Raw genomic sequence first — 114,313 nt, forward strand, 5'->3', positions numbered from 1 at the left:
TCTTTTACAGAATTTGCCTGAAAGTGACGGTGCCAACCGTTATGTTCTGCAATTATTCCAAACCACCAATAGACCATAAAAGCGAGCAGACCAATGAGTAGTAAAATGTCGAAGCGTTTAGGGTCATGAGTGCGGCTTTGACGTAAGCAGTAGCCTTTGGGGCGAACGGCTAACAAAGGCATCAAGTGTGACCCGTTACACTCGGCGGTTTTGGTATGAAGTTTAGTGTGCTTTGCAGGTTTGGCGTGGAGCAACTTATCACAGGCGATATTCGCAATGAAGATCATCATATCCGCCAAATATCCGTACAAGTTGCTAGTACTACTAGAACGATCTATACTTTTATCATGTACGGAATAGTTCTGTACAAATGGAGGGTTAAGTAATGGCAACTGCACGGCTCGATTTACGTTTGGATGAAGATATTAAAGCTAAGGCTGAGAAGGCCTCAGCGTTACTTGGTTTAAAAAGCCTGACTGAGTACGTTGTTCGTCTGATGGACGAAGATTCAACACAAGTGATTGCTGAACATGAGAGTATCACTGTTGAGGATAATGTCTTTGACCGTTTTGTTGATGCTTGCGATAAGGCAAAAGCACCTAACAAGGCACTTCTTGATGCAGTTTCGTTTACAAAAGAGCAAGGTATTAAGTGAGTTGGTCAAAAGAGTTTATGGAACTCGATAGAAGTATCCATGACAGAGCATCATTTGATTGTGGTGAAAAAGAGTTAAATATTTTCATTCAAACTCAGGCTGCAAAACATATGCAAGCAGGTATCAGCCGAACAATGGTGTTACCTGCTACAGTGCCTTTAACCAATCAAAAATTCCCAATCTGTTCATTTTATAGCATCGCACCAAGTTCTATTTGTCGTGAGACTTTACCTAAGGCATTGGCGAAAAAAATACCAAGGTATCCAATACCAGTTTTTCTATTGGCACAACTTGCAGTACATAGTGAGTTTCACGGACATGGTTTAGGTAAGGTCAGTTTGGTTAAAGCACTTCAATATTTATGGGAGATAAACTCTCATATGCGCGCTTATGCCATTGTTGTTGATTGCCTTACACCGACGGCAGAATCATTCTATGCTAAATATGGTTTTGAGGTCTTGAGCGAGCATAATGGTCGAACTCGAATGTTCATTCCTATGAAAACAGTCGAACAACTTTTTGGTTAATTCGCACAGGTGAACTTGATATCAAGTTTTGGGGTTAGTAGGTTTGGTGGATTAGTCGTAACACTCCTTATGGTTGGATTATGAATATGGCAGCACTTAACTGCCATATATGGTAAAGATATAGCTTAATCGTAACTTTCTGTAATATTTAAGCTAATATCATTCGGCTGATATCTGGATAGCTGCCACTCCTCAGTCAAAATGGTTTTACCACCCGCATTACTACATGTAATTCCTCTAACAAAGTATGGAGAATGAATACTGGTGTAAAATCCCTTGCCTGACACTTCAAAGCTATCGCTAATAAACTGAGACTTGCCATCTTGTATGAAATTAAACTCGGGAAGTACGCCAGTAAGCATATTGCTCGTACAAACGCCATCAGAGCTGTGATTATCAATGTAAGCTTGTGCCTGATAATTGAGGTTCAAGAAGAATCCTGGACGATACTTGTACGGGGGAATCCACTCTTCCCCTTGTAGATCTGGCTGAAGCTGAATAGAAGGGGAAGCTGGAACTTTATGGAAAACGGTAAATGATTGCTCACCATCTTCGCAAGAAATCTTAAGCGCTTTTGCTAGCGTTTCATTGCTCTTTGGAAGCTCTCCGTGGACAACAAAGCCAAATGGCGTTGGTGTCAATCCAATAGTCGAAAAGGCTTCTTGAGTTGACTCTGAAATAAGCTCTGCCATTGTGCACTCAATTGTTGGCGACTGAGCATAAACAAGCGCTTCCATGTAATAATTTGAAGATGATCTCACTTCAATCTGTTTCACTGGACCGTTAGAATAACTCGTTATACGAGTTGCCGTACCATCTGTATCATAGACAGGTTCTGCAGCCTGTGCAGTACATGAAACGGTCAACGCCAATAAGCCAATCATTTTATGACTAATCATGAATACTCCATTTTTGATTAAGTAATATTAAATCTTCAGAAAAATGAATATTATAGGCTGAGGGATAATTAGTGTTTCCAACAATGTTGATTTGCGAGGCAGTATACAAAAAATGGTAGCTCGAAATAAAAAATAAAGTGTTTATGACTGAATCCTTTAACTATTGGTCATTCATTCAGTCGTTTAAAATGAGTGCAATTTTCTATCTCAATAGGTAATTATGAAACTTACAGCTTTAGTTGATAACTCACGGTTAAACAGCAGACCCGATCTCGCAGTCGAGAGAGGGTTGTCTCTTCATATAGAAACAATGGGGCAGCAGATTTTATTTGACGCTGGTAGTGGTAAAGCGTTTTGTGATAATGCTGCATTACTGGGTGTTGAAATTAGAGACATAAATGCTGCGGTTATTTCACATCGTCATCATGATCACTGCAATGGTGTTACTCATTTTTTGGATTGCAATACTAAAGCTCAGGTGTACTTTCGAGAGTGTGAAGAAACGGATTATTCTTTCAAGGCATTTGGCTTTAAGAGTAATGTCGGTATTGATATGGAAATATTTGAGAAAGCACCAGAACGATTTTTTTTCGTTAACGAGATGACAGAAATATTGCCTAACATTTATGTTGTTACGAATATAAGCTCCAAGTATCAACAGCCAAAAGGTAATAAATACCTATTTTCTAATTCAGGTAAGGGTTGCAAGCCAGATACTTTTGACCATGAACTACTCCTGATCATCAAAGAAAACGATGGTCTTGTCGTTTTTACAGGTTGTGCACATAGTGGAGTTATCAATATGGTTCACACTGCTGTTGAGCTTTTTCCGAGCGCAAGGATTAAGGCTGTCGTGGGTGGTTTTCATCTTGTAGGCTTACCGATATTTGATAGTGTCGGAGGAAGTAAAGAGGAGATCAAGGCTATCGGGCAGACTTTGGAGAGTTATCCAATAGATAAGCTCTACACGGGCCATTGCACTGGAATGAAAGCGTTTGGGATACTGAAAAAGGTTTTGGGTGATCGACTTGAGCATCTTCCGACAGGGCGTAGTGTAATCATTTAGCATTGAAGTGTTTATATGTGATTAAGCTATGCATATTACCAAGGTATTCCTGTACTATCATAACTAAAGACTTCATGGAATCAGCCGATAACAAAAAAGTTAAAATGACTCAGGAATAAAATAACAGGATAATATAGCTAAAGGCTTACCATAAAAGTTATGGTTTACCCTGGACTGATAACTGTGTTGAGTAGGTTATTGAATAATTTAAGTCCAATATATCAAGTAATGCATTTGCAGATAATGTTGAAAGTAAATCAACATCTATTATTGGATTGTTGCAAAAGAAAAAATTATGACAGAAGAGCAAGCTTTCTCAATGGGGTGAACTATAGAAGATAGGCGTAATACAGGCCATAAGCCATATTTACACGTGGGAATAATTTAGATATTAATTATGTCTTGCGGCAATTTTGATTATTTGCCTTATATGTAATTTAAATGTGGGACTAATATATCCCACTAACACTTGTTACCATTAAGTTAATTTCTGCTGGAAGGCTGTTAATATTCCTGAGCCAGTTTTGGAGATAAAGATCATATAACTAAATGCATCAAAAATATGTTGCATTCCTGTTTGCAAATGAAAGTTGATATATTAACTTTTCTTAGTAAATCACTTAATGAAACTCATTAATTATGTATAAATATGCGGAATTAAATTTATAAATTATTTAGCAATTAATCAATTTATGAGGAATCGCGCATGTGTAATGAAAAGTTTAATGCCTATGCTGTCATGGAAGCGGGAGGTAAGCTTGTACCCTGGTCATATAGCCCCGAAGCGATGGGTGATTGGGATATTGATGTAAAAATCACCCATAATGGTGTGTGCCACACCGATTTGCACATGAGGGATGATGACTGGGATATTAGTCAGTTTCCATTAGTGGCTGGTCACGAGGTAGTCGGTGAAATCGTAGAAACAGGAAAGCTGGTTAAAAACCTTAATATCGGTGACCGTGTCGGGTTAGGCTGGATTCGAGACTCGTGCCGTTCTTGCGACCATTGTCTCAGTGGTCAGGAGAACATCTGCCGTGAAGGGTACACGGGCCTAATCGTTGGGCACCATGGTGGATTTGCTGACAAGGTGCGTGTTCCTGCTGACTTCGCTTATCGAATTCCAGACGGGCTTAGCTCTGCAGCTGCAGCACCGCTACTATGTGCCGGTATCACTGTATACACCCCACTCAGAACTCATATCGATAAACTCGGTATGAAAGTGGGTGTTATGGGGATCGGTGGTCTTGGTCATCTAGCGCTGCAATATGCCAATGCAATGGGCGCTGAAGTGACGGCATTTTCAACCACCAAGTCAAAAGAAGAAGAAGCCCGCAGTTTTGGCGCTCATAACTTCCTTCAGTGGGGCAACGAAGATGAAATGGCTGAGGCTAAAGGAACTTTCGATCTCATTGTGTGTACTATTTCTGCTGATGCTGACTGGAACATGGCGTTCGATCTTCTTGCGAATAATGGCAAGCTCTGCTTTGTCGGCTTACCAGTTTCAGAAATGAAAGTGCCATTGTTACCGTTGATTTTCGGTCAAAAATCAGTTGTTGGCAGTATCGTTGGTGGTCGTCACTTCATGCAGGAGATGCTTAATTTCTCTGCGGTACATGGAATTGAGCCACAGATTGAGGTAATGCCAATCAACAAGATAAACGAGGCGATGGATAAGGTAGCTGCCAACAAGGCTCGTTATCGTATTGTTCTTGAAACGGCCTGATAATCAAGAGCTGCCCTTTCTATGAAGGGCAGCTCAAAATGAGCTACTAAATGAATTTACGCCAACAAATGTTGTTTAATTCTCAGGACGGCTCAAACGCTTAATAATCTCTTCGTGTTGAGGGTACATATCCAGCAGTGTTTCTTGGCTAAAGAGCTCGAAATCTTCGAACGTAAAGCCTGGCGATACCATACACCCGACGAGTGAGAATCCTGGTTTATTCATTGCCGACCCAAAAATGCATCCCTTGGGCACAAGGAACTGCGGTCGTTCGCCTGCCGCGATATCAAGGCCTAGCTGTGCCGTCGTCAACTCACCTTGTTCTGAAATCATATAGATAGTCAGCGACTCACCCGCGTGGAAGTACCACATCTCGTCTGCCGTCAAACGGTGGAAGTGGGAAACTTCACCTGTGCGAAGAAGAAAATAGATGCTGGTCCACAGAGAGCGGGTCTGATCGAAATTACTCTGCGAGTTATACGAGGAACGATAGTAACCACCTTCGACATGTCGTTCCAATTCCAGGTGTTGAATGAATTCATCAGCAGTGTTCAAAATAATACCCAAAAATAAATGTATGGCTGTAAAGAGATAAAAGCACTGAGAATTAAGTACTTATTTCCTCTTAGTGTAAGGCGTACGAATGTAGCAGAGCCATCGCAATGTGGCAATTCGTAAAAGCTTGTTATAAAGCATTATTTTGCTCATCACTTCCTCTTCTTTTAGGTAATTAAATCGATTGTCCATTAGTTTCAACGGCGTACACTTTTAATATGACTTGAAATTGATAGGGGCGGTGCTATGGGAAGAGTATTGCACACTTTATTATTGATGTTTGCCGTGACGGCGTGTACAGAGCAGGGGCCGACAGAGGCGTTGGGTACCCTTGAGCGTGACAGGGTCACCCTAACTGCCACTTCAAGCGAAATCATTCGCCTCCAGCCTGTTAAAGAAGGTGAGTTCGTTAAGATAGGTGACGTGTTAGTTCAGTTAGACAACAAGCAGCAGCTTGCAGTTATTGCTCGCGTTAAGGCTGAAGAAGCTCAAGCCGCTGCATATTTGCTGAAGTTGACCAATGGTGAGCGCCCCGAAGATATCGCAGCAGCACAGGCCAGTGTTGAGCGAGCAAAAGCAACATTGACCGAGGCCGAGAGTTCCTATCGCCGTATAACCAAACTTGTTGCCCAAAAGTTAGCCAGTTACTCAGAGCGTGATAGGGCGAGGGCGGAGCGTGATGCTGCCCAGGCTGATTACCATTCCGCGGCTGAGAACCTTGCCAAATTAACCAGCGGGGAACGTCCGGAAAATATCACTCAGGCCCAAGCATCCCTTGAAGCCGCCAGTGCGGAGGTTGCACTGCAGCAGCAAATTCTCGATGATCTGACGATTATCGCCACCCGGGATGGGGTGTTAGATAGCCTGCCGTATAATGTCGGTGAGCGAGTATCAACAAGCAGTATTGTCGCTGCCGTTCAGGCCGATACTGTTCCCTACGCACGGGTGTACGTACCAGAGCCATACAGGGTGAAACTGAAGGCGGGTGATAAGCTGACAGTGCATGTTGATGGTATGGCGAACAGTTATACCGGCACTTTACGCTGGATTGCCACAGAGCCGGCCTTTACCCCATATTACGCACTGAATGAACAAGACCGTGCCCGTTTGGTTTATCTGGCTGAGGTCGATATGCCTGACGAAGCCAAAGATCTCCCCGCAGGTGTACCCGCTCAGGTGGAGATGCCTCATGAGTGAGAATGCAATAGTCGCAAAGCAGCTCACTCGGAAGTTCGGCGATTTTACCGCTGTAGATGGGCTTGATCTTGTGGTACCGACGGGCAGCATTTATGGCTTTCTCGGTCCGAATGGCTGTGGGAAGTCGACAACCATACGTATGCTTACAGGCCTGCTAAGTCCAACAACTGGGGAGGTTGAAGTCCTTGGCTTGGAAGTGCCCCGGGAAGCAGAAAAGTTACGCCTTCGTATTGGTTATATGACCCAGAAGTTCTCGCTGTATGAAGATCTGACCGTTAAAGAAAATCTTCAGTTTATTGGTCAGATTTTCGGTATGTCGACAAAACCGCTTGCCAAGCGTATTGATGAACAACTTTCTACCTATGGCCTTGATAGGTTAGTCAGGCAGCGGGCTGGGAGTATGAGTGGTGGCCAAAAGCAGCGTCTGGGGCTTGCTGCAGCCACGATGCACCAACCCAGCCTACTATTTTTGGATGAACCGACTTCGGCTGTTGATCCAGAAAATCGCCGTGATTTTTGGGAGCAATTGTTTGATTTGAGTGATCAGGGAACGACGATTCTTGTCACCAGCCATTACATGGATGAGGCAGAGCGCTGTCATGGTCTGGCAATTATGGAATCGGGCGTGGTTCGAGCGAATGGCTCACCGGAAGATCTGATGAGGAACATGGGTGTAACGGTTGTCGAGGTACAGGCCAATAATCTCCGCCAGCTCAAAACAGAGCTATTAAAGCGAGACGAAATACGCTCTGCGGCGCAATTGGGGATCCGGTTACGGGTGCTTGTCGAGCAGGATATTACTGAGCCGACAAAATGGCTGAGACTGCAGTATCCTGAGCTGGGTAACGCAGAGTTGACGATAGCACGGCCAAGCCTGGAAGATGTGTTCGTGACAAGTACGGGGGAGGGAAGGCAATGAATAGCCTGTTTCGTATGAGTGCGATAATGGTAAAAGAGTTTCGCCAGCTGTCACGAGATCGCATTACGTTTGGTATGGTCGTTATGATCCCGCTAATACAGTTGCTGTTGTTTGGCTATGCAATTAATACCGATGTTCGAAATATTCCTGTTGCGGTTGTTGATCAAAGTCATTCTGCTGTGGGGAGGGTAATAACCGAAGCCGTGAAAGCTACGCAAGTGGTCGTGGTTACACAGTCTTACCCAACAGCAGCAGAAGCTGAAAAGGCGATTACTGAAGGTACGGTTAGAGCTGCGTTGGTTCTTCCTTCTGATCTGTCACAGCGAATCGTACAGCAGCGCACCGTTGGGCAGTGGCTGGTGGATGGCTCAGATACGATGATCAGCTCGGCATTGCTGCAATTGCAGACCATGCCATTACAGGACTTGCTGACCTACCAACCGCCTGCTGAGCCGACTTTTGATGTTGCCTTGTATTTCAATCCTTCCAGGCGTTCAGCCGTGAATATCGTTCCGGGTCTGCTTGGCGTTATTCTGACGATGACAATGATTCTGTTTACCTCGGCAGCAATAGTGCGAGAGCGGGAGCGGGGTAATCTGGAGCTATTGATCACTACGCCGGTGCATTCTATTGAGCTGATGATAGCGAAGATTATCCCTTATATTTTTGTCGGGCTCATTCAGGTCGGGATCATCCTTGGCCTGGGGCATTTCATATTTGATGTCCCGATAAATGGTGAGTTATCGCAACTGTTGCTTGGGACCTTATTGTTTATCTCGGCTAGTTTGACTTTGGGGTTAGTGATATCGACTATCGCCCAGACTCAGCTTCAGGCGATGCAGATGACGGTGTTTATCTTGTTGCCTTCAATCCTGTTATCGGGCTTTATTTTTCCGTATGAGGCAATGCCTGTCATTGCTCAGTGGATATCCGAGGTATTACCAGCAACACACTTTATGCGCTTGATTCGAGGTATTGTATTACGCGGGGCAGATTTGATTGATTTATGGCGCGATGCAGTTTGGTTGGTCGGCTTCACCGTTATCGGTTTAGTTGTTGCTTCAATGCGCTTTAAGAAGAGCCTAGACTGAGTATTTGCCGACGAGTGTGACTCAGTAAAGAGAGATGGTAGCCAGCATTCACTCAGGAGATTCACAGTTGAATGGGGGTAAAAATGATCGGCTCTTGTACTGGCTACCATTAGAATCAGTTTGTTTTTTGTATACGTTTGATTTTAAGTTAAAATAGGAAGTGAAAAACAGAACAAATAAATTACAAAGGTTCCTCTTTTATGAGCAGTCAAAGGCTTAAAATTCAATTTCAGCGCCTCTATAGCCACTTTTCCGGAGAAGACTGCGAAACAAACCTGCAGGATATTGCCGAAGTACTGTTTTGTACCCGTCGTAACGTACGTATGGTGATCAACAAAATGGTAGAAAAGGGCTGGATAGATTGGCAGCCCGCAGTAGGAAGAGGAAAGCAGTCAAAACTTGTTTTTCATAGCTCTGACAGTGAATTACAGTATATGCATGCCAGAAAGCTGGTGGCAGAAGGCAAGCTGGAGCCTGCACTTGAGGTACTTGAAAACAATGCAGACAAACTGGCGCAGCTCATCCAGGAACAACTGGGACACACCACCGCACAAGGCAAACAGATTGTTCGTCTACCGTACTATCGAGCATTCAGTAACCTTAATCCGCTGTGTCCGCTTCGCCGTTCGGAACAGCACTTAGCCAGACAAATCTTTAACGGCTTAACCCGGATAAATGAGGAAAAAGAGGAAGTCGAGGGTGATTTGGCGCATCACTGGGAGTCTCTTTCTCCACGCCACTGGCGCTTTTATATTCGTCCCGCGGTCAGATTCCATGACGGCAAGTTGCTTGATAGCCAGGACATTATCACAACGCTTGAACAGGTAAAAAAACAGCGACTGTTTAAGCATATTCAAACTGTTGACTCACCATTTCCCAATACTATTGATATTTACCTTAGAAGTGATGACTATCGATTACCTGAGTTACTGAGCAATGTCAGTGCTGTTATTCAGCCAGCCGATGCTGAGCATGAAAGGGATAATGAGCTTTTCCCGATAGGTACAGGCCCGTACCGCGTTATACAGAATGACAAGCAGCGATTTAAGCTAGAGGCTTTTGATCACTATTTCGGTATGCGAGCACTGATTGATGTCGTTGATATCTGGATGCTGTCAGAAGTGGCCTCATGCTATCTACAGCCTGCGGCGGATAGCAGCCAGTTAAGTGGTGTCAGTGTTTCAACACGGCTTAAGCTGGATGAGGGATGTAATTATCTGCTGTTTAATCGAATGACAGGTCTGGCTAACAATGAGCAATGGCTAGCATATTTTAGATGTCGTTTAACGCCATTGAATGTACTGCCTCTGCTTGAAAAGAATGAAATCGGAGATTTTCGTCTTACCAATGCCTATGGCATTCTTCCCGGCTGGGCGCATATGCCTCTGATGACTGAAAAAACCTCGGTACCGGCAAGACGTAATGTCACGTTGGCGTTCGCGGAGCAACATCCGGTTTATCCGTATATTGCTTCTGCCATGCGTAAGCTATTAGCGGAAGATGGCCTTAAGCTAAAAGTGCTGGAGCTATCGACGATGGAGATATTATCCGGTAAGCATGCAGACAAAATTGATATCTGGCTTGGGGGGATGAGTCTTAGTAACTACCGTGATGATGCCATCTTGTCTTGGTTTTATAATTTTGACCATATCGCACGCGCTATGCCCGAAGCGGAGTTTGATGAAATAGAGCGTAGCGTTGCACATTGGCGTGCTGACATTGCTATGGATTCACCGTGCCAGAGCATCGGTGCCAAACTGGTTCAAGGTGGGCAGATCCTTCCGCTGTTCCATAATTGGCTGGGGGTTGATGACACGGGGGTTATTCAGGGCATGCAGTCTAACTCAATGGGATGGTTTGATTTTAAATCGGTTTGGATGAAGCCGGAGCACTAATGACTAGCCTGGGGCTTCATCATTCTTGAATCATGGCTTCATAAGAGTGTCATCTTTGATGGTGACTATGATTAGTTACAGAAATATATAGTCCGCCCCGTTATTGAGAGAACAGGCCCGTAGGCCTGTTCTTATTAGTAGAAGCGAGTTATTTAGGCTCCCAATCCTGCTCGGTAAACCATTGGCCGATTGGTCGCCAGACAACATCAATCATAGATTTATACCAGGGGGCCTTGCTGGCACTTTCAGCCGCTAAAATGGGTTGTTCTGTTAGCAATTCATCATTTAGATACCATTCCACTTTGCCAACTTGTGTCCCTTTTTCGACAGGCGCTTCGAGCTCATTGTTATAGAAGATCCTGTGTTCAATATTCTTTCGCTGGCGCCTTGGCACGGTGATTGTTCCTCCGTCGGCTACCTCAACGGCTATGGCAGAAGGGGAGCCATACCATACTTTAAGCGTAGACAGTTCTTTGCTACTAAATTGCGGCGTAATATCCTGGAAGAAGCGGAACCCCCAGGTTAGGAGCTTTTTGCTTTCGGTACGACGTATATTCACACTGTCGGTTCCCATCACCACAGCGATAAGGCGTTGATCATTTTGTTCAGCAGAGGAGACTAAACTGTAGCCAGCTTTCTTTGTGTAACCAGTTTTCACGCCATCGACATTTAAGGATGTATCCCACAGCAGTGCATTACGGTTTCCTTGCTTTATCTTCTGGAAGGTAAACGATTTCTCTTTAAAAAAGGGATAGATATCAGGCAGGTCCTGAATGAGTGCACGTGTCAGCAGGGCCATGTCATAGGCTGTTGTATGTTGGTCTTCAGAGTCCAGGCCGTGCGGGTTGGCAAAATAGGTGTTATCCATTCCCAACTTTTCAGCCGTGCGGTTCATCATTTCGATAAATGCTGGCTGATGGCCTGCAACATGCTCGGCAAGCGCAACAGTGGCATCGTTACCCGATGAAATAATCACCCCGCGGTTGAGATCATCAACAGAGACTTCGTCACCGACATTGAGAAACATTTTTGATGAGCCGGGAAACTTCTGACCCCACGCATTCTCGCTGATAATAACTTTGTCGTCCGCCGCAATATGCCCCGCATCGAGCTCTTTTCCCACCACGTAGGTTGTCATTATCTTTGTCAGGCTTGCAGGTGCCAATAGTGCCTGTTCATTTTCACTGGCGATGACCTGACCTGACTCGTAGCTCATCAAGACCCAGGCTTTTGCGGCAATCTCTGGTGGACTGGGCATGGATTCGGCCAGTGCGGAAATGCTAACGCTAGTGCTACAGAATACAGAGAATAATAAGAAGTGCTTGATAATTGCCTTTAACGTCATAGTTCTAAGACCTTCAATAGCTTATTTGCTGCGCTATCTTTAGCTTAGTAAAAACTTGCGAAGAGAGGATTATTTTTACATCAGCCTTACCGTTTGGTAAGGCTGAGTATGTTACGCGAAATTACTTTAATACTGGGTGGTTATCGGAGTAGGCAAGATTGATATTATTCTGGCCTTCCATGAACATCACGTGTAGCTCAATGAGCTGTGTACTTTCCTGTTGCCATTTTGTCTCGGGCTGGCGTTGACAAAATTCCATGGTGGCGACAATCATCCGGTCCAGCTTTTTCAGACACCAGCGCTTCATATCACTATCAAGTTCTGGTCTGCATGCCATATCTTGCAATTTGGCATAAGCAAACTGCAGATAGCTGAAGGCTTTGTCTATCTCTTGACTGTCTTGATAGTAGTAACTCAACCGCGTACAGGCATCTAACCAATAAGCAAGAGCCTCACTGTGAAGCTCGCTTTCTATTGGTCCGAAAATCTCTTCCGGTGCATGGCTAACGGCGTTAACTAAGATGTCAATATCAGACTGTTGCTGTGGGTGGTACCAGGTTTTTATCCCGGCTAACCAGATGCTAAGTTGATTCATGCAACGTTTTCCTTTTCGCTCTCCCAGTTGACTACGAAATGGTTATCGCTGATTTGCTGATAGCCATCGACTTCTTTGAGGCTAAGTGTACGAATTTTATCTGCACTCAATGAATAGTTTGGCTCAGAATCAACAAGCTGGTGGAAAGGAAGATCCGGATCTGGAACCGCCGATATCAATAGCCGTGTATAGGGGTGGGTTGGATTTCTCAGAATAGAGCGGGTATCTCCCCATTCCACGATACGGCCGCGGTACATCACAGCAGTCTCTTCGGCAATGTAATGCGCTGTAGCCAGATCATGAGTGATATAAAGAAAACCAATGCCCATCTGCTCTTTCATCTGTTTCATCAGGTTCAGGACACCGAGGCGAATAGAGACATCCAGCATGGAGGTGGGTTCGTCGGCCAGGATCACCTCGGCACCAACTGCAATCGCACGGGCAAGGTTGACACGCTGCCGCTGACCGCCGCTGAGCTGGTGAGGGTATTTACTCAGATCAGAGGTCGGTAGCTCGACTAATGTCATCAGCTCTTCCAGTTTTGCCCGTAGTGCCTGTTTATCACTGACTTGCTTGTGGATTAGCAGAGGGCGAGCCAAGTGGTGCTCTATCGTGTGAGTAGGGTTGAGTGACCCGAATGGATCCTGGAAAATCATTTGTACTTTACCGCGATACTCAAGGAGCTCTTTTCGTGATGTGATATCAGTAATATCTTTGCCGTTAAATAAGATTTCCCCCTGTGTCGGTTCATGCACTTTGGTAATGAGCCTGGCACAGGTACTTTTACCACAGCCGGATTCGCCGACCAGTGCCAGGGTACGTCCTTTATATAGCTTGAAACTGATATCATTGAGTGCGCGGAAGATGTCTTTCGATCCCATGCCGCCTGCCAGAAACTCTTTGACAACGTTTTTTACTTCTATAATCGGCTGGCTCATAGGGCAATATCCTCTGTAACACGAATGTGATCGGCTTCTTCATGAATATTCGGGAACGAAGCCCATAGCTGCTGTGTATATGGGTGTTGCGGGTTGTTTCTGATCTCTTTGGAACTGTTTACTTCAACAATCTTCCCCTTGCGCATAACGGCAACGCGATCACAGAGCTGGGTCATGAGGGCAAGATCATGGGTGATGAACAGTACCGAGAAATCAAACTCTTTTCGTAGTTGATAGATTTGTTGCAGTATTTCTCGCTGGACAACCACATCGAGTGCGGTGGTCGGTTCGTCCATAATGATCAGCTTGGGACTTAGGCTTAGTGCGATAGCAATAACCAGCCTTTGTCTCATACCACCGCTGAACTGATGCGGATAGTCAGATAAACGGTCGCGCGGAATGTTGACCAAATCCAGCAGCTTCTCAGCGCGATCATTGGCCTGTTCGTTGCTATATCCTAGATGGTGCCTCATAACATCGGCAAACTGCTCTTTAAGGGGGAGTACCGGATTGAGGGAGTTCATGGCACTTTGGAACACCATGGCAATTTCTTTCCAGCGAATAATCCCCATTTCTCTTTCGCTAAGCGTGAGGAGATCGAGGCCGTCGTAGTGAATTTGACCATTAGTAATCAGGGCTGGCGGCTTATGAAGACGGTTAATGGCAAAAGCAATGGTACTTTTGCCACAGCCGGATTCACCGGCGAGGCCAAAAATCTCGCTTTTACCGATATCAAAGCTGACGTTATCTACCGCACGAAAGTCACCTTGATCGGTAACATAGGTGACTTCCAACTCTCTAATGCTTACCAATGGTTCGGGGTGAAATGCCTGTTCCACGGTTCTCTCCCTAAGACAAAATTAGTTAATTCGCAGTGAAAATTATTATCATTTCCATTTGATGTAAAGTGAATAAATAGAGAAGGTGATGGGGTCGACATTAATTAATTAACTGTTTCATTATTTGCGCTTTTGATTACTCATTTAGCCAAACAACTGAATGTTGTTAAGGGTATGTTGCTAGTTTTGGTCGGCTTATCGGTATGCTTCACGTTAATATCTAATCGTTATGTGTACACTTGGGCGTAGATGTATTTTTCTCAAGGAGCAGAGAAACAGGATGAAAGTTCAACAGCTTGTATTATGTATAGCTGGATTACTGACAGCGACACCAGCAATGGCAGTGAGTTCTGAGGTTGATCTAACCCAGTCTTTTGTAGGGTATGTGGCTTTGTTGATATTTGCCTTGGCTTATTGCCTTGTGATGGCCGAGGAATATTTACAGCTTCGCAAGTCAAAGCCTGTACTGCTGGCTGCCGGTATTATCTGGCTGATGATAGGGTTTGTGTTTCAGGAACTAGGTCAAATAGATGTTGCAAAAAGTGCACTCGAACATAACTTGCTTGAGTACGCAGAGCTGTTACTGTTTCTCCTTGTCGCGATGACCTATATCAGCGCGATGGAAGAGCGTCGACTGTTTGATGCGCTTCAGGCCTGGATGGTGAGCAAGGGCTTTAATTTCAGAAGCTTGTTTTGGCTGACGGGCATTCTATCGTTCTTAATATCCCCCATTGCCGATAACCTGACAACCGCGTTGTTGATGTGTGCTGTCGTTATGAAAGTGGGGGGCGACAATACTCGCTTTATTAATCTTGCTTGTATCAATATTGTCGTGGCTGCCAATGCTGGTGGTGCGTTTAGTCCCTTTGGTGATATTACGACTTTGATGGTTTGGCAGGCTGGGTTGGTTTCATTCCTCGAATTTACCGATCTCTTTATCCCGTCATTGATAAATTATGTGGTTCCGGCTGTGATCATGTCGCTGTTTGTGCCGAAAACCCAACCAAATACGATTGGCGAATATGTTGAGCTAAAACGGGGGGCACGCCGTATCGTGGCCTTGTTTATTCTGACTATCTCTACCGCTGTTGCCTTCCACGGCATGGTTCATTTCCCACCGGTAATAGGTATGATGATGGGCCTCGGTTATCTTCAGTTCTTCGGCTTCTACCTTCGTAAAACCCTCCCGCGCTCGCTTGCCAAAAAGAAGGCCATTGCAATGGCCAATCATGACGAAGCGGCGTTAAAACGACTTGGTTCGGTCGTACCGTTTGATGTCTTCAAACGTGTCTCGCATGCAGAGTGGGATACTTTGTTGTTTTTCTATGGGGTCGTAATGTGTGTTGGTGGGCTTAGTTTGCTGGGTTATCTCGGTATGGTATCGGAGGTTATGTATACCCAGTGGAACCCGGTATGGGCCAATATTATGGTTGGGGTGCTTTCGGCCATTGTTGATAATATCCCTGTGATGTTTGCAGTGCTCACCATGCAACCCGATCTGACTCTTGGCAACTGGCTATTGGTTACTCTAACAGCGGGAGTTGGTGGCAGTATGCTGTCTATTGGCTCGGCTGCCGGGGTGGCCTTGATGGGAGCAGCGCATGGTAAATATACCTTCTTTGGTCACTTGAAGTGGATGCCTGTGATTGCACTGGGATATATCGCCAGCATCATTTGTCATCTATTACTTAACCATCAGCTTTTCTAATACATATTGTAAATTCGGGCGGTTTCATCAATAATTGGTGGCCGCCCGTTCATCTTTATCTCACCCACTGCTTCTTATTTCCTTATACTCCCTGGCGTGTGTCCCCATCTCAATTATCCTTCGAGCAAATTATTTATATAATAATGTTATTAACTATCTGAAATTTTGTGGTTTTAAATGTTACTGTGTAGCTTATCACTAATATCGTTGTGGCAGAAAGCAAGTTCGGGCTTTTCCCGATGAGCTATGCCATGGTAACGAGTAACGGAGAGTAGAAATTACTAGGTTATTTGCCCTAACAGGTATTATCCGAATATCATTGTTAGACAGGAAGTATTAAAGGACAGCATATGCAAAAATATGGATGGTTTTGCTTTAGCATTGTTATGCTAAATCCGTCGCAATCGGTTCTTGCTTTAGAAGCTGAGACCCTTTTTCGCATGCCGAGCCTGAAATTAGGGATCGCTAAGAGTGCCGGTACAATAGACGTTTCAAACAAAGGGCAGTTCGACGATGTGGCGTTTAGCTCGTCAACATCTTTCACACCAGTTGTCACTCTGATTCAATCGCCGTTTTACTTTTCTGACGATAGCCGGTGGGGATACCATACAGAACTGAATGCGGCTTATTTTAAGCTCGATTATGATGACGATAACCGTCAGGGCTTTCGTGATGGTGAATTTGAAGGTTACTCTGTTTCTTTTACCCCAGTGCTTTTTTATCAGTGGGGCGACAAAACGCTATGCAGCGACTGTAAAAGCTGGCGTTTCGAATTAGGAGCGGGGATCAACTACCTGAATGCTGACGGCGATCTGATTGCGAGTAATGGTGAGAGAACGGTATTTGAAAATTCAGGTATAGGGGTTAACTCACATTTAGGTGTGGTGATGAGCTACAAGCAATGGGAGTTGGGGTTACGCTTCGCCGTGCCGACAAGAGTGGATGATAATGATGTGGAAGTCAGGCATGCGTTGTCGACATTGAGTTTTGGCTACCGGTTTTGACGATTAAATAAGAAGGCGCCCGAGAGCGCCTTTATGCTATAAGCCACGATAATGACTAAATTACCCCTGTCCCAGTGCTTTTTTCAAAGTGGCGATAAATTTGTCGATATCTTTGCGACTGATATCTAAGTGAGTCACCAAACGCATCGGGTTTCCTGCACTGATTAATATGCCTTGCTCTTTGAGCGCTGTGACTAGCTGTGCTTGATCAATGGTTTGATCGACCTTGGCAAAGAGCATATTGGTGGTTACATGATCGATGTTAACCTTAAAGCCTTCAATCTCTGCTAACTGTTGAGCGAGGTATTTTGCATTAGCATGATCATCAGTCAGTCGGTCGATGTTTTCAGTTAGTGCAATCTTGCCAGCAGCAGCCAGAATACCTGCCTGACGCATACCGCCACCCAGGACTTTTCGCCAACGGCGTGCTTTCTTGATCAGTGAAGCGTCGCCAAGGACCAGTGAGCCAATAGGCGCACCCAAGCCTTTGGACAAGCAGATCGTCATCGAGTCAAAGTGTTTAGAAATTTCGGTAATATCGACACCTAAGGCGACAGCTGCGTTATAGACACGAGCACCGTCTAGATGAAGTTTTAGTTCATGCTGGTCGACAAACTCCCTAGCCTGCTGCAAATAGGAAAGTGGTAGGATTTTGCCATTGATGGTGTTCTCAATACTCAATAGCTTGGTGCGGGCAAAGTGTGCATCATCCGGTTTTATGGCTGCTGCCAATTTTTTAAAACATAAAGTACCGTCTTTCTCATTCTCAATAGGCTGAGGTTGGATAGAACCCAGTACGGCCGCACCGCCTCCTTCAAACTGGTAGTTATGAGCCTGCTGACCACAAAGGTATTCATCTCCTCGCTCACAGTGCGCCATTAATGCGAGCAGGTTGGCTTGTGTTCCCGAGCTGCAAAATAGTGCTGCTTCAAACCCGTGTCGCTTTGCCGCCCACAGCTCGAGGTCGTTAACCGTTGGATCATCGCTGTACACGTCATCACCGACTGGTGCATTAGAGATGGCCTGACGCATTGCAAGCGATGGCTGAGTAACAGTATCAGAGCGAAAATCTATCATTACTTCGTCCTTAGGGTTCTTAACTGATTATCGTAATTAGGAATCTATCGAATGATTCATCTAATAGTGATTATATGGCTACATACTGTGATCTAAATCAAGCTTAACGGTGAATGATTGTGTTGTTTTTGTGAATCTTTATCGAGGGGGCTATATCTTGGCTAAAATATAAACAGGTTGGTTGAAGATGGAGGCAGAGATCATGTTAGCTGAATGTCGGCAGTTTGTTCTGCCGGGTCATAATGAGTTACACGCTGAAGTAACCGTTATTCCGACCGGGGAGTTAGAGGTAAACATTAAGGAAAATAATAATAGCCTTAAGGCTGATTTTGATGAGTTATATTTCTATTCAGCCGGTAAGGAAACTGAATTGGTTTGCCGTGACCAATTAGGTGCAGAATCTGTTCGGTGGCATCTAAATCTTGCTAATGATGATGCCAGAGAGCTAGCCAAACTGATCGAATCTGCTGAAGAAGAATATGAGACCTTAATGCGCGACCTGTGATAAACCGTTCTGATCTGGTGGTTCCTCAGAAATACAGTCCAAAGCCTTACTTATTGCAAGGCTTTGTTTTTATTTGCTGTTATGAAAGTAATGTACGGATTTGTCTCATGAAGAAATCATACCGCTTGGGCAACGGGCGATGCTTTTTTCTGATCAGGTATAAGTTTTCATAGACAGGCTTATCCAATGAAACTACATGGATTTTAGTTTGCTGAGGAAAGCAGGTTATGGCTTTTTCTGGCAGTACGGTATAGCCAAGACCCAGAGAAACGGGGAGCAGGATCTGGTTGAGTTGATTGATATAGCCAGTGACTTTTAATGATTCGATGCTATTGAAGCTATGGTCAAAATTAGCCTGAATAATTTGCCTTACGTAATGTTCGCCGTCAGGGTGGTTAATAAATCCAAGCTGGTTTAATTGTTCCATATTAATGACAATCTTTTCCATACCTGCGGGAATAACTAGGCATAATTGCTCGGCACCTACTTTTTCTTGCTCTAATTCTGGAATGGCTACATTTTGCGTAATTATGCCAAGTTCAATTTGGTTGGTATTCAGGTTATCAAGGATCCGCTTGTTCGGAGCTGCCTCAAGTTGAATGGCGAGGTTAGGGTGAGTTTGCTGGTGCTTGAGGAAATGCGGATAAAGATATGTCGCCAGCGAGCCTGAACAAGCAATACGACATTCACCCGTAAAAGGGTCATCATTTTGTAATGCCTGGAACAGTGCTAGCTCGTCATCCTGGCGTCGACGGGCGTAGCGGTACAACGTTTCGCCAGCCGGGGTTAGCTCAAACCGTTTACCAAACCGTTGCAGCAACGGCGTACCGGTTTGCGTCTCCAGCTTCTTGATATGCTGGCTGACGCCCGGTTGAGTCATAAATAGCTTTTCGGCGGTTTGGGTGAAGTGTCCCACCTCGACCAGAGTAATGAAGGTTTGGAGCCACTGGGTATTTAGCATGATTATTTGATAGTGAAAATTTATTAAAATAAGAATATTTGATAATTTTTATTTTTCAAGTGTTTAAGCCTTCTTGGAAACAAAGGGCTTTTAGTGCTATTTATCCGGCCAATACCAGGCTGGTTCGTCCAGCATACCCTGACCGCGAATAGTGGTTTGTCCGAGTTCTTTGTCTAATTCGATAGCATGGCAGAGTGGGTGCTGGTTTAGTGCCGCTATCAGTCGGCTTGCGTGGGAGACTACCCATACCTGCGAGTTTTCCGAAGCATGAATGATGAGCTTGGCCAACGCTGGAAGTAGATCGGGGTGCAGACTTGTCTCAGGTTCGTTTAATACCATCAGGCTAGGTGGGCGAGGGGTAAGTAGCGCTGCAACCAACAGCAAGTATCTGAGTGTCCCGTCAGAGAGCTCGCTGCCTGTCAGTGGGCGTAATAAGCCTTCTTGATAGAACTCCAGTGAAAATCGTCCATCTTGGTGCTGAACAATGCTGATACTCGCGCCGGGAAAAGCATCATTAATGGCTTTGTCGAGGGCGTGCTTGTCTCCGATTTCACGAATTGTCTGCAAGGCTGCAGCCAAGTCTCTACCATCATGATGCAGGACTGGTGTGCGGGTCCCCAGCTGCGGTTGCCGGGCTGGTGCTTCTTTGTCTGTACGGAAGTGATCGTAAAAACGCCAGCTCCGGATACGTTCCCGCATATGGAAGACTTCAGGTGCCGTAGCAGGATCAGCAATCTGATCGAACATACTGTTAAAATGGCTGATATGTTGTGAAGCGACTTTCCAGCTTCTATTCTCGCGGATTTTTATGAGCGGCCCCTTACGAGCCACTAACTGGGTTGCGGGGCGGTAGAATGGTCCGCTCCAGATACTTTCCTGTTTGATTTCAGGATCAAGGCGAAATGCGGAGCGAGACGGCTCAGGTAATCCCAGGGAGATCGAGTAGCCGAAATCCTCGGTAGAAAAACCGAGTCGTAGCCGTTTGACTTCTTTCCTGACAACATCCTGAACCGGTACTTCACCGCGGCGCATCGCAGGTGACAGGCTTTCTGGCCCTGCCCAAAAGGTTGAATCCAGTCCGCCCTCGGCAGCCAATGAATTGACAACGCCACCTTGTGCCGTATCAGCCAATAACCGAAGCGCACGGTACAAGTTGGATTTACCGCTGCCATTTGCTCCGGTAATCACATTAAGTGGGCCGAGCGGCATCGTTAGCTGAAGGATGGAGCGGTAGTTACTGATAGATAAGGTGGTGATCATCACTAGACCTGTATAAATAAACAGTAATCGTGATGTTAGTGTAAAACGAATAAGAGAGCAACTTTGCTTTATGAATGTTGTGTTCATGTTTGATTCATTTTCATTCAGCTAGACTGCAAACCATAGAAATGAAGATGACTGAGAAATAAAGAGGCTCAATATGAAGAATTTTGTAGCAAGCGTTCTGGCACTTGTTGTTGGTTTTTTCACGGTGACATTTGCAGCGATTATGGGATTGTTCATTGGTATAGCAGCGCTTATCGCCCGACCATTTATTAAAAAGAAGGTCGAAGCCGCATATGCCGAAGCCGTTAAACAACAGGGCGGCGATTATACTGCCAATTCAACAGTGATTGACGGTGAATATGATGACATCACCAACAGGTCTCAGGCACAAAGCCAGAGCCAAACGGGCAATCACAACATGAACCAGATGGCTCAGTCACTTTAAACTAATCGCATCCTGTTAAGCATTAAAAAAACGCCAGCGAATATATTCGCTGGCGTTTTTTCCTATCTTGAACAGCCCGGTTTATAGGGGGTACTGTTTCTCTTAGATCCTAAACTTGCTGACTTCGGAGTTAAGGTGCTGCGCGATGTCATTAAGCTCTTCAGACATCTTCTGAGCATCCTGTGCTTCGGTAGAAAGCTGGTCAGAGACATCATTGACTGCCTGAGTATTGCGGCTAATTTCATCAGTTACGGCACGTTGCTCTTCGGCCGCACTTGAAATCTGGGTTGCCATATCAGAAATATGCTGAATAGACTCGGTAATGCGCTCTAGGGCATTGGTTGCATTTTTGGCATCGTCAACACTGCTCGTGGCCAGAGACTGGCTCTGCTGCATGGTTTCAACCGCGCTGTGGGTGTTGCGTTGCAATGTTTCAATCATGCCACGAATTTCTTCGGTCGAGCTGTGTGTGCGTTGCGACAAGACGCGAACTTCATCAGCAACGACTGCAAAGCCGCGGCCTTGTTCGCCTGCACGAGCGGCTTCGATTGCCGCATTGAGGGCAAGCAAGTTTGTCTGCTCGGCGATATCCTGAATGGTTGAGAGAATGGCGTTGATGCCCTGAGCGTTGTTCTCAAGTTCTTTGATGATGCTTGCGGCATCTTCAACATGGTCGGCAAGGTAAGTGATCGACTGCTGGTTTCGGCTGATCACCTGCTTGCCTTCATTACAGTTATCTTGAGAGGCAACGGCAGCTCCGGCAGTTTGCTCGGCGTGGCTGGCGACTTCTTGTGCCGTCGCTGACATTTCATGGATCGCCGTTGCAATCTGAGAAATCTCGTTTTGTTGCAGGTTTAACGCTTCGCTGGTTTGTAATGCCAGCTCGTGGCTGTCTTTGGCCTGTTGTGAAAGATGTTCCGATGAGCCAGAGATACCTGTAATAGAAACATGCAGCTTTTCAATGAATGCATTGACGTGCTGCCCAAGGCGACCGATTTCATCGTCTTGATCGAAGTTAAGGCGGCGAGTCAGATCACCGTTGCCGTGCGAGAGATCAGCCATGGCTTCAGAAAGGGTATCGAGCGGCTTCATTGCACGTGAAATAAGAGCCGTCGCTACACCTAATACTAATACCAACTGGATAATAGCGCTGATGATGGCATCGATAAGTGCTTCGCTGACATGAGCGAAAGCAACCGATTTATCGAGTACCAGCGAGAAGTACCAGTCCGTACCAGGAACTTGCTGAATACTCATCAGGCTATCGACGCCCGATACATTCAGTGTGACAAGGTCACTCTGCGATGCCACTTTACGGATAAGGCTAGCATTGAATGCCGGGTTCATCTCCGAGGTCGGCTTGAGTGTCAGAGACTGGTTAGGGTGGGCGATTATCGTTCCCTCACCGTTGAACAAAGTGGCAAAAACGCCGTTCTGATTAATGGCAAGAATATCTTTCACCAAGGCATCAATAGACACATCACCGGCAATGACACCGCTATTCATTTGAGCATTAAATGGCTGAGCAACGGTGATAACCAATTTGCCTGAAGAAGCATCATTATATGGAGTGGTAACGACGAGTCCGTTTGCAGCCGTTGCATCTTTATACCAAGGTCTTTGACGGGGATCGTATCCGGCAGGAAAGTCGACAGGGGTTCCGGTGATCATATCCCCTTGTCGAGTACCGGCGTAGACCAAATCAAAATCACCAGAGGCAATAGCCTGCGCCAAAGCGGCCGTCGGCTCGGCATTTTGATTAAAGCTGTCAATCGAGGCCTGAACGATCTTCGTTTTGCTATCAAGCCACTGGCTGATCGCACTGATATTTGATTGGGTGAGTGAGCTTGCTAACTGTTGAGTTGAACGGTTAGCTTCTTCAGTTAGTCGCTCGCTGGTGAGCCAAGTCTGCACTGCGGCGATAAGAAGAATGATTCCTGCAAATGTAAGGGAAAGTTTGTGTTTAATAGAAAGGTTCAAGCTACCGTTCCTCTCGGTTTTTGGTACTTATGTACTGCATCGTATGTGTTATCCATTCATCAAAAAATGGTACTCAGTTGTTACTGGACATGTTGCAAGGTGTGGTTGCCCAGATGTTCTTGTCATGCCATTTCTTGCGGTATTTTGTCACAAATTTGACTGTTGTTGGACTTTTATAATGTGGAATTTTTACAATATTAAGTGTTTTCAGCTTAAAAAGTTAATTGATATCTTGCATAAAATATGATGGTTAACACATACGGGCAGTATGCTGAATGAACAGGGCTGGTGTGGCTTGAGCGGTATCTGAACAGGGCTTGGGCGTACAGCTCTGTTATTTAATGAGAAACTGAGAAGTGGCATATTTTAGTCAATGCTTTTTACTGCAACTCAGCGCCCAGTGCCAATGGCTTTTTGGTTGCTTAGCGTCAAAAAAATGGTGTTAAGTCTTTGTTGTCAGTTTCGGTAGTGCTTATTGAGGCAACCAAGAAAATCATTCAGATCTTTGTTCTTGGCGGTGAAATGGTAACGCTCGTTAGAAGCTCTAAGTTCAAGGTGTCCTTTGTCTTGTTTTACCAGCTTAGTAAAGACATCAAAAGCTTGTCTGTCGCTGGTTCCACCTAACATAACCAACCGTGTTACACTGTATTCATCTCGTTTCTTTCGCCAGTTCGCGGTGAAGATCTCTACAGGTTGTCCCATACGGTAATAGCTAATATTTTCAAAGCCTTTTGGGTGATTGATGTCCGCTTTAATTGCGACATAACGTTGCCTGTGGATGTTGTCTGTGATCATTGCTAACTGAAGCTTACTTTCGAACTTTTTTTCTTCATTTTTCTTCAGATGGTATAGATCCAGGCGACAGCTTTTTTCATTTAGTTGGGTTGTGCTTGTTGGAAGTAATTCAGCTTGAGTGGGAAAAGATATTACATAGAGGAAGAGAATCGCCAACTTGTACCAACGCGTAAAAATGAAACAACCCATGCCACTTAACCCCATAATTAAGATGCTCAGGCAAAGCTTAGTAACGGAGTACTTTTTCTATGTGTCTCATTTTAAAAACAAATCGCAAATAAGCGAATTTTTATGGATTATAAATTTTAGCTTTGACCATTCGGCGGTATTGGCTTGGGGTAATGCCAAACTGACGGTGAAAGCGGGTCGAGAAGTGGTAGGCGTCTTTATAGCCGACTTGTTCAGCGACATCTTGTACTGACATGCCAAAGTCCCGCAGAAGTTGCTGGGCGGCCTCCATTCGTATTTTCTGCAGGTATTGGTGCGGTGATTCGCCTACTTGATCTTTGAATTTGCGATTGAAGCTCCTAAGCGGCAAACCACAATGATCGGCGACATCCTGTGCGGTGATGCTACTGGATAGTTGTCGTTTCATCCAATCCTGGGCTAAGGCTATGGATTCATCAAACTGGAGCTGGCCGCCAATTTGATAAAAGGGTTGCTGGGTGGATTTTGATATTTCGTGGCCAAAATGCGTTTCTATAGTTCCTGCGATCTTCTGGCCGAAGTTTTCCGTGATCAGGTAGAGAATCATCTCTGACTGCGAGTTGATACTACCGGTACAAAATAATCCATTGGCCTCAGTAATAGATGCCTGCCTGTTTAGGGTGATAGCCGGATAGCGGGCCGAAAATTGCTCGTAGTAATACCAATGTGTGGTTGCCACCTGATTTGTTAACAGGCCTGTTTCGGCAAGCCAGATAACTCCTGTACCTGTAGCTACAAGCTTGGCACCTTGTTGGTACTGGCGTTTGAGCCAGGGAATGATTTCAGGATGTTGACGTATAGAGGCCAGCGGATTTCCCCACATTGGCGGTAAAATAACAAGGTCAAATGTATTCAAATCATCAAAGGTCGTATCAGGTTGTAGTTTAAGGCCTGCAGGTACTTTGGGTGGGGTGAGGGTAGGAGCAACGACTTTGATATCGAAAGGTTTTTTACGTTGAAGCTGACGGGGGCGCAAGCTGGCAGCGCTGCTTAGCATTTCGGCTGCCAGAGAGATGCCGGTAATAAGTGCGCGAGGGTATAAAACAAATCCTACTCTCATGATGACATGCCTATTTTGTATGTAATGGCCGGATTGTTGGTAATTTTGGCACGAATGCTAGGTGAATGAACAGTGTAAATTGGTACCCTATGGCCAATTGATTATATTGATGTAGGTTTAGGATGACAAAGTTACCTCTAATTGTCGGTTTTGGCGGAATGAATGCGGCCGGGCGTAGCTCCGGTTTTCATAGCTATAAGCGCATGATTGCTGATGTATTATCCGATGATGAGATGAAAACAACCTGGCAGGATCTCGCCATCCGAATGGGCCTGTCAGACAGTGAAATGCTGGATTCTGAAATTATTGATGCCATTAAGGCTGGCACCTTGGTACGCCGTATCGACTCCTTCGATCCCGATAATTTGCTATATCAATATAAAGCGTCACTAACCAGTGAAAGCGAACAAATTTCATTCACCCTGCGTAAGTCGAAGCTGCCGAATAAAATCCCGGAGAACTGGGAGGTTGAAGAGCAGGGGAGCAAAGTGAAAATTACCGTTAATGGTGAACTGGGCGCTTTGCTCGAGGATCGTGTTTCGTTCCCGGTAACCAGTGGCGGTAATATCCCTGCGGGGTTTGACCCTGGCAAACTCTATAATTCACGCTTTCACCCTCGCGGTCTAAAACTTACCGTTTATGGTGCATCGGATGCTTTAAATTCAATGGGCATTGACTGGGATGAGGTACTCTCTCATATCGAGCCTGATGAAGTGTCTGTGTATGCTGGCAGTGGATTATCACAAGTCGATGATCAGTCTTTGGCGGGAATGCTTGCAGCTCCTTTGACTGGCGGCAGGGTTAGCTCGAAGATGATGGCGTTGTCGTTGGCAGAAATGCCTGCAGACTTCATTAATGGCTATGTCATTAACAGTGTCGGTACCACAGGCACCAATATGGGGGCTTGTGCCACCTTCCTCTACAACCTTCGCCAGGGGATGTATGACATTCAGCATGGCAAATCGAAAGTTGTGATAGTGGGTAATGCCGAAGCTCCGGTTGTTGCCGAAGTAATGGAAGGTTTCCGTGTCATGGGCGCGCTGGCTGAAGATGATCAGTTGAAGGCACTGGATAATAGTGACAAGGTTGATAATCGCCGTGCGTGTCGTCCGTTTTCTTCCAATGCGGGCTTCACTATGGCTGAATCGTCACAGTTTGTTGTTCTGATGGATGATGAGCTGGCACTGAAGCTGGGGGCGACAATTTATGGTTCTGTGGCTGATGTGTTCATTAATGCCGATGCCAATAAAAAATCGATTTCAGCACCAGGTGTTGGTAACTATGTCACGGTGGCGAAGGCGACTGCGTTGGCAAAGGCCATTCTAGGTGAAGACGGCGTTAAACAGACATATGTGCAGGCGCATGGGACAGGTACGCCGCAAAACCGTGTGACTGAAAGCCATATCCTTAATGAAGTCGCCAAGACATTTGCTATCGATAATTGGCCTGTTACAGCGATTAAGTCTTATGTCGGTCATTCCATGAGTGCGGCAGCAGGCGATCAGCTCATTGCTTCCTTGGGTGTGTGGCAGTATGGCTGGATCCCAGGGATCCAAACTATCGACCATATTGCCGATGATGTGCATACATCGAATCTCAATATTTTGGCCAAGCATGCATATGCCGGTGAACATGGTGAAGACTACAAGGCTGTTATCTTAAATGCCAAAGGCTTTGGTGGTAACAATGCAACGGGCTTAGTCTTGTCGCCGGCACAAACACTTGCAATGCTTGGCAACAAGTATGGTGATAAAGCCATGCTGGCTTATCACGATAAGAATATGCATGTAAAACAGACAGCAGAGAGCAATGATCACGCAGCTTGTTCCGGAACTGAAAGCATTCGTTACCAGTTTGGTGAGCGAGTAATGGACGAGTCATCGGTATCAATGACACAAGATAGTTTGAAGTTGTCTGAGTTTGATAAGGAAATTGTTCTGCCGCAAACAAACCCTTACGCTGATTACAGTTAATTGAAGTATCATTAAAAGCGTGAAGCCGTTAGTAACTAATGGCTTCACGCTTTTTTTTGGATTCAAGAAAATGCTTACTAATACGTAAAGTGGGTATATAACTAATAGAATAATGATAGTCAGACTTGTGATTAAGTGGGTTTGGGAGAGAGTTTTTTGGCAAATATAATGCTGATTGCAAATCTAAATTGTGATCGTGTGCTGCAGTTGGATAAGCCGTTGGTAACGGGTGGACGCCACCACTATTTAGATGCCGGTCGTCGCCTGGGTGGTGGCGGGGCCAATACCGGCTTGGGACTGGTATGGGCTGGCCACGATGTTGCTCTGGTTAGCCAGGTAGGCAAAGATGAAACTGCCGACTGGCTATTGGCCGAAGCGAGCTTGAGTGGTTTAAATTGTGCTTTGCTACACCGTAATGACGTGGTGACACCAGAGTTACTGTTGCTAATGACGCCTGATGGTGAACGGACAATTATCCGCCCGCAACGACCTAGATTTGTACTGGGAACACCGCCTCGTTTTGCCAACTGGGATGCGCTTTATATAAATTCGTCTGCAGAAGGTTGTGAGGTATGGGCGCAGGAAGCTCTGGAGCACTCATTGGTTATCGCGCAGCTGGCAAAAGATGAGCGTTTGCGCCCGTGTCACGTATTAATCACATCTGAGTCAGATTTGGCAGGCCGAACAACGTTGCCCTTGTGGCAATATGGGCAGAGTATTGCCGGAGAGGCTCTGCGCTATTTTGTTGTCACTGATGGTGAAAATGGAGCTAAGGCCTACACAGAAGATGAAACGCATTTTGTTCCTGCTTTGGATACTGACGTTGTCGATACAACCGGAGCGGGCGATGCGTTTGCTTCAGGGTTGATCCATGCATTGGTCAACAGCGAGTCGATTGTAGATGCTATGGCTGAAGGGGCAAGGTGGGCATCATTTGCGGTAGGTACCCAAAGCTCTGTACCGGGGGAAAAGCTGGAGCAGTATTTAAACCAATCTATATAAGAATTTGATCATTCTTGCTGGTTAAAAGTAAAAAGCCCTGAAGACTTGTATCCTCAGGGCTTTCTTTTAGCCGTTATTTTTTAAGCTTAGTGATCTTTGATTTATTGAGAACGGCGCGGCGAAGTCGGGCACGTCGTTCGGCATCAGACTGGTCAGTAGGGTTATTGGTACGGCCTTGACGGTCTTTGAATGCAGATTTAGTCTGCATTTTATGAAGCAGAGCATCGCGGTTGGCTGGCTCATAGCCGGCTAGCTGGATACGGCGAATTCGTTGTCTGATTAGTTTTTCAACCTGAACCAGAGTCAGCTCTTCTTCTCGGCTAACAAAAGATACGGCATGGCCTTGTTGGCCAGCACGGCCGGTACGACCAATGCGGTGTACGTAGTCTTCGGCCAGGAAAGGCATATCGTAGTTCACGACGTGCGGCAGTCCCTGAATGTCCAAGCCTCGGGCTGCAACCTCGGTTGCTACCATCACACGGGCTTTTCCTTCCTTAAACTCTTCCAGCGCACGGCGTCGGGCACTTTGCGCCTTGTCACCATGGCAGAGCACAGCCTTGATGCCGTCCAGCTTTAGTTCTTTAACCAATTCGTTGGCTGTTTCTTTGTAGTTGACGAAAACCAGCACCTGCTGCCAGTTCTTCTTACCGATAAGCTCTGAAAGCAGCTCGCGTTTGCGATCATCGTCTACCGGGTAAACAACATGGGCAACTGTTTCGGCCGTTGCGTTCTCTGGACTCACTGAAATACGCTTTGGCTTACGCAGGATTTCATTGGACAGCTTGTTCATCTGGCTAGAGAAAGTTGCCGAAAACAGCATGGTCTGAGGCTGGGTACGGATATCGTTCATGATCAGGCGGATATCAGAAATAAAGCCCATATCCAGCATACGGTCAGCTTCGTCGAAGACAAGAAACTCAAGGTTAGCGAGTGAAACGTTGTTCAGCTCCATGTGCTCAAGCAGTCGACCCGGTGTGGCAACAAGAATATCTAGGCCTTGCTCAAGTTTCTTTTCTTGGGAGGCCATCTTGGTACCGCCGTAGATAGCCGCGACATTGATCGAGACATATTTGGTGTAGTCTTCAATATTTTTGGCAATTTGCGCTGCAAGTTCGCGGGTCGGTGCAAGAATTAGTGCACGCACATTAAAACGGCTACGCTGCTTAGGCTTATCACAGATCTGCTGGATAATCGGCAGGGAGAAGGCTGCTGTTTTGCCGGTGCCGGTTTGTGCATTGGCAAGAATATCATGCCCGCGACGAGCGTGTGGAATCGCTTGTTGCTGAATTGGCGTTAATTTCTCGTAACCGCACTCGGTAAGTGCGCGTACAATTTCCGGAGAAAAGCTTTGTGATGCAAATGACATTCGTTGTTCCTAAAGCAGACGGCTGAGCCTGACCAAAAATACGGTCGCCGATTATAGATGAATAATACTTATCTGTGGGGACTAATTTTACGTGATTGGTTGATAAATGTCCGTTTTTTGCCTGAGGTCTGTTCAATTACTTTGCTGAAGCCCGTTATAGGCTGTTGAAACACCAGATTTTCCTTCAGGTTTGTGCAAAAAATAGCTGGCTTGCTCGATGTTCTTCTTCATTAAACGGCTGAGATCACGAATAACCTCAAGTTTTGGCGGGTTCCCGGTATTGGCAACAGCAACGATATAGGTTGCCATTGCCTTGAGTGATGCAAGTTTGTAATCTGTTGCAATTTGTCTGATGTTGTCGGCACTCATAGCGAGTTGCTGATAGCTATCAGAGTGATAATAAATAGGCAACGACTCATATTCATAGCTCATTGATTGAATAAAGTGCTGAAGCAATTGAAGGACTTTTTGCTCGTTACCATCACATTGCTCAATGAGTTCCCTGTAACTGATGAGCTCAGTGCCTTGTGGATGAGACCCCGTCTGTTGATTGAGCCGAGGGGCAAACTGACAGAGTGCCTCTCTAAATTTTACGTCAAGGATAGGTTTGGAAAGAATGGCGTTGGCGCCAGCCTCCAGAAACTCATTTTGATTTTTCTTGAGGATGTCTGCCGTGCAGGCAAAGATAATGGTATCGAGCTTTAACTGCTGGCGAATGATCCTGGTTGCGGATAATCCATCCATGGTTGGCATATGGTTGTCCATCAGAATGAGATCGAAGCGCTCTTGCCGGAGCGTATCGATTGCCTGAGCGCCGTCTTTCACTATCGTGACCCGGTAACCTATACGTTGACAGAAGGACTTGGCAACTAAAGCATTGATTTTATTATCTTCAACAATTAAGACGTTGAGCTTTTCTGGCAGGGGTTCTGATGACTCTACGTAAGTTGCCACTGTGTCGGCACACTTGTCACCCATTGAATCTATGATGTCGACGCGCATACTTACAGTGAAAGTGGTTCCTTTGCCAAGTGTACTTTCAACTTTGGCGCTGCCGCTCATTAACCCGGTTAGCTGTTTGACGATGGCCAATCCCAGGCCAGTACCGCCATAGCAACGTGTGGTACTGGATTCGGCCTGTGTGAAGGGCTCAAAAATACGTTTCAAACGCTCTTTTCTGATGCCGATGCCAGAGTCTGCAATCGTGATAATCAGCAGGGATTCTGAGCAGGATCCGCATTTCTCGGTCTGGATCGATAAGTTGATCCCGCCACTTTCAGTGAATTTCACGGCGTTGCTTAAGATATTGTAAATCACCTGTCGAATTCGGGACTTGTCACTGCGCAGCATCGTCGTAGGTGGAAGTGTTGTGTCCAAGTTGAATGTCAGCTTCTTTTTATGGCATATCGGTTTATAAGTTGCCTCTATGGGTTCGATGAGATCGGCAAGCTGGAAAGTATGGATTTCAAGCTCTAGCTTGTTTTGTTCAATTTTCGAAAAATCGAGAATATCGTTAAGCAGAGAGAGTAAATGTTGGCCTGATTCCAGTAAGATGTTGAGCTGCCTTTGTTGCTCCGGTTGATGTTCTGGTTGTGAAGTGGTCATGATTTGCGCCATGCCTAACATACCATTGAGAGGAGTCCGTAATTCGTGGCTCATAACAGCAAGGAATTGTGACTTGGCTTTGTTGGCGTTGTTGGCTTGCTGTGTGGCGACTTCAAGCTCTCTGGTGCGTGTTTTTACTTTATTATCGAGCAGTGTGCGCTCTTGCTTTAATGACTGTAGCGAGGAGTTCAGCCTGGATGACATCTTATTAAAGGTCTGGCTCAGGTGGCTGATATCATCATTTCCGCTTTCCGGCAGCTTATAATGGCTGATGCCGTCACTGTTTGCGACTTTATCCATGGCGGTTATACAGGCTGAAAGGCGTTTTTGAACCGTCACCCGGTAGGTAATCAATAGTGTGAGAGTTATAGACAGCAGGCCAATCAGAAGGGCAATAATAATGTAGCGGCTGATCACAATACCATTTTGTATTGGCAGCGTTATGTCTGTTTGTACTTCCAATATCCCTCGTAAATCGCCAACTTGCCATTGATTGCCAGTGGGATCGGTAATCTGGTTATGACAGTTCACACATGTCTGGTTGCTGAGTACATCACTGACAGCTACCCGAATATATGATCGCCCGTCGGAATGATACTCCTTGAAATACGAACTTGTTGGATCTTTGGAGAGAGCCTGCCAGGCCGACGAGCCGAATTCGTCTAACTGCCGGTCTTTACGGTTTGGAAAAGGATAAGGGCTGTAGAGCCTGATTTGGGTTCCCTTATCATGGAGCCTCCGACTTATTTCCTGAACCAGAGTGGCAGGCAGCGGTATAACACCACTGTCATGTTCAACATCGGTACCAACGGTTAGGGTAGTGTGGGCCAGGATCTCGGATAAAACCGTTTTAGAATAAACGTCACGTAAAATTTTAAATTGGGTGACGGTGTGTTCTGAGGAGGCGACAGCCTGACGTACCGTGTTGGCCGCAATGATATGAGGAATATACGAGTAGAGAAAGCCAAGTATCACCATGAACACAACAACGATGGGAAAAAGCAGCTTCTGGAAAGTGTTCACTTGTGCACCTTTCTATGAACAACGTGTATATACGGCCTAATTCATATTGATAACACTATAAAGTTAGTCGAGTTGGACGCACTTTTCCTGTATGTCGAAGAAATTTGCTTAATATTTAGGACTATTTTAAGTAACTCATTTAAAATGACTTATTGATTGATAATGAGAGTGTTTTTCATTTTCCTGTGAGTTCAGGTGAGTGGGGGCTGTTAACGGCGAGCATATACCGACTTACGAGCTGAAGGCAGGGTTAATGGGGTATATCGAAGTAAGGTAAAATTAACTCGGTAAACAAAGAAAGGTCACCAGAGTTGGTGGCCTTTCTTTTAGTGTTGCTTGTGCTATCGAGCGATAGCCCTAGAACCAATTTTTATAAAGAAATGATTATTACATTCGGCACATTTAAACTTCTGGTACTGTCTGTGAGTAATTGTTTTTTCCAGAAAATTTCTTTTAACACGATAAACGTTTGTGCCTACTTTGCAGTAGTCGCACATAATAAACCTCAGCCAATTGAGTGGAGCGAGTGTACAGACAGTGTGCTACAACTGTCTGTGATACAGATCACTTATCAGATTTAATGGAAGCATCTAAATGTATAAATTCTGTTGATTTTGTTGCTGATTTTTGAGTGTTGTATGTAAATTGTTCTGAGGTTGTTCGGTGTATTCCTGTGGGGTATGTCTCGCTGAGTTTGGATAAGGATATAATTACTCCGGTTAGTGTTGCTATCTAGTAGTGAATATTGAAGTTATTCGCAACAAGCGATGAAAAGAGGGTACATACTGTATATACTATGCGGTCGGACAACTTATCAGCCGATGGGCCGCATTGGGCAAATATCAAGTTGTGGTAGTGTATTTTAAGGTAACAGCATGAATTTAAAGCAAGAGCTTCAGCAAATGAATAACCGTTTAGACAAGTTACGTCGTAAACTTGCTGGAGCACAAGAGCGTGGTGACAAGGCTATTGCTGGCCAGGCAACTCAAGAGATCGAGACGCTAACCAAAAAAATTAATAAAGTAAAATCACAGCAGAAGCGCCAAATGGGCAAGAAGGGTGCAGATGTAAAATCTCTGGCGTTTAACCGTGTGCTGACCAAAGCTGAACAGGCCGATATGGGTAAACTGAAGAAGTCTGTAAAAGGTCTGGTTGTGGTACACCCGATGACAGCGCTTGGCCGTGAAATGGGCATCAAGGAAGTTACCGGCTTTGCACCAAAAGCATTTTAATCATGTATTGTAGTTATTAAGATCAGTGCCGGTAGCGTCGAGCTGTCGGCACTGATTTTTTATTGTCGTCTTTACTCTAGTTGTAATAAAAAAGGTACTGTTTAATGAAGCTTGCCGTTCTGGATCAAACATTATTTGATCATCTCTATCGAGATATCCGTGAATTCCGTACAACGTTTGACCTGGATATTGAAACCCCATCGACACTAAATGAGCAAATGGACACCCTGCATACGTCATTGGCTGTCGAGGAGTTAACTGAGTTGGCTGAAGCAGACTCCTTGGTTGAGCAGGCTGATGCGATTGTTGATTCTGTCTACGTGCTTATGGGACGTTTGGTTCATCTTGGTGACAAGCAGGTTGAAGCCAATATCGGTATTAGCTATATCATCGACCTGTTACTTCAGGTTGCAGAGCGCCTTAACATTGACTTTGTCACTTGCTGGAATGAAGTACACTCGAGCAATATGAGTAAAGTGTGCCGTAACGAGCAAGAGTTTCGTGATACAGAATCTCATTACGCCAAGCAGGGGGTAGAGATTGTTGGTAGCCAGAAAGGTGAGTTCATTATTGCGAAGTGCGCAAAAGATGTAGATCTTGAAGGTAAAATTATCCGCCAGGGCAAGGTATTGAAATCAGTTTACTATCGTCCTGCTGACCTCGTTAAGTTGGTTACGCTGTAACAACATGTCTTAAGAATAACCGTGTCACGTTGTTATTTGATGCTGTCCTGGGTGTTCAATTGCGCTACCACGGTTATTTTCTGTATTCATCTTCTCGTATCCTTTTCTTTCCTTTAGCTCAGTCTTCAAAGAACGTAAACTAGACGGCTTGATTACCTATACCGAAGTGTGACATGAGTTCTCATAGTTCAACTAAATCCCAATCTGATTATCCCGATTTAGGCCGACAGCTGTTTAGCATGACCTGGCCGATGTTATTTGGCGTATTGTCGTTGATGAGCTTTCAGTTAGTTGATAGTGCGTTTATTGGTCAGCTGGGGGTGTTGCCACTTGCCGCTCAGGGTTTCACGTTACCTATGCAAATGGTCGTTATTGGCTTGCAAGTGGGGCTGGGTATTGCCACAACCTCATTAATATCGAGGGTGTTGGGTGCTGACGAGACATTGCGTGCCAAGCAGCTCGGTGGCTTGGTGGTACTTACTGGCGCTGTCAGTGTCTTTTTAATCTGTGTCCTTATTTGGTTTTTGCGCGGCCCGATCCTGATGTTGCTAAGTGCACCGTCAGATGTCTATCCCGTGATAGATGCGTACTGGCCTGTTTGGCTGGCAAGTTCATGGACGGGGGCGATGCTGTATTTCGCCTACAGTTTATGTCGTGCAAACGGTAATACCATGCTGCCGGGGATCATGATGATGGTAACCAGTGTGCTCAATATGGTGTTGGATCCGATTTTCATATTTACTCTTGATATGGGGCTTGTGGGGGCTGCATGGGCAACGATTGCTGCCTTTGGCGTCGGTTTGCTGGTTGTTTATCCACTTGTGCTTAAGCGCCACTGGATGAGTCTGAACTGGCAGGGGCTGGATGTCTTGGTCTCGATTAAGGAGTTGGCGAATATTATGGCACCGGCGATGCTAAGTCAGCTATTACCGCCACTGTCATCGATGTTGGCAACCAAGCTTGTGGCCGGATTTGGAGCCGCAACAGTTGCCGCATGGGCGCTGGGGTCACGTTTGGAATTCTTCTCTATTGTCGTGGTATTGGCGCTAACCATGTCAATGCCACCTATGGTGGGCCGAATGCTCGGAGCCGGTGAAATCTGTAAAATAAAGGCCTTGATAAAGCTTGCCGTGAAGTTTGTTTTAATCTGGCAGTTTGTAATTGCGGCTGCGTTGTTTGTTACCTCGCCAGTATTGAGTCACTTGCTGACCAGTGAATTGTCGGTGAGCGAAATTCTGTCGGTTCATCTGTTTTGGGTGCCGGTGAGCTTGGGGCCGCTTGGTGTCTGTATGCTGATGGTTTCAATCTGTAACGCTCTGGCGCTGCCGATGAGGGCACTATTGATTTCAGGTTTGCGCTTGTTTGTGTGTTTCCTGCCAGCGATTTGGCTAGGTGCTCAGCTTGGTGGGCTGGAAGGGCTGTTTGTCGGTGCCTTGATTGGTAACGTAGCTGCGGGAATCAGCGCTTGGGTGTTGTACCAGCAAGGGATGAAGCGTGTGATTGTCAAGTATTGCAGAGAGCCCGCTATATAAGTTGTTTGTCGCTGCGTTACCTTACATTGCAACGCCCGGTATATACCGGGCGTATTTGTATCTGCAGGTCGTGTAGTTAGTTCATTTAATTGGTATTATCTTGCGCGAATACTATTTGGGAAAAGGAACCGAATTAATGGGTACATTTACTATTGATAATAAGACCATGCACTTTCTTGATAAGGGCGAAGGGCCGGTACTCGTTTTTGGCCACAGCTACCTGTGGGATAGCGCGATGTGGGCACCTCAGGTCGAGGCTTTGAGCCAGCACTATCGTTGTATTGTTCCGGATTTATGGAGTCACGGTCAGTCTGAGTCGGCTCCGGAGAAGACGCGTACGCTACGCGACTATGCAGATGATATTCTGGCTTTGCTGGACCACTTGAATATCGATAATTTCTCAATCATTGGCCTGTCTGTTGGTGGTATGTGGGGAGCAGAGTTAGTATTGAAGGCACCTGCTCGCGTTCAGTCTCTGGTTCTGATGGACACCTTTATCGGTTACGAACCTGAAGTTACGCACGCGAAGTATTTCGCAATGCTAGATACCATTGCAGATCTTAAGCTTGTTCCTGCACCTATGATTGACATGATCACGCCGATGTTCTTTGCTCGAAATGCCGAGCAGAACACCCCGGAACTGGTCGCTCAATTCCGAAGCCACCTGGCAGGATTGAACGGGCAGCATGCCTTGGATATAACCCGTATTGGCCGTATGGTATTTGGTCGTCGTGATACGTTTGAAGAGGTGGAAAAACTGACGCTGCCGACACTTATCATGGTTGGTGCGGAAGATTCACCGCGTCCGCCGCTTGAAGCTCAGCTGATGCATGACGCTATCGACGGTAGTCAATATGTCATTATTCCGGCTGCGGGTCATATCAGTAATCTTGAGCAACCAGAGTTTGTTACAAAGCATTTGGTTGAATTCTTGGGTGCGGCTATTGCCTAGTATCGATACTGGTTCTCAGTATCTTATTGGCTGATGGTAGATTAAAGAACTCAGCTTGAAGTGGCTCTCAGTTGTTGGGTAAACAAGGACTGGGAGCTTTTTATGTGTCATTTCATTTGGGCTTATTATTGCCCGATGACTAGCTTCCATTTGCTAACGACATATAAGCCCGCACGGCTTGATCTCGAAATACGACTGAGTCATGCTTGCCTGCTTCCCGGTAACGCTGACAATACACTTGCGCATCATATTGCCGCTCATAGAAAGGCGACTCTGATACCAATAGTGATAATTTCTGTCGCCAGCGGCTCATCAGTAACTCACTGGCAGGCGGCATCTCCTGTAAAACTCGCTCTGAAAGTGCAAAGCCACTTTGGGTTGCTAAGGCAAGCATATCGTCATTGGCGGCGGCCAGCCATGACGCTCCCTGAGAATTGACACACAATAAGGGTAGAAACGGTGCGAGGGCTGGAACAACATCATTGCGATAAATTTCAACTTCCCAGTAAGTTCGCGCGATAGCGACAAACTGTTCAAAACTGGAGATCGGACCAAATCCAGACGTCTCCATCTGGCAGATCTCAACGCGAGGTTTATTTGGATTCACCGTGTCATTGGCGACATCGACATACCAATCGCCGATCTGAATGGCATTTTGAAAATATTCATCACGTAATGAACCCCAGACTTTGGTTAACGAGCCTCCTTGCTGTAGAAACTCCCGAATAGGTTGAAATGCCATTTCATCCTGTTGCTGCAGTGCTTCATACCAAAGGTCGAACACTTTGTTTCTGATTTCATTGCAGCGTCCGAGAGGATAGGGTTTCCCGGCAAAATGCGGAAGTTCTGGTGCCAGAGCCAAATCGGCTTTTAGACGAAGATAAGCCAATGCTTTTTCCAGGCTCTGACACTGCTCAGCAGTCAAAGAGGGAGTCATAAACAACTTATTTATTGAAGGTTTAAAACCAGACTGCGCAAAATACGAACAATAGTCAAGTGCTCTGGTGTAATTGCAATATGTTACCCAATATAAGGATGCTCCCGTGTAATTGATATGTTAGTCACTTAGCGTTGGTAGTTCAGCCTGGTGCCTTTGGATAAATGCAATAGAGTGATGATTGAATTCATCTGGGCGTTCGACATTACATACGTGGCCGCAGTTATCGAATTCAGTCAGGTAGCTATGCTCGTGCTTTTTTACCATATCTTTTACTGGCTTGATGAACATGTAGTCGTTTTCCCCCATGAGATACAGGGTAGGGATTGACAGTTCCTTCTCCTTGAAGTACTTCATGATCGGATTGACATCTGCCGCCAGTTTGAACCAGCGTTTAAACTCTTGCTGGCAGAGTTTTTTGGCCTCATTGACAAACAACAAGCGCGACTCTTTCTGAGCTTTTTGTGGCATGACTATGTAGGCGAATAGCTCATATAACCACATGTAGGGAATAATGTGTTTGCACAGGTTGCCAAGTTTGACCAAGACCTGAGAGCGGGCGTCCAAGCGAGTCACGGCACCGCCGAGCACCATAGTTTTCACTCGCTCCGGCGCCAGTTCTGCCAGGTTTCGTATAATGATTGTGCCAAGCGATATCCCGACAAAGTGCGCTGATTGGATCTTCAGGTGATTGAGAACCTGAATAATATCGGTCGTCACTGCCTTGAATGTATAGGGATTGGCAATCATGTCCTTGAACATAGAGTTCGACTTGCCATGGCCTCGAAGATCTAGGAGCAATATATTGAAATGTGCTTTGTAAGCTTTGATTTGCTTAAACCAGATAGATGAACTGCCTCCGGCACCATGGACAAAAACAACCCAGTCTTTGCTGGATGGGTGAAGGAAAGTTTTGTGGAACAACAGTGTATCTGACATTCTGACCTCTATAGCAACACTGCAAAACTACCATATATTGCAGCGAAAACGGAGTTTATCATGTCTGTTCTATAAAGATGATTGATAACTGTCAGCAGATATGTCGATAAGCATGAGCCGGTAAGAAAAAAGCCCCCAGCAGCAGGGGGCAAAGAAAGGGCATGGAATGAGTGTTACAGAATTTGCAGGCGGTCGACTTCAATTTCTGGGGTATTGCCGCCTTCATATTCACCGAACAACCTTACCCGTGTTGTGGCATCAATGGTTTGTGGAAGACGAATATCGTCATCGATTTCAACTTGGATCTCTTTGGTGCCGTCACTGAAAATGAAAGTATCAGCATTGATTTGTTTAATGAGCTTGCCTTCAACGACGGCGTTTCTTTCGGTCAACATGCCAGTATCTTCCAACAGCTCAGCAACTGTTACTGTATCTACCGGTCCTGAATATGAAATGGATTGGCCTTTATCATGGTCTCCAGCCAGTGCCATTGCTGGTGCCATAACTGCGATAGTTGCAATTGCGATGATCGTTTTTTTAATCATGATTCTGTCTCCTCGTTGTCTATGGTGCTATTAAACAACAAGTGTTCTGAATTAATGATGAGTTGAATATTCAGATTTCGTTCATCTTCAACTATTTCCCTAACGGGTAAGTAAAAAAGACCAGGTGCACAAGGTTAAACCCAAAGTGCACGCCGATCGCCAGACTTAACCGGCCAGTCCAGTAATAGGTCAGCCCGTAGAGGATACCTGCACAACCGGCCACCAGTATAAACAAAGGACCTCCGGCGAAATGCGCCAGGCCAAATAGGGTGCTGGCAACACCGATACCTATCCAATGACTAAACCGCTGAGTTAGCAAATTTTGTACATAGCCTCTAAATAAGACCTCCTCTGCAACACAGGTGAATAGAAGATTATTGAAGGCGAATAGCCATATCCATTCGGGAAAGGAAAACTCGGGCCTGACGAGTCTAAACAGGGCTGCTAGCGTTGGTGTCAGAGCAAACAGGCCAACTAATACTGCGACTTTGGATAACGAGATATCTCTGTGCTGACTTAACATGCCCGGAACCAGCAGATATAAGCCGAAGATAATAAGTGGCTTGTCGAGGTTAAGATACATGGTAAACGGGATACTATCGGGGCCGCTTATTACCTTGTCGAGGACCAGAAGGTTGCCGAAGCCGGGAGTCAGGTGCAGCGCAAGGGCCGCCCCCCAGAGTATTACTGCGAAATGCGCCGAAGCCCGCCATTTTCCAGCCAGCCTTTTAGAAAAAGCCGCAATTCCCAAGCCGACCAGTATGATTGCCGTGGCAATAGGCGTCAGCCGATCAAGCCATAAGGCCAATAACAGCACAAATGATAAAAGAAACGGCCAAAACCGGTGGGTAATAAATAGGCTGACAATACTGCATGCCAGCAGTAACCAGATGAGAGCATCGGGGAACAATAGAGAAGAATCGAACATAATTGTTGGTTTGGGTTACAGTGGCAGTCGCAATGAAAGTGTTTAGATAGTAATGCTTTAGTGGCTGCCATACAATGGATAGCATTGTGGATTGAAATGCGGTTTGTAAGTGGAGTGATGACAGGGTTTATTGGAACAGAACTGATACTCGGTGGGGCACGATCAGGTAAGAGCAGCCTTGCCGAAACGCTGGCAATAGAATCTGAACTGAAGGTGGTTTACATTGCGACAGCCACTGCCGGGGATGATGAAATGGCAGCTCGTATTGCCCGCCATAAAACACAACGACCACAGCATTGGCTGCTGGTGGAAGAACCGCGAGATCTGGCTGCTGTGATCCAGGAATACAGTAAACCCGGCTATTGCTTGCTTGTTGATTGTCTTACCTTGTGGCTGACTAACTGCTTGTTTGATCCGAAGGTGAACCAACACCCTTGGCAAGAGAGAAAGCAGGCATTTCTTCATGCTCTGAGTGAAGCGAAAGGGCGGATTATTCTGGTCAGCAATGAAGTTGGGCAGGGTGTAGTGCCTATGGGGGAGGTTTCGCGTCTGTTTGTTGATGAAAGCGGGTGGCTGCATCAGGCTATTGCCAAACAGGCTGGGCGGGTCGTTTTTGTGACCGCAGGCATTCCTCAGGTGCTGAAAGGGCCTGCATTATAAATGTGTAATGGATAGGGCGGGATAATGAATCAGACGTCAACGACCCGTATCGACATTTTGCGACATGGTTTACCAGAAGGCGACGGTTGTCTGCGGGGACATACAGATTTCCCGATTACCACGGAAGGTTTGGCGCAAATGCATGCTGCTGTTGAGGGACTACATGATGTTGAGCAGGTTCTCTCATCACCTTTGCAGCGTTGCCATGATTTTGCCAAATTGTTTGCCTCAAATTTATCGTTACCGCTTGAGCAATGTCCTGACTGGAAAGAGATGAACTTTGGTCGCTGGGATGGTCAGAGTCGTGAAAGCCTGTGGCAAACAGAGCGAGAGCTGTTGAGCAATTATTGGAAAGATCCCTGGCAATCAACCCCGCACGGTGGCGAGACATTACAGGAGTTTGACAGGCGGGTGGTAAGAGCCTGGCAAGCCTTGCTAAGTCGCTATCAAGGCAAACGCATCTTGCTGGTTACCCATGGTGGTGTCATGAAGCAGTTGCTCCGTATTTTGTTCGATATGCCTGAAAGTGCCAGCTATCTGCAACGAATCGATTTACCTTATGCGGCGCATTACCGTGTCACAGTGTATCGCGATGAAAATGGCGAGTATTGGCCGCAAGTGCAGTGGCCGGTGCAGCAGCAATATTAGTGAGAAGAAAATGCAATTAACAACTCAGGCACTTATGGTGCAGGGAACGACATCGGATGCCGGTAAAAGTGTGCTGGCTGCTGGCCTGTGCCGGGTTTTGGCGAGAAAAAGTATCAAGGTCGCTCCTTTTAAATCGCAGAATATGGCGCTCAACAGCGCCGTTACCAAAGACGGTGGTGAAATAGGCCGGGCGCAGGCGGTTCAGGCTCAGGCTTGCTGTATTGAGCCGACGGTCCATATGAATCCGGTCTTGTTAAAGCCCAATACGGATATTGGTGCCCAGGTCATTGTGCAGGGCAAGGCGCTGGCCGATATGGATGCGGTTGGCTATCACGGCTATAAAAAAGTGGTGATGGGACCGGTGATGGAGTCGTTTGGCCTGTTGCAGTCTGAGTTCCAAACTGTGATTGTCGAAGGGGCCGGAAGTCCTGCTGAGATAAACCTGCGTGAAAATGATGTGGCCAATATGGGTTTTGCCGAAAAGGCGGATATCCCGGTTATCATCATTGCTGATATTGACCGTGGCGGGGTTTTTGCTCATCTGTACGGTACACTTGCTTTGTTGTCTGAATCGGAACAGGCCCGCGTTAAAGGTTTTGTTATCAACCGCTTTCGAGGTGATATCAAGCTTCTGGAATCTGGCCTTGATTGGCTGGAAGAAAAAACGGGGAAACCTGTTTTGGGAGTGCTGCCATATTTGCACGGTTTGATGCTGGAAGCTGAGGATGCGATTAACGTGCAGCAGGTTGAGGCCGCCGAGCAGCAGCTCAATGTCGTTGTTCCTGTTCTCACCCGTGTTAGCAATCATACGGACTTTGATCCGCTTCGCATGCATCCCCAGGTCAACTTGCAGTTTGTCGGCAAGGGCGAGCCTATGCCTCCGGCGGATCTTATTATTCTACCGGGTACGAAGAGTGTCCGGAGTGACTTGGCTTTCTTGCGCGAACAGGGTTGGGATAAACAAATAGCCCGTCATGTGCGCCTTGGCGGAAAGCTAATGGGCATTTGTGGTGGCTACCAGATGCTCGGTGAACACATTGCCGATCCTCATGGTATCGAAGGCGCAGCGGGTGAAAGTCAGGCACTAGGGTATTTGCAAACTGCCACTGTGCTAGCACCGGAAAAGCAGCTCAAGCAAACAAGGGGTCAGTTACAACTGCCGGGACAGGAACCTGTTGCGGTTCGTGGTTATGAGATCCATGCTGGTGTGACACAAGGAGTCAGTGCCGATGCTCCGGTGCAGTTAGTGGATGGTCCCGATGGCCAATTGGGTATCGACAATCAGGTATTTGGTACCTACTTGCACGGTATCTTCGAGCAGAAAGAAGCCTGTGACGCCATTCTGCGCTGGGCTGGCCTAGAGGCAACCCAAACGCCTGATTTTGATCAGATGCGGGAGCAAGGGATCGACCGCGTTGCAGATACGATTGAACAGTATATGGATCTTGCCAAGCTTTGGCCTGAGTGGGCAGGCAAGTTTGCCACACCGGAGTAATTCCGCATTTCCAAGATGTCGATTCATTTCTGAGTGATATTTATAAAGCCCTTGAGACGACTGTCTTCAAGGGCTTTTTCATTAGTAAGGTTGTAGGAGCTGATTAGCGTTGTTTGTGTTTCAGTGTGTGTACTTCGAGTTTGCTAAATAGCAAGGACAAGCCGAGGCAAAGAAATAAGTAACCCGCACCGACCAAAAGCCAAATCTCGAAAATTAAGCCTGACGAGTTGGCAATTTCACTACCGACGAAGGTCAGTTCCTGAATTGATATCAGAGAGATAATGGATGAGTCTTTCACCAGAGAGATAAACTGTCCGGCCAGAGGTGGAACGATACCAGACAGCGCTTGCGGAAAAATTACATCACGAAAACGGTGCCAGCGGGAAAGCCCTAGGGAGTCCGCGGCTTCCCATTGTCCTTTGGCAATTGCATCAATACCAGATCGAACTATTTCGGCAATATAGGCAGCAGCGATCAGCCCGACACAAAGTATACCTGAGAACAGGTTTTCCCAAAGTTTGGCAGGGCCAAACAGAAATTGCTGCAGAGCATTAATCTCATTGCTTTGGTGCCTTAGTACCGCTTCAAGGCCAAGCGCAGGGACTAGCTGGCTGGAAATGAAAAAGTAGAAGATAAATACAAACACCAACGGGGGAATGTTGCGTATCAGCTGGATATAAGCCTGAGCCGGCAGCCTCAGAATCATCAACGGAGAGCGACGGGCCAACCCCAGAATCAAGCCAAGAATACCGGCAAACAGCATTCCCCATAGGCTCAGCCTAATGGTGGCGATAAATCCTTGGATGAAATAGGGTAGATCGCCATTTTTCCCGTTGGAGAAAATGAGCTCAAAGGCTTTGTCCCAGTTCCACTGATAGTGAATGCCAGCCGATGACCGGTACCATAACCAGCCGATGAAACTACCGACGATCACGATTAACAGTAGATCCAGTGTGTTCAACCGGGTCAGAGTCGGGAGAGAGCCTCCCGACAGTTTGTTTGCTTTACTCTGTGACAAGCGTTATTGCCCTTCTGCAATTTGGTTTTGCCAGTCAAGCGTGGTGAACCAGTAGTCATGACGCTCTTTTAGCCAGCCATCTTCGGTACGGAGTAAGATCCAGTTGTTGAAGAAATTCAGCAGATCAAACTCACCATGGCGAATCGCAAAGGCTTCAGAACCTCTGCTCAGGCGCTCAGAAAGAGGAATATAGAGCTTGTCATTGTATTGAATCGACATCTGCTCAGGTTTTGGTGACGAGGCGAGAACGGCGTGTGCATTACCGTTCAGCACTTCTTGAAACGCCTGGGCATCATCGTCAAATTGGCGTAGCTTAGCCTTCGGAAAGTATTTCTTGGCTGTCTGCACAGTGAAAGCACCGCGACGAACGGCAAGGGTTACACTGCGTTTGTTGTAGTCCGCGATAGCGATTTTGCCTGCCGCTTTCTCTTTGTGCGCAGCTAATTGGACTCCCGAGTGGGCGTATGGCGATGTGAACAGTACACTCATGTTACGGGCTGGGGTGATCGACATGCCACCGATAATGACATCGAACTTACCCGCAAGTAGTGCCGGGATAATGCCGTCCCAGGCAGTCGGAATGAACTCAATTTTCAGGCCTGCATCTTCGGCTAATCTGCGGGCGACATCCACTTCAAACCCGACTAGCTCACCTTGTCTATCGCGCATTGCCCATGGTACGAAGGTGGACAATCCAACACGCAACGTACCGCGTTCTTTGATTTCAACCAGTGTACTTTTATCAGCAGCGAGCGCAGACGGCCCTGCTAGTAGTAAAAATACAGCAAGGCATGCTGTTATCAGACGTTTCATGCTTCCTTTCTCCATTTGTTGTAGTAGTAGATAGCTAAATTAGTGCTCAGGGACATTGAGCTTGTGTTCAAGCCAGGCGGCAAAGCCGGATAGCACCAGGGTGACGCATAGATAAATGCCCGCGACAGAGAACCATACTTCAAACGGCATGGCGGTATCTGCGACGATATTCCTCCCTTCTGTCGTGAGGTCAAAAATCGCCATCACACTGACAATGGATGAGTTCTTGACCAGAGACACCGCCTCGTTAGTCAGCGGCGGCAGGACTTTTTTGATCACCTGAGGCAGGATGACAAAGCGATAGCTATCGCTGTGTGACAGTCCCAGGCTCTGGCTGGCCTCGAATTGGCCTCTTGCGATGCTGTTCAGGCCTGCGCGGAATATCTCAGCGGTATAGGCTCCCTGAAATAAAGACAGTGCCAGAACGGCGGTGGTAAAACGCTCTAGTCCGAGTACCGGTCCGAACACAAAATACAGCAGGTAAATTTGCACTAGAAGCGGAGTATTTCGGATAAGCTCGATATAGCCGCGAGCCAGGCCTCTGCCGATGATGGAGTCGGACATTCGGAGCAGAGCTGTTGTTAGCCCGATCGCCAATGTGCACACGAGGCTGACTGCCGATATTTTCAGCGTGACCAACAAGCCTTCCAGTAACTCGGCAGGAAACCATTCGCCATCTTCAAAAAACCACAGGTATTGGGGAATGCGGTACCATTGCCAGCGGTAGTTCATTGCCTCGGCTCCGCTGTTCAGCAGCCAATACAGGCCGAAGCCAACCATAGCCACCTGCAAAAAACCGGATAATACTGGTTTTAGGATTTTATACCCATTAACAGAGGGTGCTGTTGGGGAGTTTTGATCTAACTTCAAGGCTTAGTAACTCAGTATCTGTTCAAGGAATTGCTGGGTGCGAGCCTGGCAAGGTGTATCGAATAACTGGGCTGGCGGGGCGACTTCAACAATCTCACCCTCGTCCATAAAGACAACGCGGTCTGCTACTTGTCTTGCAAAACCCATCTCATGGGTGACGCACACCATGGTGATTCCCTCCGTGGCTAGCTCTTTCATCACATCGAGCACTTCTCTGATCATTTCCGGATCCAGCGCCGAAGTCGGTTCGTCAAAAAGCAAAATATCAGGCTTCATACATAGTGAGCGGGCGATAGCCACACGTTGTTGCTGACCACCAGAAAGCTGAGCCGGATACTTATTGGCCTGGTGTCCAATATGTACCCGATCCAGATACTCACGAGCGAGCTTTTCAGCGTCGGTTCTGGACATCTTCAGAGTGCGTCGTGGAGCGAGGGCCAGGTTGTCCAGCACAGTCATGTGCGGGAAGAGGTTAAAGTGCTGGAACACCATGCCAACCTGACCGCGGATGGTTTTTAAGTGCTTTTTATCAAGGGGGTGACCCGCGACAAGTAGCTCACCCGTGTTGTATTGTTCTAGTCCGTTGATGCAGCGGATCAGGGTTGATTTTCCCGACCCCGAAGGGCCGCAAATCACCAGGCGCTCACCACGTTCAATGGTCAGGTTTATATTCTTGAGGGCATGGAATTCGCCATACCATTTATCGACGTTTCGAAATGAAACGACTGTATTATCAGGCACCGTAGTGACCTCGAAAATCATAAGTTGTTGTTCATATGCTATTGCTTTTACAAATTATTTTCAAAGTGATAGCACTCAAAAGACAAAATAAGCTGTTTCATTGAAATACCCTTTGCTTGAATTTTGAGCAGGACTGCGGTGGTAATAATTCGGCAGAGTGAAATTTCGTAGCAATATTGTGCTATCTCATCTCGATAGAGTGAAAAATGTGTAATTAAATTTCAAATAGCGTTTGCACTACTGCTATTAAGGCGATAAGTTAAAGTCAATGGGATGTGAGATTTACTGTCAACGATCTCTGTACATTTTAGTTTACATGTTGACAGGTGATAGTAATACGGGAAGTAATAAGCATGCATAAAACAGATGACGTACGCATTCGCGAGATTAAAGAACTTTTACCACCAGTTGCAGTATTGGAGCGTTTTCCGGCAACTGAAAATGCATCTGAAACTGTGTTTCAGGCACGTCAGTCGATCCACAATATCTTGAATGACGAAGATGACCGTTTACTCGTCATCGTAGGCCCTTGTTCGATTCACGATACCGAAGCGGCACTTGAGTACGGTAAGAAACTCAAGTCACTTCGTGAAGAACTGAAAGGCGAGCTGGAAGTGGTCATGCGTGTGTATTTTGAAAAGCCGCGTACTACCGTTGGCTGGAAGGGCCTGATTAATGACCCGTATATGGATGGAAGTTTTCAGCTAAACGACGGTCTTCGTATCGGGCGTAAACTACTGCTTGATTTGACCGATATGGGTGTACCGACTGCCGGTGAATTCCTGGATATGATCACGCCACAGTATATGGGTGATCTGATCAGCTGGGGAGCAATCGGTGCACGGACTACCGAATCTCAGGTTCACCGTGAGCTGGCTTCAGGCCTGTCTTGTCCGGTTGGTTTCAAGAACGGTACTGACGGTAACATCAAAATTGCTACCGACGCGATTGGCTCGTCAAGTGCGCCTCATCACTTCCTGTCAGTGACCAAGTATGGTCATTCAGCTATCGTATCAACGGCGGGCAATGAAGACTGCCATATCATTCTTCGTGGCGGTAAAGAGCCGAACTACAGTGCTGAACATGTAAACGCGATTACCGATCAGCTAGATAAAGCGGGTCTGCGCCAAAAAGTGATGATCGACTTTAGCCACGCTAACAGTTTGAAGCAGTTCCAGCGCCAGCTGGTGGTTTCTGAAGATGTGGGCAGTCAGATTGCTGATGGCAATGATGCTATTTTCGGCGTTATGATTGAAAGTCATTTGGTTGAAGGACGTCAGGATATTGTTGACGGTAAAGTGGCTACCTATGGTCAGAGTATTACCGATGCATGCATTGGCTGGGCTGATACGGAAAAAGTGCTTCGCCAACTGGCAAGTGATGTCAGCAAGCGCCGTCAGAAGTAACTAATAACTGAATTGAGAACAACAAAGGCCTGATAGACAATCAGGCCTTTTGTGTTAGGGGCCTTGTGTCGATAATCACTGAGGCGGATAGTTTTTAAACATCTCGACAACTTGCTCGTCTATAAATTCATCTCTCGATTTTGATGTCATTGTTTCCGTGAGTTTGCGCTGTGATATCGATCGCCAGACAATTTTATTGTTGTCATTATCGATCAGTTCGACGACTAACTTGCCATACCGGTATTCGCGATACTGCGATGGGCTGGTATAGGCCACTCCGACGTTCCGGTGTCTGTAACCAAAGCCGAGGGTGGTACCGTAAGAGCGGAAATCAGATTGCTGCTGTATATAGTGCTTCACGGTGAGATCGGCTGCACTGGGTTCAGCAGTAAGTCCTTTGTTATCAAGCTGCGCAGTGATGGCATTTTCGACTCGTGAGGAGTCAAGGGTGATCACAGTGCTAGCAGGAGAAGAGGCAAACTGATAGGTTTTGAATTGGTAGTAGTTAACTTGGGTATCATAGTCTGTGGCGACATCGGCGCTACAACCAACTATGGCGACGCTGATCAAGACTGGACGAAGGAAAGACAACATCGCTAGTATCCTTTGATAACGCTACATCACCAATTATAGCAAAGCCGATCACGCTTCCTGGCCCTTGTATCTGAGTGACTTTTAGATTGACAGTGACTTTTCTTAATTCTATCATCGTCATTCGACGATGAACGAAGGGTATAGTAAATGGCTTGTGTCACGGCATTAGACGGCATTGAAATCGATGAAGCAAAAGAACTTGCGCTAGCGAGTCTATCGAAGGCTCTGTCGCACCCGGCCCGAGTTCGTATTCTGAGGATCCTGACCCGGCAGCAAGGTTGCCTGAACAGCGATCTTGTCGGTGAACTGGGTTTGGCACAGTCGACTGTTTCTGAACATCTGCGGATTTTGAAGGCTGCCGGTCTGGTGATTGCAGAGCCGAAACCACCAAGAACCTGTTTTACGGTAAACCAGGAAAAGCTAGAAGAATTTCGAGGGTTGCTGTCGTATTTATAGAGGTTGGCCATCACGAATGGCCTTTTTTTAACAACAATGTATCGTCAATCGACGATTGGCTATGCGAGTGATGAAAGCATGGGTATTTTTGAACGTTTTCTAAGTATATGGGTAGGGCTCGGCATGCTAGCGGGCTTGATTGGTGGTTCGCTGTTCCCTGGCGTTTTTTCTTTTTTGGGCGGATTACAGTATGCCCAGATCAATTTGGTCATTGCGGTGCTGATTTGGTTGATGATCTACCCGATGATGATGCAGGTTGATTTTAAATCGGTTCGTGATATACACCGTCGGCCAAAAGGGCTGATCATTACTATTACGGTGAACTGGTTGATCAAGCCTTTCACTATGGCTTTGCTTGCTATGTTGTTCATGCGTTATGTATTTGGTGACTGGATTTCGCCATCATTAGGTGAAGAGTACATTGCTGGCATGATCTTGCTTGGGGTAGCGCCTTGTACCGCGATGGTGTTTGTCTGGAGCCAGCTAACGAAAGGTGATGCAAACTATACGGTTGCCCAGGTAGCGATTAATGATTTGATCATGGTAGTTGCTTTTGCACCGATTGCTGCATTCTTGCTGGGAGTTACCGATGTCACTGTTCCTTGGGATACATTATTGCTGTCGGTAAGTTTGTTTGTGGTTATTCCGCTAGTTGCCGGTGCACTAACGCGTCAGCTTGTTCGCAACAAGGCTAAGCTGGATAAGCTCTCTGCAACAATGAAGCCGTTTTCAATTATGGGTTTGGTGGGTACCGTTATTCTGCTATTTGGCTTTCAGGCGCAGACTATTCTAGATAACCCGGTTGATATTGTATTGATTGCCATTCCATTACTCATACAGACGTACCTTATTTTCGCGGTGACTTACTTTTGGATGAAGAAGTGGAAACAACCACATTGTGTTGCTGCACCTGGCAGTATGATTGGAGCATCTAACTTCTTTGAGCTGGCAGTTGCCGTGGCAATCAGTTTGTTTGGTATTCACTCTGGTGCCGCCCTGGCGACTGTAGTGGGTGTGCTTGTAGAAGTGCCGGTTATGCTCTCGCTGGTGGCTTATGCTAATAGAACAAGGAGCCAGTTTACATCTGACATGGACTCGAGCTATAAACCAGTTCATAAGCCTGACTGACGTTAATTTAGCAATATTTCTGTAGTTCAATTATCCAAGGCCTCTTATTCCAGATAAGAGGTCTTTTCTTATGTCTGGTTATTTTCTTTGCAACCTGAAACCGTCGTTGAATTCAATTGAGCGAACTTCTCGGATCCGGATATCGTGGAGCACTTTATTGCTGTGGGGAAATTGGCAATAAATCGCAAATTCTTTATGCAACCCGTTATCAACAAACGCATCTAAAATATCTTTAGTGTCTGCGATGAGTACTTTGTCTTCCATTTTATCGGCCCAGCTGTTGCACTTAAATTCAGTGTAGGGAGCCTGGAACAGAAGAAATGTGTTAACTCTGAGACGCGGGAATTAAGGCGACGATAAACATGTTCAATAAGGCCGCCTCTTGTTATTACAGCGTCATGTAGCATCGTAATTGCGGCCTTTCGGATATCAGCTTATGCCGTTAATACCACCTTTCCGACAGCTTGACCCGACTCCAGACGTTGATGGGCTGCTGATACCTCCCAGATAGAATGGTGTGAGTCATCGATCAGTGGTTTGATTGCTCCGTTATCAACCAGCTCGGCCATCTGTGTCAGGATCTCACCGTGTGAACGGCGGTTAAGCCCATGTACAAGCGGGATAAGCATGAGCACACTGTGAAAGCTCAAGCTTTTAAGGGCTACCTGCAGCACATCATTGATTGGCAACGTGGTTGCAACGGAACCGTTATATTGGGCGGCCTCGAAGCTGCGTTGAATGTTCTCGCCTGCAATCGTGTCAAAAACAGCATCAAATCCATTGCCGCCAGTATATTGGGAGACGTAGCTTTGTACATCTTGCTCCGCCACGTTCACCAGATTGTCGGCCCCCAATGTTGCTGCCGTCTCAAGATTGCGCGGTAATGTTGTGGCGGTAACCGTTGCACCAAGGTGCTTGGCTAGCTGGATTGCAATATGTCCGACACCGCCTGTAGCACCATGGATAAGCACGTTTTTCCCCGGCTCAACTTTGAGTTTATCGACCAAGGCTTCCCAGGCAGTAATAGATACCAGTGGAAGTGCAGCCGCTTCACGCATACTCAGAGAGGACGGTTTTAGCGCCATTAAATCAGCGTCGACCAACATGTATTCGGCAAGGGCACCGTCTGTTCCTGCAATGCCACCGGCACAGCCATAGACTTCGTCGCCGACCTTGAAGTTCGTTACGCCGTCACCCACTTCCGCAACAATGCCAGCGACATCACCATGTAAGATTTCCGGTAAGTTTGCAGACCAAGGGGTCTCGGCAGAGCGCAACATGGTATCAAGTGGATTAACACTCGTTGCCTTTACAGCAATAACCATATGTCCCGTCTTGGCCTGTGGCTTTTCTCGTTCAACCTGCTGAAAAATATCGCTGTTACCCAGGGATTTGATGACCATTGCTTTCATAATACGTTCCTTTTGAAACTTAGTGTTTAAGTTGACGTCATCATAATTATTGCTCTTATAGCTAGCAATATGGCAATGGTAAATACACTTTTGTCTTTTGTGCAAAGGTGGTTTAATGTACTGAAAGTTTGAATATCAAGGTTCGATATGATCACCCGATTGCAATATTTTAACTGCGTAGTAGAAACAGGTAGTATTTCAGAGGCTAGCCGAGTATTCGATGTGCAGCCCTCATCGATATCTCGCCAGATAGCAACGTTAGAACAAGAGCTTGGTGTGAGGCTGTTAAATCGTACCACCCGTAACCTGGGACTCACCGAGGCAGGCCAGCGTTACTATGATTATTCGCAGCGCATCGTTGCCGAGCTTGATGAGGCGAAGCGAGCTGTTAACGATTTGCAGCAAAGTCCGAAAGGGCGGCTAAGAGTCAGTATGACGGTTGGATTTGGCGAGTCTGTCATCTTGCCACTGATACCAGACTTTCTAGCTATGTATCCAGATATTGACATAGATTTGGAACTCACTGAGCGGGTCGTTGATTTGGTTGAAGAAAATACAGACGTGGCAATACGTAGCGGCCGCTTGCCAGATTCAACCATGATAGCCAAAAAGCTGCTAGCCAATAATTTCTTGTTGTGTGCCAGCCCGGAATATTTGGCTAACCGAGGAACGCCAGACTCACCCCAGGCGCTCAGTAATCATCAGTGTATTCGATATGGTTATGCGGGGTGGCGAGAGTGGTATTTGATGGAAGCGCCCATCAAGCGGCTCGATATCGGCAGTGCCATAACGGTAAATACGGTGAACGGACAAAAGCAGTTGTTGCTCAGCCATGCCGGTCTCGCGTTGATGCCGCTGTGGGCGGTACAACAAGAATTGCACAGCGGTGAACTAATTAACGTGATGCCACAACATACCTTCAGCCCCTATGACGTAATGAGTTCTACTTATGCTATATACCTAAAGCGTGAGCTGGTATCTCCAAAAATCCGGGTGTTTCTCGACTATTTGAGCCGCCATATCTGATGGTGCAGGATTCAGTATTCCGGTGCCTTTGGGTATATGCTTAGTAACATGCTTGCGTGAAGATAGACGATGGCATGGTGCGATGGCGGCTAGGGGTATTGCTGAATATGAGTAAAACCAAGATCTTGTTTGTTTTTGCATGTGTATTTACGGCATCGTGTATAAGTGATCTTTATTCGAAGCCGATCCCCAATATATCTGATGATATTTCAACAATCTCTGAACAGTTTGTGAAAGCGACCCGTGGTGGTGTACTCGATGTGACAGCAGTTATTCCAGGTAAGGTATATCATCCGCGTGATGGTTACATCAGTTATGAACGTTTTTGGTGTATTGATGAAGAAAAAGGATCTGTGGAAGAATATATCGAGTTAATGGCACAGGTCTGTAAATTGAAAGATGGTGTTTTCAAAGGGGAGTGGTGTGTGTCGCAGAATCATCACCTGCCTTTGTTTAGTGCCACGATCGAGCAAAACGGCACCACCTGTACAGGCGGAGATCTCACAACCATTATTCACAATAGGGAGCCGATTTCTTCAGCAACAGCCAGTGAATGGTTGATAACCGCCGAAGCCTTTGGTTTCGAACGGGAGGTTAAATAGCCCAACGTTGTTTTAGCTTACCACTTACCACATCGATCAGTGATTGGGTGCTGAGGGACAATCCAGTACTGTTTTTGTTAATTATTTCAGGGTTTTGGCTGTGTTTTGTCAGGTCGTAGCTAAGAAATTGTTTGATATCGTTGAAATAGAAAATCACACCGGTGGCGTCACTTTTATTTGGGATCGAGAAATACCCAGATGAAGAGACGGTAAAGGAAAGCTCGTATGGATACTGGTGGATGATTTTTTCGGCATACGCATGGGTAAATCGCTGTTTGATATCCGCTGACTGATAAAGGTTTGCGAAGGGCTCAAGAGGAGAAACAGATAAGTTGAGCTTGCGAATAAATGCCTCGGATTGTGTGTCAATGCGCAGGTTTTCATCGAGAAAAGCTAAGTTGAGTATTTCGTCCCGTTGTTGCTCGATATGGACCAGTTCTTGTTGGTAGCGGTGAAGCAGCAGTGCCGATTCACGTTCGTTGAGATAAGTTTTTTCTCTTAGTGCTCGTCGGGCCTGCGCAAGTTGGTAGTTTAGGTTATCGGGAAAATGTTGTGTGTTATTTGCCGTATCAAAGTAGCCATTCAGTTCGGTCATCGCATGCCATATATCAGCTGCATAGCTATCAATCACTTTCGATGCCTTGTCTTTCAAAGAGTCAGGAAAGGGGGCTAGCAACTGATCACGGTTAATGTATACACAGTTCGTTGTGACTGTTGTCAGGAGATCTGACATCCCATGATATTGACGACAAATGCCATGTGGCCGGTTGTCAAAACTGAAACTGAGTTCATCTATTAGCTTGATGCTGGAATCATGGTTATTGATGGTGCGCTGTAATGCTTGACGAAATGCCGCTGAGAGTTGGTTATATCGACTAGATTGAGATTTTACCTTTGCTTCAAGTGAGTTAACTCTCTCTTGATAAGTGATCTCAGACGTTTCTAAAAAGTGAATCTTATTGCTCAGTTCATATATTGAATGGCGATAGTTCTTGAGATCTTTGTCGATTTGCCGCTGCATTCCTACTGCTATTGCGTCAACGTTATTGAGATAACTGAGATAACGTTTTTGGGATTTATCCAGAGCTATGATGAATGAAGCCGCTTCAGGCAGGCTTGTTTTCTTGAACATAGCCTTTAACTCGGCGAGATCACCAAGAAAGTTATCGTGTTGCAACCAATGGTGTTCGAGCAGATGAGAAGAAAGCGTATGAATATGACTGTACTCTTCAGGAACCGATAATGGGCTGTGTTGTTTTGTTACGATAAGACCTGAAATAGCAACTTCTTGATTGTATGGATCGATATTCAATGAAGCAAGATCGAGTTGGTTTTCAGTTTTGCATGCCGCCAGACCGTAAATGGCTGTAACCACGCATAACTTTTCAATAACATTCATATCTACTGAAACCTGGTTGATTTTGTTCTTGTTTTCGGAGGAGTGTACCGAGAAAATATCAATATGCAATTGATTTATATTGTTGTTTTAAATGGTGGGCAACAATCGCCCAATATGCTGTTGTTTCTGGTATAACTCGGCTCGGAGAAATAATTTTTGTCAATGGCATCAGTTATCCTGCTTAAAAGTTAGTCTTTTGTTTTCTTTGTGTTAAATTTAACTGGACGGACCAGATAAGGGTATTATTCATGAATTGGAACAAATTGGAAGTGACAGAAGAGCAGGGCATTGTGACGGTGGCGCTAAATCGGCCGGAAAAGTTAAATGCGTTGGATATGGAAATGTTTCGTGAACTGGATGCGGTCAGTAAGCAGCTGAGAAAAAGAAAAGATATCCGCGCTGTGATCCTGACCGGAAACGGAGGAAGCTTTAGTAGCGGGCTGGATATAAAAAGTGTCGCGACATCTAAAAGTAAGGCTTTGCGATTATTGGCAAAAATTTTGCCTGGGAATGCCAATTTAGCACAAAGGGTATCTCGGAATTGGCGCCAGATCCCTGTCCCGGTTATCGCAGTTATAGAAGGGCGTTGCTACGGCGGTGGACTGCAAATTGTGATGGGGGCGGATTTCAGGTTTGTGACTCCCGACAGCGAGCTCTCTATTATGGAAGTCCGCTGGGGGCTGGTTCCGGATATGGCCGGGTTACTGTCGTTAAGAGAGGTGGTGCCTAAAGATGTTGCGATGCGGCTTACCATGACCGGTGAGATTGTCTCTGGTGAACAAGCGCAACAACTCTCATTAGTCACCGATGTCAGCGATAATCCGATGGCTGCAGCCAAGGCTTTTTGTCGTCAGATCTCGAAAGCCTCTCCGGATGCCCTGGCTGCCATCAAACATACAACAAACCGCTGCTGGACGGGCAGTGAGCGTAACTTGTTGGCAAGAGAAACGTTTAGCCAAATACGACTGCTACTTGGGCGTAATTTCTTTATCGCCGGAAAGCGTCAGCGCTCCAAGAACAACATAGACTACCAGCACCGCCAATCGTTTTGGTAAGCCGCATCACAGCGGGGAGCTACTTGATATTGAAGCCATTCGTTTAGCCGGAATACCCAGGCATCTTGAGGTAGTTTGGGTATAATTCACTGAATCAGATAGAAAAACGCCTTATACTAATAGTATGAAACTTTTGAGGGCGAGCTATTGAGACAAAGTGATAAAGACTCACTAATACTGATTGGCTTTATTTGTTTGTTCACCACTGCGATACATATTGCCAATGTGTTCTTTCGTGGTCAGCTGAATGATTACGGGCTATTGCCAAGGCATTTTAGCCACTTCACTGGTATTGTTGCTTACCCCTTCCTGCACGGCTCATGGGCTCATCTCATAAGTAATTTGGTTTCCTTCTCGGTATTGGGTTACCTGGTATCCCGTTCTGGTTTAGCGCGCTTGATCGCGGTGTTTATGATCAGCTGGGTCGGGAGCGGTGTCGGGGTTTGGATTTTTGGCCGGATGCATTTTCATGTCGGACTCAGCGGTATTATTTATGGTTTGTGGGCTTATTTGCTGGTCTACGCCGTTATGTACCGTAGCCTTAAATCGATAGCAATTGCGGTAATTGTGATGTTTTTATACGGCTCAATGGTGTGGGGATTTATTCCGGCTCATAGCTGGGTAAGCTATGAGAGCCATTTCTTTGGCGCATTGGCGGGCGTTTTGGCAGGTTTCATTTTTGCTCGACGTGATAAACAAAGGGAAATCGTCACTTAGTTGGGTGTTTGGTAATAAAACGATAGATTAAATATTGGAGCGAATATGTTAGTGACTTTTAGTTGCAAGGTGAGCGGCAATGTTGTCATGTTTGGTGATGTAGCAAAACAAATGCTGAGAATGATGGGACAGTGCGAGAATATTCCCGGTGCGATTGACGCTGAGCATATTTCGGTGGCACTTTCCAATCTGGAGCAGGCGGCGGGCCGAATACATCAGTTAGAACTTGATTCCCGGGAGCACGGCGAACTACAGGAGCAGGAAGTCGACGCGTGTGATGAGCAAGATGTTGAGCCTGTGATTAGCCTGAATACACGTGCCTTGCCTCTTATCGATATGCTGAAAGCGGCAGAAAAAGAGCAGTGCTACATCATGTGGGAGTAACTGCCTTTACCGCAATATCATGGTGCTAATGAACAACATGAAGGGGAGCAAAAGGATCATCACTGGGATCGTTGATCCAGATATATTCAGCCTCTATTGCGGTTTTACGAGCAGTTTCCTCATCAAGCAGTTGTGCGATTACCGCCAGAGACAGATCGATGCCAGCCGAGACACCGGATGAGGTGAACACTCTGCCGTCTTTGACCCAACGGGCCACAGGGTACCAGTTGATATCGCTGCCAATACCGGTAACCCAACGATAACGCTTTTTGTTTGTTGTGGCTGCTTTATCTTTTAGTATGCCGGCCTGCGCCAGCAAAGCAGCCCCTGTTCCGACCGAGCAAATGTAACTGGCATTGCTGCTTTGCTGTTGGAGCCAGTCAATCAGTAATGTATTGGTTATTGCCTGCTCTGCGCCCTCGCCACCGGGAACCAATAAGATGTCTGTTTTATGCGAGTTATAAATACTGAAGTCTGCAACTAGTTTGGGACCTTGTCTACTGGCTACCGGACGACCTAGTTGGGAGACAAACTGAATGTCAAAATGATCGGGTAGGGTGCCAAACATTTCCAGCGGACCTGAAACTTCCAGCAAATCGAATTGGTCATAGAGCAATACCGTGATTGTAAATTGCGGTATCGATGGGACAGACTGGCTTTCTGACATAGTTATCCAATAAAATTAATCGCTCGGTAGTTAAAGCATAGTGAATAATTATGGCTCACTCTCAATCCAAAAGTATGAATTGAGAGTGATAGATGATGTCGAGGCGGGATTAAATATAAACGCTGATTAACAAGGTAGCGGCTGCCATCGCAACGAGAATACCAAGCAGCGGCATAACAAACCGTAACCATTTATCGAAGGTCACATTCACCATAGCCAGTGAAGCGAGTACCAAACCGGTAGGCGTAATAAAGGCCATGAGCCCCATGCCAAATTGATACGAGCTGACAATGTTGTCACGCGGAATACCGACCACATCGGCCAATGGTGCCATGATAGGCATCGACAGCACTGCCAAACCTGATGAAGAAGGTACAAAGAACGACACGCCAGCAAACAGGAACATCATGACAACAATGAACAGACCTTTATCCATGCCTTCAACCATCGAGGCACTGGCATGCAGAATGGAGTCACTGATCATGCCGCCATCCATCAATACCGTTACACCTCGGGCAATCGCAATAATGAGTGCGACACCCAGCAAGTCATTGGCACCCTGAATAAACTCGCGGACAAACTCTTTTTCCGGGATCCTGTCAACCAGGGCAATAATGATGGAAGAAACGAAGAACAAGGTAGTCATTTCTTCAAACCACCAGCCTAGGCTGGATACACCGTATACCATAATGAAGAAGGTACTGGCGAACAGAGTCAGAATAATTGAGTGACGTTTTTCCAGCTTAGTGGCCGATGCGTTGGTATCGATGTTTTTCAGGAAACGTTCTTCAATTTCTTTTTTCTGGTTATAGATCAGAGATTGGGTTGGATCTGCTTTTACCTTTTGTGCGTAGCGGATGATATACACCATGCAGACAACGGTGCCGGCAATTAACAATGCCATGCGTGACCCTAAGCCAAGGGTCCAGTTGATACCGGCTGCGTTAGAGGCAATGATGGTACTGAACGGGTTAACCGTCGAGCACATTGTACCGATGGAAGAACCAAGATAAATCGCGGCGAGGGCCACAATAGCGTCATAGCCAGCGGCAATAAAAATGGGAACGAGAATAGGGTAGAAGGCAATGGTCTCTTCAGCCATACCAAAGCTTGTACCGCCCAGGGCTATTAAGGCTGTCACTATTACAATGAGCCATTTTTCACGCCCTGTCATGACTTGTGACAGGCGGTTGATACCGGAGCCAAATGCACCGGAGTGGTTGACGATGCCGATAAAACCACCAATCACAAGAACAAAGAACACGACATCAATAGACTGATACATGCCTTGAATCGGGGCCTGGAATAAATCCATGATCCCTTGCGGATTCGGATCGACAGTGGTGTAGGAGTTAGGTATACCTACTGGCTTATAAATGTCACCGTTGACGAATTTTTCCAGATCAGCCTTAATGCCGACACTGTCTAGTGTTTCCTGTGTCGCGGGCAGTGTCTCTGTCTGGCCATCTGCATAGGTGATCATAAAACTATCACCTTCGTAGGACAGCTTGTTGTAGACACCGGCATCTACAAACCAAGTCAGCATTGCCACCAGCGCGGCAACACAAAACAGTACTGTATATGCGGAAGGAAAGCTGAGCTTTTTCTTTGTCGGTCTGTCGACAGTAGTTCCATCGGTACTCATAACAACCCCTTTGTTAATTAGATTTGAATTTGAATAATCAACCTGGCTTCTTATCTGGTTATAATTGTGAAAAATGGATAGTTGAACTGCTTTTGTTGTTTGTTTTTGGGATTTTATTGTAAGTTTGTATTAAAAAACGGCCAAATATCACAATTAGATTATTTCGTGTGCTAAGTGCTGAATATTTGAGACTGCGAGCAAACTTTAAACACCTGTCGGCATTGAAATAGGAGATGTAATGAATTGACTTGAAAGTGAAAAGTTGATGTGGCGGCGATTGTTGATTGAATAGCGAGCACAAAAAAGCCTCCGTTTTCACGGAGGCTTGTAGTCATTATTTTATACGTTTTAGGCTTTATTTAGAGCTTTGGCAATAATAAGTTCCCGCTCAATCTGTTCTTTAACGGCCGCTTCAGTGCTACTGCTTAGCTTTTGCTCCATTTGGGCAACATAACGCTTGAATTCATCGTTAGTCGTAAATATCTTATCTTTTACGTTAATGGATGCCGTGTTGGTATAGCGGCCATTTTTGCTGCTCGGTACCGAAATTTTACCTTCGTTGATAAGCGCTTTAACAATGTTGCGCTCTTTCTCAAAGCCTTCCAGTCCGCTCAGTGCCCAACGGTGCATTGGCTTGCCTTCGTACTTGCCGTTCTTCACTTCGGTTAGATAGCGAATGGTCAGGTTACGAATTGTGCCAGCGTCTTCGCCGTATTCTTCTTCAGTATCGAACAGTACCGGGAAATCACGTCCTTCAAGTACACCGCCTGCTTTGGTGAGGTGTCCCATACGGTAGCTATTCATACCGATACGAATAGGCGTGGTGTCAGTGATCATGTTGCCATCGCTAAACTTCAGAGATTTGATTCGTTGACCAGCAGGTTCTGTCAGGTCAATGGTGTAGGTCACCCCGGCAAAGAAGTCATTGGTTGAATATTTTGATGAACGGCGCTCAGGGTTAAAGCTGTAGGTAACATCACCTTCTTTAATGCTATTAAAGTAACCGGCAGACCATTCCATGTAGGTCTTCAGCTCTTTGCCCGTCATTTCGTATACGGTGATTTCACCGCCGGCATATTGGTAGTTGTAGGCAATATCTTTCGCCTTGATTTTGCCTACATCCAGTTCGGCATTGTCGTTATCGATCTGCAGAGCGATAACATTGGCCTTAGGCGCATAGTACATGCTGGCTTCCTGGAAAAGCGTACTGATGCCTGTATCCTGAATGTGAACCTGAGGAATTCCCTTGATTTCATTCTCTGGCACCAGATCAACACCGGAAAGTTCAGCAATTACACGGTTTGCATTTTCACGTAGGCGCTTATGGTAAGGTGCATACAACTCTTCCATTTTCTCGTCGGAAGCCGTGCCTTTAATTTTGTAGGTGTAGCTGTCTTTGTTCACCAGCGTGAATTGGCCATTTCTTTCTTCGAACTGCAGATCGACACGGGAAAGGGCACGGCCGTATTTGTCCGGCTCGGTGATAATGACGCCGTTAATTGTAACCTTATCAATTCGAGTATGCATGTGACCGGCTACGATAGCATCGAGTTCCGGGTTGACCTTGGCAATGTCACGGACACCGGTTGCCTCGATGTTATTTTCATTGTCGATACCCATATGCGCGACAAGCACAATAGCATCGACTTTGTCGTCAATCTGCTTGATGACTTTTTTCACTTCGAGCGCCGGATTGGTAAACGTCATGCCTTGGAGACGGTTCGTACCTTCGGCAAATACTTGTGTCATTGGCGTATCCATACCAATGAAACCGATTTTAACACCTTGTTTTTCTATAATTTTGTATGCAGGCAGGAACGGGTTGCCATCAGGGCGCTTGATGTTACCGCCTAGCGACGTGCCCTTAAACTGAGTCAATGAACGATTAAGTACATTAAGGCCGAAGTCGAATTCGTGGTTGCCCAGTACCCAAATATCGTAGTCCATTTCGTTGAAGCCCAGCATCATAGGGTCAACCGGTTCGTCTTTGAATGTCTCGACGAAGTTACCTTGAATAGTGTCGCCGGCATCAACCAGGACCACATTGTCCTGTTTATCACGGATTGATTTTACCTTGGTGGCAATCTGGCTCAGGCTGCCGCGCATATTGAGTTTGTCACTGGCGTAGTCCCATGGCATGAAATGGCCATGAATATCTGAAGTACCAAGAATGGTGACATCAACGATGTCTCCATCTGCGGCAAAGGCCTGACCGGCAAGTGAGAGGCAGATGGCAGAGGCTAAGATATGTTTTTTCATCATTTAACTTAGTATTGTCATTGGAATTTAGTTGATGATTCTAAATCTAATACTTAGGGGCTAGAGTGACGGAGATCGCTAAAGTTATGCAATATGCATCTGTGTTTTATAAACTTGTGAGCGCTATCGCACATCACTTGGTTGAATAATGACAGTTCTGTCACTTAAGGGACTTTTAGAAAGAAAGGACAACTCATTTCAAGGTGAACTGATTTGCCCTGGCTATTAGGAAGGCTAAATTGGATTAGGCTAGTTTAGGTGCATCGTAGTTGCTTGGTTCGTCAGAATAAATACAGACATTCCATTTTTCGGCAGCCCCTGTTTCGGCTTCACAGTGCCGGGCAAAAAAGCCCTGAATTTCTTCGCGCTGGCAGTGTGCCTCGAAGGCCGCCATATCGGCCCATATCTCATTGAAAGCTATCGGGTATGACTCTCCGGGAGCGAAATCGCTTGGAATGTGGCGCGTAACAATATATTGGATACAGCCATCTTCTCGCAGGGTGTTTGGTTCCAAGGCTTGCAGGGCTTCGAACAGTTCCTGTTCGCGCCCGGCCTTGGGCTGGAACTGGGCAATACAATAGACTTTCTTAGACATCGTTGATTTCCTTATCACTTATAAACTGCAGTGCTTGCCGGTAAGCCCCAAAACGGACATGACAATAATAGACTTAAAACGGGTATCGTACCGAGAAAGCAAGCGTCTGATCGTTAACACCTTTAATCCGCCACTCTGCCCCCATAGAAAAAGCATCGCCAGTATGAAGGCGGGCATAGAGACTAAAGATGGTTATATCTTCCTCTGCAGCAATTACACCAACCTTTCCGCCAGTTTCAAGCTGGGGCATTATCCAGGCTGATAAGCCGAAGTTCAGCTCAGAAGCCAGGCGTCCCATCGATTTATCATTTTCTTCATTCTTGAAGGACAGCAACTTGACTTGCCCGTTTAAGTCGGTGAACTGGTTAACGGCGGCATGGAAACCTAATCCGGCACCGATGGTCCAGTCATTTTCAAAATGACTCTCGGCCTCGGCAATCATATGGGCATTGGGATGAATTTCCTGGCTACCTGCAATACCTAATCCCCCGGGACTTAGTGGCACACGAACTTCAAAATAATTGTAGGGGAAGTTGGCGGCGGCATTCGCTGCGGAGCTCAGGCCGGATGCGGCAAGAATAACTGCGCTGCACAGCAGTTTGGTAGGGGATAAGGCATTCATGGATCAGTGTCGTACTCTTTCGAATTGAGATATCTGATTATGCCAAAACAAGTGAGTAGATAGCTATCAGAAAGTTTCTAAAACATGCTAAAAATCATAATGTTGAGTATTTATAATCGTAATTTGCCCGAGCAATATCACTTTCTTCTCAGAACCGAACAAAAGATTTCGAGGAGATCCGGCCTAAACTGATAACACAACATATTGCCTTAAAAGGGTTTTATCACTGACATCAATGGAAGCGGTTAACCGGGGTAAGCTGGTTTGTCGCTGAAGTTCCTATGACCTTGAAGCGTCGACCTTGAAGTTTTTTGACGTTGAGGCGAGTGTACAGATGGCTGAATCAATAGAGAAGAATACAAGTATTCAGGTGATTGGCGATCCGGTAGCGGAACTGCCAACGAATGTTGATCGGGTAGATGAGTGGAATATTGATATATATCCTTCTGTGCTGGTGAATGTCGAGCCTGCTCGCCAAGATGAGATCCTGCTTAAAATACGTAGTGATGAGGTGCGTCGTCTGCAACCGGTCTTTTGCGTTTCGCGGAGTAAAATGTCGGACGTATTATCAGACGGGTATCTGGAACAAATGCGGCACAGGATCCCGTCAATTATTGAAAAACTCTTGTTATTGCACAAGACTCCTCACCCCGAGCCTCTGGATTTGCTGGCCTGGTATTGCTGGCCGCGTTCTCATTTTCACCTTACACCCGTGTGGTCTGCTATTTATCAAAAAGGTTATCGCTATCCGTTATTGGACTGTCTGGTCGGAATTGAGTCAAACCTTGCTCTGATGAGGGCAGTGGAGCACCATTTGCTGCTACCCGGTAAACTCATCGACAGAATTCGTCTTTGTAGAAACTGCCAGAGTGGTCGTTTGAACTATGTTGATGTTTGTCCTGAATGTAATAGCATCGATATCCACCTCAAACCTGGGGTGCATTGCTTTGTATGTGGTTACGTCGATGATCAAGACGTGTTTATCCAGTCGGGAGTGATGCAATGTCCTAAGTGCTCGACTAAGCTCCGGCATATTGGTGTTGACTATGACCGCCCCTTGGAGCGTTATAGCTGTTATTCCTGCTATATCCGCTTTATTGAGGCTGTCGTCAAAGTTCGTTGCCACGATTGCGGAGAAGTACAGTCGCCTGATGATCTTACGGTCTCGCCTATTAGCGAGTTTCAGGTCGGTAAACTGGCACGTCAAATTGCCCTTGAAGGTTCGCATCTGCTCCACCTTCCTCTGGCCTGGGGGGCCCCTATTACGGTTGACCATTTACCCTGGCTCTTACAGTGGACCAGCTCGAACCAGAACCGATACGGCGGTGATAATACGGTGATGCTGATTTGGCTCTCGAATTTATCAGAGGTAAAAATCGATCTCGGCCTGTTGCGGGTTCAGGAGCGTCTCAAGGAGCTGGTCAAACGCATGCAGGGAATTTTTAGGGAAACTGATGTGGTGTGTCAGTATTCTGATGACATCTTAATTTTACTGTTACCGCACACCAGTGAGCATGTCTGGGAAGCGCTTAGAGACAGGATTGGCAGTTTAAGTGAAGTCGAAGGCCTCGATAAGCTAGAGGTGGTTGTACAGGTGCAGGCATTGCCTGTGCCGGAAGGAATAAAAGCGGAAGACTGGTTGAAGGAATGGATATCAGCCGTGACTCACTATGACGGTGATGTCTTATGAATGAATGGTGGTTTACCGTCCGCTACATCCTGACTGATTTTGCCGGAAATATTGCCAATACGCCATTGGTGATGGCGATGCTGCTGCCGATGTTGCTGGCATTCGAGGTGCCTTTGATGATCCTGACTCTGAGCGGAGTATTGAAGTGGTTTTCCAGGCAGTATAAGGAAGAAGCATTAAAGCGCCCCGGTGAGCAGCCTGTTGTCTCTTGTATTATCACCTGCTATTCCGAGGGAGAGGCGATCAGGGTGACGGTAGATACCTTGCGTGAACAGCTTTATTCCGGTCAGATTGAAATCATTGCCGTTATTGATGGCGCACAGCAAAATGCCCATACCTACCAGGTCGCTCGGGCTTGCCTGCATAACTTTGAAGGCTGTAAAAACCGGCAGTTGGTACTGTTGCCCAAATGGCAGCGCGGTGGCCGGGTATCGACCCTGAACTCGGGACTGGCAGTTGCAAAGGGAGAGATCATCATCAATGTCGATGGCGATACGTCCTTTGACAACAATATGGTTGACGAGATAGTGCGCTGTTTTGATGACCCTGATGTACCGGCTGTTGGCGGAGCACTGAGAGTCCGTAATACCTACGATAGTCTGGTAACCCGGATGCAGGCGTTCGAGTATATGATCTCGATGCACGGAGGCAAAACCGGGTTGAGTGAATGGAATTTGATTAACAATATCTCTGGTGCGTTTGGGGCATTCCGGCGTGATTTTTTACGAAGCATTGGTGGCTGGGATACCCATACAGCAGAAGACCTCGATCTAACCGTCAGAATCAAACACTATCTGCAACGTCATCCCGGAATGAAGATTGCGTTCGCCCCAAAAGCGATTGGCCATACAGATGTACCGAATAGCATCAAGACTCTTGGTCAGCAACGGCTTCGCTGGGATGGTGATCTGTTGTTCTTATATCTGCGTAAACACATCTTTTCGCTGACACCTAGAATTCTAGGCTGGAAGACGTTTATCTACACCTTGGTATTTGGCATTGGTCAGAATATTGTTTTGCCATTGCTGGTCACTATTTATATGTGGTGGTTAGTTTTTGTCTATCCCTCGGAGTTTGTGGCCGCCATTCTTATTGGTTTGTATCTGATTTATTGGGTGTTTTCCATTATCAATTATCTGGTCTTTGTTATTGCAGTTTCAGAGCGGCCGTTGAAAGATTTGAAAATCGCACTCTGGATTGTGCTATTTCCCATTTATACCTTTGCTGTCAGGATGTGGGCAGCCGTCGCTCTGCTGAACGAGATCTTCCGTAGCTCCCATGAGGAAAGTGGAATGGCGCCATGGTGGGTGCTTAAACGGGGTCATCGCTTTCGCTGGTGGCAGGGGCGCAGTGACAAGAGGTCTCGATGAAGGTCACGTTCAATTCTCCCAAGCAGCAGGATGCCGCCAAAGAAGAAGGCGTCAGGGTGCCTTATGCGCCTGCTAAGCGGGTTGCGTTCAATCTCCGTTGGTATTTTATTCTGATTCTGACATTCAGTCCCGTTGCTTTTTTGCTCTGGTATGTTGGCCGCGATTGGGTGATCACAACCGCACCCGGCATAGTGACAACAGAGCCTCAGCTCGTGGTTGCCAGTGGTGAAGGACAAATTGACGAAGTCTTTGTGCTCATTGGGCAAGAGGTTGAGCAAGGCACGCCATTGATGAGGGTGACCTCACCATTGCTTCGGGCGGGGATTGCTGAACGGCGTTATCAGCTCTCACAGTTGAAATTTGACTGGCGCCGTTATAATCAGGCCAAAATGGCAGCTCTTGACGAAGAGATCCGTATTGCCAAGGAAGGGGCGGAAAATCAAGAGACGGTGTTTAAAGAGTATGCCAAGTATAAAAGGCAGAGCCTGGTTTCGAGTGCTGATTTTGCTGCTGTTTTGCAAATTCGCACTCAGTCTCAGTTGATCTATCAGCAGGCGCTGCAGCGCAAAGTGGACGAAATGAGAAAAATACAGGAACTGGTTTCTGCTGGGGCGCAATCAATGGCAATGAACGAGCTGAAGCGAGATCTGGCTGAAATGGAAAGCCGGTTAACCCAGCTTCAGCCTGTTGCTTTTAGTAACGGGCGAGTGGTTGATGTGTTGGTGAAACCCGGTGACTGGGTCTTTGAAGAAACCCCTTTGTTGTTATTGGCAAGGGCTTATCAATATCAGGTCAATGCTTACGTGCTGCCGAAATATATCGAAAAAGTTCAGCAGGATGAGAAGGCCGTTATTCAGTTTTCGAGCGGCGAAGAGCTTAGGGCCAGAGTTGGGCGGGAAGTCGAACTCGCCGATAAAATACCGCCTCAGTTGGCCGGGCCCTTTGAAGGCCACAAAAGTATGCTGAAGGTGAAATTGATTCTGGAAGAGCCCATTCCCGACAAACTGAAAATTGAAGGTTTGCCGGTTATGGTGAAGTTTAACTAGATTGCCGTGACCATTTTCTTAAGTAGTTTAATCATGGTTTTTTGCTCACTTTCATCAAGTGAAGACAACATCTCTTGGTTGACGGCAACAGGGAGATGAATCACTTCGTTTTTTAGTGCTCTCCCTCTATCTGTGAGATAGATCCTGTATGAACGGCGGCTGTTTGGGTCATCGCGCCTTTCAACCAGCCCAAGTTTTTCCAATTTGTCTAGTGTTCGCGTAGTTGTAGAGTTCTCTACCTTGGATTTTTGTGAAATGTCACGCTGAGTGACACCTTCTTCTTCCCACAAACACATCATGGTTGGCCAGAGTGCAATAGACAGCCCATGCTTTTTTAATTCGGTATCAAAGGTTTTAGCGGCTTTATTGGCAACAACATTTATTAACCAGCCAAAACTTTCTTGTCGATCAAAGGTTGTACTCATGATGATCTTTTAGTTAATTCAATCGCTTTGGGCACTATAAGGGAAGTGCACACGTCTTTTCAATCGGTATATGCTGATTTGGTCCTCTAGGAAGCTATTAGGAAGATCCCTGACTTTTCTAATTTTCATCTTTTGTGAGTTGATTTTGATTGTTTGATTTGCAAATGTTGCGTACGCAATGATTGCGTTGTAAGCTGAGCAAAAGTAACAAAGGAAAGCAATTATGAAACCAAGCACTTTGAAGAAAGCACATAAATACGCGGCGGTTTGCGCACTCTTGCTTATCGTAACTTTTTTTACCAGCAGTGTGGTGGCCGACCTATGGGGTGATTTAGCGATGATTACCCGGGTGAAACAAGCGATCTGGGCTTGTGTGTTCTTACTTGTCATAGCCATGATGACAACTGGAATTACTGCTAAGAAACTCTATAAAGCTAAGCCCAAAGGGATCTTTGCCAAGAAAGAGTTACGTATGAAAGTGGCTGCGGTTAACGGGGTCATCATTTTGATCCCTGCTGCATACTTTCTAGCGGTATGGTCAGCTAACGGCCAGTTTGACCAAGTGTTCTGGACTGTGCAAATTATTGAACTGATTGCAGGCTTTATCAATGCTGTGCTAATCGGCTTGAACATTCGTGACGGCATTCGCTTGGGGCAGAAGCGCCCAACTACGAACGCAGTGTAAGGCTTACTGTAATCACGGCGTGATCGGTACTCTGGCTGTCTCGTTCAAAAATGGGATTAATCAAGTGCCGATCATAGGTATGATAGTTACTCACTTCCGCCAGACTCTCTTGATATTCAGCATCAAACTCGCAAGACAGCAGAATGTAATCCAATACCGAGCCTTTGTTGCCGAAATAATGGCTGTAGGGGCGGTGGGTTTGTTGAGTTTCATTGTTTTCTGGATGCTGATTGGCTGACTGGAACAATGCCCAGCTGTCGTGAAGCCGATAGGGGGTAAGTCGATGATCGATATTTGCCTGATAACGGCCCCGAACGGTATGAGTAAGAAGGTGTTGCAACACACCGTCTTGCAAATTGTCGTTGAAATCCCCCATCAATAATACAGGGTTTCCCGACTGTGCTTTGCGCTCGATGATTGCAGTCAGTAGCAGTGCGGCCTCTGATCCTCGTTGAATGGATGATGCCCAACTTCCTGAAATTTCAGCGGTAAGAGCTTCTATGACATAGTGGCTGCTCTCGGCAGGTGTGTCGGTTTCACTGTCGGCGGGACGTTTTGATTTGAAGTGCACAACATAACAATCGCATGGACCAAAATGGGGAATATCGATTGTTGCCCTTATCGGTTGACGGCTGAATTGAAAGTCACCCTGTAACCCCATCGATTTTGCCAGTTCAGCGTTCGGTTTAACGGGTGAGGTGGCTTTTATCGGGTAGCGAGAAGCAATTGCTACAACCGGGCTCTGATAGATGTAATCATCAACGAGTTCAGCTTCATCTATCACAGCAAAGTATGGAAAGCCCTGTCTTTCAACTAGCCGTTGCAGTGATTCTGGGCTGAATACTTCCTGGAAGCCGATCACATCCGGTTGTTGTTTAATCAGGTAGTTGCTTATCCAGCCCTGCTTTTTCTGCCATTGGTCCTGGCTGTAGATATTTTCAAAGTCATAGAAGGCATAAGGTGGTTCAAGGTAATTGCATAAATTGAAGGTCGCCACTTTGATGGTGTCAGAGTGAGGAACAGATGAGCAGGTATCGTGTGACAAAATAGGGCATCTCTGTGAGGTGTAAACACAGGCATTATAACAGAGAGAATATAACAGGCATGATATACATGTATGCCTCCTAAAACATGTAGCCGCTAGAAGCATTAGCGGCCACATGGTTGGTATGTCACAGGCAATTAGACGTGTCTGTTCTTACTTTATGAGGTTAAGCACTCAGAGCCTGCTCCAGATCTGCCAGGATATCATCGATATGCTCGATACCTACCGAGAGACGGATCATCTCCGGGCTTACCCCGGCTTGACGCTGTTCTTCTTCACTCAGTTGGCGGTGAGTTGTTGATGCTGGGTGACAAGCAAGTGATTTGGCATCACCAATGTTTACTAGGCGCTTGAAGATTTTAAGGCTGTCATAAAAGCGAACACCTGCCTCATAACCGTCTTTTAGACCGAAAGATAAAATGGCCGAAGGTTTACCCGCCATGTATTTTTCTGCCAACGAATAATACGGTGAGTCCGGCAGACCGGCATAGCTAACCCAACTTACTTGGTCATGGCTTTTCAAGAACTCGGCGACTTTTAGCGCATTTTCAGTGTGGCGTTCCATTCGCAATGGCAGGGTTTCAAGCCCCTGAATGAGCATGAATGCATTCATCGGAGACAGGGCCGAACCGGTATTACGAAGAGGTACGGTACGGGCGCGGCCGATAAACGCGGCATCACCAAAGGCTTCGGTATATACGACACCGTGATACGAAGGTTCAGGTTGGTTAAACACCGGGAAGCGGTCTTTATGTTGTGCCCATGGGAACTTGCCGGAATCAACAATAACGCCACCGAGGGTTGTGCCGTGCCCGCCAACGTATTTGGTCAGGGAGTGGACCACAATGTCAGCACCAAACTGAATAGGTTTACACAGGACTGGCGTGGCAACTGTGTTGTCGACAATAACCGGCACACCTTGTGCGTGAGCCAGTTCGGCAATGCGTTCAATATCGACAATGTTGCCGGCGGGGTTACCGATACTTTCGCAGTAAACCGCTTTTGTGTTGTCATCGATAAGCTCTGCTAGGCTTTCAGGTTTGTCGTCTTTGGCAAAGCGTACTTCAATACCTTGTTTTGGCAGCATATGGGCAAACAAGGTATAGGTGCCGCCATAGAGCTGGGGAGTCGAAATAATGTTATCGCCAGCTTCTGCCAAAGCGAGAATGGCATAGTTAATTGCTGCACTACCTGCACTGACGACAAGGCCGGCAATGCCGCCTTCCAACGCAGCCATACGCTGCTCTAGTACATCGTTAGTCGGGTTCATGATTCGGGTATAAATATTTCCCGGCACTTCAAGGTTGAACAGATCTGCACCATGCTGAGCATCATCAAATTCATAGGCCACGGTTTGATAAATTGGTGTAGCTACAGACTTGGTTGTCGGGTCGGTTTCGTATCCGTAGTGTATCGATAGCGTTTCGTCTTTCATTTTTCTTCCTTGATTGAAACTGGAGGAAATACCGTTGGTATTATCATTAATCAGTATGTCAAAGGACGTTGCTAAAAACTATAGCTTTGAATTTTCATGGGTTTGTTTAAAACAATATGCGAAATTAGTTATCGCCCCTAGCACATCGTTTTTTATTCAGCCAAAGAACCGGTGTTTTACTGTTTCAATGAAATGGTATGCAGAACATCGAACCCACCTTGGGCAAGGTGTATATGAATAGTGGTGACAAACAGAACGTGAAAGTTGCTACCTTCTTTATGGCCTTTCTTCCTTAGTCAGTGGCTCGATCGTTTCGTAGGGACAGTATTCGTCGTGTTGGGAATAAAGTTAGTTGCCGACAGCTAGTGTTGCTGTGAGTAAAGAGTGGCATAAACGCCTTGCTATACTTATGGCATCGAAATGATGTTTTTGTCGGGCAGGTGATGATGTGAAGAGTTTCTACGCTGTTGTATTGATGCTTTCGATGTTCGGGTTCACTGGTTGTTCCAACAATCCTTACGGTGACTCCTATGGTGTTGCCGATACACGGACAATCCAACAAGTGCGATATGGGACCATTATGAAAACTGAGCCAGTTAGCATTGAAGGCGAAGGGCAGGTTGTTGGTGCCATAGCCGGTGCAGCTGTTGGTGGTATTCTTGGTTCAAAAATCGGCGGGGGATCAGGTTCGGATATCGCAGCAATCGGTGGTGGTGTACTTGGTGGTGTTGCCGGTAGTAAAGCGGCCGAAGGTGTTTCCCGACGAGACGGTGTCAACCTGACCATCAAGATGGATGATGGTGATACCATTGCGATTGTACAGGAGGTCAACCCGAGCATGATCTTTCAGGTCGGGCAAAGAGTCAGGGTAAACATAGATGGAAACACGGCTCGGGTGGTACCTGAATAGCTTGTACACATAGCCGTAGAACCGTTAACTGATCAATAGAACCACTGTAATTTCCGCAGTGGTTTTTTGTTATTCGTCATAGAGGTAGTGCCCGTTTTACAAACGAGGTGGTAAAGGTGTTTCTATTCGGTGTAAGGTGATGGCACCTATCTATCAGATCTATCTAACAGACCGATTAATCATGACTTATTTATCGTGTGTTGAAGTAGAGCCAAAGGTTGAAGCTACCGCCGCCGTCATTTGGCTGCATGGACTCGGTTCCAACGGCCATGACTTCGAGGCTATTTTGCCTGAGCTGAACTTACCGCTAGATGCACCAGTTCGTTTTATCTTTCCTCATTCGCCATCGCTAGCCGTGACCATCAATGGTGGAATAGTGATGCCTGCCTGGTACGACATTCTGGAAATGGGGGCAGGGCGAAAACTGAATACCGAACAACTTCTGGATTCGGCCAGGCGAGTGACTGATTTAATTGAGCGTGAAATGGAACGTGATATTGATAGTGAGCGCATATTGGTTGCTGGCTTCTCACAAGGCGGCGCAGTCGCGTATCATGCTGCACTGAGCTTTCAGCACAAGCTGGCTGGTTTGCTTGCACTTTCTACCTATTTTCCGACGTCTGACATTATCACAATTAGTGAAGCGAACAGGCATATCCCGCTGGAAGTGATGCATGGCAGCTATGATCCTGTAGTATTGCCTACCATGGGTGAGGACGCAGTCAGTGATTTGCTGGCTGCTGGCTGTAAACCAAACTGGCGAACATATCCGATGGAGCATCAGGTTTGCATGCCTCAGATCCGTGATATTTCGGCCTGGCTACAAGATATTCTGAAGTTGTAGACTCTGAATCGAAATATAACAAACGAGTAAGATGATTTTCTGCAGTACTAAAAAGCCACGCATTCGTGGCTTTTTACTTCAATGTTCGAGTCTTATCTCAAGGCTCAAGGCTCAAGGCTCAAGGCTAAGGTTACTTGCCAGCAATTTTAGCCGCTAGCAGTCCCTGCATTGCGTAAACGTTGGTTTTGCCGTTAAATTCCAGAGCAATAGGCTCAGATTGGCCAGAAATCCACAGTTTTAGCTCTGCATCTAGATCGAAATGACCCGTCGTTTCAACGGTATACATAGTGATAGATTTAAAAGGCACCGAACGGTATTCTACTTTTTTGCCTGTCATGCCTTGTTTGTCTATCAAGATCAAACGACGATCTGTCAGAACAATCATGTCTCGAATTAACTTGTAGGCAAGCTCAATCTGCTCATCGGCACCGAGTATGGTGGCAAGCTCTTCCGTTGCCTCTTCGTTACTCATTTCGCCGGCATTACCTAATAGTGCGTCGAATAGTCCCATCATTATTCCTTATTCGTTATATCAAAATGTATAGATGAAGTTGTCAGCAGGCTTGTTTTTTCAGGTAAGCAGTAACCGACGCTTTTGCAGTGCGGGAGAGCTTCTGCATCACTGAAAATTCAGGCATGGTGATCCGGTGATCTGATTTTAAATCTTCCAGCATTAACAGCCACAGTTTGGCCGTCATTTCTGAATCTGCCAGGGCCCGGTGGAAGACGCCGTCGTTGTCGATATCTTTATAGGCCACTAGGGATCCGAGCTTATGGTTTGGAGCCTGCTGGTACAAACGGCGAGCAATGAGCATGGAGCAGGCGAACTGCCCATCATAGCTTCGGCCTATGCTATCCAGTTCGGCATCGAGGAAACGCTGATCAAAGGAAGCGTTGTGAGCAACAAGGTTATACCCGGCAATAAAATCGGCAAACTGATCCATTACTTCGTCACAGGCTGGAGCATGTTGCAGCATTTGGTTGGTGATACCGGTATAGCCTGCAATAAAGCTGCTGACTTTGAAGCCGGGATTCATCAATTGCTGAAAGCGATCCACAACGATGCCGTTGTCTATTTTAACTGCACCGATTTCAATGGCACGATCGCCCATGTTCGGTGAGAGTCCGGTGGTTTCGAAGTCGAGGACGATAACAGTGTTGGCTGCCTGGGAGGTTGTCACGAAATAAGCCTTAGTCTGGCGATAAGAATGACCTTATTGTAACTGTGCGCTTTGAGGAAGCCAATATAACCTTGTTTTTGTGTAATACTCATTCAGTTCTTAACCAATCCATTGTCGTATATAAAAGAGTCAATCCCCGCATTTTTTGAATCAAGCCGATGAATGTATCAGTCTGTATTCCAAATATTTTGACAGACTGAACCAACTACTGTAATTAGCTGAGCAAAAGCACTAGTTTGCTAATATCAACCAATAATAAGAAGAGGTAATTGATGAGGCACGCTCAGTCTTGTCAGCGAATAGCTGCTATAGGAAGTCTTTGCTTGTTAACAGCTTGCAATGGAGGCGGTGAAGCTAGCAGTAGTAGCCCCCCTGTTGTGAAACCATTGGAGGCAGCCAAGTACGAGTTGAAGTCGATCAGCTCTTCGGGGGGAAGTATTCTTCCGCAGAGTGTTTCCGTTGTATCAGGACAAATCTATCACTTTACGATAACACCCAAACCGGGCTTTCAGATTGATTCGGTTACTGGTTGTAATGGGGTGCTTAACGGGCAGCAATATACTACGGCTGCGATTACTACCGACTGTAAAATTACCGCTTCATTTGTAACCAATGCGCAGGCGGCAATAAACAACGAAGATCATCAGTTAGCTTCGTCTGGCGAATTGATTCAATTTGCCCAGAACCATATTGAGAGCAGCAAGCTACAGCGAAATGCATTGTTGGATGTGTTGTATCAGGGAGTAGGAGCATCGATATCATGGCATCCAAGCCATGACAGCATTACCTTCTCAAGCTTTATGCCGGAAAACACCTTCATGGTGCTACGCTCAAACCAAAAAGAAAGCGGGACACCATCTTCCGAGGGGCTGGTTTATGCCGGTCAGCAAGGGGAACACCGCTATGCTGCTATGAGCGCCAGTATGTTCTCGGTTGATTCTTCAACAGCAACCGATCAACTTTTGATGAACTTGGTTAACTGGTTGACAAAAAACAGTGATCCGCAGCGATCCCTGTCTCTTGTGACAACCCATGTCTCGAGTAAGGCTGACAGCTGGTATTTCCCGCATAATGAAGGTATCCGAACTTGGCTTAACAACCACTTTCCTAGCCAGCACGTGATTAATACTGAAAATAGTTGTGATTATGAAGCACTGTCGACCTGTATTGATGAGCAGCAGCCTGATCTTATCATTCTGAGTGATATTGACCGAGCGAACCGTGGCTATGCTGGGGTTAGTGCGGCTATCGAGAAAGCCAAGCGTCTGCAAATCCCGTTGTTGGTCTTAAACTACTGGCGCACCGAGAGCCCAATGGCGGCACCTGTCTATCGTTATATGGGATTGAACACGGCCGGGAACTATTGGAGCGAACATCTGGCTGACAACCTGGCTGTTGATGAGATAAAAGCACCGGATCCCCAACTGTTGGCAGCGAGCACTTTATTGACCAAGCTCGAAGCGGGTCAGTTTGATATGGCGTCACTGGATCAGTGCAATAAAAACTTTATCAATTGCACTGAAGCTGGTTTTCAGGCTGAATTTAAAACTGGTGCCGATTGGTTCCGTCAGGCCGCGATTGCGCTAGATCGCAATAATCTCAAAGCGTTTGACACTGAAACTTTCCCGCTAATTCGCGCCGGATTGTTACTGGCAGATAAATACCGCGCGACAATTGATTATCCGATTGCTCAGGACAGCCCGTCTGATTGGCAGCAAGCCATGTTTGCAGACTGGACGGTCAGTTATGCCCGTGACAAAAATATCGCGCAACCTGACTTGGGAGAATATGTCACAGACAGATCGAATGTCGTTAAAGCTAGCAATGCCCATTATGCCTATCCTGAGACTATTCAGGAAAGCCGAGCCGTACAGGTGCCTTACTCTGGACAATGGACGACAACGGGTTGGTATGCCTTACCGGGAAAAATGATCACTGTGACGCGTACTGATAGTAGTGACGCTACTTTGGCTATGAAGCTTAACTACCATCGCAGCAATACTAACAGGGTGTTCAGTACGAAAGTCTATCGAGGGCCGCTGGAACTCACTCAGCAGCGCATAACGGTCAGTGCAGGTGAAACGGTGACTTTTTCTACTCCTTATGGTGGGCCGATTTATGCGCATCTTGAGGGAAGTGCGACACCTGTTGAAGTGAATCTGAATATAGCCGGTGTTACTAAGCACCCGGCAATCATGGACTTTAGTGATCCGAGCGAAATAACGCTCTTTAATCAGCTGATTGAAAACACAGAGCTGCCGCATGTGGATTTACGAACTGATGGTGCGGAGCAGCATTTACGCCGTGATCGTTTCCTTGGGGCCATTGGTGCTGAGATCCCTTCCGTAACGGCGTTGTTGAAGTCGATTCAAGATGATCATATCAACAGCGTTTACACCTTGGCAGGGTATAAGATTCAAGGTAAAACGCTGGAAGAGTCGTTACCCGAAGATGTGAAAACGGTGTGCCGAAATTTATTTGGTAATACCGATTGTTTTAATCCGGAGTTACATACCCGCAAAATCATTCAGCATGCAAACTACGATCAGAATGCCCAATGTGGTAGTGGCTGTAGCGGTAACCCTTGGGATGCCTCATGGACTATTTCGCCAACTGGTTGGGGAGATAACCATGAGTTAGGCCATAACCTGCAAACTAACCGGCTGAATGTGCATTATGTAGAAGCTGCCGAGACCGAAGACTGGACTAAATACAGCTCTCGGGCAGGTGAAAACTCAAACAATATCTTCCCGTACTATGTGAAGTGGAAGTCTCACTATCAACGTGATGGAAATACGACGACAGTGACTGACGGGCATATGAACCATAAAGATCTTTTCTATGTTTTTATGTCTGATGCAGCAGAAGTTAAAAATAGTTCAGACGAGCGTGTTGTACTGGGAAGAAAATGTACGGTTATGGATGCAGGAAGCGATCGTTTCACTGTGCCATGGAAAAGCAATGCGTATGCAACTCATAATGGCTACCGCATGGCATTTTACATTCAGATGGCGCTTCGCACTGACCAGCAAGTGATGAGTACCGGCGACAGGCTAGATAATGGCTTCGACATGTTTACTTTGTTGTATCTCCATAGTCGCATTTTCGGCCAGTATGCTGCCAATGAAACAGATTGGCTGAATAACCGAGAAAGACTTGGTTTTAGTTCGTTCCCTTATAGTGGTGACAACACCTATGGTGGTAAAACTGTTGCAGCAATACCAGGCAATGATTTTATGCTGATATCGCTCAGCAAGCTGACAAATCAGGACTGGCGTCCATATTTCGATATGTTCGGGTTACGTTATACCAGTTTGGCGGCCAGCCAGGTGACAGCAAATGCCAAGGGAGGTACTGTCAATACGGGAATGTATGTACTTGAAGATGACCTGCCGCCAGCGGCGATGAGTGCCGGGTTAGTATTCTTGCCGCTGTCTTTGGCAGATGCTGCCACTGTCTGGCCGAGGGACAATTCTACGCCAGCAGGTTGTTCGCTGTAATAATCATTGAGATAGCAATAAAGTAGCCGTATATTTCAGGCTATCTGAGTTAAAACGGCTCCTTCTGAAGGAGCCGTTTTTTTTATATTGTGAATTCAGCTTAATCCGTTAATTCGTATCAAAAATAATCATTTGTACCATCTATGTGTGAGCGTATGATAGTTGACTGGTTGAATATAAGTTGAGTCTTATTGTATGGATGGAAAAAGGCTAGTTAGATGTTGTGGGGTTATAGCTGCTTCATTACTGCTGGTGGCTTGTAATCAAGTGCCGGACTCACAACCGCTGGTGGAGGATAGCCAGTGGCAGCAAGGTCAGTTGGATAATGGCCTGAAGTATCATTTACGGTCCGTTAGCGGAGCACCTGTTTCATTTCGCTTATTGGTTCATGCGGGTGCAGTGGATGAAGCCGCTGAGCAGGCAGGGTATGCGCATTTCCTTGAGCATATGGCTTTCTTGGGCAGTGACGGTTTTGATGCCGGAAAAGTTGAATCTTTGTTCGTCGGTGCCGGTGTGACGTTTGGCGATGATCTGAACGCATTTACCTCTCATGATGTTACGAGCTACCAAATCGATCTTCCTGATAATAAGCGCATGGAAGACGCCATTGTCTGGTTGAGTGATATAGCCACTGGCAAGTTGACGTTGGATCCAGCGCTTCTTGAAAATGAAAAAGGCGCAGTATTAGGCGAATTTCGATTAAGGCAACGTGGTGACAAGCCAGCAGAGCTAAAGGCCTTTGAAGCCTTGCTGCAAGGCAGTCGCTATGACGGCATTGATGTTCTCGGGACTCAAGACAGCGTCAAGAATATAAACCGTGAAGGATTGCTAGCGTTTTACCAGGCACATTATCGGCCTCAGAACACTGAGTTGATTATTACCGGTAACATCGATAACCAGCGCTTAGAGCCGATGATTGCTCGATATTTCAATACAGCAAACTTTGTAGGTGGGAGGGCAGGAGAAGATGTTGATATTGATAACGCCGCTATTGAGTCTGGTGATGAAGGGATCGCGAGTCTGACACCTGACCCTCTATATCTCACAGGGGCCGCTGGCCAGCAAGCCGGAATAAGCCTTCTGATTGAATTGGGTGACAGTCGTGTAACGACAGATTTGCAATACCAGACAATGCTTCTTGAGGATGCGGTGCTTCGGGCTATCAGTCGTCGATTGAATGATCGACATATTGAAACCCAGTCACCATTGCTTGGCTCATATAGCTTTCCCACCCTTGTGATTGATCGTTATATAGGGGCGATAGGTGCTGACTTTGCCGAGTCTGATCGGTTGATAGCGCAACAGTTCTTTGCTGAAGAACTTGCCAGCTTGCGTGACCACGGAGTCGGTACCTTTGAGTTTGAGTCGGTTAAGGATTCATTTTTGAATGAGATTAATGGCCTGGATACACAATGGTTGAACAAACGAGCGGTTGATTATTCTGAGGATCGCCTTAACGCACTCATTCTGGGAAAGACCCAGCAATCGAAAGAGGATGTTCGTAGCCAGTTACAAAACTTTGTAGACCAATTGAATCAAGCGAAACTGAATAAGGCAATCAATTCGTATCTCAGTGAGTCACGTAATAAACCAGTATTTGTGGTTACAAGGGAAGAAGGCGCGAGCAAAGCCAAAGCGACATTTACTCAGTTTACAAAGCAGTTCTCAGCCAAAGGCAAGGCGCTGATAATGGCGTCTTCAGCGATGGATATTCCGATGCCTGAAAAGGGCGGCGAAATTACTTTTTACGAGGAGTTAGAGCCTACAACCCATCGCTGGACACTGGAAAATGGCATTGACGTTTGGTTACGACAGATGCCTGAAGCCGGTGACAGAGCCTATGTATACTTGATGTCATCCGGGGGGATGGCGGCATTGCCATCTGAATTACGTTATGCGAGTACATTAGCCCCTTCGGTACTTGCTCGCAGTGGGTTGGCAGGTATTTCTGCCTCAAAACTTGAGCAGTTGCTTGTTCGCCACAACACCTATGTTGAATCAGTATTGTGGGAAACCTCTCATGGTTTATACAGTGAGACGGCCAAACAGGAGTTACCATTTGCTCTCTCGGTGCTGTATCAGGCGATGACGGCTGCCAAAGTCGACGAGCAGTATTTTTCTGCTGTCCAGCAAGAGAGTGTTGTTGAGCAGGGGAACTGGTTATCTTCTCCACTTGGCAGCTATGTCAGCCAGGTAGTTGGAACGCTTTATCCTGCTGATAGTACATTGCAATTGCCGACGGGGGAGGATATCCAGCAAGTGTCACCGGATCAGGTGCAGTCAGTTGTTGATACCTTGATGCGGAAGAAACGGAATTTTACCTTGGTTGTCAGTGCCGATATTGAAGTCAGTGATTTCAACAGACTGCTTAGACGCTATGTGGCGGGTATTTCTTTTGAGGCTGAGTCTGGCTCATCTGCTATTGCCCCTGTCATTACGGATTACCGAACCAATCCAAAGGTATCGACAGCATCTAAGCAAGTTGCGGAAGCGGTAGACAATACGCTCACTTATCAGGTGCATTTACTTTCTCAAGGTAAGCCCAAAAGCACCAAAGATAGATTCACAGCAGATATACTCGATCGGCTATTGAACAAGAGGTACCGGGATGAACTGCGTAATGCCCATGGATTAGGTTATGATCCGTCAGCTCAATTGATCTGGTCTGATGGTAGTGGTGAGACATTGGTGATATTTACGGTAAATGCAGCGCCCGGTAAGCTTGATGCTGTGCGTGCAAGCACTAGACAAGTACTGGAAAAGGCAAGAGCGGGCTTTACAGCCGAAGAGTTTGCGGTGGCGAAATCACAATTGGCAACAGCACTCACGCCGGGGCTGACTAATCCACAGGAGCAAGCTCGAATGCTCAGCAGCTACGTACTGTTTGGTGCAGATCCTCAAGCCGTTCTTCATCCGGACAAAGTCTTGTCGACGTTAACCCTGGAAGAGATTAATGCATTGTCTGAACGTGTAATCGGCAAGGAGGCTCAGCAGATGGAGTCGATGCTAATGCCGAAAGAACCTTCTTCGAAAGCGGGTAACCCGGACGCCTGACAAGAGCATTAATTGGGAAATATGAATACAATTAAAGGTCACCTTAAAAGGGTGACCTTTGCTCTTAGGGGAAACGATAATTTATGAGATCAAGTATGTATATAACTCATAACATCTTTGAGCCAAGGTTCATTTCTAATGCTTATCGTGGATTTTAGTGTCGTTAAAATCCACGTCGTTTCCAGAACTCCGCTTCGTCACGGGCATAGACATTAAAGGTCTTCTCTGCGATGACTTTGCCGCGCATTTCAATGGTCATACGCCAGTTGCCAATCTTGTTTGTGATGGGCTCCCAAATGGTATCGCCAAGGTAGAAGTCCCAGTCATTGGTGCGAACATGCAGTTCGCCGTCAAATGGATCCATGACTTCACCGGAATCATCAGTAATGTTCGGGTGGTAGATACAATAACGGATCTTTTCGCCACGGGCTTTTTTGATATTGACGGTGAAACCGAACTCGATATCTATTTCCGCAGGAACATCAGTGGTGAAGGTTTTGATTTTGGGAAGGTGCTTTGATTCTGCATCCCAAGTTGTGTGAATTCCGTAAGTTTCAATAGTGACAACAGGTTTTGCTTTAGCCATGGCTATGATTTCATTAGGTTCATTGTCTGTATGCATTCATGATACCGTAGCCCGCAGCATATTATCTAGACCTTATAAGGCTAGGAAAAAAGAAGGCCGATTAATTAATCGGCCAAAGTAACAGTGTAACTTGTTTAGGGTGAGGATTATTTAACTTCAATTCTTGCGCTGGTTGGGTGAGTCGGTTCAATTTTTGGTACTTCCACTTTCAGTACGCCATCTTTGAATGATGCACTAACGGTTTCATGTTGGAGGTTGTGTCCAAGGTAGAAGCTTCGCATCAACTTGCCTTCGTACCGCTCTTTGCGAATTACCTTATCACCTTCTTTCTGTTCTTCATCTTTTGATGTTGTTGCTTCGATAGTAAGATTTCCGCTGTTGATTTGAACGGAGATATCTTCCTTGCGCACGCCGGGTAAATCGGCAGTGATTTCAAAGCTGTCTTCTTTCTCGACGATGTCAATTCGCGGTGAAAATGACTCCACATCAAATTTATGCCTTAGGGTAGGAAAGGCATGATCAAACATTTGATTGAAATCGAACCATGAATCACGTGGTATCAAGCTCATAATTGCCTCCTGTAAGCCATATTGAGATGCAGTATTAGTGTAGTCAACTCTGCTGTTTTCACCTGTTAAAGTCGATATTGAGTTGATATAAATCAATGCCTGCTTATATGAAATATTGCTCAACACGATTAATGCTTGTTTTTCTACTAAAGCATTTGATGTGCACTAAAGTTATTGAGTAGTTGGTGCATACGCAGGAGGAGAAGAACAATGAGCACACATCTCGGTGGTACAGCAAAGCCTTTAGTCGTCGCTATCGGTCTGTTGACAACACTTTCATCTTTCGCTGCCAATACCTTAATTAGCTATAAAACTGACCAGCCTATCGAATTGGATGGTGTAGCAGAAAGTACATGGCTAAAAGCCGCGCCTTTGACGCTGGTCTTGGATAACCTTCCTTATGAACCGGTTGATTACAAGGGTATGCGTGAAACGAACTACTCAATTCAATCACTTTATGATGATGATTTTGTCTATTTTTTTGTGCAGTGGGATGACCCGACCAAGAGCCTTGCCCGCTATCCGTGGGAAAAGCAACAGGATAATACCTGGAAGCGCTTAATGAACCCTGATAAAACAGGGCATGAAAATACTTACTACGAGGATAAGGCGAGTATCTATTGGAATATCAACGCCAGAGGCTTTGACAAGAAAGGATGTGATATTGCCTGTCATATGGCAGATGCTGGTGGTGTAGTGGCGGATGTCCAACAGAAATCAGCGGGTAGGAAGTTTACACCAAGGCAAGGGGAAACAATAGATATGTGGCACTGGAAGGCTGTCCGTACTGGGCTGACAGGGCAATTCGATGATCAGTATGTTGACTCAACTATCGACCCTGTTGTGAATAAAAACTGGGGACGAAAAAGTGATCATAAAACCGGCGGTGGTTATACGGATAATATTACTGATGATCAGTTAGCACCGGCGATGGGAACACGGATGTGGAATGAAACCGACAGCTATGCGGTCGTCCCTGAAGATCAGGTGTTATTTTATGATACCTTCAAGCCGGGCCATCGATTGGCCTCCATTATCGTGAATCCGTTTACCGGCTCCCGCGGTGATATCAGTGCGAGCGGTGTGTGGAAAGACGGCAAGTGGATGCTGGAGTTTAAACGCAAGCGTGTAACAACCGGTGAGATGGTTAACGAGCAAGATGTGCAGTTTTCTGATCTTTCAAAAACCTATCATTTCGGTGTATCCGTTTTTGACAACTCACAGATCAATCATTTGTTCAGTCATCGAGTGCTTAAGATGAAGTTTGAACAGTAGATATCATCGCAAAGTAATATATCAGCTCTAGCGCTACTACGTGGCTAGAGCTGGTATCGTAATGGAACATATTGTTCTCATTTAATATATTTACTACTTGTATTTCTGGATTTTAGGCTAAGTAAAATTTGTCATAGTCTCTTCAATCAGTATAGTTAATCGATTGCTTTAACAGTTGTTTTAGAAGGTTTTAGGTTTTTTACTCTAATATTGTAAAATATTCCATTGAGGCATTTATGCGTATTCATGAGTGATGTTTTAAATATAATGGAAGAAAACTGATAAATATGACATTTTATGAAGAGTATTTCATTAGTACATTTGGTGCGATATATACAGTTGTTGTTGGGGTGTTTACTCTTTACATTTATATAAATGCTTGTCGTCGAATGTATGGTGCATATAGTGAAGAGTATACGGTAACAGGGAGAGTTACCTGGTCAGAATATGGCATGTTTGCAGAGGATGGGAACTTAACAAAAGAAGCTCTCATTACATACACATATATCGTGGATGGCAAATCATATAGTGGTAAATACTATATTCCAAGAAAAATAAGGAGATATGGAGACGGCGGAAAAAGTTTAGTTGAAAAGTACCCAAAAGGATCATCGATTAAGATTTACTATTCTATTAACAATCCAGCAGAACATGAAGCTGAAAAATTAACTGACTTTATCGATAAAGCCATTTATGAGTTGTTCTTTGATGCTTCTCCGATTTTTATCTTTCTAAATCTTATTGGTATGTTTTTTTTCTATCTTGCTACCTTTAGCTATTAGGGTTTTAAGTTGATTTATTGTGCAGCAAAGCCCTAACCGTTAGCTTTGAGGTGTTATTGAATACTGCAACTTAAGCACTGGCAAAGTGCCAGAGCATAAGTTGCAGTATTGCGGCTAAACTTGAACTGTAAATACGAGCTGTTGAAGGAACGTTGATTGTTACAGCTTATCGGCTTCGACTGTCTTAATAGTGCTCCAGTTAGTATTGGCCGTGTTGATATAACCCGGTACATCCTCCAGCCAGCGTTTCTGAACACTCTTATCTAGGTTCAGATATAGCTTGTTATCAACCACTTTCCATGCATTCGGGTCGGTTTCAAACTTTTTGCCCATCGCCACCCCAAAAGCACAGTAACCGCCATATTGCGGCGCGTATTTATCGGGTTCTGCTTTAAAGGCATCGCGGTTGTCTGCGCTGCTGAATTGGTAGATGGCATTCTTATAGGTAGCTGTGAAAGCCTTGTTGCCTTTGAGTGCCTTGCTTTCGGTAAAGTAGGCAACTGGGTCATATCCTTTGATTGCGATATCGTTGTTATCGGCACTTACGTCGATGTCGGCACTGAATGCAGCTGTGGAAATGCTCATAACAGCCGTAACTGCGAAGAGGCGCAAGAATTTAATGAACATGTTCATGGTGAATCTCCGTTTTCGAATTACCGGTTGGCAATAACTATAATCTATATCCAAGTTCCGAACTTTAGAGATACTATAATTCGGTTTTTTATACCAATCGTACGGAGATGGTTATGGATCCGCTGTCGGAGGTGCTGAACAGATTTTCGGTATCAGCTGGTGTGTTTTATTCGGGACAGCTATGCGGGGTCTCGCAGTTTGAGCAAGCGCAAGATGCCGTCGGTCATTTGCACTTGCTTAAGGCAGGCAAACTCACTGTCGTTAAAAACGGCAGCGAGAAAGTTCAGTTAACTGAACCTAGTTTGCTACTGTTCCCACAATCCATCCCTCACCGTTTGTTCGCTGATCAAGACGATCGAGCTGAAGTGGTTTGCGCAGAAATTAGTTATGGGGCTGGGAGGCATAACCCGATAGCCAATACGCTGCCAGAAATGGTGTTGCTTCCATTAGCTCATTGTCCGGGATTAAGCGGGGTAGTGAGTAGCTTGTTTGAAGAGGTACACAGCTGCAAGAACGGTCGAACATTGGTGATGGATAGGTTAACTGAAGTATTGGTTGTGATGCTGATGCGCGAGCTGGTTTCACAAGGGGTCGTTAAGCAAGGAATGCTGGCAGGAATGAATCACCCTAAACTTGCGCCGGTGCTGTTGGCTATTCACAAGAATCCCGGATTGTCAGAATCAGTGACAGAGTTGGCTCAGCAGGCGGCTATGTCTCGAACGACGTTTATTGAAACTTTTCGTCAGGTTTTGGGTGTCCCGCCCGGGGATTATATTCTGGGCTGGAAAATCAGCGTAGCGCAAAGCTTACTGAAAAAAGGGATTTCTATTAGCCATGTTGCCGATGAGGTTGGCTATAGTAATACGTCCGGTTTTACTCGGGCGTTCAAGAAGAAAACGGGCCTGTCACCGAAGGATTGGTTAGTCTCTTTCTCTGACCTAGATGTGTGATGGAGGCGTGTGATAAGAATACGCGTGATTAATAGTTTGAACTGGATTTATGAGCGTGTTGTCTGGCACGGAAGTCGAGCAGGTTCTGTCGAGAATATTCCCTATTATATCAGCTCGGCTCCCGCGCTCATATGTGACAATGTCACCTTACTGGTCGGCATCATCGTCTGAAGAGGAACCTCGGGCAATATTCTCCTGCTTGTTACTATCACGTAGTTCTTGTTCATCTGTTTGTTTCTCTACCAGATTGTCATCAGCTGTATCCTGTCTGGGAGAAAAGATGTTTTTTAGCCAATCGAGCATAGTCCAACCTTAGTGTTGTTTGTGCAGTGTTTAACACTCTATAAGCTTAGTCGTTTCCTACTTTCTTACCTTGTATTGTGCATCTTTGTGGAGGTTGGTTGATTTTGCGGAGCGCTGTTTTATGATGCGATGACAATGACGTAATTTGGCAAAAAAAGATAAAGAGCTGAGTGGAATGGATTATTTACAACGGCTAACCCCGGTTATTCGCTATTTGGAACAGCACTATGAGGAATCAGTCAACTTGCAGCTGGTTGCTGAGATGGCAAACCTGTCTCCTTATCATTTTCACCGGATTTTTAAGGCTGTGACGGGGGAAACACTGGCTAGTTATATCAAGCGTTTAAAGCTGCAAAATGCGGCCCAGCAGCTGTTCTTTAAGAAGGTAAGTGTGATGGAAGTTGCTCTCGACCATGGTTTTTCAAGCTCACAAAGTCTTGCCAAGGCATTTCGACTCTATTTTGGACTCACTCCAACCGAGATCCGAAACTGCACTACGCTTGAGGAATATTCAGTACTGTTGAGAAATAGCAAGATTGGACACACTCTTCGCAAGCCTAGACACGAAAGCTTTCACTCTGAGGATTATAGTGTTGGATATCAACCACAAAGGAGTGAGAACATGAAAACTGAATTGTTTGAAGAGCGCTGGCTGGCGTATGTGCGTGTTACCGGGCCATATGGCGAAAACTATGAGCCGGCTTTAGGAAAACTGTACCAATGGGCGGGTGCCAAAGGGTTGCAGGATGGTCAGTGCGTGTTTATCTATCATGATAATCCCGAAGCAACCCCGGCAGATAAGTGCCGTACCGATATCTGCCTGACAGTGCCAGAAGATACAGAGGGTAGCCAGGGCATTGAAGTAAAGAAAGTGCCTGCAGGCAGCTATGCATCGATTCGTGAGACGGTGACGGAACAAAGCCAGTACGGTACGTTTTGGGAGAGCCTGATGGAACAAATCGTAGCTTCCGGATTGGAAGTGGACGACAGGCCGTGCTTCGAGCTGTACCACAGCTATAATCCGGAGACCCGAGTTGCTGATGTCAGTTTCTGTGAGCCAATAAAGGCGTAATTGATCAGGTGTAACGTTAGTTGCTATTTGATGCAGAGAAAGTACGAGCTTTCTCTGCAGTTATCACGTTTATTCTTCAGTCAACTATCCATTCAAAAAGCAAATCCAGAGATGGATTTTGAATGTTAGTCGGTCTGACCAGGTAATAGCCATTCCCCGAATTGACGGCTATCGGATTCGGTCGGATTAATCGTCCAGAATCAAGGTCTTGTTTGGCCAGAATAATATCTCCAACCGCAATGCCAAAACCTTGTATCGCAGCACTTACGGCTAAATCCAATGTAGCAAAGTGTTGGTCTTGTTCACTGGTTGCAGATGTGACGCCACAATAAGCCAACCATAATCTCCAGTCACTCTTCTGAGGTGTTGCATGTAGCCATGTATAGTTTGTCATCTCTGCAGCATCAAGAGTTTGGGTGCTGCCACTTAGCAGATTTGGCGAACACATCGGCGAGAGCGACTCTTCAAATAACAGGGTGGTGTTGAGAGCGCTTTGCTTTGGCCGCTTGCCATAACAAATCGCAGCATCAAAGGATTCGGAGGCAAAATTTACATTGTGCTTGATGGCTGAGGTTAACTCGATGTCAATATCGGGGTAGGCCTGCTGAAATGACATCAACTTTGGCAGCAACCAAGCTGTAATACAGCTAGGGGCTTTGAGTTTGATTTGCTGCTTGTCGCTAGAAACTTGCTCAACCGCACGGTGGATGTGATTCACTGCATTTTCAACCAGCGGTAGAAACTCCTGACCTTTGCTTGTCAGGGTCAGGCCACGTGCATGTCTGTTGAATAGCCGTACTTTCAGTCTTTCTTCAAGGCTGATGATTTGGCGGCTGACAGCACCTTGGGTGATATTCAGGATCTGGGCTGCTGCGGTGAAATTGAGCTGCTGGGCCGTTACTAAAAAGGACTGTAGCTCTTTCATTGTCGGGGTACGATTATTCATCACTCAAGCCATGCTATTTTCTCATGGCTAGTATGCCGAGATTTCGATTCAGATTTCAAGTTGGCTCTGCATATAATCAATTCAAGATGAATTAAAGACAATTAATTCCTATAAATTGAATACAAATTCAGAATTGGTCTTTTTGTATAGAAAAATATTCAGAGCTGGAGGTTGTCTGTGAAATCGTTAGCATCGCGCTTGGTACCAAAGACAGTAGAAAAGCTCATACCTTACCAGTCTGCACGAAGAATCGGTGGGAGTGGGCATTTGTGGCTGAATGCCAATGAGCTGGAGCAAAGTTGTCGGTATGGTGCCGGGGATGGCGAATATCATCGTTATCCTGATTTTCTGCCCCATGAACTGGCTGATACCTATAGGGTATATTGTCAGGGGGCCGGCGACACATTGAACTGTGACGCAGTGGCTGTTCGCGGCGCGGATGAAGCTATTGATCTGATGATCAGAACGTTTTGCCAACCCGGTGCAGACAAGATCATGATTTGCCCGCCGACTTATGCGATGTATGAGTTTTGCGCTGAGTCCATTGCGGTCGAGGCGGTAAAAGCTCCGCTGTTAGATGACTTCCAGCTTGATATGACTTCGATAACCAAGCAGCTAGCTGAAACCAAGATCTTATTTCTTTGTTCGCCCAACAATCCGACCGGGAATGTAATTAATCAAGCCGATATCATTACCTTGCTTGAAGCCGGAAAGGAGTCAACTCTGATTGTTGTTGATGAGGCTTATATTGAGTTTGCGCCCGATACCAGCGTGATTAATCTGATTGAGCAATATCCTCATCTCGTGGTGATCCGAACCTTGTCGAAAGCCTTTGGCCTTGCCGCAATCCGATGTGGTTTTCTGCTGGCAGATAGCTGTGTAATGGAATATATCTCAAGACTTATTGCCCCTTATCCCATCGCTGATCCCGTTGCGGAGATTGCGTTACGTGCCTTAGATAGCGATGGAATTCAAAAAATGCGAATTCAGTCTGATGAACTGATTTCGACCCGAGAGTGGTTTGCCGAGGAAGTACAGAAGCTTGCCATTGTCGAGAGGGTGTATGTATCCGCTACCAATTTTGTTCTGATTCGTTTTGCAAGTGCAGAGTGTATGTATAGCTACTTACTCAGCAAGGGGATAGTCACACGCAATCAGGTTCATGAGCCTGCACTGGCAAATTGTGTTCGGATTTCGATTGGTTCAAAAAGCAGTATGCTCGAAACCTTAAATGCGTTACAAGAATATAAATAAGAGGGATTTTATAATGAAGAAAGTGATCCGCTTGGGATGTTTGGGAATTGTACTTGCTGCGGCTAGTTTCGGCACTGTGCAGGCGGCGCAGCAGAAGTCTGTGCGACTGGCATCGGACTTTACTTATCCTCCGTTTAACTACAAGGATGCCTCTGGTACGCCTCAGGGTTTCGATATTGAAATTGCTGATGCACTTTGTGCGGAAGCTCAGCTTAATTGTGAGTGGGTAACCCAAAGCTGGGACGGGTTGATCCCTTCATTGCTGGCTCGTAAGTCTGATGTCATTATGGCCTCGATGCGGATCACCGAAGAGCGCAAGAAACGGGTACTGTTTACCGATAAGTATTATCAGACGCCTGCGCGATTTGTGACTGAAAAATCTTCTGCGATAACGATCGACAAGGCTGGCCTGAAAGGTAAAAGTATTGGTGTCCAGCTAGGTACCATTCATGACCGCTACGTAACGGACAAGTTTGGTGATGTTGCGACGATTCGCCGCTATACCGGGCAGGATGAAGTGTACCTCGATTTGCAAAGTGGCCGACTAGATGCGGTGTTTGGTAACTCAGATCAATTAGCACTGGCATTCCTGGAGAAAGAGCGCGGCCAAGGGTTTGCTTTCACCGGCGAAGCCGTTACCGATAAGGCTTATATTGGAGAAGGAACAGCGCTGGCATTGCGATTAAAAGACAAGAAACTTGCGGCCAAATTTAACCAAGCTATCAAAAGCATTCGTGAAAACGGTACCTACGATAAAATCGCATCGAAGTATTTCAACTTTGATATTTACGGTGAGTAAAAGGCATTTCTTCTTGAATTAGAGGCAGCGTTTGGTGCTGCCTCTAATTATCTATTGTTTGTTACCGATTATTAATTTAGAGCCACTAGATTTTCTAATCGGTGCCTAGCCTACAAGCCAAGTAATTCTTGCTGAAACGAGCATCTTGAGGTAGCTTGGGTATAAGACTTATATGTTATTCAATGGAGGGTGAGTAGTTGTGCTGAGGCTTATTAAATTTATGCTTGTTGCCAATATTATTGCTATTCTGAGTGTTTGGCTATTAAGTCAGTTAATTGTTCAGTTTTCTATCAATCACCCGACAGATTATTTGTTTTATATCTGCATTGTCTTATGGGGAATTGCAGGATTAACCTGGGACGGTGGTAAGAAAAGTAAGAATTATGATCTCGATAGAGCAGAGCGTAAAATACAATCTATGGTGTCAGGGTATGATGTCAAAGCCGATAAGCATCAGCAATATAGAGAAAATTATCATTTCGGGCTGAAGATGTTTATTTCAGGCCTTCCATCTTTGTTAGGCTGTATTATTGTTTCGTTGCTATAGTTCCTGTTTGAGCTCAGCCCGCTTTCTTGCCCTAATCCATACGCTCGCCTACGATTGAATTGTCTGAGTTACGGCATTTATATTTGATTTATGGTTGATCAACACGCGCCGACACCACGAGTATCATATTTTCGATTTTACGAAGAGCTTAACGATTTTCTGCCACAGCAGCTGCGTAAGCATCTGTTTTCTTATAGCTATATCGGAAAACCATCGGTGAAAGATACGGTGGAAGCCATTGGTGTACCGCATACGGAGATCGATTTGATTGTGATTGATGGTGTGTCAGTGACCTTTGACTACAAACTGAAAGGTGATGAGAGAGTATCCGTGTATCCGGTTTTTGAGTTGCTGGATATCAGTCCCATCACTCATCTTCGCCCCAAACCGCTACGAGATACTAAGTTTGTTGTTGACGTGAATTTGGGGAAGTTGGCACTCAAACTACGGTTGCTTGGCTTTGACACTTTATATAATAACCAATTTGAAGATAGCGAGATTGTTGATATTTCTCTGCGAGAAAATCGTATTATTCTTACCAGGGATAAAGGTATTTTTAAATACAGTGCCGTTACACATGGCTATTGGGTAAGAAGTGATAATATCGAAACGCAAGTCAAAGAAGTGCTCCATCATTTACAGTTGGAAAATAGCTTGAAACCGTTTACTCGTTGTACATATTGTAATAGCGAATTAAACCCTATTGATAAATTTAAACTTAAAGGGCGAGTTCCTGATAATACGTTGCAATTTTTTCCTAAATTCTTCGAATGTCAGGGATGCAAGAAAATATACTGGAAGGGCACTCATTATAAACGAATAGTCAGTTGGCTCAATGAGCTCACTGTGAATAACTCTATCAATTGAAGCTTTTTGTGTTATTATCCGGCACATAGTCGGGGGGCCGGAAGGCTGAGATCGTATCATGCGAGACCCGTTGAACCTGATTCAGTTAACACTGGCGTAGGGAACTATAAGTCTTGCCATGATAGCTGTGATCTTCGCTTATCTTAGACTTTTGGCTTGATATAGTTCCTGTGCGTCAGTTCTAGGAGCTTGAATGCCAAACCCTGCCACAATTCAAAGTACAGAATGTAACACTCGTATCCAACCTATTGTTGCTGCCCTGAATGCCGTTCGGCAGCAAAAACCATTGGTAGTGAATATCACAAACTATGTCGTGATGAATAATACCGCTAATGCCTTGCTTGCCATTGGCGCGTCTCCAATCATGGCGCACTCACGTGAAGAAATGTCAGAAATGATGTCTTTTTCTGGTGCTTTGGTGATTAATATTGGCACCTTGGATAGTCAGTGGAAACTCCGCATGCTGTTTGCTGTAGAACAGGCAAATATCAGTGATAAATGTGTCGTGCTTGATCCGGTAGGGTGTGGTGCAAGCAAATTACGAACGGAAGCTTCACGTCAAATCGCGCAACTAGCCAATAAGTTGATTATTAGAGGTAATGCCTCTGAAATTATCGCTTTAGCTGGAGAAACAGGGCAAAACAAAGGCGTTGATGCACTCGATGAAAGCGAAGCGGCTGTTGGCGCCGCTCAACACTTAGTGGAAGCTTATCAGTGTTGTGTTGTCATATCTGGTTCTACAGACTTTGTTGTGACCCCAAAAGGGCAAACCCTGTTGCGCAACGGGCACGCAATGATGCCCTATGTAACGGGAATGGGATGTACTTTGTCAGCCATCGTAGGGGCTTTTGCCGCTGTTGGCGAAGAGACTGGGTTGGCGGCTACGGCGATTTTAGGTGTAGCCGGTGAGATTGCCGCAGAGCAGTCGAAAGGGCCCGGTAGCTTACAGCTGAACCTATTGGATGCTTTGTATCAGCTGGATGAAGAAACGCTTATTCAACGCCTGAAACTATCGTCAAGAGAGTGAGTCATGACATATGCGGTTATCTTCGACATGGATGAGCAGACTGCGGCTATGACAACTAAATAAGCATTAATTTGATGAGATCTCCTCCGCTGATGACCACTGCTTTAAACGTCATTGATAGCATATCTTGGAAGTAAAAAAGAAGCCGGAGACATAGTTCCGGCTTCAATTTAGATCTCACTATAGCGATTACTTAGTTAGGTAGGTATACATAAACTCAGTAATGGCAACCATATCGGTGATCTTGATGTATTCTTCTGTGGTGTGAACCTTCGCCATACCTGTTGAAAGGTTGACAGTCTTAAGGCCTTTGCCATTGAAGATGTTGGCATCGCTACCGCCACCGGTTGGCTGTGTTTTCGGCTCAACGCCGTTTGCTTCGAAGGCAGCTTTGATAGCAGCAACATGCGGGTCGTTGTCGTTGATACGGTAGGCATCGTAGGCACGTGTTGACTCAATGTTGATTTCAGCACCGTGCTTCTCGGCAGCTGCGTTAAATGTGCTGATCATGTGATCAACTTGTGCAGCTAACTTGTCATCATCTAGAGAGCGGGCTTCTGCTTCAACGTACAGTTCAGGCATGACAATGTTGGTTGCCTGTCCGCCTTTGACGACACCAATGTTGGCAGTCGTTTCGCTGTCGATACGAGACAGTTTCATCTGGCTGATAGCATCGGCTGCGACAGTTAGTGCATTGATGCCTTCTTCTGGTGCCAGGCCTGCGTGGGCGGGTTTACCTGTGATGTTGATTTTCAGGTTCTGCTGACCCGGAGCAACGGTAATGATAGTGCCGATAGCACCGCCTGAATCCAGAACAATTGCCTGCTCAGATTCAACATAAGACATGTCGAAGTTTTTCGAACCGTGCAGACCACCTTCTTCATAAACGGTGAATGCAAGCTCGATAGTTTTGTGCGGAACATCGTTGGCTAGTATGCAGCGAACTGCTTCCATAATGGCTGCGATACCAGATTTGTCATCACCACCAAGAATAGTGTCACCTTTGGAGCTGATGATGCCGTCGTTGATAACTGGCTCGATGCCGTTGCCAGGAGTAACGGTATCCATATGACTGCTTAGCAGTACGCTTCCGTCGAGTTTACCCGGCAGTTTGGCGTAGATGTTGAAGCCATTGGAAATATCAGCGGGTACAGGTAGTTTGCTTACCTGAAAACCGATTTTACCTAGCTGTTCTGCAAGGGTCTCGGCAATGGCCTTTTCATTTCGTGATTCACTGTCGATCTTTACAAGATCAATGAAATGCTGGATCAATCTATCTTGGTTGATTGTTGTCATCAGAGTCTTTCCTATCTGAATGAAGAGACACTACTCTAAACAAAAACTGCAAAATTTTTGGTGGGTAGATCAATAAAATGACAGATACTTTCACCTTTTTATAGTTTCTTGATGGAGTTAAATAGCGCGACTGAATGTGGTGCTCGACATTTATACAGTTCTCTATCACTGATGCCTCTTTGCCGACATATAAAGTGTCAAAAAAGGCTCAATTGAAATTTTCAACTACGATTAGCAACAACAGTCGTATGGCGCTGAACGTTGCTAATAATGGAGTTCTTGCTATGAGGAAAGCCAGTATTGAAGAATTAGCTCGGGCACACGATCCCGACGTGATTAGAAAGCGTTTGCAACAGGCACCGAAGTCTCAAAATATATCTGATGCGGTGCTCGGGGGGATTGACGGGTGCGTCACCACGTTCGCTGTCGTTGCCGCTGCGGTCGGGGCAGGCTTTCCTGCTTCTGTTGCCTTGATACTAGGGTTTGCCAACCTGATAGCCGATGGCTTTAGCATGGCGGTAAGTGCGTATGAGTCGAACAAAGCCAAGCAGGAGTACACCCAGAGCTTACGCGAAATGGAAGAAGAGCATATTGATATTATTCCCGAAGGGGAGCGAGAAGAGATACGGCAAATATTTATTAATAAAGGCTTTGAGGGGGATTTGCTCGCAAAAATAGTCGATATCATTTGTGAAGACCGCAAGCTTTGGGTTGATACCATGTTGATTGAAGAGCACGGGATCCATCATCAGGCCGATCCCAACCCATTCGGCTCTGCCTGGGCAACATTTGTAGCGTTCATCCTTATTGGCACCGTGCCTTTGTTACCTTTCCTGGCGACATCGTTGTCTATGAACCAGCAGTTCGCTATCAGTACAGTGTTGGCCGCCATCATGTTTTTTATGATTGGTAGCCTGAAAAGCCTGTTGTTTGAACAGCCATATTTTCTGTCGGGGCTGCGGACCCTGTTAAATGGAGGTACGGCTGCGGCATTGGCTTTCTTTACCGGATATCTGCTGCGTGAGGTTTTTGGTGTGGCAGGTATCTAGTATTTGTTTTGCTGTCCATCTCCCGAAAGATTTGGTACAACACTGTCCGGGAATCTGCCCGTGAATAATCAAACAATGTCAGCGGTCTCTGAGCATGTACATGACTTAGCCAACATCGCTTGTTCCGCCCGTATAATGTGTTCAAATTTAGGTTATTAATGCAATTATTTAAACAAGATGCTGTGGAATGGTTGTCCACGTTGCCAGACGGAAGCGTTGACTTGCTGATCACCGATCCACCGTATGAGTCGTTGGAAAAACACCGTGCCGTAGGAACCACGACGCGTTTGAAAAAGAGCAAAGGATCGAGCAATCAATGGTTTTCAATTTTCCCTAATCAAAGGTTTGAAGCCTTTCTCGAGCAAGTGTATAGAGTGCTCAAGAAAGATAGTCACTTCTATTTGTTCTGTGATCAGGAAACCATGTTTTACATAAAACCGATCGCTGAGCAGGCGGGCTTTAAGTTCTGGAAGCCGATTGTCTGGGACAAGGTGGCGATAGGTATGGGGTATCATTACCGGGCGAGATATGAATTTATCCTGTTCTTCGAGAAGGGCAAGAGGAAGCTTAACAATCTTGGGATCCCCGATATTCTGGAAGAAAAGCGTGTATACCGAGGTTATCCAACCGAGAAACCGGTACCATTGCTAGAAACTTTGATTGAACAGAGTAGTTCAGAGGGAGACATTGTCGTTGATCCATTTTTCGGTTCTGGCTCGACGATGGTGGCGGCCAATAACCTGAAGCGGATACCATATGGCAGTGATATATCCGATGATGCACACGCGTATCTGAGGCTGCGTCTCGGTGAGTCGGCAGAAAGTGATCAGCAGGCTAGCTATCAAGCTGAAGCTCAGTTTTGATGAGATGAAGTACGGCGACATCGTGTCCGACAGCAAAGGATAGGTTCCAGACGTTTGTCAGTTTTTGAACAGGTGTCGGGGCTTGCTGTTCTAGCCCTGCAAGTACTTGTTCGGCATCAACTAACGGGAAGCCATCGATAGCACACACATCCAGTTCGTCAGACCAGATATTCAGCGCGGACTTTTCGTTATTGGCTTCAACCTGCGACATGTACGTTGCGCCATCGTATTCCAGAATCAGGGTGTAAACTGACATAGCATCTCTTTATGAGGGCGGCTGCAACACATTATTGTACAGTAACAATAATGTGTTGCAGCCGCTGGCTTTAATTGTTTTTTACCATCGACTGGGTATACCAGCAGGCTAAGTTCTCGCCTGTATTAACGAGATTGACAACAATTTCGCCATGTAGTTCCCAGCCTTGCTCGAGAAGGTCGTTTATCTTCTTTTCAAACTCAAATTCGTGTTTATCACAGACAATTTTATATTTCATACATTTCCTCCGGCTGGCCTGACGTGATACCAAAGACAGGCTGTATATGGAATTACAGCGCGCCGACGATAGCTCCAACACCGATGTTCATGACAAGAATCTATTAAATAATAGTTATAAATAGGTTGGCTGTGTCTCAATCTGTAGGTTTACGCTGTTTGCAAGGTCAGGTTGTTCATCCAGCGGCGTTGCAAGTAGCGGTGGAAGCAGAGCGATAACTTGATGAATTCTTCACTTAGCATCGCCAGATATACCCAGCCAAAACCCCATTCGCCGATGAATGCACCGTAGGCTGTAAGAGGGATCCCTATCAACCACATTGCGATAAAGTCCATTCTCAGGCAGAACAAGTTCTCGCCACCGGCCCGTAAAATCCCGTTAATGATGATCATGTTGAGCATCTTTATCCATATGGTAAAGCACAGAACAGATATCGCAGGGAGGGCATAGGGGTAGAAGTTATCCGTATCCAGGCTTAGCCAACCAAGAATCAGGTCCCGTTGCATAAACAGCAGCAGACCAAGCACAATGCCGAGCATAATGACAAACTTGAGAAAAAACTTCGTCATGAGCTGTGCTGTATCAAACTCGTTGCGACCAAGGGATTGACCCATCAACACGGAGCAGGCGACCGAAATACCAAAGAACATCGAATAGCACAGTGACTCAAAAGGTCCCAGCATGCTGAATACGGCCAGTTCGGTAGTGCCCATGTGGCCGAATACCATCTGGTATGTGAGCGTACCCAACGCCCAAAGCATCATATTGACCGAGTTGGGAATAGCCAGCTTCTTATAAGTCATCCAAAGCGTTTGGTGCTTAGGGATCGTGTGACTTGTGAACAGCCAGTGTTGACGATATTTCAATACTCCCCAGATCATCAGTACCTGAACAAGGCGTGCAATAGTAGTCGCGAGTGCGGCACCAGCCACGCCCATAGCGGAAATGCCGAATCCGCCTTTGATCAGAATAAAGTTAAGACCGATATTAAGGGCAATAGTGAACGCACCGAGAACCAGCGGCAACACGGTATCGCCACTTGAGCGTAAGCTGGACTCGGCAGTGATGACGATGTGTGTCAGTATCAGTACAGGGAAACTGTACCAGAGGTACGCCATTCCCTGATTAATCACCAACATATCATTAGTTTGCAATTGCATGATTTGTTGTGCAAATATCGTAATGATGAACGTGACAGGTACCATAATCGCCGCCCCGAACTTGAGCGACTGGAGAGTGACTGTCTTGGCATGAACTTTGTCGTTTCGGCCCCAGTATTGCGATACCAGCACGCCGTTCGCGGTGGAAAGTCCCGCCATGATCATGATGGCGACAAAATGCCATTTGGAGGCGATACCGACAGCGGCAGTGGCTTCCTGGCCGAAGTCGCTGACCATGAGTACATCTGCAAGTGCCAGTATGGCTACCAAGGCGCTTTGAACCGCCACCGGGAAAGCCAGTTTCGCGACGCTAGAAAACAATGCCTTAGGCAGAGATAAATGTGTTGATGGATGTGTAGTCATAAGTGTGCCCTCAAAGTACGGGGCAAATATATAAGAGCATTGAAGTGAGCGACATGTTAGAAAAATCAGAAAACCTGTGCAGATCTGTCATACCTATGCCTGAGCCCAAGTCGAGTTGGCAGGATGAGGTGTATCTGGCGGATGCTTGCAAAGAGCGGTTTTTGACTCAGTCCGAGCTGCCTGAATTGGCTGAAAATCAGTTTTTTATGGCGGGGCTTGCTGAGTTGTCTGAAGGCTATCATGTAGAGCGGGTAGGAACGTCGATACATACGTTGCTGTTGACGCTCGAGGGGCGGGGACGATTAATCACTGAAAATGCTGTTATGGAAATAGAAGCGAATACCCTGACGGTGTTGCCTGCCAACCTTCCTTTTCGCTTTGAGTTGGCCCAGCCTGACGCAAATTGGAAGATGGCCTGGCTGCTATTGCAGAGTACTGAAAAATGGCAGCCTTTGATTGAAGGTGGCCAAAGAGTCGAGCCGTCGTATCTCTGCGAGCAGATATGGTCCTTAATGAGTTTGTTTCACTCCGAGATTGGTGGTCGTTCCAGCTTTCGGAAGCTATTTGCCAGCGAACTGTCGAGGCTCCTTTTGGGATCCTCGGCATCAAACGCCCCTTCAAATTCCGTACTGAGAGTGCAAAGTGTTTTTAACGAGGTGGAGTCTCAGCTTCATCATCCATGGACGGTGAAGGGGATTGCCGAGCAAAGCTATATCAGCGTCGAGCAGCTAAACCGGATTTGTAAACAGCTCTATGGGTGTTCGACCCAGCAAAGGCTGATTGCACTGAGAATGGAAAAAGCGACGGACTTGCTTCACTATGAAAGCTGGTCGGTTGGTATGATTGCTCTGCGTTTGGGGTATCCGGATCCTTACAACTTTACTCACCGGTTTCGCCAGTATCATGGCTGCTCGCCAAGGGAATATCGTAAGCGTGTGATGTCTGGAAGGTAGTTGTTCTAAAGGCCAGAAGTGTTTTGTTCTGACCTTTAGCCCTTCAGCATGGTTAAGCGTGAAGGTTACTCTGCGGCTTTCACGCGAACTTTGCTTTTCGCGATTTTTGTACCGTTTAGAGAGGAAATTGCCGTGGCGGCTTCGTCAATGTCTGGCATTTCAACAAAACCAAAACCTTTAGACTTACCTGTTTCCTGATCTAGCACTAGGTTGCAAGACTCTACGACGCCGTGCTCTGCAAACAACGCTTTAAGTTCATCTTCAGTGGTAGTGCGGGCAAGGTTTCTTACTAGTAGTTTCATGGGGAGCCATTTGAAAAATTGGTGAAGTAGAATTATCACAGATATAGTTGGCGAAACCAAGCAGAGGTCGTTATGGTGTTGTTTTATGCCTACAAAATACGCGCTTTGGTGAACGGTTGAAATGGTGTCGAAAGAATCAAATAAAAAGCCAGCGATTAAACTGGCTTATTTTCAATGGTAGAAGAGCGTTTTATGTTCTCTTCGGCTGCTGGTAGGTACGGCCGGCAGCTTGGTAGACATCTTTTTGTTTGATGTCGAACATATCGAAGAAGAACCAAGCGACAAATTTAATCACGTCATCGCCGTCATTCATGATCCACTCGGCGTATTCCTGTTCTTCGCCTTCATCGTTTTCTTGCATCGAGACGTGGTAGATGCGTTTTTCTCCCTCGATCTCGGCAAGCTTGAACTGACCTGCCAGCGAAGCTGCCGCTTCCGCAATTTCCTGTTCTTCACTTGCTTTTAGTGCCTCGAGGACCTGAGGTAGGTTCTCTTTCTCGCACAGTGCTTTCACTAGGGTTTCAAATTGATCTTGTTGCATTTTTCTCTGCCAGTAGTTTTAACTGCGCTATTGTAGCAGCGTGCGGCACGTTAGTTAAAACAGCTTTTATATGTTTTTCACACAAGGAGACATTGAGTTACATAGCAATTTGTTTTAATGCTCCCATTTCTTCTGTTATTGCCCACTAAGATGGTGATGATTTCATATTATTAAATATCGAATAAATGTTGTTTGTATAATGAGTTAAAGGAAGGATATAAAGAATGAAGGGAGCGGGTGGAACATCCGGCGGTGTAGGCTTCTTTTTCATCGGTTTGGTTATGATGTGCGGTGGATTTTATCTGTTATTGAATGCAATTTCTGTCACATCGAGCTTTGCGCTGGGTACTCGGTTATATGGATTTTCAGTATTGGGGTCTAATTTTTCTGTGACAGGTGGAATGGTGATGATTCCCTTTATGTTTGGTATCGGTTTTCTCTTTTTTAATAGTAAGAATGTTCTTGGATGGTTGTTGACAGTTGGTGCCTTAACAGCATTGATATTTGGTGTTGTTTCAAGTATTCGTTTTAGCTTTAAGGCTATGACTGCCTTTGAATTAACTGCAATACTGGTACTGGCTTTTGGGGGGCTGGGTTTGTTTTTACGTTCATTAAAAACTGTTGATAATAGATACCCAGATTAGCCAAAGTATTAACAAGGAGGTTTTATGTTTCCATTGGATATATGGATTGCCGTTTGTACGGGCATTCATTCCGCAGTTTGATCATACAGCAACCTTGATTCCAGCTGAGAGTAAAGAACTACCGAGGCTACTTTGTCGGTAGTTCTTATCGATTCAGGGGTGACCCTATTGCTTTATTGTGAGCAAGAACCGCAGCAGAAGCCAGGCTCACCGTGTTTGCCTTTCTTTTCTTTGTCTTCATTCTCTGGCTGTGCCTGTTCTGCCGTTTGCTCCTGGCCTACTTTTGTTTGCTCGTCATCTGTTTTTTTAAAGAATTTCTTGAATGAAATAGTCATGCTACCGTCTCTGAATATTAAGTTGTATTTTCAATGCATGTTAATATTCCTGACTGTTTTAGTCAACTATGACGGCGGAGATTATGATGTGACATGTCACATAATGACTGAGCAAGGTGACAGTATCGACTCTTCGATGCTATAAATTCTGGTCTTGGTATGAGTTTACCTAAGGAGTGCATTATGTCAGGAATTACCGATCTCGACGTTCTATTGCAGAACATGGAACCTCAAATTCGTGAGGGCGAGTTTGTCTTCTGCACGGACAAGTCGCAAGACTATGAACTGGTTGCGAGGCTAAAACCCATAGCAAGTTTTTTGGAAGACGAAGGTATGACGCTGGTGCTGGAGAAGCATGTTGCACAGCAGCATGGCTACCAGTTTGATTCCGTGTTTAAAGCTATAACGTTGACTGTCCATTCAAGTCTGGATGCGGTTGGTTTGACGGCAGCTGTGGCAAATAAGCTGGCAGATAACGGGATCAGTGCAAACGTGATTGCAGCGTATTATCATGACCATGTTTTTGTTCAGTCGGACAAAGCAGAGCAGGCTGTTGCGGCTCTGAAAGAGTTTTAAATAAGGAATCCCCATTAATGGATATGCACACTATTTTGCTATTTGCCCTTGCGTCATTGACGCTGAACCTGATACCCGGTCCGGATGTTATCTATATCGTCTCCAATACGATGAAAGGGAAGGCTTCAGCAGGTACGCAAGCAGCTCTCGGGCTTGGCGTTGGTTACATGTTCCATACTTTTGCCGCCGTCTTTGGCCTATCGGCGCTTATCTTAAGCTCTGCATATGCATTCCTGTTGGTGAAATACCTTGGGGCGGCCTACTTGCTGTATTTGGGGATATCGTCGCTAAGAAACTTCATGAAGGGAGAGTCCAAACTGACCTTACCTGATCAGAAACCTGAGACGACAAACGTGTTCAGACAAGGTGTGATCGTCAGTGTACTTAACCCGAAAGTTGCGATGTTCTTCCTATCATTTTTACCTCAGTTTATTGATACATCGTTATCTTCATCTGCAACCCAGCAGCTATTGGTTCTTGGTTTGTTATTCTGTGGATTGGCAACATTGTGTAACTCAGCTTACGCGATGTTGGGCTCCTGGATTGTAAATAGTGCCAAGGCATCACGTTTCAGCCGTATTATCGAGGGTGTATCCGGTCTTCTGTTGATCGGGCTGGCCGCCAAAATTGCTTTTGGCAATAATCGAGTGTGATCAGATAACAATTTTCAGAAATGAGGCGGCTATCACAAGTCGCCTTTTATCGTTTTTTAAGCTCTATATATTTGATCTTGCTAACACATTGTTCTCCCGTTAACTGCTAGCGCAGCGGGAGAAATATGCCTTACCTCTCATTTTGTTTGCTTGCTATTCGGGTATTTGTGCCTGTCCGGAACTCGGTATCAGCCCTGTCATCTACTCCCCCTGATCTACGCCGTTAAAAAGCGCTTAAGGGATGGTCTCCGAGCGTTGTGACTCATTGATAATCGCTATGTACCTTACAAATAAAAATCAAGGAGATCACTGTGATAACAAGGAACATGAAATCTTGCCTTGCGCTGGCCATCGCCGCGACACTTTCTGCGTGTGGCAGTTCCGGCTCTTTACCTGCGTCTGAAACACCTGTTTATGCTTGTGATGCTACAACAGCAACCAAAGCTGATGATTTGCGTATTTATCAGGTCATGGTCGAGAGCTTTGTTAATGGTGATGACACCATTGGTCACGGTACGGGTTACGGTACCAGCCATCATAAAGGTGATCTGCAGGGTATTATCGACTCGCTGGATTACATTGACTCTCTGGGCGTGAATGCAATTTGGCTGACACCGATTTTTGAGTCGATTCCGGTTGAAGGGCAAGATCACTGGGCTGACCGTCTGGACGCGACAGGTTATTTCACCAGTAACTACTTTGCTATTGACCCTCGTTTCGGCACGATGGAAAAAGCGCGTGAGCTTGTGAACAAGGCACATGAGAAGGGGCTTTACGTCTTCTTTGACGGTGTCTTTGGTCACCATAAAGGCAATGTTGTTCCATCTCCTGAAGGACGTTTACCACACGGTGAACACAATCCTGTGAGCTACCCGGAAAGTCTCGCTTTCTATCAGGAAGTCGCGACCTATTGGGTTAAAGAGCTGAAGATTGATGGCTGGCGCCTGGATCAGGCCTATCAGGTGCCGACAGATGCGTGGAAAGAAATCCGCAAGAGTGTCGATGAAGCTTCGAAGTCAGTAACCTACACCAATGACAAAGGTGAAACCGTTAATCCGCTCGGTTACATGGTGGCTGAAATCTGGAACAACCAGAATTACATCAATGACACGGGCTATGGTAAGCAGGACGATCCGGCATTGTGCTCGGCATTTGATTTCCCAGTTCGTTATCGCGTGGTCGAAACCTTCGCCGTGAATGAAAATAGCGTCGGTGGCAAAGGCGGTGAGTGGCTGGCTGAAGGTATGGACTTGCACAAGTTGTACCCGGATCATGCCAAACCAAACCTGATGCTGGGCAACCATGATTTGGTTAGACTGGGTGATTTGCTGCAACGCGGTAATATAGCCTCTCCGGAAGATGCGGAGTACTGGTCACGCCATAAAGCGGCATTGTCATTCCAGGCTGCTTATACCGGCCCGATCACCTTGTATTATGGTGAAGAAATTGGTGATCAACTTGATGGTTATGCCGCTAAGAATGCCGGTGACAACTGTGCTATTAAAGGCTTGTGTGATGACCATGTAGCCCGTACCAGTGCCAAAATTGATGGCGTGACGGCGTCACTTAAAGGGCGCGAGGCGGAGCTGCGAGACTATGTCGCCAAGTTGATGACGATGCGTGATAACCATCCTGCGCTATCTAGCGGTAAGCGTACCAATGTAATGGCAACTGATGCTGTGTATGTTGACCATAAGCAGGCAGAAAATGAAGCCTTGCTTTACATGGTGAGCACCTCATCGCGAGCAGATATCATTCCTCTGGACGGTGCGGATGTCGGTTCTGATGGCGTGTTGGTTGACTTGATGTCTGGCGACCGCTTCAAGATGCAAGATGGCAAGTACTATATTCCTTTAACGGCATTTGAAGCTCGTTTCCTATCTATCGAGACACCGTCTGCTGCCGGTGTAAAGGTGAAGGCTGCAGCGGCCGTGTCACTGGCGGGTGAAGGCTTTATGGCGCAGTGTGACAATCCAACAGTGGAAGAGGCTGGGCCGATTGGCGAAACGCTTTACGTTGTCGGTGATTTCTCTGACTCGGGATGGAAACACAAGCCGAAGCGTGCCTTCCAGTACAAGGGTAGCAATGTCTATCAGGTTGTTAAGGAAGAGAAAGCTGGCGCGTTTCGTATGCAGTATGCAAGCCGAGACTGGACACCGCAGTTTACTGCCGACGGTCTTAGCCTGAAAGCTGGCGAGAAAGGCGTACTGGCTCGTGGTGGCTATGGCAAGGACACGGCAGTGACGATCCCTGAAGCCGGACGTTATGTCTGGAGCCTTGAATTCAGCTCAGACGGTCAGCCTCAGCAAATTATGGTCTCTAAGTGCCCATAATAATAAGCAACTGACAGTTACTAAGGGAGCCTGATGGCTCCCTTTTTTGATAGTATTATTAGTACATTAGTTTAGACAAACTTCAGAAAGATAGAGGCAGTCATGGCGACAGAACATGAAAATATACAGCAATATTGCATGGTGATGACCACGTTTTCTGATGAGGTTATCGGGAAGAAAATCATTCACTCGCTCATTGAGAAGCGTCTGGCCGCTTGTGTTCAGGTACAGTCGATCGAAAGTTATTACCACTGGAAGGGGGAAGTCAATCAAGATCAGGAAAAGCTAGTGATGATCAAGACAACGACGGCACTTTACTCAGAGGTAGAGGCTGAGATACTGGCTAACCATGACTACGAGACACCTGAAATCATCCAGTTACCTATTTCGGCAGGATTAGCGGATTACCTGAGCTGGATCCGTTCGGAGTGCAAGGACTAGGCACGTGCTTCACTTTGTTCTCAAGCTGTCTCCGGGTATTACATGTTCGGATAATTTGGCCCGCCGCCACCTTCGGGAGTGACCCAGGAAATATTCTGTGAAGGGTCTTTAATGTCGCAAGTTTTACAGTGAACGCAATTGGCGGCATTAATCTGGAATTTAGGGGCACCGTTACTCGTCACAATCTCATACACGCCCGCCGGACAATAGCGCTGACTAGGCTCATCGTAGAGGGATAGGTGAGTTGTCGTGGGAAGGGCAGGATCCTTGAGTTTAAGATGGCAAGGCTGGTTTTCTTCGTGCTGTGTTGCTGACAGGTAAACCGAAGACGGCTTATCGAAACTGAAGATACCGTCTGGTTTGGGGTAATTAATGGGTGTGCATTGATCTTTTGGACGAAGACATTCGTGATCAGCTTTTTCATCCGTAACTGTCCAGGAAAAACGATGCTTGAGCCAGTTATGTTCAACTGTTGCAAGTGCACCACCGATTAGATTGCCAAATTTATGGATTTGCGCACCAAAGTTTCGTGATTCATACAGCTCTTGATACAGCCACGATTCACCAAACAAACGCTCATAGCCCGGTATGGTTTGATGCAGCCCCTGGTTGATTTCGGCAAAAACGGCTTCGGCAGCCAGCATTCCGGACTTCATGGCAGTGTGACTGCCTTTTATTTTGGCAAAGTTGAGCGTACCGGCATCGCAGCCAACCAGTACGCCACCGGGAAACTGTTGTCGTGGCAGAGAAGATAGTCCGCCCTTGGTAATTGCCCGTGCGCCATAGGCGATTCGGTTTCCGCCTTTTAGGTAACGGCTGAATAACGGGTGATGCTTCATTCGCTGAAATTCATCAAACGGGCTGAGATACGGATTGTGATAATTCAAATCGACGATCAACCCAATGGCGACCTGATTGTCTTCAAGGTGATAGAGAAAACTGCCGCCGGTGGTATCAGACTGGCTTAATGGCCAACCGACACCGTGGATAACCAGTCCCGGCTGATGAAGTTCCGGTGGGACTTCCCACAGTTCTTTGATACCCAGCGCATAATGCTGAGTCTGTTTGTCGTAATCCAATTGGAAATTGCTGATCAGCTGCTTGCCCAGATGGCCACGGGCTCCTTCGGCAAAAATGGTATATCTGGCCTTGAGCTCTATGCCGGGTTCAAAGGTTGATTTCTTCTCTCCGTTTTTATCCAGCCCCATATCGGATGTGACGATACCGGCAACGGCACCTTGTTTGTCGTAGAGAATGTCAGCGGCTGCAAATCCGGGGAAGATTTCAACACCGGCTTTTTCGGCTTGCTGTGCCAGCCAGCGACAGAAGTTGGCCAGACTGATGACGAAGTTACCGTCATTCAACATTGGCTTGGGCGTAAGGTTCTCAGCAACGTTTAGATAGTTACTCTGGTTGGTAAGCAGGCAAAAGTGATCTTCGGATACGGCGGTATGAAGTGGGGCATTGAGCCGCTCCCAGTCAGGGAAAAGCTCATCAAGGGCTTTGTGTTCGAAGATGGCACCAGACAAAATATGTGCTCCGACTTCGGCTCCTTTCTCGACCACACAGACAGACAATGATTGATTCTGCTCTTCTGCCAGTTGCATGATCCGACAGGCTGCAGATAAACCTGCAGGGCCAGCACCAACGATGACAATATCGAACTCCATGCATTCTCTTTCCATGCGTACCTTCCTGAAACTGCCAGCACAATCGCATTTGTTACAGGTAAATATAGTCCAGTTGACGTAAACGTAAATTCAACTAGGCTCAAAGTGTACTTGGCCAAGTTCATAATTTTTTCTGACTATTTGAAAAGGAAAGCATTGTGAAGGTACTGGTAGCAATAAAGCGAGTGATTGATCCTTACGTCAAAGTAAGGGTGAAAAATGATGGCTCCGGCGTTGAAACCAATAACGTCAAGATGGCTATGAACCCTTTTTGTGAAATTGCGGTGGAAGAGGCTGTCAGACTCAAAGAAGCCGGCACGGTTGATGAAGTTGTTGTGGTTTCAGTCGGTGAAACAAGCTGTCAGGAACAACTCAGAACAGCATTGGCACTGGGTGCTGATCGCGCTATTCACATTAAAGCAGAAGCTGGCCTTGAACCTTTAACGGTAGCCAAAGTGCTCCAGTCGGTGATGGAAAAAGAGCAACCGGGGCTCGTTCTGATGGGCAAGCAATCCATCGATTCGGATAATAACCAGGTTGCCCAGATGCTATCTGCACTGACCCGGTGCCCGCAAGGCACTTTTGCCTCTCATGTTGTCATCGATGGTGACACTGTCACTGTAACCCGTGAAGTTGATGGCGGCCTGGAGACACTTCAGTTGATGCTTCCAGCCATTATCAGTACCGATTTGCGGTTAAATGAACCCCGATACGCATCGTTACCAAATATCATGAAGGCCAAAAAGAAACCCATGGAGCAACTAACGCTCGCCGATTTTGGCGTCGATGCTTCTCGGCGCCAGGAAGTGCTGAATGTAGTGCCGCCGCCAGAAAGACAGGGTGGTGTACGGGTTGCTTCGGTATCGGAGCTGGTGGATAAGCTGAAAAACGAAGCGAAGGTGATCTAATGGCTACGTTAATCATTGCAGAACATAATAACCTGTCTCTCTCGCCAGATACCCAGAAAGCGATTAATGCGGCGATGGCGTTATCACCTTCAGTATCGGTGCTGGTTGCAGGTGATAATTGCCGCAGTGTGGCAGATGAGGCCAGCAAGATAGCAGGTGTCGAGCAGGTTTTACTGGCAAACAATACTGTTTATGAGCACCAGCTTGCCGAAAACCTATCCGCCTTGATAGCTGAAGTTGCTGCTCAGCAATATACCCATATTCTTGCGCCGTCTACGACGTTTGGTAAAAACCTGATGCCGCGAGTAGCTGCCTTGCTTGATGTCGGACAGCTATCCGATGTTATTCAGATCAAAAGCGAAGATACAGTGGTTCGTCCTATATATGCTGGTAATGCTCTGGCCGAAGTAAGATCCAATGATCCTATCAAGGTGATCACCATTCGCAGTGCCGCATTTGATCTTGCAGAAATTCAACCGGAACAATCTGCTCCGGTGTCTGAACTCGATATTGTCATCGCCAATGACATGGCGAAGTTTGTTAGCAGACAGGCGGTGGAGAGTGAGCGTCCGGAATTGGCCGCGGCGCGGGTGGTGGTATCCGGTGGACGGGGGCTCGGAAACAGCGAAAGCTTTGCCCTGGTTGAAAAGCTGGCAGATAAATTAGGCGGGGCAATCGGTGCTTCGCGTGCAGCGGTCGATGCCGGTTTTGTCTCCAATGATCTGCAAGTTGGCCAGACGGGAAAGATTGTCGCTCCTGAGTTGTACATTGCCGTGGGCATTTCCGGTGCCATACAACACCTCGCCGGAATGAAAGATTCGAAGGTGATAGTCGCGATCAACAACGACCCGGATGCCCCGATTTTTCAAATCGCCGATTACGGCTTGGTCGGCGATCTGTTCGAGTTGCTTCCGGAGCTCATTGAGTCACTTTGACAGCCGTATGTTGTTTATGAGCATTAGCTGCCATTTTCGATAATCTGCCAACCGTGGTTTGTCGCCATCTCAAATAGTTGAGCTTGTTCGGTGGCCTGCTGGTTTGTCAGCCAGGTCACAAAATGGGTGACCGCGTCACTTTTTGTCTGGCAGTGGTAATAATATTGCCACGGTCCGTCTATGATGGTGGCCGACTGCGGCAACTGTAAGTATCCTTGTTTAAGTTCATGGACCACCAGCATAAGGTCGGTGATCGTGACGCCCTGTCCGGCAAAGCAAGATGTCAATGCCATGTCTAACGTATCAAAGGTCAAACCTGAGTTGTTCATCAGATGGGATTTTTGATTGCGTTTCAGCCATACACGCCAGTCTGTTCTGTCTGCCGTCGGATGAAGGCGCTGGTAAGTCAGCAGTGTATCAATGTCGACAGGCTGTTCGGTTTTGGTCAGCAGCTCCGAATAGACAGGGGCCAGGTATTCCTTTCTGAGAAAATTCTTTTGATACGGGTTCTTTGATTCCTTCTGCATACCGTAGATAGCGACATCATAATCATCGTCATCAAGCCTGAGTTCTTCGCTGGTATGCCCCATGGTTGATGTCAGAGCAATATCTAATGTTGGGTAGTGTTCCTTAAAGGAATGTAAACGCGGGATAAGCCAACGTACGGCAAAACTCATCGCGACCTTGACTCGCAGCGGTTCGTTTTCCTTGCTTTTAAGCTGTCGAAGAGCGCTGTTGAGTTCGCTATATTGGCGGGTTAATAACAGCGCCACTTCCTTTCCTTCGTCTGTCAGGGTAAGCGCACGATGTCGGCGAATAAATAGTGAAAAACCAAAGTGTTCCTCCAACTGACGTATCTGCCGGCTGACCGCACTCTGGGTCACACTCAGTTCTGAGGCGGCGAGTGTAAAGCTAAGATGTCTCGCAGCAGCTTCAAATACCCTTAATCCATTGAGAGATGGTGGAAGTAGTGTGTGTCTTTTTTTCATCAGTCAGAAAATCTTTGCATGAGTTTTATGAATGCTAAAGTGCCATAAAAGTCGTTTGAAACTCAACGGTAATATTCATAAATTGTCGAGATATATCCAATCTCGCCTCAAGATGCTCGTTTCAGCGGGATGGGTATAACAAAAGGGGATTTTATGAAGAAACTGGTTAGCCTGGCTGTACCGCTCATCATTTCACAGCTGGTTGCCCAATTGTTGGTTTTTACCGATGTCTGGATGATGGCTCAGCTCAGTATTATGGCGATTGCCGGCGGTGGCCTTGGGGCTACGGTCTACTCAATTGTATTTATTATTGCCGGTAGCACAGTGGGGTGCGTAGCAAACTTGATTGCCATTGCCTACGGTAAGCGACTGAGACAACCGGAAGTCGGCGATGCAGAAGTGCGCTCTTCCCTTAAAGGCGGTCTGTTGCTGGCCTTGATCCTGACTGTAGCCTTACAGCCGGTATTTTTCATGATGCATGATCTTCTGGTGATGGCGAAACAGGATCCGCAGGCCGTTGCTTTGGGAATGGATTACCTTGATGCTCTGAAATGGTCGATGCTGCCCACACTGGTTTTGCTGGTATTGCGTAGTCTGGTAAGTGCCTTTGGCGATACGCGGTCGGTAATGATTATGTCGGTGGCGACCGTTGTGCTTAATGTGCCGCTCAGTTATTTGTTTGCCTTCCACTGGGAAATGGGATTGGCTGGTTTGGGTTACGGCACCTCGTTGGCCGCCTTTATCATCATGCTGGGTTACGGTTACTGGGTGTTCAGTCACTCTAAGTACAGCAACTATAATCCGTTGCACAAGCTGCATGAATACCGCCTTGGTACTATGGTACCGCTGCTGGGAATTGGTGTGCCGATCATGATCGCGACTATGCTTGAGCATGCTTTATTCTCGGGGGCTGCTTTGTTGGCAGGTACATTGGGGGCTGTCTCTCTGGCTATACACCAAATTGCGCTGCAATGCCTGAACCTGTCATGGAACATTGCGTTCGGTCTTTCTCAGGCCGCTTCAATTCTGGTTAGCCAGCATGTCGGTAGCAAGGAGCCGTCGCTGGTTCGTCGATATGCGTTGCTGGGTTTGTTTACGGTAACGGCAACCAGTGCAGTGATTGGCGTGCTGGTTAGCGTGTGGCCAGAGTTCCTGACTCAGGTGTTTAGTGTTGAAGGTGACGAGCTGGCTACAGAGTTGGTAGCGGCATTACCGGGCGTGATGATTATGGTAGCACTGTGCTTTGTAGTAGATGCCTGGCAATTGGCTGCAATCAGTATTTTGCGCGGAATGAAAGTGGTGATCGGTCCGACAATTTCGACAGTTATTGGCTATTGGTTCATTGGTTTGCCAGCGGCGTGGTTGTTAATGAAGCAAATGGGGCTGGAAGGTGTCTGGGCCGGTTTGGGGATCGGGCTGGCAGCAACAGGGATCATGCTGGTGATACTTCTGTTCAGGCATTTAACTCACTTCGAACGTCTGGTCAGGAAAGAGCAGCAGGCACATGGCATTGTTGAAAAAGAAAACGGCGAGGCCGTTGCTTCCGGACAGTCGGCGTTACTGACTTAATTTCACGATAAGCTGTTATAAGCAATCAAGAAAAAGCCGGAATCATTTCCGGCTTTCTTTTGCGCAAAGTATATCGGCGCGAGATGCAGAGATAGCTATTTTTGCTTAGCGCATCCGAAATACATCGGTTTGTTTGTCGTTTTGTACTTCAGCAAAGCTGCGCACGAAAGGGCCTTGTTGGCGTATTTGCGGTGGCAGGCTGTCAATGACTCGTTTGGCCTCATCTTTAGTGGCAAAGTCACCGTATATCACGGCGTACCAGCGATTGCCCAAACTGTGCTTCCAGTTTACCCATATAGGATCCTGGCCTTTGATCTCGCGAATATAGTTTCGGATATCGCGCTCTTCACTAAGTGCCAGTACCTGAATAGTAAAACGGTTAGGATCCAGGTGACCATAAGCCTCCTGCGTAGTCATTGCCCCGACACACTGACTTTCAGTGTGTGTCGTCTGTGTGGTCGAACAGCCCGCAATAAATAGTAGCGCCACTAACGCAACAATCTTATGCATCCAATGTCTCCTATAGCTTTCATATTCATCAGATATCTTTTCTAGGCGGCAAGTTTATCAAGAAGGTAAATAATTGACGCATAAAACTAAACCTTGCGGTTTGTTTGCTGTTTTTTGCGTCATATCGAGTACGAAAACTCATCAATTTCCGGCACTTGCCTAAATACTGTACATCCATCCAGAAAATACACAGCGTAATAGTGACTATTCTATCCAGTCTCGATTAGACTGTATATACATACAGTATTATTAGTGAGTGAAATATGGCGGTCTTACCTGTTTTTTTAGAGTCGGTAAAATGCGGATTTCCGTCTCCGGCAGACGGACATCAGGAAGATCTGGATTTGGATGATTATCTGATCCGTAATCCTAATGCGACCTTCTTTCTTCGTGCTTCCGGTGACTCCATGGTGGGTGCCGGTATCTATGATGGTGATTTACTGGTTGTCGATCGGGCCGAGACCGTGGTTCCTGGCCGAATTGTGATTGCCCGCATTTATGACGAGTTTACCTGTAAGCGTGTCGTACGCCATGACAATAACTGGTGGCTAAAGGCGGAAAATGCCAACTATAAGCCATTCCCCATGCCGGAAGACTCTGAGATCTTTGGGGTTGTTACCCGCAATATCCATAACTTGATGGATTAACAACAATGGCTAAAGACTTTGAGGGTTACCAGAATCAGGTATGGGCGCTGGTCGACGCAAAGAGCTTCTATAGCAGCTGTGAGCAACTCTTTGACCCTTCTCTCACCAATAAACCCGTGGTGGTGTTATCGAATAATGACGGTTGCTGTGTTGCCTTGTCCGCGCAAGCGAAGGCGCTGGGTATTAAGCGAGGGGCGCCCTGGTTTAAGATTGAACGAGAGGCTCGAAAGCTGGGCGTTCAGGTCAGAAGTTCGAACTATACCCTGTATGCAGATATGAGCCGCCGTTTTATCGAGGAGCTCTATCAGTTCTCTCCCTACGTTGAGCAGTATTCCATTGACGAAGCTTTTGTTCGCCTGGACGGTATGGAGCATCACGGTTTAACCGGCTATGGAAAGAAGTTGCGGGATACCATTCAGACAAATATTGGTTTGCCGGTACGTGTTGGCATCGGGGCTACCCCCACGTTGGCTAAGTTAGGCAATGAGGCAGCCAAGCGATACGAAGACCGTGTTAATGGCGTGATTGAGATTGATAGCGACTATAAGCGCCGTTGGTTGCTGGAGCGAACCGATATTCAGTCTGTTTGGGGGATTGGCGCCAAAACAGCAACAAGGTTGCGCACTACGGGGATTGATAATGCGCTGCAGTTGGCAGAGAAAAATTCGGCCGATATGCGTCGGTTATGGAATGTTGGTTTGGCCCGTACAGTACTTGAATTGCAGGGAATTGCCTGCATTGCTCCCGGTGACATTGATGAAAAAAGAAAGCAGATATTATCCAGCCGAAGCTTTGGTGTCGGTATTAGCAAGCTCGATGAGCTGAAAGCGGCCTTGGCTTTTCATTGCCAGCGAGCAGGGGAGAAATTGCGAAAACAGGGCAGCCAGGCAAGTGTTGTCAGTGTTTTCTTGCGGACAAATCGCTATAAGAACCTCCCTCAGCACAATAAAACCTGTGTTCGAACACTGGCATGCCCGAGTCAGGATTCCTATAAGTTTTTGGCATCGGCATTAGAACAGCTGGATTGTGTGTATAAGCCGGGATTTGAATACCAGAAAATAGGGGTGATCCTGGATGACCTGACTGATGCCCAAAATGATAACTTTCAGCTCGATATGTTTGATACCAGTGCACTGGAAGAAATGAAACGGCGGGATTTGATGGCCATTACGGATAGGGTGAATGCCCGGTTTAAGAACGGTATCAAACCAGCTTCGGTAATTGGCTCGACTAACTGGCATATGCGCCAGGCGTTTCGGTCTAACCGCTGGACTACACGTTTGAATGAACTGCAAATAGCCAAGTGCTGAAGGCAGAGTTGAGAACCGTTAAGTGACCAACTCATTCAAATGGAAACATTTTCTAGTGCATTCATAGGTATGGCTCTACCTTGATGAGCTACGCTAATCTCAGTGATATGTTGGCCGAGCGTGGTGAATCTGCAAGGCAAAGGACTCTTTGTATTCAATCGTTGGTTTTTCGGAGCATAGGCAATGAACAAAGTCATCGATAAAAAGTTAGAGAATAACTGGCACGCAGAGGCCATCAATACCGTGTTGGATACGTTGCATGTAGATGCGGATGGTCTCTCTCGGGACGAAGCCGCAGCTCGACTCGAAACCTGCGGACCGAATCGCTTACCGGAGCCTGTCAAGCGTAGCTCTATTGTTCGCTTTCTTCGCCATTTTCACAATATTCTTATCTATGTGCTCTTAGCTTCAGCAGTTATTACGGCATCGCTGGAGCATATGGTCGATACGTTGGTTATTTTGACAGTGGTTGTCGCCAACGCGGCCATCGGCTTCGTGCAGGAAGGCAAAGCTGAGAAGGCGATGGACGCCATCCGCCGGATGCTCGCCCTTAAGGCTTCCGTGGTGCGTGACGGAAACCGCCGTTTGATTGAAGGTGAAAAACTGGTTCCGGGAGACATCGTTTTGCTGGAGGCCGGGGACAAAGTGCCTGCTGATCTGCGCCTACTTAAAGCGCATGGCCTTAAGATCCAGGAATCAATCATCACTGGCGAATCTGTACCCGTCGAGAAGAGAACATCGCAAGTGGCCACCGATGCGTCCCTAGGCGATAGAATATGCATGGCGTATAGCGGCACGCTGGTAACCAGTGGACTCGGCAGAGGTGTCGTCGTCGCAACGGGCTGTGATACTGAGATTGGCCGCATCAGCGGTATGCTTTCCACTGTCGAGACACTTACCACTCCGCTTGTGCAGCAGATGGACGTGTTTGCACGGTGGCTCACCGTACTCATCTTGCTTATTGCTACGACACTTCTCGTATTCGGGTATTTCGTCCAACATTTCGAGTTCTCCGAAATGTTCATGGCGGTCGTGGGACTGTCAGTCGCCGCCATACCCGAGGGTTTACCCGCTGTCTTGACAATTACGTTGGCCGTGGGTGTCCAGGCGATGGCGCGGCGCCGTGCCATTGTCCGGCGCTTGCCCGCCATAGAAACGCTAGGCTCAGTATCGGTGATCTGCAGCGATAAGACTGGTACCCTGACGCGTAACGAGATGATGGTCGCATCTGTTGTAACGCAGGCGCATATCTTCTCGTTGGAAGGTGCTGGATATGAACCAAGAGGGGTCATCAAACTCAATGATGCCACCGTAAGCGCGCGCGAACATGTAATTCTCGAAGAAATTGGCCGTTTGGCTGCGTTGTGCAACGATGCATCGCTGCATGAACGTGACGGTGTGTGGATCGTTGAAGGTGATCCAATGGAGGGCGCCTTACTGGCCTTATCCGGCAAGATCGACATGGATATCAGCGAAGAACTTGCGGGATGGACGCGCACGGATGCCATCCCCTTTGATGCCAAGCATCGTTTCATGGCAACTCTCAACCACGACCACGAAAACAACGCGTTCATTTCCGTCAAAGGCGCCCCAGAGCAGATCCTCTCCATGTGTAACGAGCAGAAAACCGTTTTCGACGGAACCGAACCTCTTGACACTGACTATTGGTATGAGAAAGCGGAGCGCATTGCCGAACAGGGCCAGCGTGTGCTGGCTTTCGCGGTCAAGCCGGTTCCACCGAAGCATACGGTCCTCGAATTCGTTGATGTCAAGGACGGGTTAATATTGCTCGGCCTGGTCGGGCTGCTCGATCCTCCGCGCCCAGAGGCTATCGAAGCCGTCGCAGAATGCCAAGGTGCGGGAATACGCGTGAAGATGATTACCGGGGATCACAGGGGAACGGCTGCCGCTATCGGCAGGCAAATCGGGCTGCAAAACCCCGACGCGGTGCTGACTGGCTCTGATATTGATGGCATGGACGATTCTGCGCTCACCGCCGCCATTCTCGAAACCGATATATTCGCCCGCACAAGTCCCGAACACAAACTCAGGCTGGTTATGGCATTGCAGTTACACGGCTTGTCCGTCGCCATGACCGGAGACGGGGTAAACGATGCGCCTGCACTCAAACGCGCCGATGTGGGTATTGCAATGGGGATGAAAGGCAGTGAGGCGGCTAAGGAAGCCTCAGAGTTTGTTCTGGCAGATGACAATTTTGCCTCGATAGTCGCCGCAGTACGCGAGGGGCGAACGGTCTACGACAATATCAAGAAAGTCATCAGCTGGACTCTACCGACCAATGCAGGCGAAGCTTTGACAATCGTTGTCGCGCTGCTCTTCGGCATGACCTTGCCGATTACCCCAATACAGATCCTCTGGGTCAACCTGATCACCGCCATCACGTTGGGTATTGCTTTGGCGTTCGAGCCGACGGAGGCGGATACCATGAATCGACCGCCGAGACCAAAGAACGAACCGCTTCTTACCGGAGAACTGGCATGGCATATCGTGCTGGTGTCGGTGCTCTTTCTTGGTGGCGTATTCGGCATGTTCACCTATGCGGTAGATCGGGGTTATTCGCTTGAACTAGCACGCACCATCGCACTGAACACGCTGGTTGTTATGGAGATCTTTCATCTGTTCTTTATTCGAAATATCTACGGCACATCGCTCACATGGATGGCAGTGCGCGGTACGAAGGTGGTTTGGTCTACGGTCATCGGCGTTTCCGTTGCTCAGTTTGCCATTACCTTCTTACCGCCACTTCAGGAGTTGTTCGGTACCCGGACTGTG

The 114,313-nt window shown here is 46.4% G+C and carries 111 protein-coding genes, 2 pseudogenes and 1 riboswitch (1 of these 114 cut by a window edge); of the genes and pseudogenes, 61 read left to right on the forward strand and 52 right to left on the reverse strand.

Annotated elements, in window-relative coordinates:
• Positions 1-155, reverse strand: a pseudogene (locus EIZ48_RS05200) (IS4 family transposase); the annotation flags it as partial.
• 230 nt (positions 156-385) lie between these two features.
• Here EIZ48_RS05200 and EIZ48_RS05205 point away from each other — a divergent pair.
• Both EIZ48_RS05205 and EIZ48_RS05210 read left to right on the forward strand, forming a co-directional pair.
• Positions 386-655, forward strand: a complete 270-nt coding sequence (locus tag EIZ48_RS05205) for a type II toxin-antitoxin system TacA family antitoxin (RefSeq protein ID WP_160649029.1) — start codon at positions 386-388, stop codon at positions 653-655.
• Positions 652-1,182, forward strand: coding sequence for a GNAT family N-acetyltransferase (locus EIZ48_RS05210; RefSeq protein ID WP_160649030.1), 531 nt, complete (start codon positions 652-654; stop codon positions 1,180-1,182). Before EIZ48_RS05205 ends, EIZ48_RS05210 begins: the two co-directional genes overlap by 4 nt.
• Positions 1,183-1,307: 125 nt before the next feature.
• Here EIZ48_RS05210 and EIZ48_RS05215 read toward each other — a convergent pair whose 3' ends face one another.
• Positions 1,308-2,081, reverse strand: coding sequence for a hypothetical protein (locus EIZ48_RS05215; RefSeq protein WP_160649031.1), 774 nt, complete (start codon positions 2,079-2,081; stop codon positions 1,308-1,310).
• Positions 2,082-2,301: 220 nt separating this feature from the next.
• On the opposite strand from EIZ48_RS05215, the gene EIZ48_RS05220 reads away from it, so the two are divergent.
• Both EIZ48_RS05220 and EIZ48_RS05225 read left to right on the forward strand, forming a co-directional pair.
• The gene (locus EIZ48_RS05220) at positions 2,302-3,147 is read left to right on the forward strand and encodes an MBL fold metallo-hydrolase (protein WP_160649032.1); all 846 of its coding nucleotides are present in this window, start codon (positions 2,302-2,304) and stop codon (positions 3,145-3,147) included.
• A gap of 706 nt (positions 3,148-3,853) precedes the next feature.
• Complete coding sequence (locus EIZ48_RS05225) at positions 3,854-4,873, forward strand: NAD(P)-dependent alcohol dehydrogenase (protein ID WP_160649033.1); 1,020 nt, start codon at positions 3,854-3,856, stop codon at positions 4,871-4,873.
• 75 nt (positions 4,874-4,948) lie between these two features.
• On the opposite strand, the gene EIZ48_RS05230 is transcribed toward EIZ48_RS05225, so the two are convergent.
• Entirely contained in the window at positions 4,949-5,428 is a 480-nt protein-coding gene (locus EIZ48_RS05230) for a cupin domain-containing protein (protein WP_160649034.1), read from the reverse strand.
• Positions 5,429-5,674: 246 nt separating this feature from the next.
• Here EIZ48_RS05230 and EIZ48_RS05235 point away from each other — a divergent pair, with 246 nt between their 5' ends.
• The 4 genes from EIZ48_RS05235 to sgrR all read left to right on the forward strand — a co-directional run bounded on the left by EIZ48_RS05235 (position 5,675) and on the right by sgrR (position 10,530).
• Positions 5,675-6,625, forward strand: coding sequence for an HlyD family secretion protein (locus EIZ48_RS05235; RefSeq protein ID WP_160649035.1), 951 nt, complete (start codon positions 5,675-5,677; stop codon positions 6,623-6,625).
• Positions 6,618-7,544 (forward strand): ABC transporter ATP-binding protein, encoded by a 927-nt coding sequence (locus EIZ48_RS05240; protein WP_160649036.1) that lies wholly within the window; start codon positions 6,618-6,620, stop codon positions 7,542-7,544. The genes EIZ48_RS05235 and EIZ48_RS05240 overlap by 8 nt, the downstream gene beginning before the upstream one ends.
• Positions 7,541-8,635, forward strand: coding sequence for an ABC transporter permease (locus EIZ48_RS05245; RefSeq protein WP_160649037.1), 1,095 nt, complete (start codon positions 7,541-7,543; stop codon positions 8,633-8,635). Before EIZ48_RS05240 ends, EIZ48_RS05245 begins: the two co-directional genes overlap by 4 nt.
• Positions 8,636-8,835: 200 nt before the next feature.
• Complete coding sequence (gene sgrR, locus EIZ48_RS05250) at positions 8,836-10,530, forward strand: HTH-type transcriptional regulator SgrR (RefSeq protein WP_160649038.1); 1,695 nt, start codon at positions 8,836-8,838, stop codon at positions 10,528-10,530.
• A 148-nt stretch (positions 10,531-10,678) separates the two neighbouring features.
• On the opposite strand, the gene EIZ48_RS05255 is transcribed toward sgrR, so the two are convergent.
• The 4 genes from EIZ48_RS05255 to EIZ48_RS05270 all read right to left on the reverse strand — a co-directional run bounded on the left by EIZ48_RS05255 (position 10,679) and on the right by EIZ48_RS05270 (position 14,247).
• On the reverse strand, positions 10,679-11,875 hold the full coding sequence (locus EIZ48_RS05255; protein ID WP_160649039.1) for a D-alanyl-D-alanine carboxypeptidase family protein: 1,197 nt from the start codon (positions 11,873-11,875) through the stop codon (positions 10,679-10,681).
• 121 nt (positions 11,876-11,996) lie between these two features.
• Entirely contained in the window at positions 11,997-12,470 is a 474-nt protein-coding gene (locus tag EIZ48_RS05260) for a hypothetical protein (RefSeq protein WP_160649040.1), read from the reverse strand.
• Positions 12,467-13,408, reverse strand: coding sequence for an ABC transporter ATP-binding protein (locus EIZ48_RS05265; protein ID WP_160649041.1), 942 nt, complete (start codon positions 13,406-13,408; stop codon positions 12,467-12,469). Before EIZ48_RS05265 ends, EIZ48_RS05260 begins: the two co-directional genes overlap by 4 nt.
• A complete protein-coding gene (locus EIZ48_RS05270) occupies positions 13,405-14,247 on the reverse strand; it encodes an ATP-binding cassette domain-containing protein (protein ID WP_160649042.1) in 843 nt (280 codons plus the stop codon). Before EIZ48_RS05270 ends, EIZ48_RS05265 begins: the two co-directional genes overlap by 4 nt.
• Before the next feature lie 280 nt (positions 14,248-14,527).
• Between EIZ48_RS05270 and nhaD the strand changes: the two genes are divergently transcribed.
• Both nhaD and EIZ48_RS05280 read left to right on the forward strand, forming a co-directional pair.
• Positions 14,528-15,955 carry a sodium:proton antiporter NhaD gene (gene nhaD, locus EIZ48_RS05275; RefSeq protein WP_075767377.1) on the forward strand — a complete coding sequence of 476 codons (1,428 nt, stop codon included), beginning with the start codon at positions 14,528-14,530 and terminating at the stop codon, positions 15,953-15,955.
• A 350-nt stretch (positions 15,956-16,305) separates the two neighbouring features.
• Complete coding sequence (locus EIZ48_RS05280) at positions 16,306-16,959, forward strand: hypothetical protein (RefSeq protein ID WP_160649044.1); 654 nt, start codon at positions 16,306-16,308, stop codon at positions 16,957-16,959.
• A gap of 60 nt (positions 16,960-17,019) precedes the next feature.
• Here the strand turns inward: EIZ48_RS05280 and ltaE are convergent, their stop codons facing one another.
• A complete protein-coding gene (ltaE, locus tag EIZ48_RS05285; RefSeq protein ID WP_160649046.1) occupies positions 17,020-18,036 on the reverse strand; it encodes a low-specificity L-threonine aldolase in 1,017 nt (338 codons plus the stop codon).
• Between the two features lie 202 nt (positions 18,037-18,238).
• Here ltaE and EIZ48_RS05290 point away from each other — a divergent pair, with 202 nt between their 5' ends.
• Complete coding sequence (locus tag EIZ48_RS05290) at positions 18,239-18,541, forward strand: hypothetical protein (RefSeq protein ID WP_075767619.1); 303 nt, start codon at positions 18,239-18,241, stop codon at positions 18,539-18,541.
• 79 nt (positions 18,542-18,620) lie between these two features.
• On the opposite strand, the gene EIZ48_RS05295 is transcribed toward EIZ48_RS05290, so the two are convergent.
• Entirely contained in the window at positions 18,621-19,502 is an 882-nt protein-coding gene (locus EIZ48_RS05295) for a LysR family transcriptional regulator (RefSeq protein ID WP_160649048.1), read from the reverse strand.
• 96 nt (positions 19,503-19,598) lie between these two features.
• Positions 19,599-20,762: an AAA family ATPase gene (locus EIZ48_RS05300; protein WP_160649050.1), complete on the reverse strand. Its 1,164-nt coding sequence runs from the start codon at positions 20,760-20,762 to the stop codon at positions 19,599-19,601.
• 160 nt (positions 20,763-20,922) lie between these two features.
• Here EIZ48_RS05300 and EIZ48_RS05305 point away from each other — a divergent pair, with 160 nt between their 5' ends.
• Complete coding sequence (locus EIZ48_RS05305; RefSeq protein ID WP_160649052.1) at positions 20,923-21,213, forward strand: FxsA family protein; 291 nt, start codon at positions 20,923-20,925, stop codon at positions 21,211-21,213.
• 102 nt (positions 21,214-21,315) lie between these two features.
• Here the strand turns inward: EIZ48_RS05305 and EIZ48_RS05310 are convergent, their stop codons facing one another.
• The 3 genes from EIZ48_RS05310 to EIZ48_RS05320 all read right to left on the reverse strand — a co-directional run bounded on the left by EIZ48_RS05310 (position 21,316) and on the right by EIZ48_RS05320 (position 25,255).
• Positions 21,316-23,193 carry a methyl-accepting chemotaxis protein gene (locus EIZ48_RS05310; protein ID WP_160649054.1) on the reverse strand — a complete coding sequence of 626 codons (1,878 nt, stop codon included), beginning with the start codon at positions 23,191-23,193 and terminating at the stop codon, positions 21,316-21,318.
• Positions 23,194-23,649: 456 nt separating this feature from the next.
• A complete protein-coding gene (locus EIZ48_RS05315) occupies positions 23,650-24,177 on the reverse strand; it encodes a hypothetical protein (RefSeq protein ID WP_240152880.1) in 528 nt (175 codons plus the stop codon).
• Between the two features lie 100 nt (positions 24,178-24,277).
• A complete protein-coding gene (locus EIZ48_RS05320; RefSeq protein ID WP_160649055.1) occupies positions 24,278-25,255 on the reverse strand; it encodes a GlxA family transcriptional regulator in 978 nt (325 codons plus the stop codon).
• 122 nt (positions 25,256-25,377) lie between these two features.
• Here EIZ48_RS05320 and EIZ48_RS05325 point away from each other — a divergent pair, with 122 nt between their 5' ends.
• On the forward strand, positions 25,378-27,228 hold the full coding sequence (locus tag EIZ48_RS05325; RefSeq protein ID WP_160649057.1) for a beta-ketoacyl synthase: 1,851 nt from the start codon (positions 25,378-25,380) through the stop codon (positions 27,226-27,228).
• 168 nt (positions 27,229-27,396) lie between these two features.
• A complete protein-coding gene (locus tag EIZ48_RS05330) occupies positions 27,397-28,230 on the forward strand; it encodes a PfkB family carbohydrate kinase (RefSeq protein ID WP_240152881.1) in 834 nt (277 codons plus the stop codon).
• Positions 28,231-28,303: 73 nt separating this feature from the next.
• On the opposite strand, the gene EIZ48_RS05335 is transcribed toward EIZ48_RS05330, so the two are convergent.
• Positions 28,304-29,596 (reverse strand): DEAD/DEAH box helicase, encoded by a 1,293-nt coding sequence (locus EIZ48_RS05335; protein WP_160649060.1) that lies wholly within the window; start codon positions 29,594-29,596, stop codon positions 28,304-28,306.
• A gap of 132 nt (positions 29,597-29,728) precedes the next feature.
• Positions 29,729-32,224, reverse strand: coding sequence for an ATP-binding protein (locus tag EIZ48_RS05340; RefSeq protein ID WP_160649062.1), 2,496 nt, complete (start codon positions 32,222-32,224; stop codon positions 29,729-29,731).
• A gap of 875 nt (positions 32,225-33,099) precedes the next feature.
• Between EIZ48_RS05340 and EIZ48_RS05345 the strand changes: the two genes are divergently transcribed.
• The 4 genes from EIZ48_RS05345 (at position 33,100) to EIZ48_RS05360 (ending at position 36,623) form a co-directional block, all read left to right on the forward strand.
• Positions 33,100-33,456: a YibL family ribosome-associated protein gene (locus EIZ48_RS05345; protein ID WP_075767391.1), complete on the forward strand. Its 357-nt coding sequence runs from the start codon at positions 33,100-33,102 to the stop codon at positions 33,454-33,456.
• 104 nt (positions 33,457-33,560) lie between these two features.
• The gene (locus EIZ48_RS05350; protein WP_160649064.1) at positions 33,561-34,139 is read left to right on the forward strand and encodes a nucleoside triphosphate pyrophosphohydrolase family protein; all 579 of its coding nucleotides are present in this window, start codon (positions 33,561-33,563) and stop codon (positions 34,137-34,139) included.
• A 173-nt stretch (positions 34,140-34,312) separates the two neighbouring features.
• Positions 34,313-35,671, forward strand: coding sequence for an MATE family efflux transporter (locus EIZ48_RS05355; RefSeq protein WP_160649066.1), 1,359 nt, complete (start codon positions 34,313-34,315; stop codon positions 35,669-35,671).
• 136 nt (positions 35,672-35,807) lie between these two features.
• Positions 35,808-36,623 carry an alpha/beta fold hydrolase gene (locus tag EIZ48_RS05360; RefSeq protein WP_160649068.1) on the forward strand — a complete coding sequence of 272 codons (816 nt, stop codon included), beginning with the start codon at positions 35,808-35,810 and terminating at the stop codon, positions 36,621-36,623.
• Between the two features lie 139 nt (positions 36,624-36,762).
• Here the strand turns inward: EIZ48_RS05360 and EIZ48_RS05365 are convergent, their stop codons facing one another.
• The 4 genes from EIZ48_RS05365 to EIZ48_RS05380 all read right to left on the reverse strand — a co-directional run bounded on the left by EIZ48_RS05365 (position 36,763) and on the right by EIZ48_RS05380 (position 39,972).
• Complete coding sequence (locus tag EIZ48_RS05365) at positions 36,763-37,560, reverse strand: hypothetical protein (RefSeq protein WP_160649070.1); 798 nt, start codon at positions 37,558-37,560, stop codon at positions 36,763-36,765.
• A 120-nt stretch (positions 37,561-37,680) separates the two neighbouring features.
• On the reverse strand, positions 37,681-38,499 hold the full coding sequence (locus EIZ48_RS05370) for an alpha/beta fold hydrolase (RefSeq protein ID WP_160649071.1): 819 nt from the start codon (positions 38,497-38,499) through the stop codon (positions 37,681-37,683).
• 173 nt (positions 38,500-38,672) lie between these two features.
• Positions 38,673-39,041, reverse strand: a complete 369-nt coding sequence (locus EIZ48_RS05375) for a NirD/YgiW/YdeI family stress tolerance protein (protein ID WP_160649464.1) — start codon at positions 39,039-39,041, stop codon at positions 38,673-38,675.
• A gap of 94 nt (positions 39,042-39,135) precedes the next feature.
• Positions 39,136-39,972: a CPBP family intramembrane glutamic endopeptidase gene (locus tag EIZ48_RS05380; protein ID WP_160649074.1), complete on the reverse strand. Its 837-nt coding sequence runs from the start codon at positions 39,970-39,972 to the stop codon at positions 39,136-39,138.
• A 96-nt stretch (positions 39,973-40,068) separates the two neighbouring features.
• Here EIZ48_RS05380 and cobU point away from each other — a divergent pair, with 96 nt between their 5' ends.
• Genes cobU through EIZ48_RS05395 form a run of 3 tightly spaced genes read left to right on the forward strand, consistent with a single transcriptional unit; the run spans position 40,069 to position 42,775 of the window.
• A complete protein-coding gene (gene cobU, locus EIZ48_RS05385) occupies positions 40,069-40,632 on the forward strand; it encodes a bifunctional adenosylcobinamide kinase/adenosylcobinamide-phosphate guanylyltransferase (RefSeq protein WP_240152882.1) in 564 nt (187 codons plus the stop codon).
• 24 nt (positions 40,633-40,656) lie between these two features.
• Positions 40,657-41,280, forward strand: coding sequence for a histidine phosphatase family protein (locus EIZ48_RS05390; protein ID WP_160649075.1), 624 nt, complete (start codon positions 40,657-40,659; stop codon positions 41,278-41,280).
• A 10-nt stretch (positions 41,281-41,290) separates the two neighbouring features.
• The gene (locus EIZ48_RS05395; RefSeq protein ID WP_160649077.1) at positions 41,291-42,775 is read left to right on the forward strand and encodes a cobyric acid synthase; all 1,485 of its coding nucleotides are present in this window, start codon (positions 41,291-41,293) and stop codon (positions 42,773-42,775) included.
• A gap of 103 nt (positions 42,776-42,878) precedes the next feature.
• On the opposite strand, the gene EIZ48_RS05400 is transcribed toward EIZ48_RS05395, so the two are convergent.
• The 4 genes from EIZ48_RS05400 to EIZ48_RS05415 form a co-directional block, all read right to left on the reverse strand.
• The gene (locus EIZ48_RS05400; RefSeq protein ID WP_160649079.1) at positions 42,879-43,793 is read right to left on the reverse strand and encodes an amino acid ABC transporter permease; all 915 of its coding nucleotides are present in this window, start codon (positions 43,791-43,793) and stop codon (positions 42,879-42,881) included.
• 3 nt (positions 43,794-43,796) lie between these two features.
• Complete coding sequence (locus EIZ48_RS05405; RefSeq protein WP_160649081.1) at positions 43,797-44,606, reverse strand: transporter substrate-binding domain-containing protein; 810 nt, start codon at positions 44,604-44,606, stop codon at positions 43,797-43,799.
• A 39-nt stretch (positions 44,607-44,645) separates the two neighbouring features.
• Positions 44,646-45,386 carry an amino acid ABC transporter permease gene (locus EIZ48_RS05410; RefSeq protein WP_160649083.1) on the reverse strand — a complete coding sequence of 247 codons (741 nt, stop codon included), beginning with the start codon at positions 45,384-45,386 and terminating at the stop codon, positions 44,646-44,648.
• A gap of 93 nt (positions 45,387-45,479) precedes the next feature.
• Positions 45,480-46,238 carry an amino acid ABC transporter ATP-binding protein gene (locus EIZ48_RS05415; RefSeq protein ID WP_160649084.1) on the reverse strand — a complete coding sequence of 253 codons (759 nt, stop codon included), beginning with the start codon at positions 46,236-46,238 and terminating at the stop codon, positions 45,480-45,482.
• Between the two features lie 332 nt (positions 46,239-46,570).
• Between EIZ48_RS05415 and aroG the strand changes: the two genes are divergently transcribed.
• A complete protein-coding gene (gene aroG / locus EIZ48_RS05420; RefSeq protein WP_160649085.1) occupies positions 46,571-47,623 on the forward strand; it encodes a 3-deoxy-7-phosphoheptulonate synthase AroG in 1,053 nt (350 codons plus the stop codon).
• A gap of 75 nt (positions 47,624-47,698) precedes the next feature.
• Here the strand turns inward: aroG and EIZ48_RS05425 are convergent, their stop codons facing one another.
• Entirely contained in the window at positions 47,699-48,217 is a 519-nt protein-coding gene (locus tag EIZ48_RS05425) for a DUF4136 domain-containing protein (RefSeq protein WP_160649086.1), read from the reverse strand.
• A 147-nt stretch (positions 48,218-48,364) separates the two neighbouring features.
• Between EIZ48_RS05425 and EIZ48_RS05430 the strand changes: the two genes are divergently transcribed.
• Both EIZ48_RS05430 and arsB read left to right on the forward strand, forming a co-directional pair.
• Entirely contained in the window at positions 48,365-48,673 is a 309-nt protein-coding gene (locus tag EIZ48_RS05430) for an ArsR/SmtB family transcription factor (protein WP_160649087.1), read from the forward strand.
• Between the two features lie 78 nt (positions 48,674-48,751).
• The gene (gene arsB / locus EIZ48_RS05435) at positions 48,752-49,801 is read left to right on the forward strand and encodes an ACR3 family arsenite efflux transporter (RefSeq protein ID WP_160649088.1); all 1,050 of its coding nucleotides are present in this window, start codon (positions 48,752-48,754) and stop codon (positions 49,799-49,801) included.
• A 78-nt stretch (positions 49,802-49,879) separates the two neighbouring features.
• On the opposite strand, the gene EIZ48_RS05440 is transcribed toward arsB, so the two are convergent.
• Positions 49,880-50,065, reverse strand: coding sequence for a hypothetical protein (locus tag EIZ48_RS05440; protein ID WP_075767407.1), 186 nt, complete (start codon positions 50,063-50,065; stop codon positions 49,880-49,882).
• Positions 50,066-50,235: 170 nt separating this feature from the next.
• Positions 50,236-51,213 carry a zinc-dependent alcohol dehydrogenase family protein gene (locus EIZ48_RS05445; RefSeq protein ID WP_160649089.1) on the reverse strand — a complete coding sequence of 326 codons (978 nt, stop codon included), beginning with the start codon at positions 51,211-51,213 and terminating at the stop codon, positions 50,236-50,238.
• 147 nt (positions 51,214-51,360) lie between these two features.
• Here EIZ48_RS05445 and EIZ48_RS05450 point away from each other — a divergent pair, with 147 nt between their 5' ends.
• Together EIZ48_RS05450 and EIZ48_RS05455 are read left to right on the forward strand one after the other, a co-directional pair.
• Positions 51,361-52,239, forward strand: coding sequence for a LysR family transcriptional regulator (locus EIZ48_RS05450; RefSeq protein WP_160649090.1), 879 nt, complete (start codon positions 51,361-51,363; stop codon positions 52,237-52,239).
• 107 nt (positions 52,240-52,346) lie between these two features.
• Positions 52,347-52,841 carry a hypothetical protein gene (locus tag EIZ48_RS05455; RefSeq protein WP_160649091.1) on the forward strand — a complete coding sequence of 165 codons (495 nt, stop codon included), beginning with the start codon at positions 52,347-52,349 and terminating at the stop codon, positions 52,839-52,841.
• On the opposite strand, the gene EIZ48_RS05460 is transcribed toward EIZ48_RS05455, so the two are convergent.
• Complete coding sequence (locus tag EIZ48_RS05460; protein WP_160649092.1) at positions 52,834-54,240, reverse strand: hypothetical protein; 1,407 nt, start codon at positions 54,238-54,240, stop codon at positions 52,834-52,836. The genes EIZ48_RS05455 and EIZ48_RS05460 overlap by 8 nt on opposite strands.
• A 248-nt stretch (positions 54,241-54,488) precedes the next feature.
• On the opposite strand from EIZ48_RS05460, the gene EIZ48_RS05465 reads away from it, so the two are divergent.
• The 3 genes from EIZ48_RS05465 to EIZ48_RS05475 all read left to right on the forward strand — a co-directional run bounded on the left by EIZ48_RS05465 (position 54,489) and on the right by EIZ48_RS05475 (position 56,396).
• Positions 54,489-55,295, forward strand: coding sequence for a crotonase/enoyl-CoA hydratase family protein (locus tag EIZ48_RS05465; RefSeq protein ID WP_160649093.1), 807 nt, complete (start codon positions 54,489-54,491; stop codon positions 55,293-55,295).
• Between the two features lie 147 nt (positions 55,296-55,442).
• A complete protein-coding gene (locus tag EIZ48_RS05470; RefSeq protein WP_160649095.1) occupies positions 55,443-56,012 on the forward strand; it encodes a rhomboid family intramembrane serine protease in 570 nt (189 codons plus the stop codon).
• Positions 56,013-56,057: 45 nt separating this feature from the next.
• Complete coding sequence (locus EIZ48_RS05475; protein WP_160649097.1) at positions 56,058-56,396, forward strand: DUF1840 domain-containing protein; 339 nt, start codon at positions 56,058-56,060, stop codon at positions 56,394-56,396.
• 25 nt (positions 56,397-56,421) lie between these two features.
• Here the strand turns inward: EIZ48_RS05475 and EIZ48_RS05480 are convergent, their stop codons facing one another.
• From EIZ48_RS05480 to EIZ48_RS05500, 5 genes are all read right to left on the reverse strand, one after another.
• The gene (locus EIZ48_RS05480; RefSeq protein WP_160649098.1) at positions 56,422-57,063 is read right to left on the reverse strand and encodes a DJ-1/PfpI family protein; all 642 of its coding nucleotides are present in this window, start codon (positions 57,061-57,063) and stop codon (positions 56,422-56,424) included.
• A gap of 109 nt (positions 57,064-57,172) precedes the next feature.
• Positions 57,173-58,708, reverse strand: coding sequence for a YfcC family protein (locus EIZ48_RS05485; RefSeq protein WP_160649100.1), 1,536 nt, complete (start codon positions 58,706-58,708; stop codon positions 57,173-57,175).
• A 348-nt stretch (positions 58,709-59,056) separates the two neighbouring features.
• A complete protein-coding gene (locus EIZ48_RS05490) occupies positions 59,057-60,967 on the reverse strand; it encodes a bifunctional metallophosphatase/5'-nucleotidase (RefSeq protein WP_160649102.1) in 1,911 nt (636 codons plus the stop codon).
• A gap of 244 nt (positions 60,968-61,211) precedes the next feature.
• Positions 61,212-61,562, reverse strand: a complete 351-nt coding sequence (locus EIZ48_RS05495; protein ID WP_160649104.1) for a putative quinol monooxygenase — start codon at positions 61,560-61,562, stop codon at positions 61,212-61,214.
• Positions 61,563-61,635: 73 nt separating this feature from the next.
• Positions 61,636-62,184 (reverse strand): hypothetical protein, encoded by a 549-nt coding sequence (locus EIZ48_RS05500; RefSeq protein ID WP_160649105.1) that lies wholly within the window; start codon positions 62,182-62,184, stop codon positions 61,636-61,638.
• A gap of 334 nt (positions 62,185-62,518) precedes the next feature.
• Here EIZ48_RS05500 and EIZ48_RS05505 point away from each other — a divergent pair, with 334 nt between their 5' ends.
• Genes EIZ48_RS05505 through EIZ48_RS05515 form a run of 3 tightly spaced genes read left to right on the forward strand, consistent with a single transcriptional unit; the run spans position 62,519 to position 66,290 of the window.
• The gene (locus tag EIZ48_RS05505; protein ID WP_160649107.1) at positions 62,519-63,874 is read left to right on the forward strand and encodes a TackOD1 domain-containing metal-binding protein; all 1,356 of its coding nucleotides are present in this window, start codon (positions 62,519-62,521) and stop codon (positions 63,872-63,874) included.
• Positions 63,871-65,244: a glycosyltransferase family 2 protein gene (locus EIZ48_RS05510; protein ID WP_160649109.1), complete on the forward strand. Its 1,374-nt coding sequence runs from the start codon at positions 63,871-63,873 to the stop codon at positions 65,242-65,244. Before EIZ48_RS05505 ends, EIZ48_RS05510 begins: the two co-directional genes overlap by 4 nt.
• Positions 65,241-66,290 carry an HlyD family secretion protein gene (locus tag EIZ48_RS05515; RefSeq protein WP_160649111.1) on the forward strand — a complete coding sequence of 350 codons (1,050 nt, stop codon included), beginning with the start codon at positions 65,241-65,243 and terminating at the stop codon, positions 66,288-66,290. The genes EIZ48_RS05510 and EIZ48_RS05515 overlap by 4 nt, the downstream gene beginning before the upstream one ends.
• On the opposite strand, the gene EIZ48_RS05520 is transcribed toward EIZ48_RS05515, so the two are convergent.
• A complete protein-coding gene (locus EIZ48_RS05520) occupies positions 66,287-66,715 on the reverse strand; it encodes a MarR family winged helix-turn-helix transcriptional regulator (RefSeq protein ID WP_160649113.1) in 429 nt (142 codons plus the stop codon). The genes EIZ48_RS05515 and EIZ48_RS05520 overlap by 4 nt on opposite strands.
• Positions 66,716-66,938: 223 nt before the next feature.
• On the opposite strand from EIZ48_RS05520, the gene EIZ48_RS05525 reads away from it, so the two are divergent.
• Complete coding sequence (locus tag EIZ48_RS05525) at positions 66,939-67,400, forward strand: hypothetical protein (protein ID WP_160649115.1); 462 nt, start codon at positions 66,939-66,941, stop codon at positions 67,398-67,400.
• Here the strand turns inward: EIZ48_RS05525 and EIZ48_RS05530 are convergent.
• The gene (locus EIZ48_RS05530) at positions 67,384-68,445 is read right to left on the reverse strand and encodes an endonuclease/exonuclease/phosphatase family protein (RefSeq protein ID WP_240152883.1); all 1,062 of its coding nucleotides are present in this window, start codon (positions 68,443-68,445) and stop codon (positions 67,384-67,386) included. The two genes, EIZ48_RS05525 and EIZ48_RS05530, sit on opposite strands and share 17 nt — an antisense overlap.
• A 166-nt stretch (positions 68,446-68,611) precedes the next feature.
• Positions 68,612-69,880: an O-acetylhomoserine aminocarboxypropyltransferase/cysteine synthase family protein gene (locus tag EIZ48_RS05535; protein ID WP_160649119.1), complete on the reverse strand. Its 1,269-nt coding sequence runs from the start codon at positions 69,878-69,880 to the stop codon at positions 68,612-68,614.
• A gap of 475 nt (positions 69,881-70,355) precedes the next feature.
• On the opposite strand from EIZ48_RS05535, the gene EIZ48_RS05540 reads away from it, so the two are divergent.
• Together EIZ48_RS05540 and EIZ48_RS05545 are read left to right on the forward strand one after the other, a co-directional pair.
• On the forward strand, positions 70,356-70,790 hold the full coding sequence (locus EIZ48_RS05540; RefSeq protein ID WP_160649468.1) for an outer membrane lipoprotein: 435 nt from the start codon (positions 70,356-70,358) through the stop codon (positions 70,788-70,790).
• Positions 70,791-70,971: 181 nt separating this feature from the next.
• Entirely contained in the window at positions 70,972-71,634 is a 663-nt protein-coding gene (locus EIZ48_RS05545; RefSeq protein WP_160649121.1) for an alpha/beta hydrolase, read from the forward strand.
• A gap of 130 nt (positions 71,635-71,764) precedes the next feature.
• On the opposite strand, the gene EIZ48_RS05550 is transcribed toward EIZ48_RS05545, so the two are convergent.
• Positions 71,765-72,145, reverse strand: a complete 381-nt coding sequence (locus EIZ48_RS05550) for a PH domain-containing protein (RefSeq protein WP_075767428.1) — start codon at positions 72,143-72,145, stop codon at positions 71,765-71,767.
• A 43-nt stretch (positions 72,146-72,188) separates the two neighbouring features.
• The gene (locus EIZ48_RS05555; RefSeq protein WP_160649123.1) at positions 72,189-72,815 is read right to left on the reverse strand and encodes an exonuclease domain-containing protein; all 627 of its coding nucleotides are present in this window, start codon (positions 72,813-72,815) and stop codon (positions 72,189-72,191) included.
• 377 nt (positions 72,816-73,192) lie between these two features.
• Between EIZ48_RS05555 and EIZ48_RS05560 the strand changes: the two genes are divergently transcribed.
• Positions 73,193-76,315, forward strand: a complete 3,123-nt coding sequence (locus tag EIZ48_RS05560; protein ID WP_338046896.1) for an ImpA family metalloprotease — start codon at positions 73,193-73,195, stop codon at positions 76,313-76,315.
• Between the two features lie 267 nt (positions 76,316-76,582).
• On the forward strand, positions 76,583-79,369 hold the full coding sequence (locus EIZ48_RS05565; RefSeq protein WP_338046897.1) for a M16 family metallopeptidase: 2,787 nt from the start codon (positions 76,583-76,585) through the stop codon (positions 79,367-79,369).
• A 163-nt stretch (positions 79,370-79,532) separates the two neighbouring features.
• Here EIZ48_RS05565 and EIZ48_RS05570 read toward each other — a convergent pair whose 3' ends face one another.
• Together EIZ48_RS05570 and EIZ48_RS05575 are read right to left on the reverse strand one after the other, a co-directional pair.
• Positions 79,533-79,955, reverse strand: a complete 423-nt coding sequence (locus EIZ48_RS05570; RefSeq protein WP_160649470.1) for a DUF3859 domain-containing protein — start codon at positions 79,953-79,955, stop codon at positions 79,533-79,535.
• Positions 79,956-80,101: 146 nt separating this feature from the next.
• Positions 80,102-80,650 carry an Hsp20/alpha crystallin family protein gene (locus EIZ48_RS05575; RefSeq protein ID WP_338046898.1) on the reverse strand — a complete coding sequence of 183 codons (549 nt, stop codon included), beginning with the start codon at positions 80,648-80,650 and terminating at the stop codon, positions 80,102-80,104.
• Between the two features lie 84 nt (positions 80,651-80,734).
• On the opposite strand from EIZ48_RS05575, the gene EIZ48_RS05580 reads away from it, so the two are divergent.
• Positions 80,735-81,799 (forward strand): ethylbenzene dehydrogenase-related protein, encoded by a 1,065-nt coding sequence (locus tag EIZ48_RS05580; protein ID WP_160649129.1) that lies wholly within the window; start codon positions 80,735-80,737, stop codon positions 81,797-81,799.
• 287 nt (positions 81,800-82,086) lie between these two features.
• Positions 82,087-82,581, forward strand: a complete 495-nt coding sequence (locus EIZ48_RS05585) for a DUF3592 domain-containing protein (protein WP_160649131.1) — start codon at positions 82,087-82,089, stop codon at positions 82,579-82,581.
• A gap of 159 nt (positions 82,582-82,740) precedes the next feature.
• Here EIZ48_RS05585 and EIZ48_RS05590 read toward each other — a convergent pair whose 3' ends face one another.
• Positions 82,741-83,166, reverse strand: coding sequence for a YHS domain-containing (seleno)protein (locus EIZ48_RS05590; RefSeq protein WP_240152894.1), 426 nt, complete (start codon positions 83,164-83,166; stop codon positions 82,741-82,743).
• Between the two features lie 161 nt (positions 83,167-83,327).
• On the opposite strand from EIZ48_RS05590, the gene EIZ48_RS05595 reads away from it, so the two are divergent.
• Positions 83,328-84,164, forward strand: a complete 837-nt coding sequence (locus EIZ48_RS05595; RefSeq protein WP_160649135.1) for an AraC family transcriptional regulator — start codon at positions 83,328-83,330, stop codon at positions 84,162-84,164.
• A gap of 147 nt (positions 84,165-84,311) precedes the next feature.
• On the opposite strand, the gene EIZ48_RS05600 is transcribed toward EIZ48_RS05595, so the two are convergent.
• Positions 84,312-84,467: a hypothetical protein gene (locus EIZ48_RS05600; RefSeq protein WP_160649137.1), complete on the reverse strand. Its 156-nt coding sequence runs from the start codon at positions 84,465-84,467 to the stop codon at positions 84,312-84,314.
• Positions 84,468-84,642: 175 nt separating this feature from the next.
• Between EIZ48_RS05600 and EIZ48_RS05605 the strand changes: the two genes are divergently transcribed.
• Complete coding sequence (locus tag EIZ48_RS05605) at positions 84,643-85,539, forward strand: AraC family transcriptional regulator (protein ID WP_160649138.1); 897 nt, start codon at positions 84,643-84,645, stop codon at positions 85,537-85,539.
• Between the two features lie 76 nt (positions 85,540-85,615).
• Here EIZ48_RS05605 and EIZ48_RS05610 read toward each other — a convergent pair whose 3' ends face one another.
• Complete coding sequence (locus tag EIZ48_RS05610; protein WP_160649139.1) at positions 85,616-86,485, reverse strand: LysR substrate-binding domain-containing protein; 870 nt, start codon at positions 86,483-86,485, stop codon at positions 85,616-85,618.
• A 177-nt stretch (positions 86,486-86,662) separates the two neighbouring features.
• Here EIZ48_RS05610 and hisC point away from each other — a divergent pair, with 177 nt between their 5' ends.
• The 5 genes from hisC to thiM all read left to right on the forward strand — a co-directional run bounded on the left by hisC (position 86,663) and on the right by thiM (position 90,979).
• Positions 86,663-87,739, forward strand: coding sequence for a histidinol-phosphate transaminase (gene hisC, locus EIZ48_RS05615; RefSeq protein ID WP_160649140.1), 1,077 nt, complete (start codon positions 86,663-86,665; stop codon positions 87,737-87,739).
• A gap of 13 nt (positions 87,740-87,752) precedes the next feature.
• Positions 87,753-88,538: an ABC transporter substrate-binding protein gene (locus tag EIZ48_RS05620; protein ID WP_160649141.1), complete on the forward strand. Its 786-nt coding sequence runs from the start codon at positions 87,753-87,755 to the stop codon at positions 88,536-88,538.
• A gap of 199 nt (positions 88,539-88,737) precedes the next feature.
• The gene (locus EIZ48_RS05625) at positions 88,738-89,085 is read left to right on the forward strand and encodes a hypothetical protein (protein WP_160649142.1); all 348 of its coding nucleotides are present in this window, start codon (positions 88,738-88,740) and stop codon (positions 89,083-89,085) included.
• Positions 89,086-89,175: 90 nt separating this feature from the next.
• A complete protein-coding gene (locus EIZ48_RS05630) occupies positions 89,176-89,952 on the forward strand; it encodes a Mut7-C RNAse domain-containing protein (protein ID WP_160649143.1) in 777 nt (258 codons plus the stop codon).
• Between the two features lie 20 nt (positions 89,953-89,972).
• Positions 89,973-90,072: riboswitch (TPP riboswitch) on the forward strand.
• 73 nt (positions 90,073-90,145) lie between these two features.
• Positions 90,146-90,979, forward strand: coding sequence for a hydroxyethylthiazole kinase (gene thiM, locus EIZ48_RS05635; protein ID WP_160649144.1), 834 nt, complete (start codon positions 90,146-90,148; stop codon positions 90,977-90,979).
• A gap of 189 nt (positions 90,980-91,168) precedes the next feature.
• On the opposite strand, the gene EIZ48_RS05640 is transcribed toward thiM, so the two are convergent.
• The gene (locus EIZ48_RS05640) at positions 91,169-92,275 is read right to left on the reverse strand and encodes a M20/M25/M40 family metallo-hydrolase (RefSeq protein ID WP_160649145.1); all 1,107 of its coding nucleotides are present in this window, start codon (positions 92,273-92,275) and stop codon (positions 91,169-91,171) included.
• A gap of 284 nt (positions 92,276-92,559) precedes the next feature.
• Between EIZ48_RS05640 and EIZ48_RS05645 the strand changes: the two genes are divergently transcribed.
• Both EIZ48_RS05645 and EIZ48_RS05650 read left to right on the forward strand, forming a co-directional pair.
• The gene (locus tag EIZ48_RS05645; RefSeq protein ID WP_160649146.1) at positions 92,560-93,324 is read left to right on the forward strand and encodes a VIT1/CCC1 transporter family protein; all 765 of its coding nucleotides are present in this window, start codon (positions 92,560-92,562) and stop codon (positions 93,322-93,324) included.
• Between the two features lie 158 nt (positions 93,325-93,482).
• Positions 93,483-94,187: a DNA-methyltransferase gene (locus EIZ48_RS05650; RefSeq protein ID WP_160649148.1), complete on the forward strand. Its 705-nt coding sequence runs from the start codon at positions 93,483-93,485 to the stop codon at positions 94,185-94,187.
• Here EIZ48_RS05650 and EIZ48_RS05655 read toward each other — a convergent pair.
• The 3 genes from EIZ48_RS05655 to EIZ48_RS05665 form a co-directional block, all read right to left on the reverse strand.
• Entirely contained in the window at positions 94,159-94,443 is a 285-nt protein-coding gene (locus EIZ48_RS05655; protein ID WP_160649150.1) for a hypothetical protein, read from the reverse strand. The genes EIZ48_RS05650 and EIZ48_RS05655 overlap by 29 nt on opposite strands.
• 70 nt (positions 94,444-94,513) lie before the next feature.
• Positions 94,514-94,681, reverse strand: a complete 168-nt coding sequence (locus EIZ48_RS05660) for a DUF1737 domain-containing protein (RefSeq protein WP_160649151.1) — start codon at positions 94,679-94,681, stop codon at positions 94,514-94,516.
• Positions 94,682-94,830: 149 nt separating this feature from the next.
• Positions 94,831-96,204, reverse strand: a complete 1,374-nt coding sequence (locus EIZ48_RS05665) for an MATE family efflux transporter (RefSeq protein ID WP_160649153.1) — start codon at positions 96,202-96,204, stop codon at positions 94,831-94,833.
• Positions 96,205-96,257: 53 nt separating this feature from the next.
• Here EIZ48_RS05665 and EIZ48_RS05670 point away from each other — a divergent pair, with 53 nt between their 5' ends.
• On the forward strand, positions 96,258-97,157 hold the full coding sequence (locus EIZ48_RS05670; protein ID WP_160649155.1) for an AraC family transcriptional regulator: 900 nt from the start codon (positions 96,258-96,260) through the stop codon (positions 97,155-97,157).
• 65 nt (positions 97,158-97,222) lie between these two features.
• Here the strand turns inward: EIZ48_RS05670 and EIZ48_RS05675 are convergent, their stop codons facing one another.
• Both EIZ48_RS05675 and EIZ48_RS05680 read right to left on the reverse strand, forming a co-directional pair.
• Positions 97,223-97,459 (reverse strand): RNA recognition motif domain-containing protein, encoded by a 237-nt coding sequence (locus EIZ48_RS05675; protein ID WP_160649157.1) that lies wholly within the window; start codon positions 97,457-97,459, stop codon positions 97,223-97,225.
• A 190-nt stretch (positions 97,460-97,649) separates the two neighbouring features.
• Positions 97,650-98,000, reverse strand: coding sequence for a hypothetical protein (locus EIZ48_RS05680; protein ID WP_160649159.1), 351 nt, complete (start codon positions 97,998-98,000; stop codon positions 97,650-97,652).
• A 224-nt stretch (positions 98,001-98,224) separates the two neighbouring features.
• On the opposite strand from EIZ48_RS05680, the gene EIZ48_RS05685 reads away from it, so the two are divergent.
• Positions 98,225-98,644, forward strand: coding sequence for a hypothetical protein (locus tag EIZ48_RS05685; protein WP_160649161.1), 420 nt, complete (start codon positions 98,225-98,227; stop codon positions 98,642-98,644).
• A 173-nt stretch (positions 98,645-98,817) separates the two neighbouring features.
• On the opposite strand, the gene EIZ48_RS05690 is transcribed toward EIZ48_RS05685, so the two are convergent.
• Positions 98,818-98,979, reverse strand: a complete 162-nt coding sequence (locus tag EIZ48_RS05690; protein WP_160649162.1) for a CCGSCS motif protein — start codon at positions 98,977-98,979, stop codon at positions 98,818-98,820.
• Between the two features lie 183 nt (positions 98,980-99,162).
• Between EIZ48_RS05690 and EIZ48_RS05695 the strand changes: the two genes are divergently transcribed.
• From EIZ48_RS05695 to cutA, 4 genes are all read left to right on the forward strand, one after another.
• A complete protein-coding gene (locus EIZ48_RS05695) occupies positions 99,163-99,555 on the forward strand; it encodes an ACT domain-containing protein (protein ID WP_160649163.1) in 393 nt (130 codons plus the stop codon).
• Between the two features lie 17 nt (positions 99,556-99,572).
• Complete coding sequence (locus EIZ48_RS05700) at positions 99,573-100,208, forward strand: LysE family translocator (RefSeq protein WP_160649165.1); 636 nt, start codon at positions 99,573-99,575, stop codon at positions 100,206-100,208.
• A gap of 326 nt (positions 100,209-100,534) precedes the next feature.
• Positions 100,535-102,541: an alpha-amylase family glycosyl hydrolase gene (locus EIZ48_RS05705; protein ID WP_160649474.1), complete on the forward strand. Its 2,007-nt coding sequence runs from the start codon at positions 100,535-100,537 to the stop codon at positions 102,539-102,541.
• A 102-nt stretch (positions 102,542-102,643) separates the two neighbouring features.
• The gene (gene cutA, locus EIZ48_RS05710) at positions 102,644-102,982 is read left to right on the forward strand and encodes a divalent-cation tolerance protein CutA (protein WP_160649166.1); all 339 of its coding nucleotides are present in this window, start codon (positions 102,644-102,646) and stop codon (positions 102,980-102,982) included.
• A gap of 38 nt (positions 102,983-103,020) precedes the next feature.
• Here cutA and EIZ48_RS05715 read toward each other — a convergent pair whose 3' ends face one another.
• Positions 103,021-104,667, reverse strand: a complete 1,647-nt coding sequence (locus EIZ48_RS05715; protein ID WP_160649167.1) for an electron transfer flavoprotein-ubiquinone oxidoreductase — start codon at positions 104,665-104,667, stop codon at positions 103,021-103,023.
• A 143-nt stretch (positions 104,668-104,810) separates the two neighbouring features.
• On the opposite strand from EIZ48_RS05715, the gene EIZ48_RS05720 reads away from it, so the two are divergent.
• Together EIZ48_RS05720 and EIZ48_RS05725 are read left to right on the forward strand one after the other, a co-directional pair.
• Positions 104,811-105,560 carry an electron transfer flavoprotein subunit beta/FixA family protein gene (locus EIZ48_RS05720; protein WP_160649168.1) on the forward strand — a complete coding sequence of 250 codons (750 nt, stop codon included), beginning with the start codon at positions 104,811-104,813 and terminating at the stop codon, positions 105,558-105,560.
• Complete coding sequence (locus tag EIZ48_RS05725) at positions 105,560-106,495, forward strand: electron transfer flavoprotein subunit alpha/FixB family protein (RefSeq protein WP_160649169.1); 936 nt, start codon at positions 105,560-105,562, stop codon at positions 106,493-106,495. The genes EIZ48_RS05720 and EIZ48_RS05725 overlap by 1 nt, the downstream gene beginning before the upstream one ends.
• 23 nt (positions 106,496-106,518) lie before the next feature.
• Here EIZ48_RS05725 and EIZ48_RS05730 read toward each other — a convergent pair whose 3' ends face one another.
• Positions 106,519-107,484, reverse strand: a complete 966-nt coding sequence (locus EIZ48_RS05730; RefSeq protein WP_160649170.1) for a LysR substrate-binding domain-containing protein — start codon at positions 107,482-107,484, stop codon at positions 106,519-106,521.
• 153 nt (positions 107,485-107,637) lie between these two features.
• On the opposite strand from EIZ48_RS05730, the gene EIZ48_RS05735 reads away from it, so the two are divergent.
• Positions 107,638-109,053 carry an MATE family efflux transporter gene (locus EIZ48_RS05735; protein WP_160649171.1) on the forward strand — a complete coding sequence of 472 codons (1,416 nt, stop codon included), beginning with the start codon at positions 107,638-107,640 and terminating at the stop codon, positions 109,051-109,053.
• Between the two features lie 105 nt (positions 109,054-109,158).
• Here EIZ48_RS05735 and EIZ48_RS05740 read toward each other — a convergent pair whose 3' ends face one another.
• On the reverse strand, positions 109,159-109,563 hold the full coding sequence (locus tag EIZ48_RS05740; protein WP_160649172.1) for an SPOR domain-containing protein: 405 nt from the start codon (positions 109,561-109,563) through the stop codon (positions 109,159-109,161).
• Positions 109,564-109,826: 263 nt separating this feature from the next.
• Here EIZ48_RS05740 and EIZ48_RS05745 point away from each other — a divergent pair, with 263 nt between their 5' ends.
• The 4 genes and pseudogenes from EIZ48_RS05745 to EIZ48_RS05760 all read left to right on the forward strand — a co-directional run.
• Positions 109,827-110,210, forward strand: coding sequence for a LexA family protein (locus EIZ48_RS05745; protein WP_160649173.1), 384 nt, complete (start codon positions 109,827-109,829; stop codon positions 110,208-110,210).
• A gap of 5 nt (positions 110,211-110,215) precedes the next feature.
• Positions 110,216-111,520, forward strand: a complete 1,305-nt coding sequence (locus tag EIZ48_RS05750; protein WP_160649174.1) for a Y-family DNA polymerase — start codon at positions 110,216-110,218, stop codon at positions 111,518-111,520.
• Between the two features lie 22 nt (positions 111,521-111,542).
• A pseudogene (locus tag EIZ48_RS05755) lies at positions 111,543-111,669 on the forward strand (IS6 family transposase); the annotation flags it as partial.
• Positions 111,670-111,703: 34 nt separating this feature from the next.
• Positions 111,704-114,313: the 5' portion of a cation-transporting P-type ATPase gene (locus EIZ48_RS05760; RefSeq protein ID WP_160649175.1), read on the forward strand. It continues 108 nt past the right edge of the window; the window shows 2,610 of its 2,718 coding nt (coding positions 1-2,610); the start codon lies at positions 111,704-111,706; its stop codon lies off the right edge, out of view.

It is taken from the genome of Photobacterium alginatilyticum (assembly GCF_009910675.1).
GTDB lineage: Bacteria > Pseudomonadota > Gammaproteobacteria > Enterobacterales > Vibrionaceae > Photobacterium > Photobacterium alginatilyticum.

Excerpts from the sequence above, each read along its gene's own strand:
- EIZ48_RS05205 (WP_160649029.1), top strand. The coding sequence starts at position 386 with ATGGCAACTGCACGGCTCGATTTACGTTTGGATGAAGATATTAAAGCT.
- EIZ48_RS05215 (WP_160649031.1), bottom strand. The coding sequence starts at position 2,081 with ATGATTAGTCATAAAATGATTGGCTTATTGGCGTTGACCGTTTCATGT.
- EIZ48_RS05220 (WP_160649032.1), top strand. The coding sequence starts at position 2,302 with ATGAAACTTACAGCTTTAGTTGATAACTCACGGTTAAACAGCAGACCC.
- EIZ48_RS05225 (WP_160649033.1), top strand. The coding sequence starts at position 3,854 with ATGTGTAATGAAAAGTTTAATGCCTATGCTGTCATGGAAGCGGGAGGT.
- EIZ48_RS05235 (WP_160649035.1), top strand. The coding sequence starts at position 5,675 with ATGGGAAGAGTATTGCACACTTTATTATTGATGTTTGCCGTGACGGCG.
- EIZ48_RS05240 (WP_160649036.1), top strand. The coding sequence starts at position 6,618 with ATGAGTGAGAATGCAATAGTCGCAAAGCAGCTCACTCGGAAGTTCGGC.
- EIZ48_RS05245 (WP_160649037.1), top strand. The coding sequence starts at position 7,541 with ATGAATAGCCTGTTTCGTATGAGTGCGATAATGGTAAAAGAGTTTCGC.
- sgrR (WP_160649038.1), top strand. The coding sequence starts at position 8,836 with ATGAGCAGTCAAAGGCTTAAAATTCAATTTCAGCGCCTCTATAGCCAC.
- EIZ48_RS05255 (WP_160649039.1), bottom strand. The coding sequence starts at position 11,875 with ATGACGTTAAAGGCAATTATCAAGCACTTCTTATTATTCTCTGTATTC.
- EIZ48_RS05260 (WP_160649040.1), bottom strand. The coding sequence starts at position 12,470 with ATGAATCAACTTAGCATCTGGTTAGCCGGGATAAAAACCTGGTACCAC.
- EIZ48_RS05265 (WP_160649041.1), bottom strand. The coding sequence starts at position 13,408 with ATGAGCCAGCCGATTATAGAAGTAAAAAACGTTGTCAAAGAGTTTCTG.
- nhaD (WP_075767377.1), top strand. The coding sequence starts at position 14,528 with ATGAAAGTTCAACAGCTTGTATTATGTATAGCTGGATTACTGACAGCG.
- EIZ48_RS05280 (WP_160649044.1), top strand. The coding sequence starts at position 16,306 with ATGCAAAAATATGGATGGTTTTGCTTTAGCATTGTTATGCTAAATCCG.
- ltaE (WP_160649046.1), bottom strand. The coding sequence starts at position 18,036 with ATGATAGATTTTCGCTCTGATACTGTTACTCAGCCATCGCTTGCAATG.
- EIZ48_RS05290 (WP_075767619.1), top strand. The coding sequence starts at position 18,239 with ATGTTAGCTGAATGTCGGCAGTTTGTTCTGCCGGGTCATAATGAGTTA.
- EIZ48_RS05295 (WP_160649048.1), bottom strand. The coding sequence starts at position 19,502 with ATGCTAAATACCCAGTGGCTCCAAACCTTCATTACTCTGGTCGAGGTG.
- EIZ48_RS05300 (WP_160649050.1), bottom strand. The coding sequence starts at position 20,762 with ATGATCACCACCTTATCTATCAGTAACTACCGCTCCATCCTTCAGCTA.
- EIZ48_RS05305 (WP_160649052.1), top strand. The coding sequence starts at position 20,923 with ATGAAGAATTTTGTAGCAAGCGTTCTGGCACTTGTTGTTGGTTTTTTC.
- EIZ48_RS05315 (WP_240152880.1), bottom strand. The coding sequence starts at position 24,177 with ATGGGTTGTTTCATTTTTACGCGTTGGTACAAGTTGGCGATTCTCTTC.
- EIZ48_RS05320 (WP_160649055.1), bottom strand. The coding sequence starts at position 25,255 with ATGAGAGTAGGATTTGTTTTATACCCTCGCGCACTTATTACCGGCATC.
- EIZ48_RS05325 (WP_160649057.1), top strand. The coding sequence starts at position 25,378 with ATGACAAAGTTACCTCTAATTGTCGGTTTTGGCGGAATGAATGCGGCC.
- EIZ48_RS05330 (WP_240152881.1), top strand. The coding sequence starts at position 27,397 with ATGCTGATTGCAAATCTAAATTGTGATCGTGTGCTGCAGTTGGATAAG.
- EIZ48_RS05335 (WP_160649060.1), bottom strand. The coding sequence starts at position 29,596 with ATGTCATTTGCATCACAAAGCTTTTCTCCGGAAATTGTACGCGCACTT.
- EIZ48_RS05345 (WP_075767391.1), top strand. The coding sequence starts at position 33,100 with ATGAATTTAAAGCAAGAGCTTCAGCAAATGAATAACCGTTTAGACAAG.
- EIZ48_RS05350 (WP_160649064.1), top strand. The coding sequence starts at position 33,561 with ATGAAGCTTGCCGTTCTGGATCAAACATTATTTGATCATCTCTATCGA.
- EIZ48_RS05355 (WP_160649066.1), top strand. The coding sequence starts at position 34,313 with ATGAGTTCTCATAGTTCAACTAAATCCCAATCTGATTATCCCGATTTA.
- EIZ48_RS05360 (WP_160649068.1), top strand. The coding sequence starts at position 35,808 with ATGGGTACATTTACTATTGATAATAAGACCATGCACTTTCTTGATAAG.
- EIZ48_RS05365 (WP_160649070.1), bottom strand. The coding sequence starts at position 37,560 with ATGACTCCCTCTTTGACTGCTGAGCAGTGTCAGAGCCTGGAAAAAGCA.
- EIZ48_RS05370 (WP_160649071.1), bottom strand. The coding sequence starts at position 38,499 with ATGTCAGATACACTGTTGTTCCACAAAACTTTCCTTCACCCATCCAGC.
- EIZ48_RS05380 (WP_160649074.1), bottom strand. The coding sequence starts at position 39,972 with ATGTTCGATTCTTCTCTATTGTTCCCCGATGCTCTCATCTGGTTACTG.
- cobU (WP_240152882.1), top strand. The coding sequence starts at position 40,069 with ATGCGGTTTGTAAGTGGAGTGATGACAGGGTTTATTGGAACAGAACTG.
- EIZ48_RS05390 (WP_160649075.1), top strand. The coding sequence starts at position 40,657 with ATGAATCAGACGTCAACGACCCGTATCGACATTTTGCGACATGGTTTA.
- EIZ48_RS05395 (WP_160649077.1), top strand. The coding sequence starts at position 41,291 with ATGCAATTAACAACTCAGGCACTTATGGTGCAGGGAACGACATCGGAT.
- EIZ48_RS05405 (WP_160649081.1), bottom strand. The coding sequence starts at position 44,606 with ATGAAACGTCTGATAACAGCATGCCTTGCTGTATTTTTACTACTAGCA.
- EIZ48_RS05410 (WP_160649083.1), bottom strand. The coding sequence starts at position 45,386 with ATGGTTGGCTTCGGCCTGTATTGGCTGCTGAACAGCGGAGCCGAGGCA.
- EIZ48_RS05415 (WP_160649084.1), bottom strand. The coding sequence starts at position 46,238 with ATGATTTTCGAGGTCACTACGGTGCCTGATAATACAGTCGTTTCATTT.
- aroG (WP_160649085.1), top strand. The coding sequence starts at position 46,571 with ATGCATAAAACAGATGACGTACGCATTCGCGAGATTAAAGAACTTTTA.
- EIZ48_RS05425 (WP_160649086.1), bottom strand. The coding sequence starts at position 48,217 with ATGTTGTCTTTCCTTCGTCCAGTCTTGATCAGCGTCGCCATAGTTGGT.
- EIZ48_RS05430 (WP_160649087.1), top strand. The coding sequence starts at position 48,365 with ATGGCTTGTGTCACGGCATTAGACGGCATTGAAATCGATGAAGCAAAA.
- arsB (WP_160649088.1), top strand. The coding sequence starts at position 48,752 with ATGGGTATTTTTGAACGTTTTCTAAGTATATGGGTAGGGCTCGGCATG.
- EIZ48_RS05440 (WP_075767407.1), bottom strand. The coding sequence starts at position 50,065 with ATGGAAGACAAAGTACTCATCGCAGACACTAAAGATATTTTAGATGCG.
- EIZ48_RS05445 (WP_160649089.1), bottom strand. The coding sequence starts at position 51,213 with ATGAAAGCAATGGTCATCAAATCCCTGGGTAACAGCGATATTTTTCAG.
- EIZ48_RS05450 (WP_160649090.1), top strand. The coding sequence starts at position 51,361 with ATGATCACCCGATTGCAATATTTTAACTGCGTAGTAGAAACAGGTAGT.
- EIZ48_RS05455 (WP_160649091.1), top strand. The coding sequence starts at position 52,347 with ATGAGTAAAACCAAGATCTTGTTTGTTTTTGCATGTGTATTTACGGCA.
- EIZ48_RS05460 (WP_160649092.1), bottom strand. The coding sequence starts at position 54,240 with ATGAATGTTATTGAAAAGTTATGCGTGGTTACAGCCATTTACGGTCTG.
- EIZ48_RS05465 (WP_160649093.1), top strand. The coding sequence starts at position 54,489 with ATGAATTGGAACAAATTGGAAGTGACAGAAGAGCAGGGCATTGTGACG.
- EIZ48_RS05475 (WP_160649097.1), top strand. The coding sequence starts at position 56,058 with ATGTTAGTGACTTTTAGTTGCAAGGTGAGCGGCAATGTTGTCATGTTT.
- EIZ48_RS05480 (WP_160649098.1), bottom strand. The coding sequence starts at position 57,063 with ATGTCAGAAAGCCAGTCTGTCCCATCGATACCGCAATTTACAATCACG.
- EIZ48_RS05485 (WP_160649100.1), bottom strand. The coding sequence starts at position 58,708 with ATGAGTACCGATGGAACTACTGTCGACAGACCGACAAAGAAAAAGCTC.
- EIZ48_RS05490 (WP_160649102.1), bottom strand. The coding sequence starts at position 60,967 with ATGAAAAAACATATCTTAGCCTCTGCCATCTGCCTCTCACTTGCCGGT.
- EIZ48_RS05495 (WP_160649104.1), bottom strand. The coding sequence starts at position 61,562 with ATGTCTAAGAAAGTCTATTGTATTGCCCAGTTCCAGCCCAAGGCCGGG.
- EIZ48_RS05500 (WP_160649105.1), bottom strand. The coding sequence starts at position 62,184 with ATGAATGCCTTATCCCCTACCAAACTGCTGTGCAGCGCAGTTATTCTT.
- EIZ48_RS05505 (WP_160649107.1), top strand. The coding sequence starts at position 62,519 with ATGGCTGAATCAATAGAGAAGAATACAAGTATTCAGGTGATTGGCGAT.
- EIZ48_RS05510 (WP_160649109.1), top strand. The coding sequence starts at position 63,871 with ATGAATGAATGGTGGTTTACCGTCCGCTACATCCTGACTGATTTTGCC.
- EIZ48_RS05515 (WP_160649111.1), top strand. The coding sequence starts at position 65,241 with ATGAAGGTCACGTTCAATTCTCCCAAGCAGCAGGATGCCGCCAAAGAA.
- EIZ48_RS05520 (WP_160649113.1), bottom strand. The coding sequence starts at position 66,715 with ATGAGTACAACCTTTGATCGACAAGAAAGTTTTGGCTGGTTAATAAAT.
- EIZ48_RS05525 (WP_160649115.1), top strand. The coding sequence starts at position 66,939 with ATGAAACCAAGCACTTTGAAGAAAGCACATAAATACGCGGCGGTTTGC.
- EIZ48_RS05535 (WP_160649119.1), bottom strand. The coding sequence starts at position 69,880 with ATGAAAGACGAAACGCTATCGATACACTACGGATACGAAACCGACCCG.
- EIZ48_RS05540 (WP_160649468.1), top strand. The coding sequence starts at position 70,356 with ATGCTTTCGATGTTCGGGTTCACTGGTTGTTCCAACAATCCTTACGGT.
- EIZ48_RS05545 (WP_160649121.1), top strand. The coding sequence starts at position 70,972 with ATGACTTATTTATCGTGTGTTGAAGTAGAGCCAAAGGTTGAAGCTACC.
- EIZ48_RS05550 (WP_075767428.1), bottom strand. The coding sequence starts at position 72,145 with ATGGGACTATTCGACGCACTATTAGGTAATGCCGGCGAAATGAGTAAC.
- EIZ48_RS05570 (WP_160649470.1), bottom strand. The coding sequence starts at position 79,955 with ATGGCTAAAGCAAAACCTGTTGTCACTATTGAAACTTACGGAATTCAC.
- EIZ48_RS05580 (WP_160649129.1), top strand. The coding sequence starts at position 80,735 with ATGAGCACACATCTCGGTGGTACAGCAAAGCCTTTAGTCGTCGCTATC.
- EIZ48_RS05585 (WP_160649131.1), top strand. The coding sequence starts at position 82,087 with ATGACATTTTATGAAGAGTATTTCATTAGTACATTTGGTGCGATATAT.
- EIZ48_RS05590 (WP_240152894.1), bottom strand. The coding sequence starts at position 83,166 with ATGAGCATTTCCACAGCTGCATTCAGTGCCGACATCGACGTAAGTGCC.
- EIZ48_RS05595 (WP_160649135.1), top strand. The coding sequence starts at position 83,328 with ATGGATCCGCTGTCGGAGGTGCTGAACAGATTTTCGGTATCAGCTGGT.
- EIZ48_RS05600 (WP_160649137.1), bottom strand. The coding sequence starts at position 84,467 with ATGCTCGATTGGCTAAAAAACATCTTTTCTCCCAGACAGGATACAGCT.
- EIZ48_RS05605 (WP_160649138.1), top strand. The coding sequence starts at position 84,643 with ATGGATTATTTACAACGGCTAACCCCGGTTATTCGCTATTTGGAACAG.
- EIZ48_RS05610 (WP_160649139.1), bottom strand. The coding sequence starts at position 86,485 with ATGAATAATCGTACCCCGACAATGAAAGAGCTACAGTCCTTTTTAGTA.
- EIZ48_RS05620 (WP_160649141.1), top strand. The coding sequence starts at position 87,753 with ATGAAGAAAGTGATCCGCTTGGGATGTTTGGGAATTGTACTTGCTGCG.
- EIZ48_RS05630 (WP_160649143.1), top strand. The coding sequence starts at position 89,176 with ATGGTTGATCAACACGCGCCGACACCACGAGTATCATATTTTCGATTT.
- thiM (WP_160649144.1), top strand. The coding sequence starts at position 90,146 with ATGCCAAACCCTGCCACAATTCAAAGTACAGAATGTAACACTCGTATC.
- EIZ48_RS05640 (WP_160649145.1), bottom strand. The coding sequence starts at position 92,275 with ATGACAACAATCAACCAAGATAGATTGATCCAGCATTTCATTGATCTT.
- EIZ48_RS05645 (WP_160649146.1), top strand. The coding sequence starts at position 92,560 with ATGAGGAAAGCCAGTATTGAAGAATTAGCTCGGGCACACGATCCCGAC.
- EIZ48_RS05650 (WP_160649148.1), top strand. The coding sequence starts at position 93,483 with ATGCAATTATTTAAACAAGATGCTGTGGAATGGTTGTCCACGTTGCCA.
- EIZ48_RS05655 (WP_160649150.1), bottom strand. The coding sequence starts at position 94,443 with ATGTCAGTTTACACCCTGATTCTGGAATACGATGGCGCAACGTACATG.
- EIZ48_RS05660 (WP_160649151.1), bottom strand. The coding sequence starts at position 94,681 with ATGAAATATAAAATTGTCTGTGATAAACACGAATTTGAGTTTGAAAAG.
- EIZ48_RS05665 (WP_160649153.1), bottom strand. The coding sequence starts at position 96,204 with ATGACTACACATCCATCAACACATTTATCTCTGCCTAAGGCATTGTTT.
- EIZ48_RS05670 (WP_160649155.1), top strand. The coding sequence starts at position 96,258 with ATGTTAGAAAAATCAGAAAACCTGTGCAGATCTGTCATACCTATGCCT.
- EIZ48_RS05675 (WP_160649157.1), bottom strand. The coding sequence starts at position 97,459 with ATGAAACTACTAGTAAGAAACCTTGCCCGCACTACCACTGAAGATGAA.
- EIZ48_RS05680 (WP_160649159.1), bottom strand. The coding sequence starts at position 98,000 with ATGCAACAAGATCAATTTGAAACCCTAGTGAAAGCACTGTGCGAGAAA.
- EIZ48_RS05685 (WP_160649161.1), top strand. The coding sequence starts at position 98,225 with ATGAAGGGAGCGGGTGGAACATCCGGCGGTGTAGGCTTCTTTTTCATC.
- EIZ48_RS05690 (WP_160649162.1), bottom strand. The coding sequence starts at position 98,979 with ATGACTATTTCATTCAAGAAATTCTTTAAAAAAACAGATGACGAGCAA.
- EIZ48_RS05695 (WP_160649163.1), top strand. The coding sequence starts at position 99,163 with ATGTCAGGAATTACCGATCTCGACGTTCTATTGCAGAACATGGAACCT.
- EIZ48_RS05700 (WP_160649165.1), top strand. The coding sequence starts at position 99,573 with ATGGATATGCACACTATTTTGCTATTTGCCCTTGCGTCATTGACGCTG.
- EIZ48_RS05705 (WP_160649474.1), top strand. The coding sequence starts at position 100,535 with ATGAAATCTTGCCTTGCGCTGGCCATCGCCGCGACACTTTCTGCGTGT.
- cutA (WP_160649166.1), top strand. The coding sequence starts at position 102,644 with ATGGCGACAGAACATGAAAATATACAGCAATATTGCATGGTGATGACC.
- EIZ48_RS05715 (WP_160649167.1), bottom strand. The coding sequence starts at position 104,667 with ATGGAAAGAGAATGCATGGAGTTCGATATTGTCATCGTTGGTGCTGGC.
- EIZ48_RS05725 (WP_160649169.1), top strand. The coding sequence starts at position 105,560 with ATGGCTACGTTAATCATTGCAGAACATAATAACCTGTCTCTCTCGCCA.
- EIZ48_RS05730 (WP_160649170.1), bottom strand. The coding sequence starts at position 107,484 with ATGAAAAAAAGACACACACTACTTCCACCATCTCTCAATGGATTAAGG.
- EIZ48_RS05735 (WP_160649171.1), top strand. The coding sequence starts at position 107,638 with ATGAAGAAACTGGTTAGCCTGGCTGTACCGCTCATCATTTCACAGCTG.
- EIZ48_RS05740 (WP_160649172.1), bottom strand. The coding sequence starts at position 109,563 with ATGCATAAGATTGTTGCGTTAGTGGCGCTACTATTTATTGCGGGCTGT.
- EIZ48_RS05745 (WP_160649173.1), top strand. The coding sequence starts at position 109,827 with ATGGCGGTCTTACCTGTTTTTTTAGAGTCGGTAAAATGCGGATTTCCG.
- EIZ48_RS05750 (WP_160649174.1), top strand. The coding sequence starts at position 110,216 with ATGGCTAAAGACTTTGAGGGTTACCAGAATCAGGTATGGGCGCTGGTC.